The following is a 115,343-nucleotide window of genomic DNA, read 5'->3' as shown; positions in this document are numbered from 1 at the left end:
TCGACGGTTGCGGTGAGCGAGCCCAGCAGACAGGCATTGCCGCCGTGGCCAAATTCGATGCGATCACCGATCCTGATGCGTTTGCCGGGCTTCGCAAAGGCCTTCCAGACATCAGGCGCGGTGCGCATGTGGAGGGTGGCGGATACCTGCTGGCCACCTGCCCCTTCCCGATGACGGATGCCTTCGAGCTGGGCCGGAATGACCTTGGTATCGTTGAAGACCAGCGCATCGCCGGCTCTCAGAAAATTCGGCAGTTCCGAGACTCTGTGGTCGGCAAGCACAGGATCGCTCTCGGGCCGGACGACAAGCAGCCGGGCACTGTCGCGCGGGCTTGCGGGCCTCAGTGCGATGCTTTCCTCTGGCAGGTCAAAGTCGAAAAAGTCGACGCGCATAATTTTCCCGGAAAAGCGAAACCCGCCCCGGCACGAGACGGAGCGGGTCGGTCATTCAAGTCAGATCAGACATCGGCGGCGACGCGCAGCGATACGATCGAGTCGGGATCACTGACCGGCTCGCCCTTCTTGATCTGGTCGATATTGTCCATGCCCTCGATGACCTGGCCCCACACGGTGTACTGCTTGTTGAGCCATGGTGCATCGGTGAAGCAGATGAAGAACTGGGAATTCGCCGAATTCGGGTTCTGGGAACGGGCCATCGAGCAGGTGCCGCGCACATGCGGCACAGCCGAGAACTCAGCCTTCAAGTCGGGCTTTTCGGAGCCGCCCATGCCCGCGCGGGCCGGATTGAAGCTTTCGCCTCCCTGTTTGCCGAACTTCACGTCGCCGGTCTGGGCCATGAAATCGGCGATGACGCGGTGGAAAACGACGCCGTCATAGGCGTTTTCGCGCGCAAGCTCCTTGATACGGGCGACATGGCCGGGTGCCAGGTCCGGCATCAGCGAGATGACGACCTTGCCCTTGGTGGTTTCCATGATGAGGGTGTTTTCCGGATCCTTGATCTCGGCCATTTTCTTCTCCTTTTTTTAGCGCCCGATATGTCGTCTGCGACGAGGCGCCCTCGGTTACTTCTTGCCGACGGTGACCTTGATCATCTTGTCGGGATTGGTGACTTCTCCGTTGCGGCCCTCACCGCGCTTGATCTTGTCGACAAACTCCATGCCCGAGACGACCTTGCCGATGACCGTATATTGGCCGTTCAGGAAAGAGCCCTGATCAAACATGATGAAGAATTGCGAATTGGCGGAATTCGGGCTTTGTGCGCGCGCCATTCCAACTGTGCCGCGCTCGAACGGGACCTTGGAGAATTCGGCTGGAAGATCCGGCAGGTCTGAGCCGCCGGTGCCGGCGCGGGCGGGGTTGTAACCTGAGCCGCCTTCCTTACCGAACTGGACGTCGCCGGTCTGGGCCATGAAGCCATCGATGACGCGGTGGAAGACGACATTGTCATAAGCGCCCTTGGCGGCAAGCGCCTCGACCTGCGCCACATGCTTCGGAGCGACCTCCGGCATGAGCTGGATCACAACCGGACCATCCTTGAGCTGGATCGTCAGGACATCGTCCGGCGCGGCAAAAGCCGGCATGACCATGGAAGCGAGGGCGAAAGCGCCGGCAATGGTGAAACCAAGCAATTTCATACGGAACTCCGGGTTCGGAAACGATCAGCGTTTCAGCTTGTTATTCAGGGCTTTGAGGACTGCAGCAGGCACAAAGGCGCTGACATCGCCGCCCATGGAGGCGATCTGCCGGACCAATGTGGCCGTAATGGGCCGCGAGGCAGTGCCCGCTGGCAGGAAGACAGTCTGGATATCCGGCGCCATCTGCCTGTTCATGCCGGCCATCTGCATTTCGTAATCGAGATCGGTTCCATCCCTCAGCCCGCGGATCAGAAGTGCCGCACCATTGGCGCGGGCCGCATCGACCACAAGATTATCGAAAGAAACCACGGAAACATTGGTTGCCTTGCCGGGCAGGACTTCAAAAAGCGATGCGCGGATGAGCTCTGCTCGCTCCTCGAAGGTGAACATCGGAACCTTGCCCGGATGAATGCCGATCGCGACGATCACCGTCTCGGCAACATTGAGTGCCTGGACGAGCACATCCAGATGACCATGGGTCATCGGATCAAAAGAACCGGGATAAAAAGCAGTCGTCATGCCGAGTGGCCTGTTCCAACGAATTCTCCGGCCTTTTGTCACGGAAGGCTGCTCGCCGCAAGACTCTCCCAATTCTGAACGGAAGATGAATGCCCCGTTCAAGGGCGTTTCAGTGGCATTGTGATCTTATGCGCATCGTGGCGGGCATTAAGCCCCGTCCGTATCGAGGGAGAAAAGAAGGAAAATGCTGGCGGTGATAGTGATGGGAGCCGTGATGATTGCTTTCCTGGCGGAAGCCATGGTCGTCGCTTTCGGACCAGACGAAGCGTGAAATGGGCGTTTCTGAACGCCAGATGAACAGGCCATTCAAGGACGCTTCAGAGCAATCCGGCTAAGTTTCTCTCAAAATGCGGTGGAACCTGTTTGCGCGACGCGCGTTCAGGCAAACAAGAAGGACAGACGGAGATGATCGCGAAAAGGAAAACGGTCATGCCTGACAAGATCACCATGATCAACTTGGTGTGGACGGCAATGATCGCTGTAATGCTGACGGCAACAGTAACCCTTTATCAAGATAAATCCGAATTGACCGATCTCAATTACCCGCAGGTAACGGGTCGCTATAGCGATCTCTCATATTACTGACGCGGGTGCACGAACCAGAAGGGATGACCATGTTCGTGACGTTGACTGTACTTGCAGGCTTGATCAGCATCATGTTCGTGGCATCCGTGGCATCGACGATTTCCGAACTTCGCCGTGAGCGCGAGGACATGAAGGATTTTCGTGATTTCGCGCGTCGCCACAGCGCGTTCTAAGCAATTTCACAGTAGTACGGACCGGATCACGCAGAATCCCGTCGCGACCGGTTCAAACAAAAGCCGGAGGATCAGATCCTCCGGCTTTTAACTTTTGTTCGGCTCGTCCAGTTCTGGAGAGGCACGGCCTATTCGGCCGAACCTTCATCCGTCCGCCCCTCTTCCGGAGCCGTACTGATATCACCATTCTCGGCCGTGATCTCTTCAGGCAGACCATTGCCGTTTTCCTCGTCGCCTTCCGGCTCGCTGATACGCTCGACCGATACGACTTTCTCATCCTTGGCAGTGGAGAAGATCGTCACACCCTTGGTCGCACGGCTGGCGATGCGGATGCCGCTGACGGGCACACGGATCAGCACGCCGCCATCCGAAACAAGCATGATCTGGTCGTTTTCCTCAACCGGGAAGGCGGCGACCAGTTCGCCGATCTCGGCGGTCTTGGACGTATCTGTGGCGCGGATACCCTTGCCCCCGCGGCCGGATGTGCGGAAATCATAGGAGGACGAACGCTTGCCGAAGCCTTTTTCCGAAACCGTCAGCACGAATTCTTCACGTGCCTTCAGCTCTTCATAACGTTCGTCGGAAAGCTGTCCCCCTTCGGTGACTTCCTCGCCAACGAGAGCAATATCCTCCTCGTCGACGCCCGCCGCGCGGCGTTCGGCCGCCGAGCGCTTGAGATAGGCTGCACGCTCCCAGGGTTCCGCATCGACATGGCCGACAATGGTCATCGAGATTATGCGGTCGCCATCGCCGAGCGAGATGCCGCGCACGCCGATTGAATTGCGGCCGGCGAAAACGCGCACATCGTCGACGGGGAAGCGGATGCACTGACCGAGCGCGGTCGTCAGCAGCACATCGTCCCCTGGCTCGCCGAGGTCGAGGTTCGGACCCTTGCAGGTCTCGACGGAGAGGATCTCGTCGCCCTCCTCCTCGAGCTTCATCGCGATCTTGCCGTTGCGGTTCACCTGGACGAAATCCGACAGCTTGTTGCGGCGAACGGTGCCCCGCGTTGTCGAGAACATGACGTCCAGGTTATCCCAGGTCGCTTCATCCTCAGGCAGCGGCATGATCGTCGTGATGCGCTCGCCGGATTCCAGCGGCAGCATGTTGATCAGCGCCTTGCCGCGTGACTGAGGCGTGCCGATCGGCAGGCGCCAGACCTTCTCCTTGTAGACGATACCGCGCGAAGAGAAGAACAGCACTGGCGTGTGCGTGTTCGCCACGAACAGCCGCGTGACGAAATCTTCATCACGCGTCGCCATGCCGGAACGCCCCTTGCCGCCGCGGCGCTGGGCGCGATAGGTGCCGAGCGGCACGCGCTTGATGTAACCGAGATGCGAAACGGTGACGACCATGTCTTCACGGGCGATGAGATCCTCATCGTCCATATCCGGACCGCCTTCGAGAATTTCGGTGCGCCGTGGCGTCCCAAATTCGTCACGGACCGCGGCGAGTTCGTCCTTGACGATCTGCTGAATGCGAAGACGTGACGACAGAATTTCGAGATAGTCGCTGATCTCGACACCGATCTTGTTCAACTCGTCGCCGATTTCATCGCGGCCAAGAGCCGTCAAACGCGCAAGACGCAGTTCGAGAATTGCGCGAGCCTGCTCTTCCGACAGGTTATAGGTGCCGTCATCATTGATCTTATGGCGCGGGTCATCGATCAGGCGGATCAGCGCCTCGACATCGTGAGCCGGCCAGCGGCGGGTCATCAACTGTTCGCGCGCCGTCTGCGGATCGGGCGCACGGCGGATCAGCAAAATGATCTCGTCGATATTGGCAACCGCAATTGCGAGCCCCACCAAGACGTGCGCACGCTCGCGCGCCTTACGCAGCAGGTATTTCGTGCGCCGGCTCACCACCTCCTCGCGGAAGGACACGAAGGCCTTCAGCATGTCGATGAGCGCGAGTTGTTCAGGCTTGCCACCGTTCAGCGCCACCATGTTGCAGCCGAAAGAGGTCTGCAGCGGCGTATAGCGATAAAGCTGATTGAGGATCACATCCGCATTGGCGTCACGCTTCAACTCGACGACCACCCGGTAACCCTGGCGGTCTGATTCATCGCGCAGGTCGGAAATGCCTTCTATGCGCTTTTCACGCACGAGCTCGCCGATCTTCTCGACCATCGATGCCTTGTTCACCTGATAGGGAACCTCGGTGATGATGATCTGCTCGCGGTCGCCCCGCATCGGTTCGATCGTGGCGCGCCCGCGCATGATGACCGAGCCGCGGCCCGTCTCATAGGCCGACCTGATGCCGGAACGGCCGAGGATAAGGGCGCCGGTCGGGAAGTCCGGACCGGGAATAATCTCCATCAGCTCCGGCAGCTCGATCGCCGGATTGTCGATCATGGCAATGCAGCCACTGATGACTTCGGAGAGGTTGTGCGGCGGTATGTTGGTCGCCATGCCGACTGCGATGCCGCCGGCACCATTGACCAGAAGATTCGGAAACTTCGCCGGCAGCACGACGGGTTCGGAGAGCGTGCCGTCGTAGTTGTCGCGGAAATCGACCGTCTCCTTGTCGAGGTCGTCAAGGAGGGAATGGGCAGCCTTTTCAAGGCGACATTCGGTATAGCGTTCGGCCGCCGGCGGGTCGCCGTCGATCGAACCGAAATTACCCTGGCCGTCGATCAGCGGCAGGCGGAGCGACCAGTCCTGTGCCATACGGGCGAGCGCATCATAGATCGCCAGGTTGCCGTGCGGATGGTATTTACCCATCACGTCCCCGGTGACACGGGCGCATTTGACGTATTTCTTGTTCCAGTCGATCCCCAGTTCCGACATGCCATAGAGGATGCGCCGGTGAACCGGCTTCAGTCCGTCTCGAACGTCCGGGAGAGCGCGGCTGACGATCACACTCATGGCGTAATCGAGATAGGACCGCTGCATCTCCTCCATGATGGAAATGGGTTCGATGCCTGGAGGCAGCTTTCCGCCGCCGGGTGTGCTTTGCTCAGTCAAATCGGATCACGATCTCTGTTCGGAATCAGTTGGTTGTTTATAGCGGAAAGCGGTTCCGAGCGCCAATTTCCGCCGTGGTTTTGAACAGCTTTTGCGGTGTTTTCCGGGCATTGTACACGACATAGCACCTCATTTTCGAAAACCCGTTGCAGGCTTCCCTAAACCGCGCGCCTGTCCTAACAATCTTCGCATGCGACTGCAAGGATGCAGCCTGACAGGAGAGGATATGGCCACCCCGGATATGCTGGTCAATGCACTGACCACGATGCTTGTGACACTCGATCCACCGGGGCTTGCGCCGGTCTTCCTGGGACTGACCGTCGGCATGACTGCGCTCCAGCGGCGGCATGTGGCGCTTCGGGGATCGCTGATTGCGTTCGGCATCCTGGCCGTCTTCGCTCTCTTCGGCTCGGGCGTGCTCGGCATCCTGGGGATTTCGATCGGCGCCTTTCGTATTGCCGGGGGCCTGCTTCTCTTCTGGATATCCTTTGAGATGGTCTTCGAAAGACGCCAGGAGCGGAAGGAAAAGACCTCTCAGGCGGCAATCACCATCGACCATATCCACAATATCGCGGTCTTTCCGCTCGCCCTGCCTCTGATCGCCGGGCCAGGCGCCATTTCCGCGACCGTGCTGCTTGCCGGAACATTCCCCGGTCCATTTGACCGCGCCCTGCTGATCGGTGTCATCGGCTTGATCATGCTGCTGGTCTACGCCACCCTGCTGATCGCAGAACGTCTCGACCGTTTTCTTGGCGTCACCGGCCGGGCGATCCTCACCCGCCTGCTGGGCGTCATCCTCGCCGCCCTGTCCGTCCAGTTCATCGTGGACGGCGTGCGTTCGGCTTTTAATCTATAGAGCGCGACAAAGCCCCGTTTTCTGCTAAAAGCGCTTGCCAACCGGAATGCCATCAATCGGAATCGAAAGTCCATCATGCAACGCACTTTACGCCGGCTTCTGCCCGAAGCCAGCCCCATCAGTACGAGGGAAAGACTGCGCGCCGCTCTCGGTGCTCTGATGGGAATTCTGGTCACGGGGATGATCGGAGGCCTCGCCTTGCGGGCCGACGCATCGCTTCCGGCCCTGATTGCGCCGATGGGAGCCTCGGCCGTCCTGCTCTTTGCCGTACCATCCAGCCCGCTCGCCCAGCCCTGGTCGATCCTCTGCGGCAATACTGTTGCAGCACTGGTCGGCGTGACCGCCGCCTTGCTCATCGATGATCTGTTCGTAGCATCGGCGGCTGCGATCGGTATCGCGATCGCTCTCATGATGACCTTCCGCTGCCTGCATCCGCCGAGCGGTGCGATCGCACTTACCGCCGTACTCGGCGGGCCGGCCATCCATGAACTTGGATACGGTTTTGTCCTCTGGCCGGTCGCAGGCAATTCGCTGGCCCTGCTCGTGCTTGCCCTGATCTTCAACAACCTGACGGGACGCCCCTACCCTCACGCGATCAAGCCGCCCACGACTGATCACGGCACCGCCGATCCCGCTCCCGTTCAGCGCATCGGCTTCACGTCAGAGGACCTCGACGAGGTTCTGAAGGAATATGACGAATTTCTCGATATCGACCGAGACGATCTCGAAACCATCCTGCGGCGAACGGAATTGCGCTCCTATCGCCGCCGCGCCGTCCATCTCGATTGTGCCAGCATCATGTCCCGCGACGTTGTCGCAGTGGCGCCCGACAACTCGCTGAAGGAAGCGCATGACCTGATGCGCGCCCATCATTTCAAGGCCCTGCCCGTTACCAATGACAAAGCCGAGGTCGTCGGCATCGTTACGCAGACCGATTTCCTCGACAAGGCGAACTGGACCAAAGGACGGCCCAGGATCGGCTTCGGCCAACGCCTGCGCCTGGTGCTCTCCGGCAAAAGCGCGCCCAGCGACACGATCAAGGACATCATGACTGCACCCGTCAGAACCGTCAGTCCCGACACGCCCGTTGCCGATGCCATCGTCATCTTTGCCGAGGAAGGACTGCACTACCTGCCGGTCACCCGGAGCAACAATAAACTCGTGGGGATATTGTCACAGTCGGATGTCCTGGTGGCGATGCTCGCCGACGTCGCAACCCAGGACGCCGACATACGTCTAAGCGCCTGAAATGAAACCGGGCGTTCAGGCATCAACCCCGGCAGACGTTGATGAAAGTCGAGGAAATCCTCGATTCTAGAACGGGATATCGTCGTCGAGATCGCGCGAGAAATTCCCGCCTGCCGGCTGCTGGCTGCCACCGCGGCTCGAGCCGCCCGAAGGCCGGCCATAATCATCGCCGCCACCGAAGTCACCGCCGCCGTAGTCGTTCCCGACACGATTGTTACCGCCGCCACCGTAGCCAGCTCGATCGCCACCGCCCTCACCCCGACCATCGAGCATGGTCAGCGTCGAATTGAACCCCTGCAGCACCACTTCCGTCGAATAACGGTCGTTGCCGCTCTGGTCCTGCCATTTGCGGGTCTGCAACTGGCCTTCGATATAGAGCTTGGCGCCCTTCTTCACATATTGCTCGACAACCTTGCAGAGGCCTTCGTTGAAGACGACGACAGTGTGCCACTCGGTCTTCTCGCGGCGTTCGCCGGAATTACGATCGCGCCAGGTCTCGGAGGTCGCAATGCGCAGGTTGGCGATCGGCCGGCCGTCCTGCGTGCGGCGGATTTCCGGATCGGCTCCGACATTCCCCACCAGAATAACCTTGTTCACGCTACCAGCCATAACTCTCACCTCGTCCGCCGCATCCCACGGCCTTAAAATCAATCATGAACACTTTAGCCCATCGGCCCCGTCCATTGGGCGCCTGCGAATTTTAATCCACAGGCAAATTTGTTCTTTATTTGTTCTATTTTATTCCTATAGTGCTGTCAACCGACTCGGAACGGCGGGACATCGCAGCAGTTTTCGTCTCGACAGCCGCGGATCAATCACTACATAAGGACTTCGATCCTCCCCAAAAAGAGCATGTCGATGAGCGAACTGAAGACCATCTCCATACGTGGTGCGCGCGAGCACAATTTGAAGGGCGTCGATCTCGATCTGCCCCGCAATTCGCTTATCGTCATGACGGGGCTTTCCGGCTCGGGCAAGTCTTCGCTTGCCTTCGACACGATCTATGCCGAGGGTCAGCGGCGCTATGTCGAGAGCCTTTCGGCCTATGCACGCCAGTTCCTGGAAATGATGCAGAAGCCGGATGTCGACCAGATCGACGGGCTTTCGCCGGCAATCTCGATCGAACAGAAAACGACCTCGCGCAATCCCCGTTCGACGGTCGGCACGGTCACCGAGATCTACGACTATATGCGCCTGCTCTTCGCACGCGTCGGCGTGCCCTATTCGCCGGCGACGGGATTGCCGATCGAGAGCCAGACCGTCAGCCAGATGGTCGACCGCATCCTCTCCTTTGAGGAAGGAACGCGTCTTTATATTCTGGCGCCGATGATCCGCGGCCGAAAGGGCGAGTACAAGAAAGAACTCGCCGATCTGATGAAGAAGGGCTTTCAGCGCGTCAAGGTCGACGGCCAGTTCTACGAGATTGCCGATGTTCCGGCACTCGACAAGAAATACAAGCACGATATCGATGTGGTGGTGGACCGGCTTGTCGTGCGTTCCGATATCGGTGCGCGCCTCGCCGACAGCCTCGAAACCTCGCTGAAGCTTGCCGACGGCCTTGCGGTTGCCGAGTTCGCCGACAAGCCGCTGCCCCCGGAGGAAACTGCGGCTGGCGGTTCGGCCAACAAATCGCTCAACGAGACACATGAGCGCGTGTTGTTTTCGGAAAAATTCGCCTGCCCCGTTTCCGGCTTCACCATTCCGGAAATCGAGCCACGCCTATTCTCGTTCAACAATCCGTTCGGCGCCTGCCCAACCTGCGACGGGCTCGGCTCGCAGCAGAAGGTGGACGAGGCGCTGATCGTGCCGGAACCGGCGCGCACGTTGCGCGACGGCGCGATCTCGCCCTGGGCGAAATCCACCTCGCCCTATTACAACCAGACACTCGAAGCTTTGGGCAAGGCGTTCGGGTTCAAGCTTTCGAGCCGCTGGAACGAGCTTTCGGAAGAGGCGCAAAGGGCGATCCTGCACGGGACCGAGGAGAAGATCGAATTCCATTATGTCGACGGCGCCCGCTCCTACAAGACTGTGAAGACTTTCGAAGGCATCGTGCCGAATCTCGAGCGCCGCTGGAAGGAAACCGATTCCGCATGGGCGCGTGAGGATATCGAGCGCTACATGTCCGCCGCTCCCTGCCCCGCCTGCAACGGCTATCGCCTGAAGCCGGAAGCACTCGCCGTCAAGATCCATAAGCTGCATATCGGCGAAGTCACCGAGATGTCGATCAGGGTGGCGCGCGACTGGTTCGAAGCGCTGCCGGAACACCTGAACGCCAAGCAGAATGAGATCGCGGTGAGAATTCTCAAGGAAATTCGCGAGCGCCTGCGCTTCCTGAACGATGTCGGCCTCGACTACCTGAGCTTATCTCGCAATTCCGGCACGCTGTCAGGCGGCGAAAGCCAGCGCATCCGGCTTGCCTCGCAGATCGGTTCGGGCCTGACCGGCGTGCTTTATGTGCTCGACGAACCTTCGATCGGGCTCCACCAACGCGACAATGCCCGCCTGCTCGACACGCTGAAGCATCTGCGTGACATCGGCAATACGGTGATCGTCGTCGAGCATGACGAGGATGCTATCCTGACGGCGGACTATGTGGTCGACATCGGCCCGGCTGCCGGCATCCACGGCGGTACGGTGGTGGCTCAAGGGGCGCCGGCCGAGATCATGGCCAATCCAAAATCGCTGACCGGCAAATATCTTTCCGGCGAGCTCGGCGTGCCGGTGCCCCCCGAGCGCAGAAAGCCAAAAAAGGGCAAGGAAATCAGGGTTTTTGGCGCACGCGGCAACAATCTCAGGAATGTTACAGCGGCCATTCCGCTTGGTGTCTTTACGGCGGTGACCGGCGTTTCGGGCGGCGGCAAGTCCACGTTTCTGATCGAGACGCTTTACAAGGCCGCCGCACGCCGCATCATGGGCGCCCGCGAGATTCCCGCCGAGCACGACCGGATCGACGGTTTCGAATTCATCGACAAGGTGATCGATATCGACCAGTCGCCGATCGGACGGACGCCGCGCTCCAACCCGGCGACCTATACCGGCGCCTTCACGCCGATCCGCGACTGGTTCGCGGGCCTGCCGGAAGCAAAAGCGCGGGGCTATCAACCGGGCCGTTTCTCGTTCAACGTCAAGGGTGGGCGGTGCGAGGCTTGTCAGGGCGACGGCGTCATCAAGATCGAGATGCACTTCCTGCCGGACGTCTATGTCACCTGCGACGTCTGCCATGGCAAGCGCTACAATCGCGAGACGCTGGACGTCACCTTCAAGGGCAAGTCGATCGCCGACGTGCTCGATATGACGGTCGAAGAAGGCGTCGAGTTCTTCTCCGCGGTGCCGGCGGTGCGCGACAAGCTGCAGTCGCTCTTCGATGTGGGCCTCGGCTATATCAAGGTTGGTCAGCAGGCCAATACGCTTTCGGGTGGCGAGGCGCAGCGCGTCAAGCTAGCCAAGGAACTGTCGAAGCGCTCGACCGGCCGCACACTCTATATCCTTGACGAGCCGACGACCGGCCTGCATTTCCACGACGTCGCCAAGCTCCTGGAGATGCTGCACGAACTGGTGAACCAGGGCAATTCCGTGGTGGTGATCGAGCACAATCTCGAAGTCATCAAGACGGCGGACTGGATTATCGATATCGGTCCGGAAGGCGGCACGGGCGGCGGCGAGATCGTCGCGGCAGGCACGCCGGAACAGATCGTCAGGGAAAAGCGGTCCTATACGGGCCAATTCCTGAAGGAACTGCTGGATCGGCGACCGGCAAAAAAGGTGGAAGCGGCGGAGTAAACATCCGCATTGGGAGGATGTGAATGACTAAAGCCGGCATTATCCGCACGGGCATTGGTGGATGGACCTTCGAGCCTTGGGAGGGCACGTTTTATCCCGATAAGCTGCCGAAGAAGAAGCAGCTCGAATATGCCGCGAGCAAGCTCGCGGTCATCGAGGTCAACGGCACCTATTACGGTTCCCAGAAGCCCGAGACCTTTGCGAAATGGGCGGCCGACGTGCCAGACGGTTTTATCTTTTCGCTGAAGGCAAGCCGGTTCACCACCAACCGCAAGGTTCTCGCGGAGGCCGGGGAATCGATCGAGAAGTTCCTGGGTCAGGGGCTGACGGAACTCGGCGATCATCTCGGGCCGCTGCTGTGGCAGTTCGCGCCGACGAAGAAATTCGAGCCGGATGATTTCGAGGCCTTCCTGAAACTCCTGCCGAACAAGCTCGACGGCCTGAAGCTGACGCATGTGGTCGAGGTTCGCCACGACACATTCAAGGTACCTGAATTCGTGGCGCTGCTTGCGAAATACAACATCGCTCCCGTCTGCGCCGACCATTTCGACTATCCGATGATCGCCGATGTCACGGCGGACTTCGTCTATGCGCGCCTGCAAAAAGGGTCGGACGAGATCAAGACCTGCTATGCGGAAGAGGATATGAAGGCCTGGGCGAAAAGGTTGGAAACCTGGGCCGAGGGTGACGTGCCGGACGACCTGCCGCTGGTCGACGACAAGCACAGGCCGAAGAAGGAGCCACGCGACGTTTTCGCCTTCTTCATCCATGAAGGCAAGGTGAATGCGCCTTATGGTGCGATGGCGATGCGCGAACTCCTGGAAAGTCGCAGCTAGGGATCTAGCCAGACGCCGGCATGGGCGGCGAGATCCTCGGCCGTCATGCCCCGGCCTACCCGCTTTGCAGCTTCGCCATGAAAATAGACGGCGGCGGCCGCCGCCTCGAAGGCCGGCATGCCTTGGGCGAAGAGTGCGCCGATCATGCCGGCGAGAACGTCGCCGGAGCCGGCGGTGGCGAGCGACGGCGGTCCGTTCGTGTCGATGTAGGCGCGGCCGTCCGGCGCGGCGATCACCGTGTCGGCGCCTTTGTAGACGATTGCCGCATGAGCACGTTCGGCGGCTTTCACCGCCTTTTCCACCTTGCTCAGGTTTTCGTCCGAGGCCAAATCCGGGAAGAGGCGCGGGAACTCGCCCTCATGCGGCGTCAGCGCAAGATGGGTATCGCCGTCGGCAAAGGCGTCGAACAGTTCCGATGGATCGTCCCTGAATGACGTTATGCCGTCCGCATCGAGCACCAGCGGATGATCCCGCAGAGCCAGCACGAATTGCCTTGCCCTCCCGCCGACGCCGAAGCCGGGTCCGAGCACGAAGGCGGCAAGCTTTGCGGTACGAAGCCACGTTTCCAGATCTTCCGCGGTATCGATCTGATGCAGCATGACAGCGGTAAGCGAAGCCGCGTTGACCTCCATGGCATCGCTTGGCGAAGCCACTGTCACAAGCCCTGCCCCCGTCTTCAGCCCCGACGCTGCCGAAAGTCTGGCGGCACCCGTCCTGCTCGCCGGGCCGGAAAACACCGCTAGATGTCCGCGCCGGTATTTATGCGTATCGGGACCGGATGCCGGCAGAAGATTGCGCCACAACACGGGCGAGTTCTCCCTTGTCTTCCCGGCGGCGATTTCGATGATCCGCGCCGGAATGCCGATGTCGAAAACCTCCACTTCACCGCAAAGCAACCGTCCCGGCAGCAGAAGATGCCCCGGCTTGCGCGTCATGAAGGAGACCGTGCAGTTCGCCTCGAAAGCGGCACCGAGGGGGATGCCGCGTCGTCCGCAGAGACCGGAAGGCAGATCGACAGCAAGCACCGGGATCTTCGCCTCACGGACCTTATGGATCACATCCACGACGGGTTCGGCGACGGCGCGTGCGAGACCCGCCCCGAACAGCGCATCGATCACGACGTCGCCGTTTGCCGGATGATAGTCCTGCAATGGCTGTGACGGCAAACCGGAGAGTTCGCGCGCCAGCTTCGCATCGCCCTTCAGCTTTTGCGGATCACCCAGATGATAGGTGGCAACAGATGCGCCCGCTTCCGCGAGAGCCCGGGCCGCGACATATCCATCACCGCCATTGTTGCCAGGACCGCACAGCACGACAAAGCGCCGGGCACCTGGAAAATGCCGCAGCGCCGAAGCCGCCACCGCCTGCCCCGCCCGTTCCATCAGGCCGAAAGACGGAATGCCGGATTCAGCCGAGGCAGCATCGGCCGCTCCCATCTCGTCAGGCGTCAAAAGAATATGGTTCAGCGATTGGCGCATGCTGCTATTGAACGGAAAGATGATCGGAAAACAAGCGTTGTTTCACCTGCCAATTAGCACTAAAAATAGGCAAATGATTAAATCATCGCCACATCCACATACACATTTACGCGTGCTCCACTTTCGAAAAATCGTCATGAAAGCGCACTTTTTGTGCTGTGATGCACAATATCCGGGAAAAACGGAGGCATTTTTGCCACGAAACCCTCGCCTGCGTCGGGATTTGGTGCAAAACAGCATTATTTTTTTGAAAGTACCATCGGAGTTTGGCACGATAACTGCATTGGCATGGCCCAAGTGGGTAGAGGCCTGCTTCAAGGGAGAAGCGGAGAGATAGTTTCTCATGAAAAAGATCGAAGCGATCATCAAGCCTTTCAAGCTCGACGAAGTGAAGGAAGCCCTTCAGGAGGTCGGCTTGCAAGGGATCACCGTGACCGAGGCAAAAGGTTTTGGCCGCCAGAAAGGTCATACCGAGCTCTATCGTGGCGCGGAATATGTCGTCGACTTTCTGCCGAAGGTAAAAGTCGAGGTCGTCCTGGCGGACGAGAATGCGGATGCGGTCATCGAAGCCATTCGGAATGCCGCGCAGACTGGACGGATCGGGGACGGCAAGATATTCGTCTCCAACGTGGAGGAGGTCATCCGCATCCGTACCGGTGAAACAGGCCTAGACGCCATCTAATCCGCCTCGCGGCCGCCGGCCGGGGCTTCACATCGTCATCTTACACATTGAGGAACGTCATATGACGAGCGCAAGCGAAATCATGAAACAAATCAAGGAAAACGACGTCAAGTTCGTGGACCTACGCTTCACCGACCCACGCGGCAAGCTGCAGCATGTCACTATGGACATTTCGGCCGTCGACGAGGACATGTTCGCCGACGGCGTGATGTTCGACGGTTCCTCGATTGCCGGATGGAAGGCCATCAACGAGTCTGACATGGTATTGATGCCTGATCCGGCGACTGTCCATATGGACCCCTTCTTCGCCCAGTCGACGATGGTTATCGTTTGCGACATCCTCGATCCGATCTCCGGCGAGGCCTATAACCGCGATCCGCGCGGCACCGCCAAGAAGGCGGAAGCTTATCTGAAGGCCTCCGGTATCGGCGATACCGTCTATGTAGGTCCCGAGCCGGAGTTCTTCGTCTTCGACGACGTGAAATACAAGGCAGACCCGTACAACACGGGCTTCAAGCTTGATGCGTCCGAACTGCCGTCCAATGATGACACCGACTACGAGACCGGTAACCTCGGCCACCGTCCGCGCGTCAAGGGCGGCTATTTCCCGGTCCCGCCGGTCGACAGCCTGCAGGACATGCGCTCCGAAATGCTGACCGTGCTTGCCGAAATGGGTGTGGTCGTCGAAAAGCACCACCACGAAGTGGCCGCCGCCCAGCACGAGCTTGGCGTCAAATTTGACACGCTGGTGCGCAACGCCGACAAGATCCAGATCTACAAGTATGTCGTGCACCAGGTCGCCAATGCCTATGGCAAGACCGCAACCTTCATGCCGAAACCGGTTTTCGGCGACAACGGTTCAGGCATGCACGTTCATCAGTCGATCTGGAAGGATGGCAAGCCGACCTTTGCCGGGGACGAGTATGCAGGCCTTTCCGAGACCTGCCTCTATTATATCGGCGGCATCATCAAGCATGCCAAGGCGATCAACGCCTTCACCAATCCGTCGACGAACTCCTACAAGCGTCTCGTACCAGGCTATGAAGCGCCGGTTCTGCTCGCCTATTCGGCTCGCAACCGTTCGGCATCCTGCCGTATCCCCTTCGGCTCCGGCCCGAAGTCGAAGCGCGTCGAAGTTCGCTTCCCGGATCCGCTGGCAAATCCCTATCTCGGCTTCGCCGCCATGCTGATGGCCGGCCTCGACGGCATCAAGAACAAGATCCATCCCGGCAAAGCCATGGACAAGGACCTTTACGACCTGCCGCCGAAGGAACTGAAGAAGATCCCAACCGTCTGCGGTTCACTGCGCGAAGCGCTTGAAAACCTCGACAAGGACCGCAAGTTCCTGACGGCAGGCGGCGTCTTCGACGACGATCAGATCGACGCCTATATCGAACTGAAGATGACCGAAGTGATGCGCTTTGAAATGACGCCGCATCCGGTCGAATTCGACATGTATTATTCATCCTGATCAGGGCGGCGGGGGTCTCTCCCGCGCCTTTCCTCGAACGGCGGGCTTCAGGCCCGCCGTTTTCAGTTGGTGAGGCTGTTGCTTTGCCGAAATTTCTCCGGTGTTCCGATGTCCTCCGCGAATACGCCGCAACCGCGTGCTCTCGACTGGCTGATCTTCGTTTTCGTGCCCGTCTTCTTTTCCAGCAACCTGATCTTCGGGCGCGGGGTGATCGGGGAGGTCGGTCCCTTCATCACGGCGTTCATCCGCTGGGCCGGATCGACGCTGGCCATGGTGCCGCTGCTCTATCTCGACTGGCCGGCCGCCCGGACCTTCGTCCGCGAGCACACCTGGCTCTGGCTGTGGCTCGGCTTCCTGAGTATCGGCATCTGCGGCGGCTTCGTTTATTGGGCGCTGACGCTGACCACGGCCTCGAATGCAACCCTGATCTACACGACTTCATCGCTCTTCATCATCCTGTTCGAATGGCAGTTTTCCGGCCGCAAGATCAGCGGCCGCGAACTGTTGGGCATGGGTGTCGCATTTGCAGGGGTCGCCGCGATCGTACTGCGTGGTGATTTCGGCGCCCTCACGCACATGGACTTCAACTTCGGCGACCTCGGCATGCTTGTGGCGGCGATTGCCTTCGCGGTCTATTCGGTGCTCCTGCGCCGGCCCGCCGCACAGGCCATCCGGCCGCTCTCGCTATTCGGCTTGATCGCCTTTTCCGGATCCTTGCTTTTGCTGCCTCCGGCTGTCTGGGAATTCCTTCACGACGGGCTCTTGCCTAGGACAGCGTCGGCCTGGTCGAAGATCGCCGGCATCATCCTTTTCGCTTCGCTTGCCGCTTTCTTCTGTTTCCAGCATACGGTGCGCATCTTCGGGCCGGCGACAGCCGGCATCACGCTCTACATGATGCCACCCGTCTCGATCGTCATGGCGGTTGTATTCCTGGATGAAACTTTCGAGCAGTATCATGCGTTCGGAATCGTTCTGGTGCTTGGCGGTGTCATTCTGGCCACCTCAAAACCATGGAAACTTGCGAATACTTAAGTCTATCCCGTGGAACGATGGGGACTGGCCTGCATTAATCCCTTGATGTCGGGAGGTTTTATTCCCACATTGGATGCGAAAGGACATCGCACCATGAAACAACGCAACGCTAAATTTACCATCGGAGAAGTGGTCCGCCACAAAGTCTTTCCGTTTCGGGGCGTCGTGTTCGATGTTGATCCGGAATATGCCAATACGGAGGAGTGGTGGAACTCCATTCCCGCAGAAATCCGGCCGAGCAAAGACCAGCCCTTCTATCATCTCCTGGCGGAGAATGACGAGACGGAATATGTCGCCTATGTTTCGGAACAGAACCTGGAACATGACGAAAGCGACGCGCCACTGCGCAATCCGCAGGTCTATCAGATCTTCGATCGCGCTCCATCCGGCCAGTTGAAGCCCAAGATCATCCTGGCCCATTGATCCGGCCCAGCCGGAGCGTTTTGAAACTGAAGAGTGCCGGCGTTCCTGCCGGCGCTTTTTTTATCAGAATCAAAAAACCCGGCGCAAGGCCGGGCTTTCGATGGGGTTCTGACCGGAATTACTGGCCCTGCTTGGCAGCGTTCTGGGCGTCTTCCAGCTTCTTGCGCGTTTCTTCAGCCTTGCGCTGCATGCCCTCTTCCAAGCTCCGCTGGCTCTGGGCGATCTGCTCCTGCGGCATCGCAGGGCCATCGAAGGCGCCTGTGAAGCCCTGGAGGGAGACCTTGATCGGGTTCGGAGCCCGACGGAAGTTGATCGAGGTGAAGACCACATCATTGCCCTTCTTGAGGCTTGCGATCATCGCGTCTGTCAGCGGAACTTCGGCGGTGCACTTGTCGGGAAGGCAGACAACGTAATCGAGCTTCTGGCCCTTGCCGCCGTCGATCTGCATGACGATGCCCGGCGGCACCAGGCGTGCAGTCGGCACGGAAACCTGCAGGATCTTACGGTTGACCTTGCCTTCGACCGTGATCAGGCCGACGGCGGTAATCAACTGGCCGTTCTGAGCTGCGATGATATTCTGGACGACACAGAGATCATTATCGTCCTGCTTGGTGCAGGTCTTGAACCAGCCGAGCGGCGGGGCACCCGGAGCACCGGCTGCCGGAGCCGCCGCGTCCTGTGCAAGCGATGCAACCGGCAGCGCGCTCGCGCCGATCGAAAGTGCGAGAGCGGACATCGCCGTCCGCAGAACTTGGGTTGCCTTGAGCATCATAACGAAATCCGTCTCCTGAAATCCGTTGGGCGCGGCCGAAGCCGTTCTCATCCCTCGGGGCGTCTTACTGCCCGTCACCTGTCGGTCAAATGAGGCAATTGAATGACCCGCCCGTCTGGCCAACCTGTTACATCGGGCCGCCGCCGATATCCAGCCCTCCTTTCGCTTTTTTTGACAAGACGTTAATGTCGCCGATCAATCTTTTGCGTGTTCCGGCGGTTGGTGCCCCTCTTTGCTTGCGCTATCTTGCGGGCGAATCAGCGAGGATTTCACCGCCATGAGTCCCATGCGACATTTCATTCCGTTTATGGCCGCACTTCTGATCGGCACGCCCGCACTGGCAGAACCCCTTCATGGAATCGCCATGCACGGCAGTCCGGCGCTACCGCCGGATTACAAGCATTTTTCCTATGTCAACCCGGACGTGAAGAAGGGCGGCAAGGTAGCCTACGGCGTCGTCGGCACATTCGACAGCCTCAATCCCTTCGTCCTGAAAAGCATGCGCACCACCGCGCGTGGGCTCTGGGATCCGATTTTCGGCCATCTCGTCTATGAACCGCTGATGACGCGATCAAGCGACGAACCTTTCACCCTATACGGTCTGCTCGCCGAGAGCGTCGAATGGGACGAGGGCCGCAGCTTCATCCAGTTCAACCTTAATCCGAATGCGAAATGGTCGGACGGCGAGCCAGTCACGGCGGATGACGTGATCTTCACCTTCGAACTCCTGCGCGACAAGGGCCGCATCCCCTTTTCAAACCGGCTAACGCCCGTAGAGAAAATGGAAAAGATTGGCGAGCACAGCGTCCGCTTCACCTTCAATGACAAGGCGGACCGGGAATTCCCGCTGATTCTCGCAACTGCCACGCCGATCCTGCCGAAGCATGCCATCGACCCGACCACATTCGACCAGTCAACGTTGAAACCGCCGGTCGGCTCCGGCCCCTATCGGGTGAAATCCGTCTCTCCCGGCGAGCGCATCGTCTACGAGCGCAATCCGGACTACTGGGGAAAGGACATTCCTTCCAAAATCGGTTTCGACAACTACGACGAAGTTACGGTCGAATATTTCCTGCAGGAAAATACGCTGTTCGAGGCGTTCAAGAAGGGTGAGGTCGATATCTATCTGGAAGGCAGCCCTACCCACTGGGCACGCGCCTACGATTTCCCGGCCGTGCAGAACGGCGATGTCGTGAAAGACGCATTCAAGCCACAGCTGCCGACCGGGATGCTCGGTTTCGTCTTCAACACCCGCCGCCCTATCTTTGCCGATGTCAACGTCCGTGCCGGCCTATCGCTTGCCTTCGATTTCGAATGGGCCAACAGGAACCTCTTCGAAGACGCCTATACTCGCACGGAAAGCTTCTGGCAGAACTCTCCCCTTTCCTCTCTCGGCAAACCAGCCGACGAGCGGGAGATCAAGATCCTCGGAACCACCAAGGACAGGATCGAACCGGCCGTGCTCGACGGCACATATCGCCTGCCGAGGACCGATGGCTCCGGCGCCGATCGCAAAGTGCTGCGCGAGTCGGTCGAACTTTTGAAGAAGGGCGGCTATACGATCAAGAACGGCAGGATGTCGGATGCGTCCGGCAGACCGCTCACCTTCGAAGTGATGACCCAGACCCAGGACCAGGAGAAACTGGCGATCACCTATCAGCGGACGCTGAAGATGATCGGGATCGATATGTCGATCCGCACCGTAGACGACGCGCAATACCAGGCGCGTTCCGGCAATTTCGACTACGACGTGATCGTCAAATCCTACCCCTCATCGCTATCGCCGGGCATTGAGCAGATGGGCCGCTGGGGCTCGTCTTCACGCGACAAGGACGGCAGCTTCAATTTTGCGGGCACTGCCGACCCCGATCTCGACAGGCTCATCGAGGCCATGCTGACGGCACGCAGCAAGGAGGATTTCGAGGCGACGGTTCGGGCTTACGACCGCATGCTGATTTCCGGCCATTATCTTGTGCCACTCTACCACATCGCGGAACAATGGGTGGCGCGGCGCAAGCATATCGGTTATCCGGAAGCGCTGCCGCTTTACGGCTACCAGCTCAACACCTGGTGGGATAAACGCGCGCAATAACCGGAAACATCCAGCCCTGCCAATGAAAGGACACCCGCCGTGGAGCGCGTAACCGTCGACATCGTATCGGATGTGGTCTGCCCCTGGTGCTATCTCGGCAAGGCGCGGCTGGAACTTGCAATCGCCGAGGTCCAGGACGAGGTGAGCGTCGACGTCAACTGGCGGCCCTACCGGCTCAATCCGGACCATCCGCAGGAAGGCGTCGATCACCAGGCCGAACTGGCGCGTAAGCTCGGCGGCAAAGATGCCGTGGACCGCGCGCATGAAATGCTGAAGAAGCTCGGCGAAGAGGTCGGCATCCGCTATAATTTCGAAGCGATCAAGATTGGCCCCAATACGCTCGATGCGCATCGCCTGCTGCACTGGGCGATGATGGAAGGCCGAGAGATTCAGGACAGGGTCGCGACCGCGCTCTTCAGGGCGAATTTCGAAGAAGGCCGCAATGTCGGGGATCACGCTGTTCTAGCCGATATCGCCGCGCAAAGCGGCCTCAACCGCAAGGTCATTGAAAACCTTCTGAAAACCGAAGCGGACAAGGATACGGTGCTGTCCGAGATCGACGCGGCGCAGAAGATGGGCGTCACTGGCGTGCCCTTCTTCATTCTCGACGGGCAATATGCGGTCAGCGGCGCCCAGACGCCGGATGTGTTTGCCAATGCGTTGCGCGAAATCGCCAAATTGAAGACGGAAGCCCGCAAGGGCATGATCTGAACCGCCCAGGAGCCATTGTCTTGCGTAGCGACCAGAGCATGAAGGGCGTTCTCCTCGCCTTCGCTTCCTTTGCGGCCTATTCCTGGAGCGATGCTAGCGTCAAGATGATCGAAGGCGCATTGACGGCCTATGAGATGGGGTTTTTCGGGGCCGTCTTTATGCTTGCCGGCTTTCCATTTCTGCTGAAACCCGACGACCGATGGACGGATGCCTTCAGAAGCAGCAACCGGCCGCTGTGGATCCTGCGTTTCTTCTCGTCTGCCATCGGCACGATCGGCAGTGTCGCCGCCTTCACCTATCTCTCGATGGCGGAAGCCTTCGCGCTGATCTTCCTGTTGCCTTCGTTCGTAACGATCATGTCCGTGCTCTTCCTCAAGGAAGCGGTCGGCATCAAGCGCTGGAGCGCCGTCATCATCGGTTTCATCGGTGTGCTCGTCGTGCTCCGCCCCGGCTTCCGCGAACTTTCCATCGGCCATGTCGGCGCTGTCTTCGCGGGACTTTCCGGCGCGATCTCCATCATTGTTTATCGCGCCATGGGACCGTCGGAGAAAAACATCTCACTCTATGGCGCCGGCATCATCGGCGTACTCGTCGTGCTGGGCATCCTCATGATCCCCGACTTCCGCTGGCCGACCCTGCCCGAATGGGCCATGCTTGCCGGATACGGTCTTCTCGCGGCGCTCGCCACCATCCTGCTGATGTATGCGGCCTATTACGCGCCGGCCGCCCTTGTCGGTCCGACGCAATACAGCCAGATGCTCTGGGCGATCCTGTTCGGCTATCTGATCTTCGGCGACACAGTCGACCTGCCGATGCTCGTTGGCATCGTCCTGATCATCGGCTCCGGCCTGCTCACGCTAGCGCGCGAGCGGGCTCGCGATGTGCCGCTACCGAGATCCGTCGCGACCGACCCACAAGCCGCGGTCGTCACCAAACCCGACGCTCAATCCGACAACTAATCAGCTTTTGCCAACTCGGCAAATTGCGTCATCACCTGGGCGGCAGCCGTGAGCCGTTTCTCCGGCGATGGCAGGTCGCGCGTGAGGAACACGCTCTGATCCGGCCGGATTTTTGCCAGCGTTCCCTGCTTGGCGATGTAGCCGACCAGCGCCGCCGGATTGGGGAACTGCTTGTCACGGAAGCTGACAACCAGACCCTTCGGGCCGGCGTCCAGCTTTTCGACATTGGCCTTGCGGCAAAGCGACTTGATATAGACGACCTTCAGGAGGTTCTGCACTTCGGGCGGCATGGGACCGAAACGGTCCACCATTTCCGCGCCGAAACCATCGATCTCTGAAAGTTCGGTCAGCTCGCCAAGCCGGCGATAAAGACCCATGCGCAGATGCAGATCGGGCACATAGCTTTCCGGGATCATCACTGTGATGCCGACGGAAATCTGCGGCGACCAGCCGGTGTCGATGATTTCGTCGTCCCCCTTCACTTCAGCGACAGCTTCCTCCAGCATCTGCTGATAGAGTTCGAAGCCGACTTCCTTAATATGGCCCGACTGCTCCTCCCCGAGCAGATTGCCCGCACCGCGAATGTCGAGGTCGTGGCTGGCGAGCTGGAAGCCTGCGCCCAGCGTATCAAGCGACTGCAGCACTTTCAGTCGACGATCGGCGGTCGTCGTCAGCGGTTTGTTGACCGGCAGGGTAAAGAGCGCGAAGGCGCGCACCTTGGAGCGTCCCACCCGACCGCGCAGCTGGTAAAGCTGCGCCAGCCCGAACATATCGGCCCGGTGGACGATCAGCGTATTGGCGGTCGGCACGTCGAGGCCGGACTCGACGATGGTGGTCGATAGAAGTACGTCGTATTTGCCGTCGTAGAAGGCATTCATGATGTCTTCGAGTTCGCCGGCCGGCATCTGCCCGTGGGCAACCGCAACCTTCAATTCCGGCACGTCCGACTGCAGGAAGTCCTGGATCTCCGGCAGATCGGCAATTCGCGGGCAGACATAAAAACTCTGGCCGCCGCGATAATGCTCTCGCATCAGCGTCTCGCGGATGACGAGCGGGTCGAAGGGCGAGATGAAGGTGCGCACCGCCATGCGGTCGACCGGCGGCGTCGTGATGAGCGAGAGTTCACGCACGCCCGTCATGGCAAGCTGCAGCGTGCGCGGGATCGGCGTCGCAGACAGCGTCAGCACATGCACATCGCTCTTGAGCTCCTTCAGCCGCTCCTTGTGCTTGACGCCGAAATGCTGCTCCTCGTCGATGATGAGCAGACTGAGGTTGGCGAACTTGATACCGGCACCGAGCAGCGCATGGGTGCCGACAACGATATCGACCTTGCCCTCGGCCAAGCCCTTCTTGGTATCTGCCAGTTCCTTGGCGGAGACGAGCCGCGATGCCTGGGCGATCGTGATCGGCAGGCCACGGAAGCGTTCCTTGAAGGTCCTGTAGTGCTGGCGGGCGAGCAAAGTGGTCGGCACCACGACCGCCACCTGTGCGCCATTCATCGCGGCAAAGAAGGCGGCGCGCAGCGCTACTTCCGTCTTGCCGAAACCGACGTCGCCGCAGACGAGGCGATCCATCGGTCGGCCGGCGCCGAGATCGTCGCGCACGGCGTCAATCGCATTCGCCTGATCCTCGGTCTCGTCATACGGGAAGCGGGCGGCGAATTCATCATAAAGCCCTTCCGGCGTCGTGAGCACCGGCGCGCGGCGGGTCATGCGCGCGGCGGCGATGCGGATCAGATCGTCCGCCATGTCAAGCAGCCGCTTCTTGAGCTTCGCCTTGCGTGCTTGCCATGCACCACCGCCAAGCCTGTCGAGCTGGGCTTCGGCCGCATCGGAACCGTAGCGCGACAGAAGATCGATGTTTTCGACAGGCAGGAAGAGTTTTGCCTGATCGGCATAATGCAATTCCAGGCAAGCGCGCGGCGCGCCGGCCGCCTCGATCGTGACGAGACCTACGAAACGGCCGATACCGTGTTCCGCATGGACGACGAGCGAGCCTTCATCGAGACCGGTAACTTCGGTCAGGAAATCCGCCCCGCGCTTGCGACGCTTGCCGCGGCGAACCATGCGATCGCCCAGGATGTCCTGCTCGCCGATGACCGCGATGCTATCCGTCTCAAAACCCGCTTCGAGGCTGAGGACGGCGGAAGCTGCCTCCCCCTTTTCGAGCAGATCCAGGTCGGAGAGCTTTTCAACGGGCCTGATGCGCTTCAGGCCACGCTCGTCCAGAACCTGCAGCAGGCGGTCGAGCGAGCCGACAGACCAGCCGGTGACGAGAACCTTGATGCCTTCGGCGCGCTTGTCGGCGATGTGCTTGACCACGAGGTCGAAGACGTTGACGCGTTCGTCGCGCGCTTTGTCTTCGGCCTGGTTTTTTGCCCAGCGCGGGCCGGCATGGGCGCCTACTGTCACCACGCGGCGACCTTCCGCATCCACCTCGTTGAAGGGTGTCACCCGGAGTGCGCCGACGGCGTCGAGCGCCGATGCAAACGCCTTGCCATCGAGATAAAGCTGACCTGGCGAAATGGGTTTGTAAGGGGCGGCCTGTGCTGCGGCGCCCTTTCCTTCTCTGCCGCTATCGCGCCGCGCCTCGTAATAGTCGAGAACGAGTTTCGAACGCTCGGTCGCCGCTTCACGCGCCGTATGGTCGGTGACGATACGGAAGCCCCGGAGGTAGTCGAAGGCGGTTTCAAGCCCTTCGTAAAACAGCGGCAGCCAGTGCTCGATGCCGGCATAGCGTCGGCCTTCGGATACCGCCTGATAGAGTGCGTCATCGCGCGTCGCGGCACCGAAAAGTGAAAGGTAGTTCTTTCGGAAACGGCTGATGGTATCGGGCGTCAGCGTCACCTCGCTCATCGGGTTCAGGTCGAGCGACCTCGCCTGGCCTGTCGTGCGCTGGCTGGCCGGATCGAAGGACCGGATCGACTCCAGCGTATCGCCGAAGAAATCAAGCCGCACCGGCTCTTCCGTACCCGGCACGAAAACGTCCAGAATGCCGCCGCGCACCGCAAACTCACCGACCTCGCGCACGGTCGCCACGCGCTCGAAGCCATTGCGCTCCAGTCGAGCGGCGATGTCGTCCATGCGCACCTGATTACCGGGTTTGGCCGAGAAGGCGAGGCTTTCGATGATGTCGGCGGGAGCGATCTTCTGCAGCATGGCGTTGACCGTGACGAGCACGATCGCCGCATGTGGCTTCTTCCTATGCGCAATCAGGCCGGAGAGTGCGGCCAGCCTCCGGGCGGAGACATCGGCGCTCGGCGAGACCCGGTCATAGGGAAGGCAGTCCCAGGCGGGCAGCGTGAGGACCGGAATTTCCGGCGCGACGAAGGACAGCATCTGTTCCAGATCGGGCATGCTCTGCCCGTCGGACATGACATAGGCGACCGGCTGGCCGGCGCGCGCGAGCTCTGCCAGGACGAGCGGCTCCATGCCGGGCGGCACGTTGCCGATGGTAAGCGAACTTTCTGCCGCCGTTATTCTTTTTGCGTCGAATCCGGGAATCATCGAGCCAGAAGTCATCGGATGAGGCCGAGCCTCGCTTCCAGAGAAGCCTTGGTGACCGGGTCGAAATCCGGCGTGTAGGCAGCTATGCGCGCAAAAAGCGGCGTCCGCAGATGTTCCGGGAGCGGCTTTGCGCCCGTAATCCAGGCATGCAGATCATGATCGTCCTCCCCCATGACCGCCTCGAACTGATCGAGTTCGGCATCGGACAGACGAGCAATCTCCGTTTCCGCAAACTGCCCGAATACGAGATCCATCTCGCGTATGCCGCGATGCCAGCAACGATAGAGAATGCGACGGCGGCGCGGATCGAGATCCGCGCTGGTGCGTGATAGTCCTGTCATGTCGGTGTCCCTGTTTGCGGTTCATATAGGACGCTTTTCTGCCGTCGTCACCTTGCCAAATAGGCAAAATCCATCGCATTTTGCGCTTTATGCGTCCCGCCATTCTCGATCCACTGTTCTCGCCCGTCGCTTCGCTTGCCGGCGTCGGGCCGAAGCTCGCCGACCTGATCGCGCGTGTTACCGGCCGCGAAGATGCGGACGATTGCCGTGTCATCGACCTCCTCTTCCACGCTCCCTATTCGCTGATCGATAGGCGCAACCGGCCGGGCATCGCCCTCGCGCCACAAGGGGCGATCGTCACCATCGAAGGACGCGTCGATCGGCATCAGCCCCCGCCGCGCGGCAAGTCGAACCTGCCCTATCGTGTTTTTCTCCATGACGATACGGGCGAACTGGCGCTGACCTTCTTCCATGCCAAAGGCAACTGGCTGGAGAAATCGCTGCCGATCGACGAGTTGGTGATGGTGAGCGGCAAGGTAGACTGGTTCAACGGCCGCCCTTCCATGGTGCATCCGGATTTCATCGTGAAATCCTCGGAGGCCGAAAACCTGCCGCTGATCGAGCCTGTTTATCCTCTAACGGCAGGCCTGTCGCCCAAAGTGCTGCGCAGGACGATCGAGGGCGCCGTCGCACGTCTATCAACCCTGCCGGAATGGGCGGATGCAGCACTCACGCAGCGTCAAGGGTTTCCTTCCGTTACGGAAGCCTTCAGGCGTCTGCACGATCCGCGCGACGAGATGGATATCGATCCGCAGTCGCCCGCCCGCCGCCGGCTTGCCTATGACGAGTTCCTGGCCGGTCAGGTGTCGCTCTCGCTGGTGCGCCAACGCCTTCGCAAGGTGCCGGGCCAGCCGATCCGGGTAAAGGGCGATCTATCCGCCAGGATCATAGCCTCCCTACCCTTCTCGCTGACACCAAGCCAGAAGCTGGCTGTCGATGATATTCTGAAGGATATGGCGTCTGATGAGCGCATGCTGCGGCTTCTACAGGGTGATGTCGGCGCCGGAAAGACGCTGGTTGCGCTGCTCGCCATGGCGGCGGCTGTCGAAGCCGGTGGTCAGGCAGTGCTCATGGCACCAACGGAAATCCTTGCCCGCCAGCATTTCGCAACAATCTCCAAACTGGCCGGAGCGGCAGGCGTGACGGTCGAGGTCCTGACCGGGCGCACGAAGGGTCGGGAACGCGAGCAGATCGCCGAAAGAATCGCCTCCGGCGAAGCCCGGATCGTTATCGGCACCCATGCGCTCTTCCAAGATGCGATCAACTATCACAATTTGATGCTTGCCGTCGTGGACGAGCAGCACCGGTTTGGCGTGCATCAGCGTCTCCGGCTGACCGCCAAGGGTATCTCGCCGCACATGCTGGTGATGACCGCGACGCCGATCCCGCGCACTTTGGTGCTTGCCGCCTTCGGCGACATGGACGTTTCCAAGCTCACCGAGAAACCTGCCGGCCGCAAACCAATCCAGACCGTCACCATCCCGACCGAACGGCTCAGCGAGATCGTCGCACGGCTGAGAAGCGCGATCGATGAAGGAAAGAAGGCTTATTGGATATGTCCACTGGTCGAGGAGTCGGATGTCTCCGACCTCATGTCGGCGGAGGAGCGGTATGCGGTGCTGGCGAAAGAGCTGAGCCGCGATAATGTCGGGCTCATCCACGGCCGCATGAGCGGTCCGGAAAAGGATGCGGTCATGTCCGCATTCAAGAATGGCGAGTTGCGTTTGCTGGTCGCGACCACCGTCGTGGAGGTGGGCGTCGACGTGCCGGATGCAACGATCATGGTGATCGAGCATGCGGAACGCTTCGGGCTTGCCCAGCTTCACCAGCTTCGCGGCCGGGTCGGACGCGGCGACGAAGCTTCCACCTGCATCCTGCTCTATAAAGGGCCACTTAGTGAGACAGGCCGGGCGCGGCTTTCGATCCTGCGCGACAGCGAGGACGGTTTCCTGATCGCCGAGGAGGATTTGCGCCTGCGTGGCGAAGGTGAGCTGCTCGGCACCCGCCAGTCCGGCACGCCGGGTTTCAGGATCGCAAGCCTTGAGGCGCATGCCGACCTCTTGGAGATCGCCCGCAAGGATGCAGCCTATCTGTTGGAACGTGACCCGGAATTGACGAGCGAACGCGGCCAGAACGTGCGCGTGCTGCTCTATCTGCACCGTCGCGACGAAGCGATTCGTTTCCTGAGAGCCGGATAGATCAGCCTTGCGTTACCGGCGGCGGCAGAACTGCCGTCGGTGCGCCTCTGGCAGGCTTATAGTCCGGCGCGATCAGCCCCCCGGAAATCAGCAGTTTCGCCCCCTCCTCCGGCGTCATGTCCAGCATGATGATCTTGCTCTTCGGCACGAACATCAAGAAGCCGGCTGTCGGCACCGGCGTCGGAGGCAGGAAGACGGCAACCATCTCCTCGCCATCCGCATTGAGCTTTGCCGCGATCTCTCCCTGTGCGTCACCGGAAATGAAGACCAGCGCCCACATGCCGGGGCTCGGGAATTCGATCAGCCCGCATTTCTTGAAGGAGGTCGACTGCTCCTTCAGCACCGTCTCCAGGATCTGCTTGACGCTTCTGTAGATCGTCCGGACGAGCGGCATGCGGTGCAGGATCGACTCGCCGAAATTGACGATCGACCGCCCAATCAAGTTCTTGCCGAGGAAGCCGATGATGGTGATCAAGACGACCGCAATCACCAGACCCGTGCCGGGAATGGTGATATTGAAATAATATTGCGGGTCGTAGCGCTTCGGAATGTAGGGGGTGACCCAGCTATCCGCCCAGTCGATGAAGGTGAAGGTCAGCCATATGGTGATCGCGAGCGGCGCGCAGATGACGAGCCCGGTAAGGAAGTTATTCCTGAGCCGGCCCGCCAGCGATATACGCTCTGGACTGTCGCTCATCCGGCTTCCCTGACCCATCTAAACACTGCAGCATTCATCGAGGCGACAATGCCGGATGCGATGCTGCGTTGCAAGGAAAAGCCGCAGAGATCACTCGACAGTGACGGATTTCGCCAGGTTGCGCGGCTGATCGACATCCGTGCCCATGAAGACTGCCGTGTGATAGGCAAGCAACTGGATCGGCAGCGAGAAGATCATTGGTGCGATGATCTCGTCCACGTTCGGCAGCGCAATGGTCGCCATGGTCGGCAGTTTCGAGGCAGCCGCTCCTTTCTCGTCGGTGATGAAGATGATCCTGCCGCCCCGCGCCGCTACTTCCTGCATGTTGGAGACCGTCTTCTCGAAGAAACGGTCATGCGGTGCGATCACGATCACCGGCATGTTCTCGTCGATCAGCGCGATTGGCCCGTGCTTCAGCTCGCCAGCGGCATAACCTTCCGCATGGATATAGGAGATTTCCTTGAGCTTCAGCGCACCTTCCATGGCGAGCGGAAAACTTGTGCCGCGGCCAAGATAAAGAACATCCTTGAAACGGGAGAGCTCACGAGACAGGCCCTCGATCTCGGGCTGGATGTCGTTCAACACCCGGCTCATGATGCGCGGCATCTCGGCAAGATGCTTGACCATCGCCTTTTCGTCGCCTGCAGTCACGGTGCCACGGGCGCGACCGGCTCCGATCGCAAGTGCAGCCAGGACGGCCAACTGGCAGGTGAAGGCCTTGGTAGACGCGACACCGATCTCCGGTCCGGCGAGGATCGGGAAAATCGCGTCCGCTTCGCGAGCAATGGTGGATTCCCTGACGTTCACCACCGCACCGATCTTCAGGCCCAGATCCTTACAGTAGCGCAGCGAGGCCAGCGTATCCGCCGTCTCCCCCGACTGCGAGATGAACAATGCCGCCTGCGAGGGCGACAGCGGCAATTCGCGGTACCGGAATTCGGAGGCGACATCGATCTCGACGGGCAGGCGTGCATAACGCTCGAACCAGTATTTGCCGACCAGGCCGGAGAGATAGGCTGTACCGCAAGCGGCGATTGCCAGCCCGGAGACCTTGCCGAAATCGATCGCCGTATCGTTCTTCTTCACCGTGTGAGCGGCAAAATCGATATAGTTGCTGAGCGCGTGAGAAATGATCTCGGGCTGCTCGTAGATCTCCTTCTCCATGAAATGGCGGTGGTTGCCCTTGTCCACCATGAAGGCGGCGGCTTGAGAAATCTGGCTCTGCCGCTTGAGCGGCTTGCCTTCGTAATCGATAATCTCGACACCTTTGTGGGTCATGATGGCGCAATCGCCATCCACCAGATAGGTGATCTCATTGGTGAAAGGCGACAACGCGATCGCGTCAGAGCCCAAAAACATCTCGCCCCGGCCATGGCCGATCGCCAACGGCGGCCCGAAACGCGCAGCCATGATCGTGTCGGGATCGTCTTCGAACATCACGACCAGCGCATAGGCCCCGGAGACGCGGTTGAGCATGGCAAGCATGGCCTCGCGGTGATCCATGCCCTGGCGGGTGTATTTGGCGAGCAGATGCGCCACGACTTCCGTATCGGTCTGGCTCTCGAAGACGGCGCCTTCGGCAAGCAGTTCGTCCTTCAGTTCGGAAAAGTTCTCGATGATGCCGTTGTGGACGACGGCGACACCCGCGACGAAATGCGGATGCGCGTTGGTTTCATTCGGCACGCCGTGGGTCGCCCAACGTGTGTGGGCGATACCGATCATGCCGGGCAGCGGTTCCGCATCGAGCTTCTTTTCAAGATTGAACAGCTTGCCCTCGGCACGGCGGCGATCCATCCTGCCCTCGCAGATCGTCGCGATTCCGGCGGAATCATAACCGCGATATTCGAGCCGCCGAAGCGCATCAACCAAGCGTGATGCTACCGGCCCTCTTCCGACGATCCCGACAATCCCGCACATGGATGCTTATCTCCGCTTGGTTGAACCGCCAGAATTCCTATCCGATTGCGCGTTTTGCGCAATCGGTTCACCAGTCACTTTCGATGTCGGAAAGTAATGGTCAGCGGTTAAGGTGCTGTTGTTTATTTCGTTGCTTTTTTAGCAGCCTTGAAGGCAAGCGCGCGCTCCCGGATCACTTTGGCACGCTCAGGCTTTATTTCCTGGCGTGCGCGGCCAAGGGCCAGCGCATCGGCGGGCACGTCTTCGGTAATCACGCTGCCGGAGGCTACATAGGCGCCGTCGCCGATAGAAACCGGCGCCACCAGCGAGGAATTGGAGCCGATGAAGGCATTCGCGCCGATGCGGGTCACGTGCTTGTTCACGCCGTCATAGTTGCAGGTGATGGCACCCGCGCCGATGTTCGAATGGGCCCCGACGAACGCATCGCCGACATAGGTCAGGTGATTGACCTTGGCTCCCTCACCAATTTCGGCATTCTTGACCTCGCAGAAATTGCCGACCTTGGACCTGGAAAGCAACGTGGCGCCTGGCCGGAGACGCGCAAACGGGCCTATTTCCGCACCCGCCCCGATGTGGGCACGCTCCATATGCGAAAAGGCATGAATGAGTGCCCCGGCCTCGACCTTCACGCCAGGTCCGAAAAAGACATTCGGCTCGATAAACGCGTCCTGGCCAATTTCGGTATCGTAGGAAAGGAAGACAGTCTCCGGCGCGACCATGGTGACGCCCGAGAGCATCAGTTCGTTGCGGCGACGCTCCTGCCACAGCCTTTCAAGGGCGGCAAGCTCGGCGCGGTTGTTGCAGCCGGCGACCTCCGTTTCGGGTGCATCGACGGCCACCACCCTGCCGCCCTCAGCGCGCGCGATCTCGATCAGATCGGTAAGATAATATTCACCCTTGGCATTGTTGTTGCTGATTTTTTCGAGAAGCGACAGCGCCTTGCGGCCATCGATCGCCATCAAGCCGCTGTTGCACCAAGTGACCTTGCGTTCTTCCTCGCTTGCATCTTTCTCCTCGCGAATAGCGATGAGCTCGCCGTTTTCGACAAGGAGTCGACCGTAACCAGTCGGCTTGTCGGTATGAAAGCCGATCACCACGACAGCCGCCCCGTCAGCAAGTCCTTCACGTGCCAGGGTAAAGGTCGCGGATGTCACCAGCGGCACGTCACCGTAGGCAATCAACACATCGTCGTAACCGTGAGCGATGGCATCTTTTGCTGTGAGGACCGCATGGCCCGTTCCGCGTCGTTCGGCCTGGAGAAAGGCCTCGACCGTAACGCCCTCGACAGCGCCCGCTTTGACAACCGCATCCGCATCCCGGCCGACCACGAGGGCCGCAGCGGAAACGCCCGTCGATGCTACCGCGGCCATCACATGCGCGATCATAGGCCGGCCGGCCACCGGATGCAGCACCTTTGACATCGACGACCTCATGCGTGTGCTATCGCCAGCGGCGAGGATGACGGCAAGGCAGGAACGGCTCATCGGGAATCTCCTTCATGCAATTGCCCGGCTTTTAGCAGCAAGACAGTTGAAGCGCGATAGACGGCTTGTGTGCGGCAGAAACAAAAAGGGCGCCCGTGGACGCCCTCCATGCTTCCCAAAAGGAAAGTGGATCAGACACTATTGAGGCAGCTTGTCGTCGACGCCTTCAACGTAGAAATTCATGCCGAGTAAAACGCCATCCTGAGCCTTTTCGCCCGCGGCAAGCCAGGCGGTGCCGTCCTGCTTGTTGATCGGGCCGGTGAAGGGATGGAGTTCACCCGACTTGATCTTGGCTTCGGTCTCCTCGGCCATCGCCTTCACGTCGTCCGGCATGTTGGTATAGGGCGCCATGGTCAGGATGCCGTCCTTCAAGCCGTCCCAGATCTGTTCGGATTTCCAGGTGCCGTCGAGGAGTGCCTTGGTGCGCTTGATGTAATAGGCACCCCAGGTGTCTACGATCGCGGTGAGCTGGGTCTTCGGGCCGGCGGCGATCATGTCGGATGCCTGTCCGAACGCCAGGATGCCTCGCTCGGCCGCGACCTGCATCGGAGCAGTCGTGTCGGTGTGCTGGGTCAGAATATCAACGCCCTGATCGATGAGAGCCTTCGCAGCGTCGGCTTCCTTGCCGGGATCGAACCAGGTATTGGCCCAGACCACCTTCAGCTTGAAGTTCGGGTTGATCGACTTGGCACCGAGTTCGAAGGCGTTGATGCCCATCACTACTTCCGGGATCGGGAAGGAGGCGATGTAGCCTGCCAGCCCCTTCTTCGACATCTTCGCAGCGATCTGCCCCTGGATATAGCGACCTTCATAGAAGCGTGAGTTGTAGGTTGCGAGATTCGGAGCAGACTTGAAGCCAGTCGCATGTTCGAACTTCACGTCCGGAAACTTTTGAGCCACCTTGACGGTGGCGTCCATGAAGCCGAAAGACGTGGTAAAGACCATGGCGCAGCCGGACCGGGCCATACGCTCGATGGCGCGCTCGGCATCCGGGCCCTCCGGAACGTTTTCCAGGAAGGGCGTCTCGATCTTGTCATCGAGAGCCTTCTGGAGCTCCTGGCGGCCGAGGTCATGCGCCTGTGTCCACCCGCCGTCCGTCTTCGACCCGACGTAGATGAAACAGACCTTCTTCTTTTCCTGGGCCTGGGCGCCGGTCGAAAACCCGCCAAGCAAGGCGGCCGATGCGGCAAGGGCAATAATCAGTTTCTTCATTTCCGAACCTCTATTGGCTTGAAGACGTTTGTTTTTGCACCGCGGTCACCGGTCGGGGACAAAGGGTTTCCCGAGCGATGCCGGCGTATTGATGAGCGTCGTGCGGCGATTATGCGAGATGATGATCAGCACGACAATAGTGGCCGCATATGGAAGGGCGGACAGGAGTTGCGAAGGCAGGCCGACACCGAAGGCCTGCGCGTGCAATTGGCCAACCCCGACTGCACCGAAAAGATAACCGCCGGCAAGCACTCGCCAGGGCCTCCATGAGGCGAAGACGACGAGGGCCAATGCGATCCAGCCCCGGCCGGCCGACATGTTCTCCACCCATTGCGGCGTATAGACGAGCGAGAGCTGCGCTCCGGCAAGCCCGGCGCAGGCACCGCCGAACATGACCGCCAGATAGCGTGTGCGGATGACATTGATGCCCAGCGCATGAGCGGAGGCATGGCTGTCGCCGATTGCCCGGATCTTCAAGCCCGTGCGGCTCCTGAACAGGAACCAGTTGATGCCGATCACCAGCGCGATGGACAGATAGAAGGTCAGGTCCTGGCTGAAGAGAACCCGGCCGACGAACGGAATATCCGAGAGCAGCGGGATGACGATCGGCGGCAGCTTGACGCCCGGCTGGCCGACGAACGCCTCGCCGATCTGGCCGGAAAGACCAAGCCCCAGAATGGTGAGTGCAAGGCCGGTCGCCACCTGGTTGGCAACGAGCGTCAGCGTCAGAAAACCGAAGAGCAGCGAGAAAATCGCCCCGCCCAGAATGCCGGCGAGAATGCCGAGATGAGGCGAGCCGGTCAGTTGCGCGGCGGCGAAGGCGCAGACTGCGCCCATGATCATCATGCCTTCGACACCGAGGTTCAGCACGCCGGCGCGTTCCGTCACAAGTTCACCAAGCGACGCAATGACGAGCGGTGTCGAAGCGGTGATGACGGTGAGAAGGATAGCCTCGAACATCAGGCCTTCACCTCCACCGGTTTGGTGCCCGCAACGATCAGTCGAATTCTGTAGTGAATGAGCGTGTCACAGGAGAGCACGAAAAACAGAAGCAAGCCCTGGAAGACGCGGCTGACCTTGTCCGAAATGCCGATCGAAAGCTGCGCCGCCTCGCCGCCGAGATAAGTCAGCGCCAGCACAAGGCCCGAGGCGATAATGCCGAGCGGATTGAGGCGTCCGAGGAAGGCGACGATGATGGCGGTGAAGCCATAGCCAGGCGAGATGGTCGGCTGCACATGGCCGATCGAGCCTGACACTTCCGATATACCGGCGAGCCCCGCCAGAGCGCCGGAGAGCAGCATCGAAAACCAGACCATGCGGCGAGCAGAAAAGCCGGCAAAGCGCCCTGCCCTTTCTGATTGACCGAGCACGGAAACTTCGAACCCTTTCAGCATGAAGCGCATCATGAACCAAAGCGCTACGGCTGCGATAATCGCGAAGACAAAGGCCCAATGGGCGCGGCCGGAGGAGAGTATTTCCGGCAGGACCGCCTCGACCTGAAAACTCTTGGTCTGCGGGAAGTTGTATCCCTGCGGGTCTCGCCACAGACCGCGCACCAACCAGTCGAGATAGAGCTGGGCGATATAGACCAGCATGAGGCTCGTCAGGATCTCGTTGGTGTTGAAGCGGGTTTTCAGAAGGGCCGGAATCCCGGCATACAGCGCGCCGCCCACCATTCCCATGATCAGCATGAGCGGCAGGATCATCGGTGAATGCCAGTCGGGATACAGGACCGGCAGGATCGAACCGGTAATCGCGCCGATGGTAAACTGGCCTTCTGCGCCAATGTTCCAATTGTTGGACCGGTAGCAGACCGCAAGCCCGACACCGATGAGGATGAGCGGCGCGGCCTTGATCGCCAGTTCGTGCAGCGACCAGACTTCCAGCAGCGGCTCGACGAAATAAACATAGAGCGCGTTAAGCGGGTTTTTTCCGAGCAGCCAGAACATGATCGCGCCGAAGACCAGTGTGAGCGCCAGCGCAAGCAGCGGCGACAGGATCGAGAACAGCGTCGAGACGCGGGCGCGCTTTTCAAGCTCGATACGCATGCGCCGCCTCCGGAATCGAATGGCTCTCGTGGACGCCACCCATCATGAGGCCGATGCGCTCGAGGCTGAGCGTTCCGGCCGGATAGGCCTTGGACAACTTGCCTTCCGAGATTACGGCGATATTGGTCGCGATTTCGAAAATCTCGTCCAGATCCTGGCTGATAACAACAACGGCCGAGCCTGCCTTGGCGAGATCGATCAGCGCCTGGCGAATGCGGCTTGCTGCACCCGCATCGACACCCCAGGTCGGCTGATTGACGACCAGGACAGCCGGCTGACGGTCGAGCTCGCGCCCGACGATGAATTTCTGCAGATTGCCGCCGGAAAGCGAACCCGCGAGCGGATCCTCACCGCTTTTTCTCACATCCATCGCCTCGCAGATGCGCCGCGTCGCCGAACGGATCGCATCGTGGCGGACGATTGCGGCGAAGCCGGCAGATAAAAAGGCCTTCCTATCCGACTGACTGCGGGCGAGCAAAAGATTGTCGGAAAGCGGCATAGCCGGGACAGCCGCATGGCCATGGCGCTCCTCCGGCACGAAGCCGGCGCCGAGCAGTCGGCGTCCGTTGATGCCGGTATGGCCGACCGCCTTGCCGCGGATACGGATCGCCTCGTCTTCGGCGACGGGATATTCGCCCGACAGAGCATCGAAGAGTTCACCCTGACCGTTGCCGGCGACGCCTGCGATCGCCAGCACCTCTCCGGCCCGCACCTTCATCGAGATATTCTTCAGCGAGACGGCAAAGGGCGTGCGCGCCGGCACCGAAAGATCGCTGACCTCGATGCAGGTATCCCCAAGCGGCGTTTCGCCATCCCGATGCACCTCGGCCACGTCGGAGCCAACCATCATGCGGGCGAGCGAGGCCGGCGTCTCCAGTTTCGGGTCGCAGGCGCCGGTAACCTTGCCGTGACGGAGCACGGTCGCACGGTCGCAGATGCGCCGCACCTCCTCCAGCCGATGGCTGATGTAGAGAACCGATCGACCTTCGGCCTTCAGCTTGAAAAGCGTTTCGAACAGACGATCGGCCTCCTGCGGCGTCAGTACCGAGGTCGGCTCGTCTAGGATGATCAGCTTGGGATTTTGCAGCAGGGCGCGAACGATCTCGATGCGCTGGCGCTCACCGACGGAAAGGTCCGCCACATGCGCCTTGGGATCGAGCGGCAGACCATAGGCTTTTGAAAGCGACGCCGCTTCGTCGGAAATCCTCGACAGCGAAATTCTCGGGTCGAGCGACAGCGCGATGTTCTCCGCCACCGTCAACGCCTCGAAGAGCGAGAAATGCTGGAAGACCATGCCTATGCCGAGGCGGCGGGCTTCGCCGGGCGAGGCGATTGTCACTGGTGAGCCGTCCCAAAGAATCTGACCCGCGCTCGGTTGCAGCACGCCGAAAAGCATCTTGACCAGCGTGGATTTGCCGGCGCCGTTCTCGCCGAGAAGTGCATGAATCTCGCCCGGCGCGATATCCAGATCGATCGCGCTGCAGGCGGCGAAGCTGCCGAAAAGTTTGGTCAAACCTCGAACCGACAAGAGCGGAACGGTCGCCGGACCTTCGGATAACGTCACTGAACCCCCTGTTTCGCCTGTGTCCAGCCTTCCTGCGAGGCTCGGCCGGCACGGCGGCGCATTGTTCTTTGAACGCTTCTCAAGCCTGAGGCCCCAGCGTTCTTTTATCATATTGATACCGTTTTTGTTGCTTCGCACAACATCAAAGAAAAAGCACCAGAAGCAACGTCCAACTATTTCCCCAGATTGGGGAAAAGCTGCAGCACGGCACCAATGCAATAAAGGTAGACGCCACTCACGACGACACCCCAGGCCACCCAGTCCGGCGTGGCGAAATGCAGGAGGAGCGCGTAGCCACCCAATGCGCACCAGACAAGGCAGACGGCGAGGTTGAATGGTCTCAAGCGCTTCACCCGCACCGGATGCAGGAAATTGATCGGAAGGAACGTGAGGATCACAGAGATTGAGACGACAATCAGCGCCGTCAACGCACTGGCATCGATAGCAAAAAGCGTGAAGATCACCATGTTCCAGACGACCGGGAAACCGGAGAAGAAATATTCCTCCGTCTTCATGCCCGTGTCGGCGTAATAGACGGCGCTCGACACGACGATCGCGCCGGCAGCGAAGAAGGACCAGGGCTCGCCGATCATGCCGCTCTGGTAGAGTGCGAAAGCCGGCAGCAGGACATACGTCACGTAGTCGATGATATTGTCGAGCGTGTCGCCCGACCAGTTGGGCAAGACTTCCTTGACCCGCACCTTGCGGGCGATCGGTCCGTCGATACCGTCGACAAGCAGCGCAAGGCCGAGCCACCAGAACATGTCCACAAAGCGGTGTTCGGCTGCCGCGACAACTCCCAGGAAGGCCAGGAACGAACCTGAAGCAGTTAGAAGATGAACCGAAAAGGCGCGCATTTCCGCATAAGGAACTTTCCGGTAGTTGAAGATTCGTCTGATCACGCCGCCAGTCCACCTCTCTCTCGTTGGGCTGGTATGCGGCCAATCAGCACGCTTTGCAACCTGCCAGACCCACGCTGTGCGGATAAACCCTTGCTTTTTCTATGCTGCGCCGCGATGCCCCATGGATATGCACGCTTTGAAGTTCTAGATAAGTTCATCACGGATATTCGCAGATCAGGACAACGGAAATGCAGCATTTCGAGATCGCCGTGGTGGGCGGGGGGCTTGCCGGATCGCTTGCGGCCCTGGCTCTCGCGCGTGCCGGGCGCAAGGTGGCCCTCATTGCTCCCGTATCCGAAAAAGCCGACGAGCGCACGACGGCGTTGATGGACCAGTCGATCCGCTTCCTGGAACGGCTCGGCGTCTGGGATGATATTGCCCCCTCGGCGGCCGCCCTTTCCATCATGCAGATCATCGATGGCACGAAGCGGCTGCTGCGGGCGCCGACGACACAGTTCCGGGCACAGGATGTCGGCCTTTATGCCTTCGGCTACAATATCCCGAACAAGGCGCTGTCCGGGACGCTGGATGCAGCCGTCACTGCGGAACCGAACATCACCAAGATTACGCAGAGCGTTCAAACCGTGGATTATTCCGCCGAACGGGCAGCGATTACGCTTTCGGATGCCTCCACCATCACGGTCGATTTTATTGTGGGGGCCGATGGACGGAAGTCAAAGACCCGCGACGCGGCCGGAATCGGCGTGCGCCGTTGGTCCTACAGCCAATCGGCACTGGTGCTGAATTTCGCCCATACGCTGCCGCACGGCAATGTCTCGACCGAATTCCACACGGAGACTGGACCTTTTACCCAGGTTCCGCTTCCGGGCCTTCGCTCCAGCCTTGTCTGGGTCGTGACGCCGAAGGAAGCTCAGCGCCTCGTCGCTCTGCCTGTCAAAGACCTGTCGCAGGCTATCGAAGATCGCATGCAGTCCATGCTCGGCAAGGTGACGGTGGAAGACACGCCGCAGATCTGGCCGCTTTCAAGCCTGATGGCGGACCGTTTCGGCAAGGGGCGCCTAGCCCTGATCGGCGAAGCCGCGCATGCCTTCCCGCCGATCGGCGCGCAGGGCCTCAACCTGTCGCTGCGCGACGTTATCACCCTTTCCGAGCTTCTGGCCCCCATCGGCGGCCGGCCGATTCCGGCGGATGCCGGCGATCGTTTCAACCGGCGCCGGCGACCGGACGTCATGAGCCGGACCTTCGGAGTCGACGTTCTCAACCGTTCTCTGCTGTCGGATTTCCTGCCCGTCCAGATGCTTCGTGCAGCCGGCCTGCACCTCCTCGGCAGCGCCCCGCCGCTCCGCAACCTCTTGATGCGCGAGGGAATCGAGCCTGGCCGCGGGTTCCGTGCCGTCCTTGACACCTTAAGGAACGAGGTCCGGCGGTAGAATTCCAGCGTTGATGAGGTATAGAAATACCGGCAAGGTCAGCACCGAGAGTACGGTGATGATCAGGATGCTCGCCGACGCCCTCTCCTGCCAGACGTGATATTGCTGGCTGATGACGAAAACGTTCGTCGCCGTCGGCAGCGCCGAAAGCAGGGTTGCCGAATAGATCCAGACAGGATCGAAATTGCCGATCAGCGACAGCACCACATAGGTCGTCATCGGCAGCATGATCAGCTTGAAAACGGCGATATAGCCGATCTCCACGGGCACGCGGCGGATGGGCCTCAGCGCCAGCGTCACCCCCATGGCGAAGAGAGCGCAAGGGGCTGCCGCCTGCGCCAGATAATCGACCAGGCGCTGGAATGCCTCCGGTGGCCTGATCGCCAGGGCGGCAAAACAAAAGCCCAGCACGGTCGAGATGATGAACGGGTGCAATGCCACCCTTCGGGCAATGTCGGCCGCAACCCGGATCGCCGGTCGCCTATCGTCCCCGGCCACCGCCATCATGGCAGGCGCAACGATGAAATGCGCGGCATTCTCGAAGCAGACGATCAGCGCCACCGGCACGGCGGCCGCTTCACCGAAGGCCAGCAGCGCCAGCCCCGGCCCCATGTAGCCGATATTGCCATAGGCGCCCGCAAACGACTGGATTGTGCAATCGGCGAAGGAATTGCGGCGGATGAAGAAGCCGATGAGAAAAAGAAGGAAGAAGATCAGATAGGTCGCGCCGATCTCGCCAAGAATGAAGTCGACCCGGGTCAACTGTTCGACCGGCGTGCGCGAGACGAGTTTGAAGAACAGTGCCGGAAGTGCTGCGTAGATGATGAAAGTGTTCATCCAGCCAAGCGCTTCGGCGGGCTGTTTGGTAACCTTGGCAGCGAGGTAACCGATGAAGATCAGCCCGAAAAAGGGCAACAGCATTGCAATAATGTCGGCCATCTTTGCTAGCCCAAGGTCCCGGGTCGCGTTGGAAGGAGATTCCCGTTAGCCGATTTGCATGAGGATTGGAAAGGTCTGCTGGAACCAGATCGCGGCAGAACTGACGAAGCCGAAGATGAAGGCGAGACCGGTCAGGATCAGGAATACGCCCATGACTTTCTCGACCGTGCCGAGATGGCGGCGGAAGCGCGTCAGGAACCGCATGAAGGCTCCCGAAAAGCCGGCGGCGATCCAGAAGGGCACGGCAAGGCCGAGCGAATAGATTGCAAGCAGCACGGCCCCATCGCCCACCGTGTCGCGCGAGGCGGCAACACCGAGAATGGCGCCGAGCACCGGACCTATACACGGCGTCCATCCGAAGGCAAAGGCAAGCCCCATGATATAGGCTCCTGAGAGAGTTGCCGGCTGCCCGCCGCCCTGGAAGCGCGCCTCGCGGGCCAGGAAACCGATTCGGAAGACGCCGAGGAAGTTGAGACCCATGGCAATGATGATCAGGCCGCCAATCTTGGAAAGAAGATCCAGATGCTGACGCAGCAGTACGCCGATCGTCGAGGCCCCTGCCCCAAGCGCCACGAAAACGGTTGCGAATCCCAGGGTGAAGAACAGCGCAGACATCAGCACCGCCCTGCGCGTTCCGCTCCTGAAATCGGCAACCGCGGCACCGCCGCCCCGGAACTGTTCAACGGAAATGCCCGCCATATAACAAAGATAGGGCGGCACGAGCGGCAGCACGCAGGGAGAAAGGAACGACAACGCGCCGGCAAGAAGCGCACTCAGCAATGATATTTCGGCAATCGACACGTGTGGCTCCGGATGGCAGGCTTTTCAGACCCCGCATTGCGCCTGACGTAGCGATTCAAGGCGACGAATACCAATCACCTTTTCGCATCATCATGGAAAAGCGGCAAGAAGCCGCATTTTTGCTGTTTTTGCGGGTTGACCGAAACGGGTCACCTGCATATGTTCCGCGCACTTTCAGAGGCGGCGCCACAGCCGGCCACGGGAGAGCGTAGCTCAGCCGGTAGAGCAACTGACTTTTAATCAGTAGGTCCAGGGTTCGAATCCCTGCGTTCTCACCACCTTAAAAATTCTTCATCTTTTCAGCAGAAACATCATTCTTACGAAGAATTCAGGTTCTATCGAACGCGCGCCGGCGAACAAGATTCTCATAAGAAATTGATAAACATAAATTATTCTCATTTTTCCGCATTCCTGAAAGTCAGGTTTCGGCCGGAAATCCGGCAGATCGCCCGTCTGGAACCTTATCAATTGTTAAGCTGACTATCGCGGCTTCGGGGCGTAGGTTTCGATGCAAGACTGAATACCGCCGGCGGCTGCATGCCGCGACGCGACGGTATGAGACAGCCGATTGAACTTCTTTGATCAAGAACGGAGGCGCCATGCGCTCGTTCACGTCGATAGATCGTCGCCCACCCACCCGGTTACGCTATCCACCTAACTGAACATCTGAAGAGCACGACCATTCCGTGGTCTACCTGGCTCTCCTTCTCTTCTGACCTCACCGAAAGCCGATCGGCCGCGGACTTGGTCCGTGGCTCCGATCCCACTCGCCCCGGAACTCGTCATCAATGCGAGGCTGGAGCCATCAATCAGAAAGGAAAACCAGCATGTCCGATATCCTTCGCAAACACCGTCTTGCCGCACTTCTTGGTGCGGCCATCGTCGCAGCGCCGCTTGCCCTGCCTGTCATCTTCGACTTCAACACGGCCGAGGCCGCGACCGACACTGCGCCGATTACCGGCACGGTCGCCCCGGGTGGTTCCTTCGCACCGATCGTCGCAGCCGACAAACCGGCCGTCGTTACCATTACCACCGTGATGAAAGCCCAGAACGCTAGTGCCGGCGACAGCTCGCCGTTCAACGACGATTCACCCTTCGACGAGCAATTCCGGCAGTTCTTCGGCCAGCAGGGCATTCCGATCCCGCGCCAGATGCCGCAGCGACCGACCCCGCATGCAGAGGCCCTCGGTTCCGGTTTTATCATCACCGCCGACGGTTATATCGTCACCAACAATCACGTGATCGACAACGCGACGAGCATCAAGGTGACCTTGGACGACGGCACGGAACTACCCGCCAAGCTTGTCGGCGCCGACCCGAAATCCGATCTCGCCGTCATTAAGATCAATGCGGCGAAGCCGCTTGCCACAGTCGCTTGGGGTGATTCCGACAGGCTCAATGCCGGCGACCAGATCCTTGCGATCGGCAATCCCTTCGGCATCGGCACGACGGTCACCGCCGGCATCGTCTCAGCCCGCGGCCGTGACCTGCACAGCGGTCCCTATGATGACTTCATCCAGATCGACGCACCGATCAATCACGGCAATTCCGGTGGCCCGCTTGTCGACCTCCAGGGCAAGGTAATCGGCATCAACACCGCTATCTACTCGCCGAATGGCGGTAGCGTCGGCGTCGGCTTCGCGATCCCCTCCGATCAGGCGCAAAAGGTTGTCGCCAAGCTTATGAAGGACGGCTCGATCGAGCATGGTTTCATCGGCGTGCAGATCCAGCCGGTAACGACGGACGTTGCAAGCGCCATCGGCCTTGGCAAACCTGAAGGTGCGCTCGTCGCCAATGTGAGCGATGACACGCCGGCGTCCCGGGCCGGCATCGAGACCGGCGACGTCATTACGGCCCTCGGCGGGCAGGAGATCAAATCACCCCGTGACCTATCGCGCATGGTCGCCGATCTTGCGCCAGGAGCCAAGGAAAGCCTCACCGTGTGGCGCGAAGGTGAAAGCAGGGACCTGCACATCACGATCGGCGGCAATCAGGACGACCAGCAGCAGGCCTCCGCCGATAATGGCGACAAGTCGAGCCCGGCCGCGCAACGCGTTCCGACGATCGGCGTCGGCCTTGGCGACATTACCCCGGATGTTCGCCAGGCGCTCAACCTGCCGCGCCGGGAAAGCGGAGCAGTGATCGAAAGCGTCGCCCCCGACAAGCCGGCAACCGATGCCGGCCTGCAGCCCGGGGACATCATCGTCTCGGTGAACCAGCGGCCAGTGAAATCAGCCAAGGAAGCCAAGGCAGCAGTTGCTGATGCGGGCAAGGCCGGTCGCAAATCGGTCCTGCTTCTCATCCAGCGCGGCGACAGCCAGACCTTCGTAGCCGTCCCCTTCTCGGTCAGCTAAACCGTCGGCTCCGCATCATCATATGGCACAGCCTGGCCTTCGGGATCGGGCTGTGTCCACCCCGACGATGAATGGTCATCACGTTCTATTGAAACCCAACCAGGAACCTCTACATGTCCGGCACCGTTTATGCGGGCGAAGGAGTTCCTGATGCGGATCATTTTCGTCGTTCTCATCGCCTCGGTGCTCAGCATCCTGGCATTCAAATATGCAGACCAATCCCTCGGCAACGCCAATATCCTGGCGCCCTCCACAGAACTATCGTCCACGAACTGAGCCGTTTTGGCGAGCACGATCGTGTGAACCCCGCAGCCGCCCCGTCGAAGCCCTCCGGCCGGCTTGACCATTTTCTTCTTGCGACCATATTGCTTCGGTCCCATCCAAATCCCTTTCCCGAAAGCGAGAGAATTTTATGGCCAAGCCGAAGATTGCCATCATCATCACGAGCACGCGCGACGTCCGTTTTGGAGAAAAGCCAGCCAAGTGGATTTACGAAACTGCGTCGCAGCGCGAGGACATGGAATTCGAACTCGTCGACTTGCGCGATTTCCCGCTGCCGTTCTTCAATGAAAAGGCATCCAATGCCTGGGTTCCAACCGAAAACGAAGTCGGTCAGCGGTGGCAGAAAAAGGTCGCCGAATTCGATGGCTACATCTTTATCGTGGCGGAATACAACCGTTCGATCACGGCCGTACTCAAGAATGCCCTCGACTACTCCTACAAGGAATGGAACCGCAAGCCGGCGGCGGCTGTGGGCTACGGCAGCGTCGGAGGCGCCCGTGCGGTCGAGCATTTGCGCAACATAGCCGTCGAACTACAGATGGTTCCGACTCGTCCGGGCGTGCACATCCAGGGTGCCGATTTCTTCGCAGCCTGGCAGCAAGGCAAGGATCTCAAGGAACTCACCCATCTGGAGCCGGGCGTGAAGACCATGCTGGACGATCTCTCCTGGTGGGCGACAGCACTGAAAACAGCCCGCGAAAAGGCCTGACCGCGCTTCACGAGAGGTTGATCCAAAGGTTCCGACCATGGCCGGAACTTTGTGATTTTCGGGAGGTTCTATGGCAATAAAGGAGTGATTGCCATGAACGCCCGAAACGCCATGATCGCCCTGGGATCAGCCATCATGGGCGGCGTCATAGCCGCCATTCTCCTACACGCCGGCGCACCGATCGTGGCCGTAAAGACAGACCGCCTCGGCGGCCCTCCATCGGAAACGGCCTTTCTGCCGGAACGTTTCGGCGTCCCGGGCTCGGTGCAATAAATTACAGATCTGAAAACGACAAAAGCCGGCGTCTGGTGCGAGATGCCGGCTTTTCCACTAACGAACTGATTTGTACGGCAGCGTCGCCGTCGCGGAAGCCGCATTGGTGCCCGCTTCGACGTTCCCAAAAAAGAGCCGCCGTCTGATGCGGATCAAGGCAGAACTACCTTACCGATATTTAAGTTCCTCCTACATGCGTTTCATGTCATTGGAAGCATAGAGAAATCTGCGATGACCACGCTTCCGGCGGATTCGCGCCGTGTGGCGGCGGGACGGACACGTACGGCTGTCCCATATATCATCCAAAGAGGGACTTGACCTTGAACGTACAGAAGACACCCGACCCAGCGGTAAAGACGAGCGATGCGCCCGATCTCGCCGCGATCCTTGCAGCGTCGGGCAGCGGCAAGAAGCGCCGCTGGCTCTTATGGCCAATCGTTTTCGTCGTCCTTCTGATCGCTGCTGCCGGCGCCTATACCTATTTCGGCAGCAACGGGACGCGATACGACTATACGACACAACCCGTGAAGCGCGGCGACCTTTCGGTCATCGTCACCGCGACCGGTTCCGTCCAACCGACAGATCAGGTGGATATATCGAGCGAGCTCTCCGGCACCGTGCGCAAGGTCAGTGTCAGCTATAACAGCCCGGTGAAGACAGGCGATGTGCTCGCCGAACTCGACACCAACAAGCAGGAGGCCGATGTCCAGAGCGCCCGCGCCCAGCTTGCCTCCGCAAAGGCGAGCGTGCTCAAGGCAGAAGCGGAAGCCGCATCGGCCAAGAATACGCTTGACCGGCTGACCGGCCTTGTCAGCAACCGCATTTCCAGCCAGCAGGAACTGGATGCGGCGAAATATACCTATGACGCTGCCGTTGCGACCAAAGCGGTCAACGAAGCCGCGGTCCTGTCTGCCGAAGCCAGCCTGCAGCTTGCAGAGGTCAATCTCTCGAAACTCCAGATTATCTCGCCAATCGACGGCGTAGTGCTCACCCGGGACGTGGATCCCGGCCAGACGGTCGCCTCCTCGCTCAATGCGCCGGTGCTCTTCACCATCGCCGGAGACCTCAGGCATATGGAACTTCAAGTCGCCGTGGACGAGGCGGATGTCGGCCAGGTGAAGGAAGGTCAGCTCGCGAAATTCTCCGTCGACGCCTATCCGGACCGCAGCTTTCCCGCCACTATCGAGACCGTCCGCTTCGCCTCCGAGACCGTCTCCAATGTCGTCACCTACAAGGCGATCCTGACAGTAGACAATGCCGATCTCCTGTTGCGCCCCGGCATGACCGCAACCGCAGACATTACGGTCGAATCCGTCTCCGATTCGCTCCTCGTGCCGAATGCAGCCTTGCGCTATTCTCCTCCCGCGACGGCTGGCGGCAACCGCGGCAGTTTCCTGACCCGGCTCTTTTCACCGCCTCGCCTGCGCACCAACCGCAGCAGCGAAGAGGCTTCCGCTGCCAACCGCGCCGTTTGGGTCCTGCGTGCCGGCGTCCCCACCCGTGTCCAGCTGGAAACCGGCCCGACGGACGGGCAGTTCACGGTGCTGAAATCCGGCGACATCAAAGAAGGCGACCTGCTGATCACGGATGCCGTCGCCCGCACCAGTTGAGGGGCAACGCCATGACGCTCCCCCCACTCATCACGTTCAAGCAGGTCTCCAAATTCTACGGCCGCGGCGAAGCGATGATCCGCGCGCTGGACCATATCGATCTCTCGATTTCGCAGGGCGAATTCGTGGCCATCATGGGGCCATCGGGCTCGGGCAAATCCACGGCCATGAACATCATCGGCGGGCTCGACGTGCCCTCCTCCGGCGAATACTTCTTCCAAGGCATCCCGACGAGCAGCTTCGACCGTTCGCAGCTCACGCTGCTTCGACGGCATATGCTGGGCTTCGTCTTCCAGGGCTTCAACCTGCTTGCCCGCACGTCCGCCGTCGAGAATGTCGAACTGCCCCTCGTCTACCGTGGCATGGACCACCGTGAACGCCGCCGGCTTGCGCTCGCCGCCCTCGAACAGGTCGGTCTCAAGGGCCGCGAAAGCCATACGACACAAGAGCTCTCAGGCGGTCAACAGCAGCGTGTTGCGATCGCCCGCGCCATCGTCACCAATCCGGCCGTTCTGCTTGCCGACGAGCCGACCGGCAATCTGGACACCAGGACGAGCTTCGAGATCATGGAACTGATCGCCCGGCTCAATCGCGAGAACGGCATCACCGTCATCATGGTCACGCATGAGGAAGATATTGCTGCCTATGGCAAACGCCTCCTGCGTTTCGTCGACGGCCGGCTTGCCTCGGATCAAGTGCGGGTGAAGGAGCCGGATCATGTTCTTTGAAACCGCAAAACTTGCCTGGCGCGCGATCAGCCGCAACATGCTGCGCTCCTTCCTTACCGTGCTCGGCGTCGTTATCGGCGTCGCTGCCGTGATCGCGATGGTGACGGTCGGCAACGGCACGACGGCGCGGGTGAAGGACGAACTTTCGCGGCTCGGTACCAACACGCTCTTCGTGCGACCCGGCCAATGGGGGCCGGGGCGTGTCAGCACCGAGGCCAAGCGTTTTACCGACAAGGATGTGCAGGCGATCCGGGAACAGGTGACCGGTCTGAGGGCCGTTGCCCCGGTAAACCGTGGCACAGCAACCGTGATTGCCGGCGGAGCCAACCATTCGACCAGTGCCATCGGCACCACCAATGACTACTTGATCGCTCAGGACTGGGACCTCGCGTTCGGTCGCAACTTCCTGCCAAACGAAGACCGTGGCAGCCATGCCGCCTGCATTATCGGCGAAACAGTGCGCAAGGAGCTTTTTGGCGCCGCCAACCCGGTCGGCCAGAACATTCGCGTCAGCAACATCGCCTGCCCGGTCATCGGGATACTCGCCGTCAAGGGCCAGTCGGGCATGGGTGACGATCAGGACGACACGGTGATCATGCCGCTGAAGCTGCACCAGCGGCGGATCGGCGGGACGACGACGATCAGCAGCATTATTCTCTCCGCTCAGGACGGCGTCGCCACGTCGAAGGTGCAGTCTGACGTGGAGAGCCTGCTGCGCGAGCGGCGGCGCATCGCGATCGGACGCGAGGACGATTTCTCGGTCAACGACATGTCGCAGATCGCTGCGGCGATGACCGGCACCACGGTGCTGCTGACGGGCCTCCTAGGGGCAGTGGCGGCTGTCAGCCTGCTCGTCGGCGGCATCGGCATCATGAACATCATGCTCGTTTCGGTGACGGAGCGCACGCGCGAAATCGGCATCCGACTGGCGATCGGCGCGCTGGAAGGGCAGGTGCTCACCCAATTCCTCGTCGAGGCTGTCATGCTGTCGATTTTCGGGGGCGTCACGGGCATTATGACAGGATTGGCTCTCGCCTTCGGCGTCGTCAGCTATCTCCAGGTGCCCTTCGTAACGAGCCCGACGATCATTGCGCTTGCATTTGTCTTCTCGGCCGCAATCGGCATGATTTTCGGTTACTTCCCTGCCCGCCGTGCGGCTCAGCTTAACCCGATCGAAGCTCTCCGACATGAATAGCGGTTCCGACCGAGCTTCGTCACGGTGCCGGTCTACCGCGATTGCCCGGGGAGAAACCAACAAGATGTCATCCGAGGCAGAATCCCTCAGCCGGCAAGCCTATCGGCGGCTGGAGAACCTGATCGTGACGCTGAAACTGAAGCCGGGAGTTCCCGTGACGGAGAGGCAATTGATCGCGCTTGCCGGCCCGGGGCGCACCCCGGTTCGCGAAGCGATTCAGAAGCTCGAATGGCAGGGGCTGATCCGGGTGCGGCCGCGCGTCGGACTGCAAATCGCCGAGATCGTCCCCGGCGATCATCAAGGCATCATGCAGGTGCGCCGGCAGCTCGAACCTCTTGCCGCTGCCCTCGTAGCGGAACATGCGAATGAGGAGCAGCGCTCCGCCTTGGTGGATTGCGCCAAGGCGATGAGTGCGGCTTCCGACACAGGCGACATTTTGCGTTTTCTGGAGGCCGACAGGCGTTTCGATGAGATCTTCGAGGAGGCCTGCCCCAATCGCTTCCTGGTTTCGGCCCTGGCACCGCTTCAGACGCATTCGCGACGGTTATGGTTCTCAAAGGCCTCTGCCGATCGCATGGATCAATCGGCAGCACGACATATCGCCGTCATTTGCGCCATACAGGCGCGTGACATCGACGGCGCGCGACAGGCAATGGAAACTCTCCTCGCCTATCTCGATGATTCATGAGTGGATCAGACGTGGGCCTCGGCCTCGCGCTGCTTTGCGAGTGCGGCCAGATCCGCTGGCTTCAGCTCGACGGACTCGCCGCAGCCGCAGGCGGATGTCTGGTTGGGATTGACGAAGGTGAAGCCGGACCGCATCTTCGTGACTTCGAAATCCATTTCGGTGCCCAGGAGATAGAGGACCGCAGACGGTTCGATCCAGACCTTGGCGCCATCCCGCTCGATCAGATCGTCCTTGGCATTGGGTTCGGTGACGAGATCGATCGTATATTCCATGCCGGCGCAGCCGCCCTTCTTGATCCCGACGCGAACACCTTTCGCATCCGCCCCGGAATTGGCCACGATCTGCTTGACGCGCGCCGCTGCGGCATCGGTCATTGTCATCACTGCAAAGCCCATGGGCCTTTTTCTCCTTCCACAACCGGATTCAAGGTCCGGCGCTTCACGATTCAAATGTAATGTCCTGCCGTAAACGGATCAATACCAACCCACGGCAACCTGAGCTTCTTCGGACATTCGTTCCGGCGTCCACGGGGGATCAAAGGTCATCTCGACCTCGACGCCCGAGACGCCCTCCACGGCACCGACTGCGTTCTCCACCCAACCGGGCATCTCGCCAGCCACCGGGCAACCGGGGGCGGTCAGCGTCATGACGATCTTCACCATGCGATCGTCTTCGATATCGATCTTGTAGATCAGGCCGAGCTCGAAGATGTCAGCCGGGATTTCAGGGTCATAGACCGTTTTCAGCGCGGCAATGATGTCGTCGCTGAGACGGGCGAGCTCGTCGGCAGGAATGGCGGACTGGATAATCCCCTCGCGGGCATCCCATTTCAGTTCCGTTTCATCGACAGCCATGGCGAAATCCTCAGGCAAAGAAATTACGCGCGTATTCCAGCGCATCCGCAAGCGCGTCCACTTCGGCACGCGTGTTGTACATGCCGAACGATGCCCGGCATGTGGAGGTCACGCCGAAGCGTTTCAAGAGCGGCATGGCGCAATGGGTGCCGGCACGCACCGCGATACCTCTGCGGTCGATCACCATCGACACGTCATGGGCATGGATGCCGGCAAGCTCAAAGGAGAAGATGCTGCCCTTACCCGGCGCATCGCCGATGATCCTGAGCGAGTTGATCGCCCGAAGCCGCTCAGCCGCATAGGCTGCAAGATCCGCCTCGTGGCGGGCAATTGCCGCACGGCCGATCTTTTCCATGTAATCGAGAGCATAACCGAGCCCGATCGCCTGAACGATCGGCGGCGTGCCGGCCTCGAAACGGTGCGGCGGATCATTGTAGGTGACGTTCTCCTCCGTCACCTCGAAGATCATCTCGCCGCCGCCCTGGAAGGGTCGCATCTCCTTGAGGCGATCCATCTTGCCATAGAGCACGCCGATGCCTGACGGGCCGTAAAGCTTGTGTCCGGTCATCACATACCAGTCGCAATCGATATCGCGGACATCGACCGGCATATGCACGGCCCCTTGGCTGCCGTCGATCAGCACCGGAATGCCCCGCTCGTGCGCGATGCGGCACACCTCCTTGACCGGGACGACCGTTCCGAGCGCATTCGACATATGGGTGATCGCGACGAGCTTGGTCTTCTCGGTCAGCGACTTCTTGAAGTCCTCGATGTGGAAAGCGCCTTCGTCATCGACCGGCACCCAGACGAGCTTCGCGCCCTGCCGTTCACGGATGAAATGCCAGGGCACGATATTGGAATGGTGCTCCATGATGGTGACGACGATCTCGTCGCCCTCGCCGATCCTCGGCATGCCCCAGCCATAAGCGACCGTGTTGATCGCCTCCGTCGAGTTCTTAGTGAAGACGATCTCGTCGACCGACCCGGCATTCAGGAAACGGCGCACCTTTTCACGCGCCGCCTCATAGGCCTCCGTCGCAGCATTCGAAAGGAAATGCAGGCCACGATGGACATTGGCATATTCGTGCGAATAGGCATGGCTGATCGCATCAATCACCGCCTGCGGCTTCTGCGCCGACGCGCCGTTGTCCAGGTACACCAGAGGCTTGCCATGCACCATGGTCGACAGGATCGGGAAATCCCGGCGGATCGCTTCGACGTCGTAAGCGGTAACCGGTGTTGTCTGGTCCATTTTCAGACCCTTTCATGTCGCTCCCTAAGGAGCTACCGCAGAATGTTTTGGTTTCGCAGCAGTTGCCGCTTGCTCTACGTCATCCTCGGGCTTGTCCCGAGGATCTATCCACGTCTACGTTCTTGAACTGGCTTAGATCCTCGGGACAAGCCCGAGGATGACGGAGGAGAGATTGCCCCTCCGTCAGCACGCTCAGGCATGCCTTTCAAGCCAGGCCGAAATGACGCCTTCCAGTGCCTCGACCAGCTTCTCGTCCTCGAGTTCCTCGACGATCTCCGCCACGAAGGCGTGGACCAGCATGGCCCGCGCCTTGTTCTCCGGAACGCCCCGCGCCATCATGTAAAACAGATGGTTCCTGTCGATGTCCGCAACTGTCGCACCATGGCCGCAAACCACGTCGTCGGCGAAGATTTCGAGCTCCGGCTTGGCCGAGAACTCGCCATTGTCCGAGAGCAGCAGCGTGTTGCAGGCCATCTTGGCGTCGGTCTTCTGGGCATCCGGAGCAACCCGGATCATGCCCTGGAAGGCGCCGCTGGCCCGATCGAAGACGACGCTGCGGATGATTTCCGTGGAATTGGTGTGCGGCACGTTATGGCCGAGAACCAGCGTCACGTCCGTATGGCCTTCTCCGCCGAGAAGATTGACGCCGCGCAGCGTCAGATCGGCGCCCTCGCCTTCGACGTCGATGCGCAGTTCCTGGCGCACCAGCTTGCCGCCGGCATTAACGACGAAGAGTTTCAGCTTCGCGTTCGTCCCGAGCTTGACGCGAATCTGGCCGAGATGGGTATCGGCAGCGCCCTGGCTCTGCAGGATGATCCAGGTGATCTCCGCACCATCCTCCAGCACGATGTCACTGATCGATGACACGAGCGCTGCATCATCCGTCACCGACCGGTGACGCTCTATGATCGTCGCCTTGGAGGCCGCACCGAAGGAGACCGGGAAACGCGTATGGATCTGCCCCCCTGCATGGAGGACCTGCAGTTCGATCGGCTCTTCCAACTCCGCATTGGCAGGAACCGAGATCGCAAAGCCGTCGCGTACGAAGCTGCCGTTGATGCGACCGATCGCATCGTCCCTGTCGAGCGCCGTCAGGCCGGCGACGGCCGAACCATCGGCGAGCTTGTCCTTGAAGTGGGCAATCTCAATTCCGTCGGCCGAAGCGCCGTCATCGGCATCCCCCTGCAGCACCGAAAGGACAACCGAACCCTCGACCAGCGGCGCTAAGGGATCGATCGCACTGACCGGCGCCGCCTCGGGGACCGTCCGCAACAGGGTTTTCAGGTCCGTATAATGCCAGGCCTCGATCCGACGGGTCGGAAGACCGGCCTTCTTCAAATCGTCCAGAAGCCGGTCGCGCGTGCCAGCGACCGCGCCATTGCCCGGCAATTCGCCGAACTGGGCGCCGAAGGCTTCAACCAGAGCGGTTTCCGCGACCGTCATCCGACCAATAGGCTGGTTTGTCGTCTGCATGTTCATGACACCATCCTTCCCGCGCGCTTAAGCCGCTTCTTCAATGATGTCGGCATAGCCATTCTCTTCCAGTTCGAGCGCGAGCGCCTTGTCGCCGGAGCGGATGATCTGCCCCTTGTAAAGCACATGCACGCTGTCGGGCACGATATAATCGAGCAGGCGTTGGTAATGGGTGATGACGATCACCGCACGGTCCGGCGACTTCAGCGCGTTGACCCCGTCGGCGACGATCTTCAGCGCATCGATGTCCAGACCGGAATCAGTCTCATCCAGGACGCAAAGCTTCGGCTCAAGCAGCGCCATCTGCAGGATTTCCGCGCGCTTCTTTTCGCCGCCGGAGAAACCGACGTTCAGCGGACGACGCAGCATGGCCTGGTCGATCTTCAGCTTCTCGGCAGCGTCCTTGACGCGACGTATGAAGTCCGGCGTCGTCAGCTCGGCTTCGCCGCGCGCCTTGCGCTGTTCGTTCATCGCCACTTTGAGGAACTGCATGGTGGCGACGCCCGGGATTTCGACCGGGTACTGAAACGCGAGGAAGATGCCCTTGGCGGCACGTTCGGCGGGATCGAGTTCGAGGATGCTCTCGCCGTTATAGAGGATGTCGCCCTCGGTGACCTCGTAGTCCTCGCGACCCGACAGGATGTAGGAGAGCGTCGACTTGCCGGAGCCGTTCGGCCCCATGATGGCGGCGATCTCGCCGGGCTTCACGGTGAGGTTCAGGCCGCGGATGATCTCGGTGCCGTCTTCGGCGATGCGTGCGTGCAGGTTCTTGATCTCAAGCATAATTCTTATCCTTCCGGATTTATTCGGTGACGCGTCAATGCGCGATATTCAGACAGCGGGCCATCAGCCCACGGAGCCTTCCAGCGAGATGCCGATCAGCTTCTGGGCCTCGACGGCAAACTCCATCGGCAGTTCCTGGATGACGTCCTTGACGAAGCCGTTGACGATCAGCGCGATCGCTTCCTCTTCCGGAATGCCGCGCTGCATCACGTAGAACTTCTGGTCGTCGGAAATCTTCGACGTCGTCGCCTCGTGCTCGACTTGCGCGGAGGCGTTCTTCACGTCGATATAGGGCACGGTATGCGCACCGCACTTGTCGCCGATCAGCAGCGAGTCGCAGTTCGTGAAGTTGCGGGCATTCTCGGCGCGGCGATGGATCGACACCTGGCCGCGATAGGTGTTGTTCGACTTGCCGGCGGAGATGCCCTTGGAGATGATGCGGCTCGACGTGTTCTTGCCGAGATGGATCATCTTGGTGCCGCTATCGATCTGCTGATGGCCGTTGGATACGGCGATCGAATAGAACTCCCCACGGCTGTCGTCGCCACGCAGGATACAGCTCGGATATTTCCAGGTGATCGCCGAGCCGGTTTCCACCTGGGTCCAGGAAATCTTAGAGCGCGCACCGCGGCAATCGCCGCGCTTGGTGACGAAGTTGTAGATGCCGCCTTTGCCTTCGGCATCGCCCGGGAACCAGTTCTGGACGGTCGAATACTTGATCTCGGCATCATCGAGCGCCACGAGCTCGACAACAGCGGCATGAAGCTGGTTCTCATCGCGCTGCGGTGCCGTGCAGCCTTCGAGGTAGGAAACGTAGGCGCCTTCCTCGGCAATGATCAGCGTGCGCTCGAACTGCCCGGTGTTTTTCTCGTTGATGCGGAAATAGGTAGAGAGCTCCATCGGGCATCTTACGCCCTTCGGCACGAAGACGAATGACCCGTCGGTGAAGACCGCCGAGTTCAGCGTCGCATAGAAATTGTCGGAGGCAGGAACGACGGAACCGAGATACTTGCGGACCAGATCGGGATGTTCGCGAATGGCTTCGGAAATCGACATGAAGATCACGCCAGCCTTCTTCAGCTCTTCCTTGAACGTGGTCACGACCGAGACCGAATCGAAGACCGCGTCCACGGCCACTCTCGGCTTCTCGACGCCGGCGAGTATCTCCTGCTCCTTGAGCGGAATGCCGAGCTTCTCGTAGGTCTTCAGAAGCTCCGGATCGACCTCGTCGAGCGACTTCGGACCACCAAACTTCTTCGGTGCCGCGTAATAGTAGAGGTCATTGAAATCGATCTTCGGATAGTCGACGCGCGCCCAGGTCGGTTCTTCCATCGTAAGCCAGCGGCGATAGGCGTCGAGACGCCATTCCAGCATCCAATCCGGCTCCTGTTTTTTGGCCGAAATGAAGCGAATGATCTCTTCCGAAAGACCTTTTGGAGCCTTGTCCACTTCGATGACGGTCTCGAAACCGTATTTATACTGGTCGATATCAATCCGGCGGACCTGATCGACTGTTTCCTGGACGGCAGGCATATCATTCTCCAATTCTTGCCGGTTCAAATTCCGGCAATTCTTGTCAGCATTCCGGGGGGACAAACGCCTCCCTTATGTAGTGGCCAAAAGGCTGTTTTCACACCTTTTGGCAAGCGGAAATTTGCGTTTCCGCAAATTCGACAAAATCAGGCCGCTTCGCCCGTCGACCTCCGGCGGCTGGCAATCTTGGTGAAAGCCGCAAGCGCCCGCGAGATGTCTTCGTCGGTCGTATCAGGCCCGAGCGAAATCCTGAGCGCGCCGAGCTTGGGATCGCACCCCATCGCGCTCAGCACATGGCTTTCGCCCACTTTTCCCGAAGAGCATGCAGAGCCGGCCGACAGCGCGATGCCTTCGAGATCGAAGGCGATCTGTCCGGTTTCGGACTTCAGACCCGGCAAAGTGAAGAAGCAGGTATTCGCCACACGCGGGACTGTTTCGCCATGGATGATAGCATCCGGCGCCGCCTGACGCATGCCCGCCTCCAGCCGGTCACGCAGACGAGCGATTGTGGCGCTGCGCTCTTCGAGATTTTCAAGCGCCGCGGCTGCTGCCGCACCAAAGCCGACGATGGCATGAAAATTCTCGGTGCCGGAACGATGGCCCTTCTCCTGTCCGCCACCGCGGATCAGCGGCTTCGGCATCAGCACCTCGCCGCGCGAGACCAATGCACCGACGCCCTTCGGGCCGCCAATCTTGTGGGACGAGAGGATCAGGAAATCCGCGTCCAGGATATTGATATCAACCGGCACGCGGCCGACCGCCTGCACGGCGTCCACCACCATCAGCCCGCCATGCGCATGAGCAATCGCGGCGGCTTCCGCCACCGGCTGGATGATGCCCGTCTCGTTGTTGGCCAGCATCACAGCCACCATCGGCAGACCAGAACTGCGATCATGGCCGGCGAGCAGGTTTTCGAGCGCCGCCAGATCGACGATCCCATCGCGATTGACGGGCACCTTCGTGACCCGCTCCGGGTCGAGACGCCCGCCTTCACGGATCGCCGGATGTTCGATCGCCGAAACATAGAGCCGGCTGACCGTCAACGGGGCGCGACCCATCCGGAATTCGGGCGTCAGCACATGATTGGCCGCTTCCGTCGCTCCGCTCACGAAGGTCACATGCGGCGCCTCGGCACCCACGAGAGCCGCCACCTGCCGCCGTGCCGTTTCCAGCAGGCCGCGGGCCGCCCTGCCCTCGCCATGCACCGACGAAGCATTGCCGGGCAGCCGCAACGCATCCAACATGGCAGCGCGAGCCGGCGCACTCAAAGGTGCGGTCGCGTTCCAGTCCAGATATGTGCGGTTTGGCGCCATTGCCTGATCGATTTCCGTTCCTAGATAGCAGTCAAATCTCACGAATGCGGAGAATTCCGCATTTTTGTTGAAATTTCCGCCAGCCTTGCCTTATGAGACATCGCATCGGGCTCCATTTCGAATGGCGCCCAAAGTTTCGAATGGTTCTAAACTGAGTTGTAGAAAAGCTGAGCGACTTCGTCAAGTCAAACTCGACGTGATGACGACCTGTTCGGAACCAGAGCACGTTGACCGGAGTACCAATGCCCGAAGTCATTTTCAACGGCCCTGCCGGCCGCCTGGAAGGTCGCTATCAGCCGTCCAAGGAAAAGAGCGCCCCGATCGCCATCATCCTTCATCCGCATCCGCAGTTCGGCGGTACGATGAACAATCAGATTGTCTACCAACTCTTCTATATGTTCCAGAAGCGCGGCTTCACGACGCTTCGGTTCAATTTCCGTGGCATCGGGCGCAGCCAGGGCGAGTTTGACCATGGCGCCGGCGAGCTTTCCGACGCGGCTTCCGCGCTCGACTGGGTGCAGAGCCTGCATCCCGATTCCAAGAGCTGTTGGGTTGCAGGTTATTCCTTCGGGGCCTGGATCGGCATGCAACTTCTGATGCGCCGCCCGGAGATCGAAGGCTTCATGTCGATCGCGCCGCAGCCGAACATCTACGATTTCGCCTTTCTTGCGCCTTGCCCCTCGTCGGGCCTCATCATCAATGGGGATGCCGATAAGGTCGCACCGGAAAAGGATGTCAACGGCCTTGTCGAAAAGCTGAAGACCCAGAAGGGAATCCTGATCACCCACCGTACCGTCGAAGGCGCCAACCACTTCTTCAACGGCCAGGTGGAAGCCCTTATGGCGGAGTGCGAAGACTATCTCGATCGTCGTCTCAATGGGGAGCTGGTGCCGGAACCGGCCGCCAAACGCATCCGCTGAGTCGCTCCGATACTCTTGTCAAACGGCCGCCCCGGCGGCCGTTTTCATTTCACGACCCTGATCGGTCCAGAAGGCGGAAACCCCGGATGCGCTTGCTTGACGCAATTGCGGCCGGTGCGTTTCGCTTCGTAGAGAGCGGCATCAGCTTTGCGCATCGCGTCGGCGAGTTCGCCTCCCGGAGCAAGCTCCGCGACGCCGAAGCTGGCGGTGACGGTAAAGGACGATGGCAGCGCGCTGATGCGGATCCCCATCGTCCCGGCCCGAAGCGACTGCGCAAAAATCAGTGCCATCTCTATCGTCGTATTCGGCATGAAGACACCGAACTCCTCACCGCCGATGCGGCCGACGACGATCGAATTGGCTGCGTTCGTCTTTAAGAGCTCGCCGAAAGCACGGATCACCAGATCACCGCCATGGTGGCCATAGGTGTCGTTGATGCTCTTGAAGTGGTCCAGGTCGCAGATAATCACCGCGTGCAGAACATTCGGCTCCCTCACTATCGCCGCCTTCACGCCGTTCTCGAAGCCTCGGCGATTGGCGAGACCGGACAATGCATCCTTTTCAGAATTGCTGCGCTCGTCGGCCATGATTTCCAGCACCAGAACCGAAAGCAGGGTCAGCCCGACTGCGACCATCAGCACGGCTGTCGAGCTTTGCGAAATCAGCGCATAATTCGTGTGGATGTAATCCTTGGCGGTCGTCCCCGCTCCCGCCAGCACAGCCATGCCCGCCTTGCCGAAAAAATGCAGGCCGGTGACCAGGAGCAGGCCGCCGAGCGCCCGATCAATCGCGAGCCGGCGCGCGGAGGACAGAACCGCAAACGCGCTGGCCAGGACCACCAAAGCGAAAGGTGTCTGATACGAGAAAGCATGCAGGACAGTCCCGCGCGGCAGGTTGTATATCAGGACATCTAGAATCGTACAGGCAACCAGGAAGCAGATTGCGAAAAGCAGATTGCTCTTCCGGCCATACAGGTCCCCGATGCCGATCCTCAGCAGGATCATGCCGCCGAGCACGGTCGCGAAGGCGCCGATCGCCCAAAATCGGGTCAGGGCGGTGTAGGCGACCAGCAGCTCGCAGATCGCCGAGAGCGAAGCGACTGCAAAGCCGGCCGCGAACCAGAGCGCAGCACTTCGCGAGCGGCTGCGAGTCGATACAACCGCGAAGACCAGCGAGAAGGAAATGGCGATGATAAAATTCACCGCCAGGAAGAAGGTCGCCCCGTTCATCAACCCTCAGTGCATACCGCTGCACGCCACCCGTTTACCGTGTTCCATGAAAGATGTTAAATGCGCATGAACAAGAAACGGTTAATACCTGAAATATTGGCGACAATCAGCGTGTCCTGCGTGCCTCCGTATGGTTGCGACTCTTCCATTCCTCGCATTGATCGTTCCACGCATCACTTTTGAAGTGATTGCGGGCAAAAACAGTGCTAGACGCGCCCCACACAGCGAAAACACATCCCTGCCAGAGATTGATCATGTCCAGGTTCAAGTCCGATTTCCTCCGCACGCTCGACGAGCGTGGTTTCATCCACCAGATTTCCGATCCAGAAGGCCTGGACAAGCTTGCTGCAACCAGCCGCATCAGCGGTTATGTCGGGTATGATGCGACCGCGACATCGATCCATATCGGCAACCTCATAACCGTGACGATGCTGTACTGGCTGCAGGAGACGGGCCATCAGGCGATCAGCCTCATGGGCGGCGGCACGTCCATGGTCGGCGATCCGTCCTTCCGCGATGAACAGCGCCAGCTTCTGACGCCCGAGAAGATCAACTCGAATATCGAGAGCATCAAGAAGGTCTACTCCAACATTCTCCGTTACGACGGGGCCAATCCAGCCATCATGGTCAACAATGCCGACTGGCTGATGGAGCTGAAGTATGTCGATTTCTTGCGTGACGTGGGCCGCCATTTCTCGGTCAACCGCATGCTCTCCTTCGACAGCGTCAAGCTGAGGCTCGACCGCGAACAGTCACTATCCTTCCTTGAATTCAACTACATGATCATGCAGGGTTACGATTTCACCGAGCTCAACCGTCGCTATGGCACGGTGTTGCAGATGGGTGGATCGGACCAGTGGGGCAACATCATTAACGGCGTCGATCTTTCCCATCGCATGGGCGGACCGCAGCTCTATGCTGTCACGACACCACTGCTCACGAAGTCTTCCGGCGAGAAGATGGGAAAGTCGGCGTCGGGCGCAGTCTGGCTGAACGGCGACCTCTTCAGCCCCTATGATTTCTGGCAATACTGGCGCAACACCGAGGATGCGGACGTTACACGCTTCCTGAAGATTTTCACGCGCCTGTCGCTTGACGAGATCGCGCGGCTGGGTGCGCTCGGCGGTTCGGAAATCAACGAAGCGAAGAAGATCCTGGCAACCGAGGCGACCGCCATCGTGCATGGCCGCGAAGCGGCGGAAGCTGCCGCGGAAACCGCGCGAACCACGTTCGAGGAAGGCGGACTTTCCGAAAACCTGCCGTCCGTCGAAGTTCCAGCCGCCGAACTCGATGCCGGCGTCGGCCTTCTGTCGCTGATGGTGCGTGCGGGCCTCGCAGGCTCGAACGGCGAAGCCCGCCGACATGTCCAGGGTGGCGCGGTGCGCCTCAACGATCAGTCCGTTACCGACGAACGCAAGACGGTGGGTGCGGGCGAGATCACCGGCGACGGCGTCATCAAGCTTTCGCTCGGCAAGAAGAAGCACATCCTGGTGCGCCCGGTCTGATCCAGTCCCGCAATTTGCAAACAAAGTTGGGCCGCGTCTGCGGCCCTTTTTTATTGAAACTCGAATATCTGCCGGAAAATGCCCGGAGCGATCAGCGACAGCGGATTGACGGTGAGCTTTGGCTTGTCAAACGGGCCTTCCAGCTTGAAGGTAATACCGAGCAGGCCGCGATCACGTCCGTTGCCGAGGATGGCACCGATCAGGGGCAGTTCGCCGAAGAGACGGTTCAATCCATAAGCGGGCATGAATGTTCCGGTCATGTTCATATTGCCTTTGGAATCGCGCACCAGGCCCTGGAAGGTCGCGCCGATCTGTTCGCCGCGCACCACGCCGTTTTCAACCGCGAAAGCCCCGTCGCGGTAAAGAAGGCTCGCAAAACCACGCTGGAATTTGGCCGAGGTGACGTCGATATTGCGCTTCGTCGCGGTGCTCAGGCTCCGCCCTTCCCGATCCGGTGTCGAAACCAGCGACTGGAGCTTCTGTTCGTTGACGAGCGAAAAGTTGCGCAGATCGATGGATCCCGTCCAGGCGTTGCCATTCGCCTTCAGCCGCAGGTTCAGGAGCCCGCCACGCATGTTGTCGTAAAGATCCGTGAAGCGGATCACCGCGCCTGCATCTCCGCTGGTGATGGAGACCGTATTGCCGCCATTCATCTCGCTGATCACCGCCTGGCCGCTGCCGGTCGCGGCGGAGAAATCCGCAGTCGTGACATCTCCATCGCGCCTGGAAACCAACAGCGACACGTTGGTCAAGGTCTGGTCGTTGAAGCCGATCATGCGGTCAAGTTTGGCTCGCACCGTTACGTCATCGTCGTCGCTGCCACCACCTTTCCCCTTTTCCTCTGCCCTCAGCTTGGTGATGACCGGCCGCATATCCATTACGGAACCGGTGATCGATATGTCGAAATTGCTCTTCGCTCTCTTTACAGCGACCGCATAATTGTCGGCAGGCGAAAGCTGGACACGCGAGAACTCGGCCGAGGTCAGTTCGCCACTATTGAGCACCAGGCCTCCCCGCGCGCCAAAACCATCGCCGGATAGCTCGAAATTGCGGATGGTGGCGTGATCTCCTTCCTCGGAAAGCTCGAACTGGGCCTTGGCTGGGATACCGCTCCCCTTGGTCCAGCCGAGCCATGGCACGGAGAGCGCCGCCCGGCTCAAATCCAGCGCAACGGCTTGCCGGCTTTCATCGAGCCGCGTCAATTGCGCCGTGACCGTCCCGTCGATTATCTCGGAAAGTCCGGGAACCAGCTTCTCGCGCTGGTCGTTGTTGAGCACCGTCTTGATAATCCGCTCGCGTTTGACAAGTGATGCGCCATCAACCGGTTCAACGACCATGATATCCGCCGGCACCTCGTCGATCTCGCCCTTGGCGGCGAGCCGAGCGGCTTGCGTGTCGATATCCAGCGTTCCGTTCAGCGCACCGATCCTGCGACCGGAAAACTCGGTGCCGAGATCGACGTCATCGAGTTCGACATGGACGTTCCAGGTGGGTTTGGGTGGATTCTGGTCGTTAATCAGGCCCATGCGCGCCTTGAGATCGACCCGAGCATTGCCGGAGAAATCTTCCGGCTTGAACTCCGTTCCCTTGAGAGCATTGATCGGTCGGAAATTCGCAAGTTCCGTCACTGCGTCCGCAGGTCCTGCAAGTCTCAGCGAAAGATCAGCCATCAAGGGCCTGTCATAGGTGGCGGGAATGGAGAACCGGCCATTCTTCACAGAGACGGACCGTCCCGACGGAAAGAATGAGGCCGCATGGGCGATATCGAACTGGAGCACCTGTCCTTTTAGATCGAAACGGCCCTCGATGTCACGGAGCGGTGGGATGTCGCCAGGCAGGTTGATCCGGGCATTGGCAAGATCGAAACTGATCTGCAGCTCGTTCCCGTCGAGTTCCATCGGAATGCCAGGGCCTTTCATACGGCCTGCCGGAATGAAGACGGCAATCGAGCCATTGGTCACGGTCCCGCCGAACATATTGCCCATGACCCAATCGCGCGGCTTGCGCGCCATCCAGAAGGGCCAGAGTTGCTTGACGCCGGTCACTTCCATGTTCGGCAACTGTGCACCGAAGCTGATTTCCGGCGATTGATCGCCGAACCGGATTTTCAAAGCTCCGGCCATCCGTCCAAGAGGGCTGGAAACACCCATTTCATCGAACTGAAGCTCGCGATCAGCCGAAAGGTATCGACCTGTCGCCTTGAGATCGAACCGTGCAGGCTGTTCGCTTTCGGTCGCTCCCACAGCCGTGCCGCTGCGGATCAGAAGGTCCAGGCCGAAGCCAAGGCGCCGATCGTCCGGATTCAGTCGGTTGAGATCGATGACCGCTCCCGTGAACGGCAGGACGGTCGGACCGAAACGGGCTTCCGACTGCAGGAGTTCGATCGAGTCCTTGGCAAAATCGTAGGCGATATTGATGATGGCGCCAGTAAAGGTCTGCTGGATGCCGTCGAAATAGAAATAGCCCGGAGACTGGCGAAGCGTTGCGGTGATGGCAGGCTTCGTTGTCTCGCGCGCGCGGACGGCGGCAAGGTCGAGATCCAGCGAACCTTCGATCCCCTCGCGCGGCGCTCCCTCCTCGGTTCGCTGCAGCAGGAAGGACGTGACCTCGAGACCCGTCAACCTCGCCGATAAGGATGTGGTGACGCCCTCCACGGTCCTGGACGCGGCCGTCAGCACGGCCTTGCGGCCATTGAGGCTGATCGCACCATTGATCTCCACCTCGCCCTCGATGCTGCGGGTCAGCTCGAGACTATCGACGACCAGCATGATTGGTCTCCGCCCAGGGGCAGCAGGCAGCAGGATTTCGATGCCGGAGATACGAACAGAACCCGTGCCTGTGCGTTCAATGAGGCCACGCGCCTCATCGAGACGTTGAAAAGCCTGTTCCAGCAGAGCGGGCATGGCGTCGATCCGCACCTCGGACAGCGGCAGCGGATCGCCGGACGGCAGTTGTGCCGTGTTGAGGTGGATGTTTTCCGCCTCCATCTGCTTGATGGATATCCGGCCACCGAGAAGCGCCAGGGGATCGATCGCCATGCGCATGGCGCCCGTCTGGCTCAAATGTTTCCCCGTTGCCTGTTCAACGATATCGACGTCGCGCGCCTCCAGGGCCAGACGAAAACCCGAATCGAAGCGGATGACAGTCGAACCGACCGATGCAGCATAACGCGGGCCGATCGCGTCGTTGAGCGCGCTTTGGGCGCGCGTCGAAAGCGCTCCGTCGACCGCTCCGCCTTCGATCGCGAAGACGGCGCTGCCGAGTGCGAGAAGCACCAGCATCAGGAGCAGCACGACCGTCCTGCCGAATCGCTTCACGCGTTTTGGCGGCGGCGGGCAATGGACGATGATCGGATCTTCCGCCTGTGCAGAGGGAAGTTCGTGCAGCGGAATGATGTCCTTCCGGCTGAAACTGACCCTTTCTCCGCGAATTTCCGCCATCAGGTTGAAACTATCTTTCCATACTCGCAAGTGATCTGGACGCCGCGGAGGCCAGTATATACCGATTGCGGCGACAATCACTCAAGATACCGGCAAAAGAAAGGAAATCCATGTCCCATTTGATGATCGGCGACATTGCACCGGACTTCGAGCTTCCACGCGACGGAGGCGGCACCGTTTCCTTGCAGGCTTATTCGGGTAAACCGATCGTGCTCTACTTCTATCCCAAGGACGACACGGACGCCTGCACCAGGGAGGCGATCTCGTTCTCCGGGCTTTTGCTGGAATTCGAAAAGGCAGGGGCAAGCGTGATCGGGGTGTCTCCCGATAGCGTCAGGAAACATGACAAGTTCGCCAAGAAGCATGAGCTTTCGGTCATCCTCGCCTCCGACGAAGACGCAGCCCTTGCCAATCTCTACGGCGTCTGGAAAGAAAAGAAAATGTATGGCCGCACCTATATGGGTGTGGAACGGACGACCTTCCTGATCGGCGTGGACCGGCGAATCGCAAAGATCTGGCCGAAAGTGAAGGTCACGGGCCATGCCGAGGAGGTGCTGGAAAGCCTGAAGGCACTGTAAGCAGAGGAATCCGATGACGGACACGTTTTCGATCACGTCGCTGAGAGGCGGCGCAACGACTGCGATCCTTTCGGCCGATCTAGACATCAAGACGCGGCTCGCGCAGGAGACCGCCACCCGTTGGTTCGAACGTCGGCTGTCGCTGCGCTCGCCGCTCGACCCGTCGCTGCCCGAGCGGCCGGGACGGCCTGAAAAGCCTGAACTCGTGCCGCCGAAAGCCGTCGAAAAACGCTCGCTGCATACGCTGAACGGCCGGATCGCGACGCTGCATGCGATTGCCCATATCGAGCTTAACGCCGTCGACCTGGCACTCGATATCGTCGCCCGCTTTGCGACCGAAGCGGTGCCGAACTCCTTCTTTGACGGCTGGATGCAGGTCGCGTTCGAAGAGGCCAAGCATTTCCGCATGATCCGCGCACGATTGAACGACCTGGGAGCCGATTACGGCGATATGCCGGCTCATGACGGGCTCTGGCAGGCAGCCCACTCGACCCGCAACGATCTGACTGCGCGGCTCGCCGTCGTACCGCTCATCCTGGAAGCGCGGGGGCTCGACGTGACGCCGTCGCTGCAGACCAAGATGCGCGAGACGGGCGATCTGGAAAGCGCGGCGATTCTCGATGTCATCTACAATGACGAAAAGGGTCACGTAGCGATCGGCGCGAAATGGTTCCGCTTCCTCTGCGCCCGAGAGCGAAAAGATCCGGCAGCGACATTCCAGCAACTGGTGCGCGCCAATTTCCGAGGCTCCCTCAAAGCGCCGTTCAACGACATCGCCCGCGCCGAAGCTGGTCTCACGCCCTCGTTCTACCGCTCCCTGACGTCCACCAGCAGCGCCTGAAATAAGCATTCATTAACCTTAACCATGTGTAATCCATCCAACGGAACGGATGGCATCTCCGGGAGATTCACGTGGCGAAGGGAAGCGAAAAACGGGCGTTTGGGAAGCGTGCGCCTCAGCACGTCCTCATTCTCGCCAGCGGCGAAAAAATCCGCCACATGACCATTCGCCCCTGGATGGCGGCTCTGACCTTCTGCTTCTTCGGTGTGTTTACGATCGGCTACCTTGCGGCGACCTCCTATCTCGTCATCCGTGACGACCTGGTCGGCGCGACCATGGCGCGCCAGGCCCGCATGCAGCACGATTACGAAGACCGCATCGCGGCGCTGCGCGCTCAACTCGACCGCATTACTTCGCGCCAGCTTCTCGACCAGCAAGTCGTCGAACAAAAGGTGGAAAAGCTGCTTGAGCAGCAGAACGCTCTCTTCGATCGGCATGGCAAGCTCGGATCGCTGCTGAACCGTGCTGAAGAATCCGGATTGACTGCGCCAGAGACGCCTGCCCCGGCCTTCCAACCGATCAAGAAGGAGCGGCAGGCCTCGCTTTCCGGAGGAAGCGGCTTCCAGGCCATCGACAAGCTGCTCTCCGGCAAGACTTCCGCCACTCCGCTCGATACGACGAGTGCGCTTGGGTTTGTGCCGCTGCGCGACAACATTGCCGATCGGGCTGATCGCGTTTTTTCCAATGTGACGCTATCGTTGAAAAACATAGAGAAGGAACAACTCGCCAAGATTGCCAATCTGACAACCGACGCTTCCGCTACGGCGGATGCGATTACCGCGATCCTCAAGCGCACCGGCGTTCAGGTAGACCCTGCACGAAAGGCTTCAGGAAACACAAGCGAAGGCGTGGGCGGCCCCTATGTAGAGCCGCAAATCGAATTCAGCGGTTTCGATGTTTCGCTCGATGAGCTCGACGCTGCACTCAGCCGGCTGGAAAGCGTGCGAGAAACGGCTCGCGACCTGCCCTTCGGCAATCCAGCACCCGGCCATGAGATAACCAGTCGCTACGGCAACCGCATCGACCCCTTTCTCGGCCGGCTGGCCCTGCATGCGGGCATCGATTTCCAGGCGGATACCGGCCAGGCGATTGTGGCAACTGGCGCCGGCAAGATCGTAACCGCCGGGCCTTCCGGCGGTTACGGCAACATGGTCGAAATCGATCACGGCCAGGGCATCACCACCCGTTATGGACATATGTCGAAGATCCTGGTCAAGGAAGGTGATATGATTTCCGTCGGCGATGTCATCGGGCGGGCAGGCTCGACCGGTCGTTCCACCGGTCCACATGTGCATTACGAAGTCCGCCGCGACGGCAATCCGGTCGATCCTATCCATTTCCTCAACGCCGGCATGAAGCTCACGACCTATCTCAATTGAGCCTTTTGTTTTGACGAAAGACAATATCCCTGCCGCGCAAACGATAGCCGGCTTGACTATTTAGTATCTTCATTCACCAATCGGGCAGCCGAATTGCCTGCTTTCCTTGACTTTCGGGCATTTTGGTCCTATGTCGCGGCCAGTCGCCAGACATTTGCGCGTCGACCTGCACAGTGTTCGCTTAAGAACCGGAACGGAAACAGAACTCCCTTTGACCACATTCGCTGATCTTGGCCTGAGCCAGAAAGTCCTCTCCGCGGTCGCCGACGCGGGTTACACAATCCCCACACCGATCCAGGAAGGGGCAATTCCCCACGCGCTGCAGCGGCGCGATATCTGCGGTATCGCCCAGACTGGAACCGGCAAGACGGCTTCCTTCGTTCTGCCCATGCTGACGCTTCTGGAAAAGGGACGAGCCCGCGCCCGCATGCCGCGCACGCTCATCCTGGAGCCTACCCGCGAGCTCGCGGCCCAGGTCGCCGAAAATTTCGACAAATACGGCAAGAACCATAAGTTGAACGTCGCGCTGCTGATCGGCGGCGTCTCCTTCGAAGACCAGGATCGCAAGCTCGAACGCGGTGCTGACGTGCTGATCGCGACACCGGGCCGCCTGCTCGATCACTGCGAGCGCGGCAAGCTTCTCATGACCGGGGTTGAGATCCTCGTTATCGATGAAGCCGATCGCATGCTCGACATGGGTTTCATCCCGGATATCGAGCGGATCGCCAAGATGATCCCCTTCACCCGGCAAACCCTGTTCTTCTCGGCCACGATGCCGCCGGAAATCCAGAAGCTGGCCGACCGCTTCCTGCAAAATCCGGAGCGGATCGAGGTGGCTAAACCCTCGACAACCGCCAAGACCGTGACGCAGCGCCTCGTCGCCTCGCACAACAAGGATTACGAGAAGCGCGCGGTGCTACGGGATCTGATCAAGGCGCAGGACGACCTCAAGAACGCAATCATCTTCTGCAATCGCAAGAAAGATGTCGCAGACCTGTTCCGCTCGCTGGAACGACATGGTTTCTCGGTCGGCGCCCTGCATGGCGACATGGATCAGCGTTCGCGCACCACCATGCTGGCGAATTTCAAGGAGGGCGGCATTCAGCTCCTCGTGGCCTCCGACGTCGCTGCCCGAGGCCTCGATATTCCGGACGTCGGCCACGTCTTCAATTTCGACGTGCCGATCCATGCCGAAGATTATGTCCACCGCATTGGCCGCACCGGCCGTGCCGGGCGTTCGGGCCGTGCCTTCACCATCGTCACCCGCTCCGACACCAAATATCTCGATGCCATCGAAAAGCTTATCAACGAGAAGATCGAATGGCAGGACGGTGACATTTCCGCGCTCCCCGCTCCCATGGAGAGCCACGACGATCAGCGTGGCCGCAAGGGTCGCGATCGTGATAAGGAGCGCGGCCGAGGCAGGCGAAGCGATTCGGGCCGCGGCAGCTCTGTTCATAGGGCTGACACGAAGAACCAGGATAATCAGGGCGAGGCCGAAGAGGCATTCGACAAGTCGGGGGCGGAAAACGTGAAACCGGAACGCAAGACGGACAGGAAGCCGCAGAACGCGAGCGGCAACCGCAACACGCGGCCGAACCCCGCCAACGACGACAACCGCGAACGTCGTGCCCGTTATCATCGCGATCATGATGATGGCCCGACACCAGTCGGCTTCGGTGACGATATCCCCGCCTTCATGCTGATCGTTGCCAACGCCAAGGCTTAATTCAACGTGACAAGACCGGGCATCGATTTTCCGGGCGTAGGCGCCGGGCTCGTAATCCTGCGCGACGACGGCAAGGTTCTGCTGTGCCGCCGCATGAAGGCACCGGAAGCCGGTTTCTGGAGCATCGTCGGCGGCAAGGTCGATCTTATGGAGCTGTCCGCAGACGCTGCCCGCCGCGAGGCGGAAGAGGAAACGGGCCTCAGAATCGGCAAAGTCGAATTTCTCTGCGCTGCCGAGGAGATAACCGAAGCCGACCGGCAGCACTGGATTTCGATGATTTATGTCACGCGCGACTTCATCGGCGAACCGACGCTCATGGAACCGGATAAGCTATCGGAGATCGGCTGGTTCGATCCGCAGAACCCGCCGCAGCCGCTTTCGGTCTTCTGCGTCAAAGCACTGGCCCAGCTCGCAAATCAGCGATGAGAACAACGCCGCTCCGGCGAACCAGAGCGGCTATCTTGATAAAATCATTTTGTTTCTATTCTCGGACGTGATCCTGGTCGATAGTCTCGGCAGCCCGCGTCCCCATTACGAAGCAGATGATAAGCTTCCCTTAGTTTCCCGATCAACCTGCGAAATCTTGCACTGTCGGCGGCGACGCTTCGCATTCAGGCTTTCGCGTTTGCCCGCACGGCCGCCTCAAAGGCGAGCCTGACCCATTTCCGCATCTCGTCAGGATCATCATAGGCCGCGTCCGGAACAGACCAGTAGGGCATGGGCACAGGCGTGCCCTTCTTGTTCTGATAGACCCATTGGCGCGCGCCGGCCGCCTCGAATTCCGGACCGCTCAGGTCATCCGCCTTCAAAAGGACCTCGTCGCGCAGATCGATCGCGACGATCAGGCCCTGGTGATAGACACCCTTGCCGCCGAACATGCGACGGATCGAGACCGGACCCAAGCCTTCGAACATTTCCTCGATGCCGGCATTATCCATCGCCTATCCCCTCAATATGCCGCCTGCAGCCGTCACCGCTTCGGGCGTATCGACGTCTAGATGCGCGGCCGGCCCGATATCGACATCGATCACCGACAGGCCGGAGTTCTCGATGATGGCGCGGGCGCCGACGTCGCCTTCAAGCCTCAGGACCGCGTCATAGGCAATGCGCGGCAGGATGATCGGATTGCCGCGCTTTCCCTCCGAGACGGAACGCACCACCACACCGCCGCCCGCCTCGCGGAAAGCGGAAACAAGCATGTTCACATGCTCCGCCGTCACACCCGGCATGTCTCCCAGCATGACGAGGACACCATCTCCCGACGCCAGTTCCGGCGCGGAAAAACCCGCGACCAACGAACTTGCCATGCCGGAGGGATAGTCCGGATTGAATTGGCTGCGAATATCAAGACCGGAAAGCGCCGCCTCGACCTCCTCCCGCCGATGCCCCGTGACGGCAACGACCGGCGCGGCCTGCGAGGCCAACAGCATTTCGGCCACGCGGCGGACGAGTGGCACACTATCGAATTCCGCCAGCAGCTTGTGCGGGCCATCCTTGCCCATGCGCCGTGCCTGCCCCGCAGCAAGCAGCAAGGCCCCCACCGAGAGAAGTTTCGCTTTCTCCGTCGTGGCGTCGCGCGGACGCGGCCGGGTCGGAATTTCCATCAGAAGCCCGCCGACCCCCATGCCCGTGATATCGAACGACGTGGGCGTCTCGCCGGCCATCAACCGGTTCAGCACCCAATCGAAACCATTCTCCTTGGGTGAGCGGGCGCAGCCCGGCGCACCGAGCACCGGCACATCACCGATTCGCCCGAGTACCAGCAGATTACCGGGATCGACCGGCATGCCCACCTGTTCCACATCGCCGCCCGCAGCTCGGATAGCCGCCGGAATTACATCATCCTTATCGGCTACCGCGGAAGCGCCGAAGACAATAACCATAGCCGGCTCATTAATTTCCTGCAGCATAAGCTGTTGAAAAACCTCGGTCAGTCGTTCGGCAGAATGCGGAATCCGGATTTCCTTTATTAGCCGGCTACCGGATAATGCAAGTCGATGTTCGAGAAGCCTTGCGGTCCGATCCATAACCGAAGCTTTCAGCGATGGAAGTTCGGTCGCCACCAGAGTCACCGCTCGGGGACGGAAGGTTTTTACTTCGAAAGCCACCGATTCTGCGAGAAGAGAAACGGCCTGGGCGATCTTCTTGCCGCCAACCGCCAGAGGAATGATCTTGACGGTGGCCACCATGTCGCCAGCGCGCACCACGACGTGGTCGGCTAGACAGGCGAGCGTGATTGCCGGATCGATGCGGTTCAGTGCATCCACCACCGTCTTGTCGGCGACGAAGAGGCCGTCGACCTTGGCGTAGACGTTGACCCGTCCCGTCGTCGCTTCCGAAAACCGCAGGTTGTCGGGCGGGATTGCACCGGCGATCGTCGCGGCCGCCTCGTCCTCCAGCAGATCGCCGGAGTCAAGCCGGACGGCGACGACCGATGCGATTCCTTCTTCGGAAAGCCGGACAATGTCCTCTCGCGAAAGCACCTGCCCTTTCGATATCCGTCCGGAGGACAAGCGGATGCTGTGCGCCAGCACCGTGCCCCCCGCTTCCTCAAGCTGAAAGGTTCCGTATTTCATCGCGTCACTCCGCAGCGACAAGCTCGCGGCGACGGAAGGCCTGGACGATCTGGGCAAGCGTCGCAAGCGCAATTTCCGCCGGGCTTGCGGCGCCGATGTCGAGACCGATGGGTGCAGCAATCCGGCCGATCTCGTTATCGGTGCGGCCCATTTCCTTCAGTCGCTCGACACGCTTCGCATGGGTCTTGCGGCTGCCGAGCGCGCCGACATAGAAACAGCCGGCCCTGAGTGCCTCCGACAGCGGGAAATCATCGATTTTCGGATCGTGGGTCAATGCAGCCAGTGCCGTATAGGCGTCCAGCGGCCGGTCTTTCAGCACATCCTCCGGCCACTCGGCGATAAGCTCGACGCCCTCGAAACGTTCCTCCGTCGCGAAGGCGGTGCGCGGATCGATGATCGTCAAATCATAACCGGCAACCGGCGCCAGCCGCGCCAGCGCCTGGCTGATATGCACGGCGCCGATCACCACGATGCGCGGCGGCGGCAGATGCACATTCAAAAAGAGAGAGCGCCCTTCGACGTCCACTGTGCCCGCCTTGCCGCTGCGGAAAGCCTTGGCGACTTCCTCGCCGAGCGGGCCGGACACGTCCTCGCCTTCAAGGATCACCTGGACCTTGCCATCGGAAATGTCGGTGACCGAAATCGCGGCCTGGCGGGCACGCCGGGCCGCATTCAGTTTCCTCAGTGCTTCGAACTGCATCAGCCGAGCCTTTCCACATAGACCCGGATCTTGCCGCCGCAGGACAAGCCGACGCGCCAGGCGGTTTCGTCCGCCACGCCGAATTCCAGCATCTTCGGCGTGCCGGTCGAAATCACGTCGAGCGCCTCGGTGATGACCGCGCCTTCGACGCAACCTCCGGAGACGGAGCCTTCGAAATTGCCCTCGCCGTCGATGACGAGGTGGCTGCCGGCAGGGCGTGGCGCCGAGCCCCAGGTGTCGATTACCGTGGCGATTGCAACATCGCGGCCAGCCTCCTTCCAGCTCTCGGCCGTGGCCAGCGGGTCCAATATTTCGGAAACAGTCATGCGACCCTCCTCATATCCAGATAGCGCCGCGGGTCCGCGGCCTTTGTATGATCATCCGACAACACAATGGCAAGATCGGCAAGCGACTGCAGATTGTGGACGGCGCGAAATTCGTCCACATGCGGCAGCATGGCGCGCACACCGCGCGCCCTCGCCTCGAAGCCGTCGAATCTGAGCAGCGGATTCAGCCAGATCAGCCGCCGGCAGGAACGGTGCAGCCGATCCATTTCCTTTTCGAGTTCCTCGACACCGTCGCGTTCCAGCCCGTCGGTGATGAGAAGCACCACGGCGCCTTGCCCCAGCACGCGCCGCGACCAGAGGCGGTTGAACTCGGCGAGCGTCGCGCCGATCCGCGTGCCGCTCGACCAGTCGCGCACGGCCTCCGTACAGCCCGACAGCGCCTCATCCGGATCGCGACGACGCATCTGGCGCGTCACGTTGGTCAGCCGCGTGCCGAACAGAAAGGTGTGCACCCGCGTTCGCTTCTCCGTCAGCGCATGCAAGAAATGGAGAAAAATGCGCGTGTACTGGCTCATCGAGCCGGAAATATCGGCGAGCACGACGAGCGGCGGCGGCGCCCTGCGGCGTTGCCGGAAGCGCGGAAGAATGAGATCGCCGCCGCTCCGCATCGCCTGGCGCATGGTGGCGCGCGGATCGATCCGCTGAGGACGATTCGAGGGCCGGAAACGGCGCGTCATCACCTGGTCGAGCGGCAAAGCGAGCTTTTGGAGCTCACGCCTTGCCTGCGCCAATTCGGCGGGGGTCATCTGGGCGAAATCCATCCGCTTCAGCACTTCGCTGGCAGACGTTGTGAAGCGGGAATCCACCTCGACTTCCGGCGGTTTTCTGCTCGGGTTTTCCGGCTGGTCGGCGGTCAACGCGTCGCTGACGCGGGCAGCACCGGCTTTCTGCTTTTCCGGCTCGCGGTTATCGGCGGCCTTCGGCGACATCATCGCGATCATCTTGCCGACGAGATCGCGCGAACGCCAGAAGAGTCGGAATGCCTCATCGAAGACCGGCTGGTCCTCGTGGCGCTTGACGAAAACGGCCGAAAGCGCCGCATGAAATTCCTCGCGCGAACCGATGCCGATCGCATCGATGGCAGCGATCGCGTCGACGGCAGCGGCCGGGCCGGTCTTCAATCCGGCACGACGAAGCACGCGGGAAAAATAGACGAGATTGTCCGCAAGCCGCCCGTCACCAGCCGCAACCGGCGGAACGATCGCTCCTTCTTGGCCAAGTTCCACTGCCATCGTCCTATCCCGCCAAAAGTTCCGCCTTGACCTCGTTGAGCACCCGCTCACCCTCGCCGCCCCTGATGCGGGCGATGTCATCCTGGTATTTCAGGAGCGTACCGAGCGTGTCGGCAATCGTTTCCGGATCGAGCGCGATGCGGTCGAGTTCGGTCAGCGCCGTCGCCCAGTCGATAGTCTCCGCTACGCCCGGATTCTTGAAGAGATCGAGCGTCCTTAGCTTCTGCACATACGCGACGACCTGTCGCGACAGCGTCTCGGCGCATTGCGGCACCTTGCGGCGGATGATTTCCAACTCCTGCGCCGCATCGGGATAATCGACCCAGTGGTACAGGCAGCGGCGCTTCAACGCATCGTGGATTTCGCGGGTGCGGTTGGTGGTGATGATGACGATCGGCGGCTCCGCGGCCTTGATCGTACCGAGTTCCGGGATCGTCACCTGGAAGTCCGAGAGCACTTCCAACAGGAAAGCTTCGAAAGCCTCGTCGGTGCGGTCGAGTTCGTCGATCAGGAAGACCGGCGCCGGGCCGCCCGCCTGCCCCAGCGCCTGCAGCACCGGACGGCGAATCAGGTGGCGTTCGGAGAACAGGTCGGCCTCCAGCCGCTCGCGATCCTCGATACCCGTCGCTTCCGCAAGCCGGATGTCCAGCATCTGTGCCGGATAATTCCATTCGTAAACGGCAGACGAAATGTCGAGGCCCTCGTAACACTGGAGGCGGATCAGCGGGCGCCCCAGCGCCTTGGCGAGCGTCTTGGCGATCTCCGTCTTGCCGACGCCTGCCTCGCCTTCGAGAAAAAGCGGCCGTTTCATCTTCAGCGCCAGGAAGATCACCGTCGCGAGCGACCGGCCTGCAAGATAATCCTCCTTGCTCAACAGCGAGATCGTCTCGTCGATCGATCGAGGGAGCGATTGGGGAATAGAGGTGGGCAAAGTGCCCGTTTTCCCATCCGGCATATTCATACCCTTTCAAACGACGTTCTAGAGCGTGCGAAAACCCCGGTCCAGATAGATGAGCGACGGCGCCTCCGGGCCGAAATGGATGGCTTTCACCTCACCGAACATAACAAAATGCGTCGAGACATGCTTGATGTCGGTCAGCCGGCAATCGAAGCTCACCACGGCGTCGGCCAGTACCGGCGCACCCGTCGCAAGCGTCGTCCAGGTTCCCAGTGCGAAACGTTCTCCCGCCGGCACGCCGCTCAAGCCAGCAAAGGCTGTCGCAAGTGTTTGATGACTGGCGGCCAACGAATTCAATGCGAATATGCCGCTCCTTTCGAAGATCGCGTTATTGGCATTGCTGTGATTGAGGCATACCAGCACGGTCGGCGGATTATCCGAGGCGGAGCAGGCCGCGGTCACCGTCACGCCGCGCCTAACCCCTTCGAATTCCGTCGTCACCACCTGAACATGGCCGGCATAACGCGCCATACCGTTGCGATAGATAGCGGGATCGGGAAAAGTCTGGTCCGACAAAGGCATCTCATAAAAGCATCGAGGACAATCGCAGCCCTTCTTCTTTCGAGATATGGTGGCAAAGATGCTTGATGTCCACGTCCATTGCGGCTTTTTACCATCGCCGGCCGATTCTCTTTGACGGCGGCGACGAGAAGGCTAAATGTGGCCTGAGGTTGAATGCCAGAGCAAAGCATGACAGCAAGACGTTTCATCATCGCCGGCCTGCTGGCTTCGCTTGTCGGATGCGGATCTGCATCCGCTGCAGTGATCGGCGTCGTGGCGCCGCGCTCCGGCCCGTATGCCTCCCTCGGCACCCAGATCGTTCAGGGCGCACGCGCAGCAGCCGAGGCGGCAGGCGATACGGTTGTCGAGGTGGATGAAAGCTGCGAGGAAAGCAGTGGCGGTGCCATCGCCAGGAGCCTTGTGGACGCCAGGGCCGCTGCGGCGATCGGTTTCCTCTGTGTCGAAACCCTTACCACCGCGCTGCCACAATTGAAGGCGGCACAGATCCCGGCCGTCAGCATTTCCGTCCGCTCAACGATCCTGATGGAGGATGCGCTGCGCAACGGCTGGCTTTTCTTCCGCATGGCACCGGTCGAAGGCGACGAAGCAGAAAAGCTTGCCGAAATCATTCTCGAACTCTGGAAGGCCGAGCCGATCGCGCTCGTCGAGGACGGCACGATCTACGGCCGCGAGTTGGCCAGCGCCATTCGCCAGCGTCTGGAGCCGATGGGGATCACGCCGGTCTTTACCGACACCTTCCGCCCCGGCCAGGAACAACAGGTGGCACTGGCACGCCGCCTCGCCAAGGCGGGCGCCACACATGTCTTCGTCGGCGGCGACCGCAACGACATGGCGATCATCGCCCGCGATGCGGCATCGGAGGGCATCCCGTTGACATTGATCGGCGGCGACACGCTTCGTGCCGCCAACCGGCCTGTGCCGTTGCGTGACGGTGTGCTCGCGGTAGCGCTTCCCGATTATGCGACCCTGCCCTCGGCTGCTACTGCGATCACGGCGCTGCAGGCAAGGAATATCGATCCCGATGGCTATGTCCTGCCGGCCTATGCCGCGGTAGAAGTCGTGCATCAGGCAATATCGAGGGCTGGCAACAGGCCAGCGACCGCAGCAATCGCCAGCGGCTCCTTCAATACGGCCATAGGCCCGATCGCCTTCGGTGCCGACCAGGAACTGAAGGAGAATCCATTCCGCCTGCTCGAATGGCGCGGATCGGCCTTCGCCCTCTCGCATCCGGCAACCGAGTGACGATTGTTCATGAAGCCTGCCGGTGCTAAGTGGCGGAGAAAACCGGAGCTCTTTCGACCATGACCCCAGCCACGCCCTTGGCGATCCGAATCGCACCTTCCATCCTCGCCGCCGATTTTTCCAAACTCGGACAGGAGGTGCGCGACGTCATCGAAGCCGGCGCCGACTGGGTGCATCTCGACGTGATGGACGGTCATTTCGTGCCGAACATCTCCTTTGGTCCCGATGTCATCAAGTCTCTCCGGTCCCACACCAACGCCTTCTTCGACTGCCACCTGATGATTTCGCCGGCCGATCCCTATCTCGAAGCCTTCGCGAAGGCAGGTTGCGACGGGATTACGGTGCATGCGGAAGCAGGCCCGCACCTGCATCGGTCGCTGCAGACGATCCGCGCGCTCGGCAAGAAGGTGGGCGTCACGCTCAACCCGGCAACGCCGCTTTCCGTTCTCGAAAACGTGTTGGACGATGTCGACCTGATCCTGATCATGAGCGTCAATCCGGGCTTCGGCGGCCAGAAGTTCATTCCCGCGATGGTGGAGAAGATCCGCACTGCGAAGGCAATGATCGGCAGCCGGCCGATCGAGCTCGAAGTCGACGGCGGCATCACCGCAGAAACGATCGGCGCTGCGACCACCGCCGGCGCGAATGTCTTCGTTGCGGGTTCTGCGGTTTACAAAGGCGAGGGAATCGCGGCCTATCGGGAAAATATCGCGCGGCTGAAAGCTGCGGCGGAGGATGGACGCAGATGACATTGCGCTTGCGATCTTCGGTTCCTGCCTGTGCGGCGATGTTCTTCGCCGGCTCCACATCCGCAGCCGATATCGCCAGCATCCACCCCATCGGCTTTTCCACCGACGGCCAGATCTTCGCCTATGAGGAATACGGCGTCCAGGATGGCTCGGGTTTTCCCTATGCCAATATCTATGTGCTCGATCTTGCCAAGGACACCTATCTGCCGGGAACGCCCTTCCGGGTGCGCCTTGAAGAGGACGACGCGACGATAGCCAAAGCTCGCTGGAAGGTTCAAAACGATGCGGAAGTGGTGATTGAGGCTCATGAACTCGCCAATCATCCAGGCGAACTCGTCGCGTTCAATCCGATCACCGAAGTCGACAACGATCCTCACCGGCTGCGCTACCGCAGCGTGGCCGTCGTGCCTTCCGTCGGTGAACCCAACACGCTCGTGCTTGAGGAAATTCCGCAACCGCATGATCCGCGCTGCGAAGGCTTGATCGAAAGAACCGTCTCCCTCCGCCTGCACTTTAGCGAACGGGATGGGAGGCCGGTGGATGACGTGGTTCACGAGGACCAACGCATCCCCTCCTCGCGTGGCTGCGTTACCGGCTATCGCTTGGGCGGTGTCGTCACCGGCGTCGTTCCCGGTAGAGCCCGGATCGAGGTCGCCCTCGTCATGGTTTTCAGTGCCGGTTTCGAGGGACTCGACGGACGCTGGATCGCCATTCCGATCAAAACCGCAAATCCTGACCTGCGTTGAGACGCCTGCAAACTTGAGCTTGCTCGCACTTCTTGCTACAGCGGCGCCGAAAACCATTGAGAAAGCCGAAAGCCCATGATCCCCCGCTATTCGCGGCCCGAAATGGTCGCCATCTGGTCGCCCGAAACGAAGTTCCGCATCTGGTTCGAGATCGAAGCGCATGCCTGCGATGCCCTGGCTGCGATTGGCGTGATCCCGAAATCCGCCGCCGAGACCATCTGGGAAAAAGGCGGCAAGGCTCAGTTCGACGTTGCCCGCATCGATGAGATCGAGGCCGTCACCAAGCATGACGTCATCGCCTTCCTGACCCATCTTGCCGAATTTGTCGGGCCCGACAGCCGTTTCATCCACCAGGGCATGACTTCGTCCGACGTGCTCGATACCTGTTTCAACGTGCAGCTCGTGCGAGCGACGGACATTCTGCTTGCCGATATCGACAGGCTTCTCGAAGCGCTGAAGCGTCGCGCCTTCGAGCACAAGGACACGGTCACGATCGGCCGCAGCCACGGTATCCATGCGGAGCCGACGACATTCGGCGTGAAGCTCGCTCAGGCCTATGCGGAGTTCGATCGCAACAAGACCCGCCTCCTGGAGGCACGCGAGGAGATCGCCACCTGCGCGATTTCCGGCGCCGTCGGCACCTTCGCCAATATCGATCCGCGCGTCGAGGAACATGTCGCTGCCGCCATGGGTCTGAAACCGGAGCCGGTCTCGACGCAGGTCATCCCGCGCGACCGGCACGCCATGTTCTTCGCCACCCTTGGTGTCATCGCCTCGTCGATCGAGCGACTGGCGGTCGAAATCCGTCACCTGCAGCGCACCGAGGTGCTGGAGGCCGAGGAATATTTCTCACCGGGCCAGAAGGGTTCTTCGGCCATGCCGCACAAGCGCAATCCGGTGCTCTCCGAAAACCTGACGGGTCTTGCCCGCATGGTCCGCTCCTATGCCATGCCGGCCATGGAGAATGTTGCGCTGTGGCACGAGCGGGATATTTCCCATTCCTCCGTCGAACGCATGATCGGCCCGGACGCCACGATCACGCTCGATTTCGCGCTCGCGAGATTGACCGGCCTGATCGACAAGCTGCTCGTCTATCCGGAAAACATGATAAAGAATATGAACAAGTTCCGCGGGCTTGTTCATTCGCAGCGTGTGCTGCTTGCCCTCACGCAAGCAGGCGTGTCCCGCGAAGACGCCTACCGGCTCGTGCAACGCAACGCCATGAAGGTCTGGGAAGAGGGCAAGGATTTCCTGGAGGAACTTCTCGCCGATCCGGAAGTCCGTGCGGCACTCTCAGAAGAGGATATCCGCGAAAAGTTCGACCTCGGCTATCATACCAAGCATGTCGACACGATCTTCAAGCGTGTCTTCGGGGAATGACGGAAGCTGTTTGACGATGGACGCCGCCGGCTGCCCCGGCGGCGTTTTCATATGGCTTGCCTGAGAGCATCGGATCAGGCTTAACCGTTGGTGAGATCACCAGTCCTGCTTGGTGACCGGGCGGAGACATCAGGAGCCACGAGCTTGCGATAGAGGTGCCAGGTCGCATGGCCGAGGATCGGCATGATGACAGCGAGGCCGGCGAAGACCGGTATGGTTCCGATGACCAGCAGAGCCGCGACGATCAGCCCCCAGAGCGCCACGGGCACCGGATTGGCCAGCGTGGCCCGGACACTTGTGTCGATGGCTGCTGCCGCCCCGACGTCCCGGTCCAGCAGTAGCGGAAATGCCACCACCGTCGTCGCCAGCACGACCACCGCAAAGAGGAAGCCGGCGAGATTGCCCCACAGGATCAGCGCCATGCCCTGCGGCGTCGTCAGGACCTCGTTGAGGAAGGACGAAATGGAGGTTGGAGCCACGTCGCCGAAATAGGCGGTGTAGATCGCCTGCGCCACCAGCAACCAGGATATGAACAGCACGAATAGCAGGAAGCCGACAGCAATGATCGACGGCAACGCCGGCGATTTGAGCACGCTGAAGGCATGTCGCCATGAGCTGTCCTCGCCGCGCTCGCGGCGGCGACTGATTTCATAAAGCCCGATTGCCGCAAGAGGCCCCAACAGGGCGAACCCGGACATCAGCGGAAAGAGCAGCGGCAGCAGGTTGGCTCCAGAGCTCCAGACCATCAGGAACACACCCGCGAGCGGATAGATCAGACACAGGAACACGTAATGTGAAGGCTTCTCACGGAAGTCGTTCCAGCCCAGGCTCAGGGCGTCCATAATGTCGGCTACACCGATCTTGCGAACGACCGGACGCACAAAACTGCTGTCTGCACCGGCCATGACATGAAATGTCGTCATAGGGATTCTCCTCCTAGACCGTCACGGTTCCTCGTTCCCCCTTACGCAAAGAACAACGTGGTGGCAGTTCCGATATGGATTCCGCCAACTGAGCGGAATCGACGACGCATCGATCCACCCGACCACCGTAAGACGTTCGACAAAGAAGAGGCCGACACGCTTTCTCGGTAACCGGCAAAGGAAGTCTAGCAAATTTTGCGGCTTCTGTCGCCTCTTGCCTTGACTTCGAACGCGTTGCTCCTCAAATCGCGCCATCATGAAAGCATCCGAAGCCGATATCCTGATCATTCCCGGCTATACCAATTCCGGACCCAACCACTGGCAGACGCGCTGGCAATCAAAGCTCTCCACCGCCCGCCGTGTGGAGCAGGCGGAATGGTCGAAGCCCGTCCGGGACGATTGGGTCGTGCGCGTCGCCGAAGAGGTCAATGCCTCCATTCGTCCGGTCGTGCTGGTCGCCCATTCCCTCGGCATCCCGTCCGCGATCCATGCTATTCCGCTGTTCAATAAGCGTGTCGCCGGCGCCTTCTTTGTGGCGCCGCCGGAGGTGGACAACCCGGAGATCCGGCCCAGGCACCTGATGACCTTCGGCCCCTATCCGCGCGATCCTCTGCCCTTCCCGTCGCTGACAATCGCCAGCCGCAACGACCCGTTCGGCTCGTTCGAACATGCCGACGACATCGCCTCGGCCTGGGGTTCATTCTTCATCGATGCTGGAGAAGCGGGCCATATCAATGCTGAATCCGGCCATGGGCCCTGGCCGGAGGGCACTATGGTTTTTGCGCAGTTCCTCAGCCGTCTGAAACCATGACGAGACGATATCTCGTCATGGTCTTGTTCAGAGGTGGCAATTCGAACGACAATCTTAAGCTGAACTTAATCGGCATTTGCTAAAGTTTTCGCTCATCCGCAGTGAGCCAGGCCCGCCGATGCCGTCAAACGTTCTCTCACGCCGTTTAAACTCCAGTTCAGGAGACGACATCGGCGTTGTAGCGTTGGCCTTGGAAGCTCTTCCTTTCTCGATGGCAGTCATCGATCATGCCGGCGCGCTTCTGGTGGCAAACGCACCATTTCGACGCGATTGGATCGGAAGCGCGGCCGCAATGGCCAGCTTTTCAAACCTGTTTGATCCTGAAGGACGCGCGGAGATCGACAAAAAGCTCCTGCAATTGCGCAACGGCTCCTCCTCCGAACTTCTGGAATTGCGGGCCACCCGGGCGAAGGGGTCTGCGCGATGGGCGCTGGTCCATTTGGCTCCGCTCGCACGAAATCCGAAAAGCCAGCCACTGCTCTTCGTGCATATTACCGACATCACCGAGCGAAGACAGCATGTGGAAGAGCTTGCCGAGCGCGAAACCCGCTGGAACAACGCCCTTGTCAGTTCCGTCTCGGGGGTATGGGACCATAACTATGCAACCGGCCAGAAATACTATTCCCCGGTGTGGCGTCAGATTCGCGGAATGTCACCTGAGGATCCGCTTGCCGCCTCCACGCAGGCATGGCTGGAACTCGTGCATCCCGAGGACCGCGAGCGGGTCGCTCATGCAATAGAGCGGCAGAACGCGGGCGACCCGGCTTATGCGGTGTTCGAATATCGCGAGCGCCACAAGCAAGGCCACTGGATCTGGATCGAATGTCGCGGCGCTTGCGTCGAATGGGATTCGAACGGCAAGGCCACGCGTGTGGTGGGCACGGATACGGATATCACTGCGCGCAAGGCGGCCGAAGAGGCGATGGCAAAGATGTCCCGCCGACTCGACATGGCCCTCGAAATTTCCGGCATCGGCGTCTACGAATGCGACTTCGATACCGGCGAGGTGGACTGGGACGAGCAGATGTTCCGAATTTATGGCCTGGAGAAAAGCGAGGAGGTCGTCATCGGTGGCCTATGGGAAAGCTTTCTGCATCCGGAGGACGCGGAGCGCGTGCAAGCGAATGTCGAGAAGCATATCCGGGATCAGAAGCGTTTCTCCGATGAATACCGGATCATCCTGCGCGACGGTTCTGAGCGCATCATCCGCACCCAGACCATGTCCTTTACCGACAGCACCGGCCATCAGAAGATGGTCGGCGCCAATTGGGACGTTACCGCTGACGTAATACTCCGTCGCGAGCTCGAACGGGCCAAGACCCTTGCCGAGGCACGCAACCGGGAGCTTGAAGCCGCACGCATCCGCATTGAGCACAACGCGATGCACGACTACCTGACCGACCTACCGAACAGGCGTTACCTGGACGAAATGCTGGAGCGTGTGGCAGCGGAATGCACCCGCCATGGACAGGGCATTGCCATCCTTCATATCGACCTCGATCGTTTCAAGCAGATCAACGACACACTCGGCCACAGCGCCGGCGACATGATGCTGAAGCATGCGGCGAAAGTCTTGAAAGAGACAATCCGGAAAGGCGATTTCGTGGCCCGCATCGGCGGCGACGAATTCGTCATCCTTTCGAAATTCCGGGGATCGCCGCGAAAGCTCTCAAACCTTGCCGAACGGATCATCAAGGAATTGCGCAAGCCGGTTTCGTACGAGGGTCATGATTGCCGTTTCGGCGCCAGCATCGGCATTGCTTGTGAGATTGGGGCAAATGTCGATGCCCGCCAGCTCCTGTTGAATGCCGATATTGCGCTCTACCGAGCCAAGAAGGGCGGCCGTAACCGGCACGAATTCTTTTCGGCGGATACGCAGAACGAGATCATCAGCACCAAGCGGATGTCGGACGAGATCCTGCTCGGTCTCGAACGCGATGAATTCGTCCCTTTCTACCAGCTCCAGTTCGACGCCACGACGCTGGACATTGCCGGGGTCGAGACGCTTGCCCGCTGGATGCATCCGGAGCACGGTATGCTGCCGCCGGACCAATTCCTGGAGACGGCCGAAGAACTGGATGCGGTCTCGTTGATCGACGGAATGATCCTTCAAAAAGCACTTGCGGATTTCCGCGAGTGGAGACGGCAGGGCCTCGAGATCCCGAAGCTCTCGGTCAATGTCTCCTATCGCCGCCTTCACGATGCAGCACTGTCGCGCAAGCTCGAGGCACTGAAGATCGAACCGGGTATGGTATCGTTCGAGCTCCTGGAATCGATCTTCCTCGATGATTGTGACGACGGCGTGCTGAAGAACCTGGCGCGGCTTAGAAAGCTCGGCATCGATATCGAGATTGACGATTTCGGCACCGGTCACGCCTCCATCATAAGCCTGCTCAGGCTGAACCCACGAGCCCTCAAGATAGACCGGGAACTGGTGCGGCTCGTTTCGCAATCCCAGGAACAGCGAAAGCTGATCGGTTCGATCGTCGAGATCGGCAAGTCCTTGAATATCCGGGTCATCGCCGAAGGCGTCGAAACCTTTGAACAGATCCGCATCCTGCGCGATCTCGGCTGCGACGTGCTGCAGGGTTATGCGCTTGCAAGGCCGATGTCCCGCTCCGGAATTCCCGGCTTCATCCGTTCGGGTCTCGGACGTCTCGGCAAGATCTCCGCTTAACGAGACCGCCTTAAAGCCCCGCCCGCCTGCTGCTTCCTCGATCTTTCCCGCATAAGGAAAGCCGAGCCCGGCCGGGCTCGGCTTTCTTTCATCTCAAAGACACGGAACAGTTACTGGTTTTCGATCTGATTGACCGCCTCGGCGAGCAACTCGATCATTTTGGTACGAATGTCCTGATCGGAGATGGCAACGCCGGCCGCATCAAGATCGCCGCGCAGCTTGCGGAAGACATCCTCATCGCCGGCTTCTTCGAAATCGGCGATAACGACCTCTTTCGCATAGGTTTCCGGATCCGTCTTGCCGAGCAGGCCGGCAGCCCAAAGGCCAACGAGCTTGTTGCGGCGGGCAAGCGCCTTGAACTTCAATTCTTGGTCCAGGGCGAACTTGTTTTCGAAAGCTCTTTCGCGATCGCTGATGCCGCTCATCTCGGGTCTCCCAAAAGTGGACTTTGTGACTGGACCCCTTAATCAAAAGACGCGCGAAGTGCAATCGGCGGCGTTTCGATTCCAGCACAAACGAATTGACATACGCAAACTATTCAAGGAATGGCGCCAATGTTCCTCCAGCCTTGCTGGCGTCAGCCTTAAGCGGCCTGCATCTCCTTGACGACTTCAACGAGAAGATCGTGCATCTTCGCCTGCAACTGCCCGTCGGTTACAGCGATGCCGGCTGCGTCGAAATCATGACGCAATTTGGTGGCTATGTCGTGCGAAGTCTTGTCGTCGAGGGTGAAGGATACTAAATCCTGAGCATAACCGCCGGCATCGGCCACGCCGAGCAGTGATGCGGCCCAAAGGCCCATCAGCTTGTTACGACGGGCTTCCGCACGAAACTGGAAGGACTGATCGTAGGCGAATTTATCTTCAAGGGCTCTGCCCCGTTCGCGAAGAGCATACATTATGAAATCCCTGCTTTTTACTGGTTATGACTGTCCTTTTCTTGAGGACGCGGTCATTGCTACAGAAAAAGCTTCAAAAATCCGTGTAAGCTGACGATGAATGATTCTTCATTGCTTTTCGTCAAGTCCCCCTCTGCCCACAAGCTTTTGGAGGCCTGCATTGTGAAACCCGTTCTTTTCCGATAAGGGACCGCTCAAACATCATCCATTGCGCCCGCGAGGGGCGCCAACAACGAGACAAGAAACCATGAACCGTCGCCGCCGTATTTACGAAGGCAAGGCCAAGATCCTGTATGAAGGCCCCGAACCCGGCACGCTAATTCAGTTCTTCAAGGACGACGCCACTGCCTTCAACAAGAAGAAACATGACGTCATCGACGGCAAGGGCGTTCTCAACAACCGTATCTCTGAATACATCTTCACCCATCTCAACAAGATCGGCATCCCGACGCATTTCATCCGCCGGCTGAACATGCGCGAGCAGCTCATCAAGGAAGTTGAGATGATCCCGCTCGAGATCGTCGTGCGCAATGTCGCCGCCGGCTCGCTCTCGACCCGTCTCGGCATCGAGGAAGGCACGGTTCTGCCGCGCTCGATCATCGAATTCTATTACAAGTCCGATGTGCTTGCCGATCCGATGGTCTCCGAAGAGCACATCACCGCTTTCGGTTGGGCCAATCCGGCCGAGCTTGACGACATCATGGCGCTTGCCATCCGGGTCAACGACTTCCTGTCCGGCCTCTTCCTCGGCGTCGGCATCCAGCTCGTCGATTTCAAGATCGAATGCGGTCGCCTGTTCGAAGGCGACATGATGCGCATCATCCTCGCCGACGAGATCTCGCCGGACAGCTGCCGTCTATGGGATATCGAGACCAAGGAAAAGATGGACAAGGATCGTTTCAGGCGCGACCTGGGAGGGCTTCTGGAGGCCTATTCGGAAGTCGCTCGCCGTCTTGGCATCATCAACGAAAACGAGCCGATCCGCGGGATGGGGCCGGTTCTCGTCAAGTAATTCAGGGGGTAGATCAGTGATTAAGGCACGCGTGACAGTCACGCTCAAGAACGGCGTCCTCGACCCGCAGGGCAAGGCGATCGAAGGCGCGCTTGGCAGCCTCGGCTTTTCCGGCGTCGGTCATGTGAGACAGGGCAAGGTCTTCGATATCGAGCTCGACAGCGCCGACAAGGCCAAGGCGGAAGCCGATCTGAAGGCCATGTGCGAGAAGCTTCTGGCAAACACGGTGATCGAGAACTATACTATCGCCCTCGACTGACGGTTGCGGAGCGCGTGATGGCTGAAATCACGAATGAACTGATGTATGAACTCACGAAGCGAATGCATGCGGACATTGCGGACTTGAAGCTTGGTCAACGCGAACTGAAAGCCGAAATGAATGCAATGCGCGGCACAATGATTTCGATGCAGCAAGACACTCATAATATCTATACGACCCTGGCAAGGCATGAGACGTGCCTTGATCGGATAGAAAACCGCCTCGAATTGCGCGAGCTTGCCGAGGCTCAGGCAAGGTTTGAACAGCACCCATGAAATCCGCCGTCGTCCAGCTTCCCGGCCTCAATCGCGATCGCGACATGATCGCCGCGCTCACCAAGATTTCCGGCAAAGCGCCGGTCACCGTCTGGCAGACGGAAACCGAATTCCCGGATGATATCGATCTCATCGTCATTCCGGGCGGCTTTTCCTACGGCGATTATCTGCGCTGCGGTGCAATTGCGGCGCGCATGCCGATCATGCAGGCGATCAAGGAGAAGGCGGACAAGGGGGTGAAGGTTCTCGGCGTCTGCAACGGCTTCCAGATCCTCGTCGAGGCTGGCATGCTACCCGGCGCCCTGATGCGCAACGCTTCGCTGAAATTCGTCTGCAAGGAAGTGAAGCTCGAAGTGGTCAATGCCGAGACGGATTTCACGCGCGCTTATGAAAAGGGGCAGATCATCCGCTGCCCGGTCGCCCATCATGACGGCAACTATTTTGCCGATGCCGAAACGCTGGCTTCGATGGAAGGCAATGGCCAGATTGTCTTCCGCTACGCCGAGGGCACCAACCCCAACGGTTCCTTGAACGACATTGCGGGCGTCATGAACAGCCGCGGCAACGTTCTCGGCATGATGCCGCATCCGGAAAACCTCATCGAGGCGGCTCATGGAGGCAGCGACGGACGTGGCCTGTTCGCCTCCGCGCTCGATGTGGTGGCCGCCGCCGCTTAACCTTCCGGTTACCTGTCTCGATCCCAGAGCGCCCCGAAACCACGTCAGGACGTTTCGATGCCGTTTTCCATACGCCTGCCTGCCCTTTTTTCTCTCGCTCTCGCGGGCCTGGCCCTTTCGGCCTGCCAATCGGGACGCGAAGCCTCGGCACCCAATCGCGCTGCACTGCCGACCATGGAACGAGTGGCGCTCGCCGCCAATACCTGCTGGTTCAAGTCGGGCGATGCAGCATTCAAACCTTACCGGCTGGCGCCGGAACTCAACTCCTTCTCCGGGCGGCCGCGCATCCTCGCAGTTCCGCGCAACAGCCCTGAGTCCCGCCCCGTACTGGTCGTACAGGCGGAAGGAAGCCCCGCGCGCCTTGATGCGTTCGGTCCGTTAATGAACGGGGCGGAAGGAGAGCGAATCAAACGGGACGTCCTGCGCTGGGCGAACGGCGCGAACGGTTGCTGATATTCGCCATCAACGTTCACGCCTTTCGGTACAGCCTGTTGCAGGTCTGCACCGCCTTTCCGAATTTTCACATCTTTTTGCCATAAGTCATAACGCCGCCTAAACACTTGCTGGACGCCCCCCAAGCCCCATTGTACCAATTCTTCCTTGGAGACGGACGGTCGCATAACGTGGATCGTCCCGGCCGCGAGCAGCGGCAACTGTGAGGACGATGTTAATGAAGAAGGCATTTTTCGGCTCTGTCATCGGGACAATCATCGCCACTTCGGCGATGTCTTCCTCGGCATTCGCCCAGGAGCACCTGCTCGATGAAGTCCGTATCGGCGTTTCCGGCTCGATTCAGGCGAAAAGCACCTTCGAGCCCGGCGCATTCCCGTCAGCCACGGTCTTCTTCGACCCCTTCGACCAGCGCCATGCCCAAAGCTTCCTCGACCATATGCTGCGTCCGAGGGTGCATCTCGGTGCGATTGTCTCGACAGCTGGGGAAGCCAGCCAGGTCTATGCCGGCTTCACGTGGACGGCTCCCCTGACCGACAAGTTCTTCATCGATCTCGGCTTCGGCGGCGCGATCAACAATGTCGACGACGACAACGACGGGCCGCAGGTCGGCTGCAGCGTCCTTTTCCACGAGTCGGCTGCCCTCGGTTACAACATCACCGAAAACTGGCGCGTTCTGGCGACCATTGAGCACTCTTCCAATGCCGATCTTTGCGACGACAACGATGGACTGTCCTACGCAGGCATCTCGGTCGGTTATAAATTCTGATCGGATCAGATACCATTTATTGAAAGCGCCGGTTTTTTCCGGCGCTTTTTGTTTTCGCCGCCAGGATGTCGTAACATTGGCCAGCTGCATTTTCCTGTCGCGCCCCTGCGCCACTTAGGTTAAAGAGCGCCAAAGCTTGGCCCTTCAATCCAGAGAAGAACATGACCATTCCGAACAGCATCGCGATCACTCCCGAACTCGTCGCTTCGCATGGCCTGAAGCCGGACGAGTATCAGCGGATCCTCGATCTGATCGGCCGCGAGCCGACCTTTACGGAACTCGGCATCTTCTCGGCCATGTGGAACGAGCACTGCTCCTACAAGTCATCGAAGAAATGGCTGCGCACCCTGCCGACCAAGGGACCGCGTGTCATCCAGGGACCGGGCGAGAATGCCGGCGTCGTCGATATCGATGACGGCGATTGCGTTGTCTTCAAGATGGAGAGCCACAACCACCCCTCCTATATCGAACCTTATCAGGGTGCGGCAACGGGAGTGGGCGGTATCCTGCGCGACGTCTTCACCATGGGCGCACGTCCGATCGCGGCGATGAACGCCCTGCGCTTCGGCGCTCCCGATCATCCGAAGACCAAGCACCTGGTCTCCGGTGTCGTCGCCGGCGTCGGCGGCTACGGCAACTCGTTCGGCGTACCGACCGTCGGCGGCGAAGTGGAATTCGACCCGCGTTATAACGGCAACATCCTCGTCAATGCCTTTGCAGCCGGCCTCGCCCGTACCGATGCGATCTTCTACTCCAAGGCGGAAGGCGTTGGCCTGCCGGTCGTCTATCTCGGCGCCAAGACGGGCCGCGACGGCGTCGGTGGTGCCACGATGGCGTCTGCCGAATTCGATGAATCGATCGAAGAGAAGCGCCCCACCGTGCAGGTCGGCGATCCTTTCACCGAAAAATGCCTGCTCGAAGCCTGCCTCGAACTGATGGCGACCGGAGCGGTGATCGCGATCCAGGATATGGGTGCTGCCGGCCTCACCTGCTCGGCTGTCGAAATGGGCGCCAAGGGCGACCTCGGCATCGAACTCGACCTCAACAAGGTGCCGGTGCGCGAAGACCGCATGAGCGCCTACGAGATGATGCTTTCGGAAAGCCAGGAGCGCATGCTCATGGTGCTAAAACCGGAGAAGGAAGAGGAAGCAGAGGCGATCTTCGTCAAATGGGGCCTTGATTTCGCGATCGTCGGCAAGACGACCGACGACCTGCGTTTCCGCATCCTGCACGAGGGCGAAGAAGTAGCAAACCTGCCGATCAAGGAGCTTGGGGATCAGGCGCCCGAATATGACCGGCCATGGATCCAGTCGAACGGTCGCGCTCCCCTGCCCGCATCCCAGGTTCCGGCGCCGGCCGATTACAACGCGGCACTGCTGAAGCTGGTCGGTTCGCCCAACCAGTCCAGCCGACGCTGGGTCTGGGAACAGTATGACACGCTGATCCAGGGCAATTCTCTGCAGCGCCCGGGCGGTGATGCCGGCGTCGTGCGCATCGACACCCATCCCAGCAAGGCGCTCGCTTTCTCCTCCGACGTGACGCCGCGCTATGTCGAGGCCGATCCGTATGAAGGCGGCAAACAGGCGGTCGCCGAATGCTGGCGCAATCTCGTCGCGACCGGCGCCGAGCCGCTCGCTGCGACCGACAACCTCAATTTCGGCAATCCGGAAAAACCGGAGATCATGGGCCAGCTTGTCGGCGCCATCAAAGGCATAGGCGAAGCCTGTACCGCGCTCGATTTCCCGATCGTATCCGGTAACGTCTCCCTTTACAACGAAACGAACGGTGTCGCGATCCTCCCGACACCTACAATTGCCGGCGTCGGTCTCCTGCCCGATTGGCAGAAGATGGCGAGGATAGGCTCGGCGCGAGAAGGCGACAAGCTGATCATGATCGGCGCGGACGGCAGCCATCTCGGCTCTTCCGTCTACCTGCGCGACATCCTCGACACGATCGATGGTCCGCCTCCAGCCGTCGATCTCGCGGCCGAGCGTCGCCACGGCGATTTCGTCCGGTCCATCATCCGCAATGGTCAGGTGACCGCGTGCCACGATATCTCCTCCGGTGGCCTTGTGCTCGCGCTCGCGGAAATGGCCATGGCTTCCGGCAAGGGCTCGAAGGTGAGCTTGTCGGAGCAGCGCGGCCCTGCGCATGCCCTTCTTTTCGGTGAGGACCAGGCCCGTTACGTGATCGCCGTTCCGGCTGACCTAGCCAATTTCGTGCAGGCGAATGCGGAAAGCGCCGGCGTGCCCTTCCGCCCGCTCGGAACCGTTTCGGGCGACAGGCTGGCGATCGACGGTCTTATCGATGTACCGGTGGCTGAACTCGTCAAAGCCCATGAAGGCTGGTTCCCGACCTACATGGATTGATCCCGTGTTTTGCGGATGAGAAGCGTCGATCGCGGCTCGATCCCTCTTTGACCCGGGAGCGGCTTTGAGGCACTCTGTCCTCACAAAAGCTCGCGGTGAGTCCGTGAAAAGAAAAAGGGAAAAACATCATGCCTATGAGACCGGGTGAAATCGAGGATCTGATCAAGGCCGGCATTCCGGGAGCCAAGGTCACTATCCGGGATCTTGCCGGAGATGGCGATCATTACGCGGCCGAAGTGGTGGCCGAGCAGTTCCGCGGCAAGAGCCGTGTGCAGCAGCATCAGATGGTCTACGAGGCGCTGAAAGGCAATATGGGCGGTGTTCTGCATGCGTTGGCCTTGCAGACTTCGGCCCCGACGGACTGAGGCGATCCATGCCGAACCTGATCAACGAGATCGTCACAGGTATCGTCGAGAGCGCCATGAAGGAGCTTCTGGGGAAGTCGCATGGTCGCACGAGCACCAAGCGCAAGAAACGGCAGACCCGCTCCACCACGTCGGGCCGCTCCGTCAGGAAGACCACTGCGCGGATCGCAAAACCCGCGAAGAAGCAGGTGAGCCGCCGGCGTACGGCGGCAAGCCGCAGCAGCCAACGGAGCCGCTGAGCACAGGTGTGCCGCTCAGATAGCGTCAAAACCCGATGCCGATTGGCGTCTGGCCGACTATTCCGCTGGAATTCCCGGGGCTGCGTTGCTATTTAGGAGAAATGACGCAGCGCAGCGGCCCTTGAAACCGCGTGTGAAAGGATATGACATGAGCGGAGTTCACGAATTCATCGACAACGAAGTGAAGGCGAACGACGTAGTTCTCTTCATGAAGGGCACGCCCCAGTTCCCGCAGTGTGGTTTCTCTGGCCAGGTGGTGCAAATTCTCGATTACCTTGGCATCGACTACAAGGGCGTGAACGTGCTTGCCGACGCCGAAATCCGCCAGGGTATCAAGGACTATTCCAACTGGCCGACCATTCCGCAGCTCTATGTCAAGGGCGAGTTTGTTGGCGGTTGCGATATCATCCGCGAGATGTTCCAATCGGGTGAACTACAGAATCATCTGCAGGAACAGGGCATCGCCGTCCGCGGCGCCGCCTGAATTCTTCCGGACCGCCCGGTCCGGGTTTTATCGAAGACATTTTCAAGGCGCCGCTCCCAACGGCGCCTTTCACATTGTTTAGGAAACCACTGTGACAAATTCTTCACAAACGGCCCCGGATCGCCTGCGCGCCATGGGTCGAGCCGAATTCATTGCTATGATGGCCATGCTGATGGCGCTCAACGCCCTGGCGATCGATATCATGCTTCCCGGCCTGGGCGAGATTGGCGCCTCGCTGGGCGTGGTGAACGAAAACCACCGCCAATATGTCGTTTCTTCCTATGTATTCGGACTGGGCGCTGCGCAGATCCTGTATGGCCCGCTTTCGGACCGCTTCGGCCGCCGAAAGCCCATGCTCTTCGGCATTGCGGTCTATATTCTGTGTGCGATCGGCATCGTGGTCGTCCCTTCCTTCGGCGCAATGCTCGTGCTGCGATTCATCCAGGGTGCCGGCGCCGCAGCAACCCGGGTCATCACCATCTCGATCGTCCGTGATGTCTATGGCGGCCGCGCCATGGCGGAGGTCATGTCACTGATCATGATGGTCTTCATGATCGTGCCGATCATCGCGCCAGGCACCGGCCAGCTCATCATGTTCCTCGGCAACTGGCACCTGATCTTCGTGTTCATCGCGATCGTTTCGCTCTGTATCGGCTTCTGGATGTATAGCCGTCTACCCGAGACGCTGGACGCTGCCGACGTTCGCCCCTTCACCGTCTCCTCGATCCTTGACGGCTTCCGGATCGTGCTGACCAATCGCATCGCCCTCTGCTACACGATCGCCAGCACATTCATCTTCGGCGCCCTGTTCGGCTTCATCAATTCGGCCCAGCAGATTTACGGGGGAATCTATCAGCTCGGCGTCTTGTTTCCCGTCGCATTCGCAGCCGTGGCCGTTTTCATGTCGACCGCTTCCTTCCTGAATGCCCGTTTCGTTGGCCGGTTCGGCATGCGCCGCCTGTCGCACGGCTCGCTCATCGGCTTCATAACCATCACCTTCCTGTGGATGCTGGTGCAGGTATTCGGGCCGCAGCCGATGCCGATCCTTCTGTTCCTGGTGTTCTTCTCGCTCGCCATGTTCCAGTTCGGCTGGATCGGCTCGAACTTCAACTCGCTGGCCATGGAGCCGCTCGGCCATGTGGCCGGCACCGCCTCTTCGGTGCTCGGCTTCATGAGCACGGTCGGCGGATCGGTGATCGGATTGGTGATCGGCCAGGCCTTCGACGGCACGGCCCTGCCGCTCGTCGCCGGCTTCTTCACCGTGTCCATTATCGGCCTGATTTTCGTTTTGATCGGCGAGAAGGGAAAACTCTTCCAGCCGCACAATCCGCGGATCTGAGCAGCAAAAAAGGCCGGAATAAATCCGGCCTTTTCCAATCAGCGTCCGATGATCTCGTTCCGCAGCATCTGCCAGCTTTCCTTGTCGGTCGCGAGCAGCAAACCGCCATCGACATGATGCGGCAGATAGGCTGAACCGTCGAAGCGCGCCGCATAACCGCCGGCCTCGGTCGCGATCAGCGTGCCGGCCAGATGATCCCAAGGCATCAGCTTGTTGTAGAGCACGAATTGCACATGGCCACCAGCGAAGGTGCGATATTCATGCGCCGAGCAGCGATAGCTCGAAAAGAAGCGTACCTTGGCAAGATTCCCCAGGATACGGTGGCGCATGTCACCGAAGAAATAGCCGGCTGAAGCCATGCCCACCATCGCATCCAGCGGCCGGGGTTGAGCCACGGAAAGACGGATCGCCTCCCCCTCAGGCCTTATCAGGAAAGCGCCGCCCCCCTTCTCCGCCATCACCCAGTCATCGCCCATGGGATCATAGATGATGCCAGCGACCGTCTCGCCCTTCCAGACGACGGATGCCATGACGCCGAAGGCCGGGATGCCGGAAGCGAAGTTGAACGTACCATCCACGGGATCGACGACGATCGCGAACTCCGCGTCGGCGAGCTTACCGAGCAAGGCAGGGTCAGCGGCAACTGATTCCTCTCCGACGAACAATGCGTCCGGAGCGATCGTTTCGAGCTCGCGCCGGATCAACCGCTCTGCCGCTTCGTCCGCTTCCGTCACAAGATCGGACGGTTCGCTTTTCGAGCGAACGTCGCCGTTTCCGAGCCGACGAAAGCGCGGCAGGATTTCGGATCTGGCAGCAAGGCGCAGGAGATCGGCAAGCTTCGTGACGTCGAGCGGAAGGGTCATCGTTATATCTCAAGGTTCTGAAAGAGGAATTCAGGGTGTGGGGTTGGCCTGAAGGCCGGCAAAATCGAAGAGCTTCGGATCAAGGAGATGGGACGGATTCACATGGGCGAGAGCGCGCAGCATCGCATCCTTGCGGCCGGGCATGCGTGCCTCGATCTCGCCAAGCATCTGCTTCATCGCGTTGCGCTGCAAGCCGTCCTGCGAGCCGCAGAGATCGCAGGGGATGATCGGGAACTGCATGGCGGCGGCGAATTTCGCGAGGTCGTCCTCGGCGCAATAGGCGAGCGGACGCAGCACCATCAGGTCGCCTTCGTCGTTCAGGAGCTTGGCCGGCATGCCTGCAAGACGGCCGCCGTGGAAGAAGTTCATGAAAAAGGTTTCAAGGATGTCTTCGCGGTGATGGCCGAGCACCAGCGCGTCGCACCCCTCCTCCCGCGCGATCCGGTAAAGATTGCCGCGACGGAGCCTGGAACAGAGCGAGCAATAGGTGGCGCCTTCCGGCACCTTCTCCTTCACGATCGAATAGGTGTCGCGGTATTCGATCCGGTGCGTCACCCCGATCGAGGTCAGATAGTCCGGCAGGATGTGTTTCGGAAAATTCGGCTGGCCCTGATCGAGGTTGCAGGCGATCAGTTCGACCGGCAGAAGCCCACGCCATTGAAGATCGAGCAATACGGCGAGCAGCGAATAGGAATCCTTACCGCCGGAGAGGCCAACCAGCCAGCGCTTCTGCCCTTTCAGCATCCGAAAATCATCGAAAGCCTGACGTACCTGTCGAAGCAGGCGCTTGCGCAGCTTGTTGAATGAGACCGAACCCGGCGCATCGCGGAACAATGCCGGCACCAGGCCATCGACGGCCTCATCCAGCTCATCCTCGATTCTGGCGTTCACACCCATTCGCCTTCCCTCAAAACGGAGAAGCGGGCCTCGCCCGCTTCCTATATATCGTCAGGCACCGAGCGCCGCTGCCACCGCCTCCAGCGCTTCGTCGGCCCTGGCGCCATCCGGACCACCAGCCTGGGCCATGTCCGGCCGTCCGCCACCGCCTTTGCCGCCGAGGGCCGCGGAGGCGAGCCGCACCAGGTCCACTGCGCTGAACCGGCCGGTCAGGTCCGGCGTCACCGCAACGACAGCACTTGCCTTGCCATCTTCCGACACACCGATCAGCGTTACGACGCCGGAGCCGAGGCTCACCTTGCCTTCATCGGCCAAACCCTTCAGATCCTTGGCATCGATGCCGGTGAGCGCCTTGCCCATGAATTTGACGCCACCGATTTCTCGGACATCGCCGGCCGGGCCGCCCTGCCCGCCGCCCATGGCAAGCCGGCGCTTGGCATCCGCCAGCTCTCTCTCAAGCTTACGCCGTTCGTCGATCAGCGCCTCGACGCGCGAAACCACCTCCGTCGGCTGTACCTTCAGCGCGCCAGCCAGTGTCTTCACCCGCTCGTCCTGCTCGGCGAGATAGGCGCGTGCCGCCTCGCCCGTCACCGCCTCGACACGGCGGACACCGGCGCCGACCGCGCTTTCGGAAAGGATGCGGACCAAGCCGATATCGCCGGTCGCATTCACATGCGTGCCGCCACAAAGCTCGACCGAATAGGGCTTGCCGGACTTCGGTCCCTCAATGGCCCTGCCCATGGAAACGACGCGCACTTCGTCGCCGTATTTCTCTCCGAACAATGCCATCGCGCCTTCCGCGATTGCATCGTCGACACTCATCAGGCGCGTGGTGACCGGCGCATTCTGAAGGACGATGGCATTTGCCATTTCTTCGACCTTCTGCAGTTCCTCGCTGGTCATCGGCTTCGGATGCGAAACGTCGAAACGCAGGCGTTCCGGCGCGACCAGAGAGCCCTTCTGCGCCACGTGCGTGCCGAGAACTTCGCGCAGCGCCTCATGCAACAGATGGGTCGCCGAATGGTTGGACCGTAGGCGTGAGCGGCGACCGTGATCGACCGCCAGCGCCACGGCATCTCCGACCTTCAAGGTGCCATCCGCGACGATTGCACTATGAACAAAAAGGCCCTCGCCCTTCTTCTGCGTGTCAGAGACTTCCAGCCGGGCACTGTCCGTAGAGATCACACCGGTATCGCCCATCTGGCCACCGGATTCCCCATAGAACGGTGTCTGATTGACGATCACCTGCACCTGGTCACCAGCCGATGCGCTATCGACCGCCTTGCCGTCGCGGACGATCGCCTGGACGACGCCCTCCGCCGTCTCCGTGTCGTAACCCAGGAATTCGGTCGCACCGAACTTTTCCTTGAGCTCGAACCAGATCGTCTCGGTTGCCTTGTCGCCGGAGCCTGCCCAATGCGAGCGGGCTTCGGCCTTCTGGCGCTCCATTGCGTCGGTAAATCCTGAAATGTCGACACCGATTTCACGGGCGCGCAGCGCATCCTGGGTCAAGTCGAGCGGAAAGCCATAGGTGTCATAGAGCTTAAAGGCTGTCTCGCCGTCGAGCATATCACCCTTGTGAAGCGTGCTTGTTGCGTCGGACAGCAGCGAGAGGCCGCGTTCCAGCGTCTTGCGGAAGCGGGTCTCCTCGAGTTTCAGCGTTTCGGAAATCAGGCCCTCGGCGCGCACCAGCTCCGGATAGGCACGGCCCATCTGCTGGACGAGCGCCGGCAACAGCTTCCAGAGCAGCGGCTCCTTGGCGCCAAGCAGCTCGGCGTGACGCATGGCGCGGCGCATGATGCGGCGAAGCACATAGCCGCGTCCTTCGTTGGACGGAAGCACGCCATCGGCGATCAGGAAAGCGGTGGCCCGCAAGTGGTCGGCAATCACGCGATGGCTCGCGCGACGCTCGCCTTCCGCCTTGACGCCGGTTGCCTCCTCGGAGGCCGAAATCAGTGCGCGGAACAGGTCGATATCATAGTTGTCATGCTGCCCCTGCAAAACGGCCGCAACGCGCTCCAGACCCATGCCGGTGTCGATCGAAGGACGCGGCAGGTCGATGCGCTCCTCCTTCGTAACCTGCTCATACTGCATGAAGACGAGGTTCCAGATCTCGATGAAACGGTCGCCATCCTCCTCCGGCGAACCGGGAGGGCCGCCCCAGATATGCTCGCCGTGGTCGTAGAAGATTTCCGAGCAGGGGCCGCAGGGGCCGGTATCGCCCATCGCCCAGAAATTGTCGCTGGTCGGGATGCGGATGATCTTCTCGTCGGCCAAGCCGGCGATCTTCTTCCACAGGCTGAAAGCATCGTCGTCCGTGTGGTAGACGGTCACCAGAAGGCGGTTGCGGTTAAGGCCAAATTCCTTGGTGATCAGGTTCCAGGCAAGCTCGATCGCGCGCTCCTTGAAATAGTCGCCGAAGGAGAAATTGCCGAGCATTTCGAAGAAGGTATGGTGGCGTGCGGTATAGCCGACATTGTCGAGGTCGTTATGCTTGCCGCCGGCGCGCACGCATTTCTGTGCGGTCGCGGCCGTCGAATAAGGACGGGTCTCCAGACCGGTGAAGACGTTCTTGAACTGCACCATTCCGGCATTGGTGAACATCAGCGTCGGATCGTTGCGCGGCACCAGCGGACTGGAAGCCACGACTTCGTGTCCGTTCTTTCGGAAATAGTCGAGAAAGGTCGACCGAATTTCATTCACGCCGCTCATGCTACGCCCTTCTTCACCGCCGGGATGCGGTCCGTTATTTGAAAACCAGAGGCTTGTATCGTCCGCACCCCAAACTGTCCAGCCGCACACCGCTCAACCAAACGAGAAACCGGCCGCGCATCTTTCGATCGCGGCCGGCTACAAAGTAACCGAAGAGAAGCTTCAAACGCGACGGAACCGCCTACATTTCGGCGGCTTCGCCGCCGTCGTCCGCGTCGGGACCACCATTCTGCAGGAAACGGTCGGCGATGAGGCCGGCATTCTGGCGAAGCGACATTTCGATCTCGCGGGCAAGTTCGGGATTGTCGCGCAGAAACGTCTTGGCGTTCTCACGGCCCTGGCCGAGACGCTGGCTGTTATAGGAAAACCACGCACCCGATTTTTCGACGATGCCGGCCTTCACACCGAGATCGACGAGTTCGCCGGTCTTGGAAACGCCCTCACCATACATGATGTCGAATTCCACCTGCTTGAAGGGAGGCGCCATCTTGTTCTTTACGACCTTGACGCGGGTCTGGTTGCCGACCACTTCCTCGCGCTCCTTGACCTGTCCGATGCGGCGGATGTCGAGGCGAACCGAGGCATAGAATTTCAGTGCATTGCCGCCGGTCGTGGTTTCCGGCGAACCGAACATGACACCGATCTTCATGCGGATCTGGTTGATGAAGATGACCATGCAGTTGGAGCGCGAGATCGAGGCCGTCAGCTTGCGCAGCGCCTGACTCATCAGTCGCGCCTGCAGGCCCGGAAGGCTGTCGCCCATCTCGCCCTCGATTTCGGCACGCGGCGTCAGTGCCGCAACCGAATCGACGACGAGAACATCGACGGCACCGGAGCGCACCAGCGTATCGGTGATCTCGAGCGCCTGCTCGCCGGTATCGGGCTGGGAGATCAGGAGATTCTGGAGATCGACTCCGAGCTTGCGGGCATAGACCGGATCGAGTGCATGTTCGGCGTCGACGAAGGCGCAGATGCCGCCCTTCTTCTGGGATTCGGCGATCGTCTGCAGCGCAAGCGTCGTCTTGCCCGAGCTTTCCGGACCGTAGATTTCAATGATACGGCCCTTCGGCAGGCCGCCGATACCGAGCGCGATGTCGAGGCTCAGAGAGCCGGTCGAAACCGTCTCGATCTCGACGATGTTCTCGTTCGAGCCGAGCTTCATGATCGATCCCTTACCGAAGGATCGTTCGATCTGCGACAGTGCCGCTTCCAGCGCCTTGCTCTTGTCCACGCCTTTATCCTCTACGAGCCGCAAACTATTCTGTGCCATATGATCCCACCTTTAGGTTATTGCCACCGCGCAAGCAATGAAGCAGCCGATAAAGATGATGTACATGTTTTGTTCTAATTTGACAAGCGCCAATCAACCGCTTGACTGCAAATCGTTATTTCCATTCCGTTCTCAATATGTTCATGCATTCTGACATGTGGAAAATTCATCAAGGAAAACAAGACATCGCCACATCCAGCGGACGAATCGCAGCGTTTCGAAATTTTTAGAAAACGGCCCGCGTCTCAATTAGAATCAAGCATCTCCCGGACCGCGACAGCGAGCTGCTTCAGCGAGAACGGCTTTGGCAGGAAACCGAACTTGGCGTCAGCCGGCAGGTTACGGGCAAAGGCATCTTCCGCATAGCCGGAAACGAAGATGAACTTCAGGTCCGGATAGGATTTGCGCAGCTCGGTAAGCAGCGTCGGCCCGTCCATTTCCGGCATGACGACATCGGAAACGACGATATCGACCTTGCCCTGAAGCTCCTCCATGATCTCCAGCGCCTCGGTGCCGGAACCCGCCTCGTGCACGGTATAACCGCGCGTCTCCAGCATGCGCTTGCCGCCGCGACGGACGGCTTCCTCGTCCTCGACCAGCAGCACGACTGCGGACTTGCCTGTCAGATCGAGGTCTTCCGAGGGCGTCACCGAAACGACCGGTGGCGGGGCGGACTGATCGGCCGGAGCATTGGTGGCAGCCGCCGGAGCGGCCTCCTGGGCCGTCGCTTCGGGCACGTGGCGGGGCAGGAAGATGCGGAAACTCGTGCCGCGGCCGACTTCCGACTCCGGATAGATATAGCCGCCGGATTGCTTGACGATCCCATAAACCATGGAGAGACCAAGGCCGGTTCCCTTGCCCACTTCCTTGGTGGTGAAGAAAGGTTCGAAAATCTTGTCTATGATTTCGGAAGGAATACCCGTGCCAGTATCGGAGACTTCCACCATCACGAAATCTTCCGAAGGCAGATCCGCCTGATGAAAACCCGCCGCCTCCTCCGCGGGGACGTTGCGGGTCTTGATCAGGATCGTGCCGCCCTGAGGCATGGCATCGCGGGCATTGACGCAGAGATTGATCAACACCTGTTCGAACTGCGAGAGATCGGTGCGTACCGGCCAGAGATCGCGGCCGTAATCCACTTCGAGCTTCACATTCGTCCCGGAGATCAATCGATCCACCAGCATGCGCAGATCGCCGACGACATCGGTGAGGTTCAGCACGACAGGCCGCATGGTCTGCTTGCGCGAGAAGGCAAGCAATTGGCGCACCAGCACAGCCGCGCGGTTGGCGTTCCTCTTGATCTCCATGAGGTCCGCGAAACTCGCGTCGGAAGGACGCGCCTGCAAAAGCAGGTGATCGGATGAAAGCAGGATTGCGGTAAGCACATTGTTGAAGTCGTGCGCGATGCCGCCCGCAAGCGTACCGACCGCATTGAGCTTCTGTGTCTGCGCCATCTGGGTCTCGAGCGCCTTCTGCTCGGTCGTTTCGACCGCATAGACTATCGCCGCCTCTTCAGGCGCCTCGTCGCTCTCGTCGATCACGGCATTCACGTAGAAACGCATATAACGGTTTTCGTCGGCAGGATGGCGCGAATCAATGGGTGCAATGTCACCCTGCCGGTCCTTGGCGGCGGCAAGCGCCTGCATGAGCTGCTGGCGGGAATTTTCATGCACGATGCGGTCGAGATCCGCGCCGGCCTCGACGTCGTCGCGCGATACCACGCCGGCAAACAGTTTCAGGAACGGTGCGTTGATGCGCAGGATCCTGCCTTCGCCGTCGACGGAAGCGATCGCCATCGGCGTGTTGTTGAAGAAGCGCGTGAAGCGCATCGCCGAGGCCGACTGATCTCCCTCGCCGCCCTTCGGCCGCGTCAATACGATCGTGCGGCTTTCACCCGGCGCACCGTCGCGGGTGGCGCTGACGCTGTGCACCAGGCGCACGGGCAGGCTTTGGCCGTTGGTACGGCGCAGGTCGAGATCGAGCGTTTCGGTCCGCTGCAGCCCAGGGGCCGCCTGCACCGACTGAATGAGCGCCATGCCCTCGCCCGCCACGAGGTCCGAAATCGTCATCGAACGCGGCATGAATTTAGTCAGATCAATGCCGAGCCATTCGGCGAGCGTGGCATTGAGATAAAAGATCTCGCCCTTCTTTCCGGCGGAAAAGAAGCCCGCCGGAGCATGGTCGAGATAATCGATCGCATTCTGCAGTTCCCGGAAGAAGCGCTCCTGGTCCTCGCGTTCGGAGGTGATGTCGGTAATCTGCCAGATATCGAGCTGGCCCTTGCCGGCCGGTCCGAGCAGCCGCGCCTTCAGACGATACCAATGGGCACCCGAGCCGTTGCCGGTGACGCGGCCAAGAGGCTGCAGAAGCCGGAACTCCTCGTGACCCTCACGGCCCTCACGGAGCGCCGTGGTCAGCCGATAGAGCGCCTCGGTCGATTCACGGGTCTTGGAAAGCAGTGCTTCCAGGGATTGCACATTGCTTGCCTTGGTCGCGCCGGTCATCCGGCCATAGGCGGCGTTGGCATAAAGAATGCGACCCTTCGGATCGGTGATCAGAATTCCGTCGGGATGGCTGGCGAGGAACCCGCGCGCCAGTTCGTCGGATCGCGATTGCGGCATGACTTCGACAAGGCCGATAAGCGAGGAAACCAGGAAAAAAATGCCGACCATGGCGAGGATGCCGAGCAGCCCGAGCACCACCTCGTTGGCGAGCGCATGCTGGAACAGCACGAAGCCGGCGGCCACCCCGCAAAGCACGAGAGCCAGAAGAACGATCCGGATGATGGTGCCGCCGCGTGCCCCGCGCTCCACCAGAGGCGCCTCGTAGTTGCCGCCTTGCTGCAACTTCGTCATCAATTCCTCGCATTTCGGCCGGCGCCGCGGCCATGGACATCCGCGGGAAGAAATCCCCGCGATTCCTTCTTAGCAAGTTGCAGGTGAAGCAAAAAGCTCCGCAAGGCCACAAAACCCGGGACAGTTCGCAGGTGCGACCTATCTTTACCATTTCATCCCGCTTTTCCGGGATGGGACAATGACAGCGGACGGCTTGCCTCGGCATAAAAAAAGTCGTCTTTTACGGCAGCGTTCATATGAGGAGTGGCAAAAAATGTTGGAAGATCTGTTGAGCGCCTACGGTAGCCGCCTCGTGATCGCAGTCCTCGGTGTGGGCATTGCGCTTCTTCTGCTCGTTGTCGCACTGTGGATGATCCGCGGCCGCAATGGCCCCTCGCCCTTCGTGCGCGGCGGGAAGAACCGCCAGCCGCGGCTGCAGGTACTGGATGCCGCCGCCGTTGACGCACGCAGGCGCCTCGTCCTCGTCCGCCGAGACAATGTCGAACACCTGGTGATGATCGGTGGGCCGACGGATATTGTCATCGAGAGCGGGATTTCGACAGGGGCCGCCGGCATGAATGCGGCATCGGCGTCCGCAGCAAGCCGTCCCACGCCTTTAGATCCTTCGGATATGACAGTTCCCTTCTCCGCTTTGCCGGCTGCCGAGCCGCGAACTGCTCCCGCCCAGCGTCCGGTGCCTCCGGAATCTCGCGCGGAGCCGGCAAGGGAACGCTCCGTTTCCCGCGACACGACGCGTCCGGCACCAGCCGTCATGCCGCTCGCCACCGGATCGGGGCAGATGAATACAACGCCCCAGCGGCCCGCACCGCCCCTCCCTGCCACGCCTCCCGAACATGGGGTCGCACCGAAGGTCGAACTGCCTGTCCGGCAGGCAGTTGACGTGAAACCCGAGCCCTTGCGGCCGATCGGAGCAGTGGCGACCGCCACCACGTCCGCTCATTCGCTCGACATTGCCGCCAATGTGCTTGATGCCGCCAGAGAACGGGTCCTGCAGGACGTCCCCGAGCCGCGCGTCGTGCCCGCCAATCCTGCGGCGGTTCCCTCCGTGCTCCAGCCAGCAGCCGAGAAACCGAAACAGCTCGGCAGCGATTTCGAACGCATCCTCGAACAGGAGATGGCCAACAATCTGGCCGCCCGCGAGGCTGCGGCGCTGGGGCAGCCACCCGTTCCGGCGCTGCCGCGCAATCCATCAGCACCACGGGTCACCGGCGCCACGCCCGAGCCGTCCCTGCAGACGGAGGTCGCCCGCATCTTCGGCGAGATGTCCGTCAACCGCGACAAATGAGCGACGGTCTCCTATGATTTCTCGCCAATAAAAAAGGCACGGAGAACCGTGCCCTCAAATTGCGTTTCGGCGAAATCGTGAAACTATTCGTCCCGGTAGACCTTCTCGCGGCGTTCGTGCCGTTCCTGCGCTTCAATCGACAGCGTCGCAATCGGTCGGGCGTCAAGACGCTTGAGCCCGATCGGCTCACCGGTCTCTTCGCAATAGCCGTAGGTGCCGTCTTCGATACGCTGGAGGGCGGCGTCAATCTTGGCAATCAGCTTGCGCTGGCGGTCGCGGGCGCGGAGTTCGATGGCTCTGTCGGTTTCGGAGGAGGCCCGATCGGCGAGATCGGGATGATTTGCGCTTTCTTCTGCCAGATGATCCAGCGTTTCGCGCGCTTCTCTCAGGATGTCATTTTTCCAAGCAATCAACTTTGCCCGGAAATACGCTTTTTGATTTGCATTCATGAACTCGTCGTCTTCCGAGAGCACATAATTGCTAAGATCGATCTTCTCACTCAACGCGATTCTCCTGAAGAACATCTCATGCGGCGCCTCTATATCCTATTCGCCTATGCCGGTTCAAGCCTTCCGCCAAGCATTAAGATATTTTTAAAACCGTCATAAAATTCAGCTAAATGGCTATTTTTTAAGCTTTATTGACTGCAGCCAGTATTCTTATGCTTGACCTTGCCGGCTCGTGTCGGTTCCAGCGAAACATTTCGGGCAGTTGACGAGTATCCCGTCGAAAGGCTACCCATCCAGTGAATTTCTTTGGTTTCGGCGCCGGGCATGACGACGATCACTCCTCCTCCTTCCCGCATCTATCTCCTGCGCCACGCCAAGTCCGGCTGGGCGGAGCCGGGACAGCATGATTTCGACCGGGCGCTCGACAATCAGGGCTTTGCCGAGGCCGAGGTCGTCGCCGACAAAGCGGCCGACAGGAACTACAGGCCCGATATCGTGATCAGCTCGACCGCCGTCCGCTGCCGTCAAACGGCGGAAGCCGTGCGACGCGCGACCGACGAGGAGATCGAACCGATCTATATCGACGAGCTCTACAACGGCTCGCTCGGCACCTATATGGCCGTTATCGAGGGCCAGAAGGAAAGCGCCTCGGTGATGCTGATCGGCCATAACCCGACCATGGAAGAGGTGCTGGAAGCGTTGATTGGTGCCGACCAGATGGTCGCCGCCATTCCGGGCGGCTATCCGCCTGCCGGTCTGGCCGTGCTCGATTATCGAGGGATTGTTGCGGGTTCCGGCGCGGCCTGGGTGCTGATCGACTTCCTGACGGCCTGAGACGTGCTGCCGCCTTTGCGGCATCGTCTCCGCTTCCTATATAGCTGGAACCTTGAACCCGGAACGACGCCTTGCCGCCTTCGCTTACCAGCTTCACCGACGATGCGCGCATCGCGCTCGACAATATCACCGATCGGGCCTCTGGCCTCATGCATCCCGCCATCCGGCTTGGCGTCACCGGCCTGTCGCGAGCCGGCAAAACGGTGTTCATCTCATCGCTCGTCCACAATCTTCTGAACGGCGGCCGTCTGCCGCTTTTCGAAGCCGTGCGCTCCGGGCGCGTGTCTGACGTGCGGCTAGAACCGCAACCCGACGACGCCATCCCGCGCTTTCAGTATGAGGACCATATCCAGGCGCTGGTGCGCGACCGCATCTGGCCGGATTCGACCCGCGCCATTTCAGAACTGCGCATCACGCTCGACTATCAGAGCGCCAGCAGCTGGAGCCGGATGTTCTCGCGCGGCCGGCTTTCGATCGACATCGTCGATTATCCCGGAGAATGGCTGCTCGACCTTCCGCTTCTCACCCAGGATTTTCGTGCGTTCAGCGAGAACACCGTAACGCTCGCCGAAACCGGAATCCGCAAGGAATTGTCGCGCGAGTGGCTGGCGCTGGCGTCGAGCATCGACATGGATGCGCCGGCGGACGAGATGACGGCGCGGCGCCTTTCGGAGGCTTTTGCAGCTTATCTGAGAGCATGCAAGGCGGATGAGCGCTCGCTGTCGACCTTGCCGCCCGGACGCTTTCTGATGCCCGGCGATCTGGAAGGTTCGCCCGCGCTCACCTTCGCGCCGCTGCCGAACGTTTCGGAGACAAAAGCCTCCAAGGGTTCGCTGCGGGCCATGATGGAGCGCCGCTACGACGCATATAAAAACGTGGTCGTCAAACCCTTTTTCCGCGAGCATTTCGCTCGGCTCGACCGGCAGATCGTGCTGATCGACGCTCTTCAGGCGATCAACCGCGGCCCGGAAGCCGTGCAGGATCTGGAGCGCGCGCTGACCGACGTGCTCGCCTGTTTCCGCCCCGGCAGCAACAGCTTCTTCTCGTCGCTCATCGGCCGGAGGATCGACAAGGTTCTGGTCGCCGCCACCAAGGCGGACCACCTGCATCACGAAAGCCATGACCGGCTGGAAAGGCTCACCGGCCGTCTGGTCGATCGCGCGATCCAGCGAATCGGCATGGCAGGCGCGGGCATCGAGGTGATGGCGATCGCTTCCGTCCGCGCTACCCGCGAGGCGACTGTCAAGGAGGACAATCACATCCTGCCAGTCATCGTCGGTACGCCGATGGCGGGTGAGACAATCAATGGTGAACGTTTCGACGGAAATAAGAAAACTGCGATATTTCCCGGTGACTTACCTGATAATCCTGAAGCATTATTTCAAAATCTCGATACACCGACCGCGGAACTTCCGGAAATCAACGTCGTTCGCTTCCGCCCGCCGGCGCTGGAAGAGTCGAACGGCGGCCTGAAACTTTCGGTGCCGCATATCCGGCTCGACCGCGCCATGCAGTTCCTGTTCGGAGACCGCCTCGCATGAAACCGCCCGAGACACCTCAGAACGGCAAGCGCCGACCCGCCTCCTTCGCGGTGGAAGAAGAAGCGATGTCTCGCGGCGAGGCAGCCCCCCCGGTCCGTCGCAGCCCGCGCAGTTTTGAGGGCGAGGTCGTCGTCACCCCTGATGAGCAGGACCCTTTCGTGACACCGGCCGAGCTCGCCCCGGAAGCGATCCCTGTTGCCGAGCCGCGGGCGCGCAAGAAATTCTCCTTCGTCAATCTGGCGCTCGCCGCCTTCGGCACCTTCCTGTCGCTTGCCTTCGGACTGTGGGCCGACCGGGTGATCCGCGACCTCTTCTCGCGCGCCGACTGGCTCGGCTATGCGGCACTGATCGCGCTCGGGGTCGGGCTTCTCGCCGTGGCGGTGATCATCGGTCGTGAAATCTTCGGCATGATGCGGCTTTCCGCCGTCCAGACGTTGAAGACGGAAGCCGAGGAAGCGATCCTTTCCCCTCGTCCGGCAGCGGCACGCTCCGTTGTCTCGAGGCTTGCGAAAATCCTCAGCCATCGCGCCGAGACCGCCAGGGGCCGGGCCACGCTCGATGCCACGAAAGACGATATTATTGACGGCCCGCAGCTTCTGGAACTGGCCGAACGGGAACTCCTGGCTCCTCTCGACCGCAAGGCCCGCGCATTGATCCTCGGCTCATCCAAACGCGTTTCGATCGTCACCGCCGTCAGCCCCCGCGCGATCGTCGACCTTGCCTATGTGCTATTCGAAGTCACAAGGCTTATCCGCGCCATGGCGGAACTTTATGGCGGCCGGCCGGGTACTCTCGGCCTCATGAGGCTGATGCGGGACGTGATCGCGCATCTCGCCGTCACGGGCTCCATCGCCGTCGGCGACGGCCTCGCCCAGCAGGTGCTCGGCCATGGGCTTGCTTCGAAACTGTCGAAGAGGCTCGGTGAAGGGGTCATCAACGGGCTGCTCACCGCTCGAATCGGTATCGCCGCCATGGACCTCTGCCGGCCACTTCCTTTCAAGGCAGTAAAGCGCCCGGGGATCGGCGATTTCATCTCGGATATTGCAGCGGTCGGCAGCCGGAAAGACTGAGAATAGGCCGATCGAGGGTCGCTGCAATCCGGCTACGGATACCACTCATTAACCATTCCCGCCTAAATTACGAAGCACTTAACGTCGCTGCTTGTCGGGGAAAGTATCATGTATCCGCGCCTCCTTTCGCTTATCGGCGGGCTTGCCGTTCTGACTGTTGCGGCCACGTCGGCCATGGCTCCGCAAGCGGAAGCCGCTCCTCGCGACAAGGTTTTCTTCCAGTCGGTCGCCGGTGCCTGGAAAGGCCCGGGCGAAATCGTTGCCGGCAAATACAAGGGCACCAAATTCAGTTGCAGCCTGACCGGTGCGCCGACTCCGGACGGCGATGTCGGCATCAAACTCGATGGCACCTGCCGGGTCGGCGTCTTCCAGCAACCTATGTCGGCGGTTATCACCCAGAGCGGTCGCGGTTATACCGGCAAGTTCCTGGACGGTGCGGAAGGCAAGGGTCTCGACATCATCTCCGGGTCGGTCAATGGCGACAAGGTCGTGATGGGCATCAACCGCGCCAAGCTCAACGGCGCCATGGTGGCCAGTCTGCGTGGCGAGAACAAGATGAACATCACGATTTCGGTCAAGGTCGAAGACCAGATGATCCCGGTCATCGGGCTCAGCCTCGACCGAGACCTCGATTCGATCGCCGTCGGTTCGATCAACCAGTAAAGACCGGGTCCGCGGCGATTACGCGCCCAGCCACCAATCCTGGCCGGCATCAACGATCTTGATGCCGGCGGTATCCGTTTCCCGGAGCCACTCGCCCACTTTCCGTCCCTTCACCAGAAGGTCCGGTGCGATATCTGCAAGCGGCATCATCACAAAGCCCCGCTCGGTCATGCGTGGGTGCGGCAATTCCAGTTTCTCGGTCTTCTGCTTACGCGTCCCGTAGGTGAGGATGTCCATGTCGATGGTACGCGGCCCCCAGCGCTCCAGTCGCACTCTCTTCATGCCCCGTTCGATCGACAGGCAGACATCGAGAAGCTCCTCGGGATCCAGCGACGTTTCCACCAGCGCACAGCAGTTGAAGAAATCCGCCTGATCCGTCTTTCCCCAGGGCGGAGTCGAATAAAGTTTCGAAACGGCGAGGACGCGGCAATCGTCGCGCCGATCGAGTTGCCGCAGGGCTTCGGCCATGGCGGCCGGGGGATCGCCGATATTGCCGCCGATACCCAATGCGGCGATCTCGAAGGACTTTTCAGGCGACGTGCTCAACTCGCACCTCCGCATAATCCAGGATACCCGGGATCGGCACGCTCGGCTTGCGAACGGTGATATCGGCACGCTTGATCTGCGGAGACCAGGCGCAGAGCGCCACGGCGATATCTCTGGCGAGCGCCTCGATCAGGTTGCGGCGGTTCTGCGTTACGACTTTTTCGACAATCTCATAGGCGATGCCGTAGTGGACCGTACTCTCGACATCATCGTTTTCGAGCGCCTCGTCCGCTGCCACATGCATGACGACGTCGACGAAGAAGCGCTGGCCGAGCGTGGCTTCCTGCTCAAATGCGCCATGCCGGGCATAAAAGCCGCAGTTTTTCAGCGTGATCGTATAGGTGCCCATCAGGTATTTCCTTTTTCCTCATGGGCCCAGGCGGCAGCCAGCACGGCGTCGGCCATCGCCAGCGCATCGCGGTTGGCGGCGACATTGTGGACGCGGAAGATCGCCGCTCCCGCAAGCCGCAGGATGGCAGTGGTCGCTGCGGTCGCGACATCGCGTTCCTCCGGCTTGTCGCGGCCTGTCCCCGCACCGATGAAACGCTTTCGCGATGTACCGACAAGCAGTGGAAAGCCAAGCCGGTGCAGCTCGGCGAAGCGCGCCATCAGCTCCATGTCGTCGTCGCGGTTCTTGGCGAAACCGAAGCCCGGATCGAGTACGATCGCCTCTTCGGGAATGCCGGCGGCACGGGCGATCTCAAGCGATTTTGTGAGAAAGAATTCCTGGTCCGCGATGCGGTCTGCCCGCTTTTCCTGTTCGCGGCCCCGGCCGGTATGCATGATGCAGATGCCGGCTCCCGTCGCCGCGGCGACCGTTGCGATCTCCGGCTCGCGCTGCAGGCCGTGCACGTCGTTGATGATGTGGGCGCCTGCCGCCATGGCGAGCCTCGCCGTCTCGGTACGATAGGTGTCAATCGAGATCAGCGCGTCGGTCTCTGCCGCAAGCCTCTCGATGACCGGCAGGATACGGCCCTGCTCTTCTGCGGCCATTACTTCCGCCGCGCCGGGCCGCGTCGATTCGCCGCCGATGTCGAGAATTGCGGCGCCGTCGCGGACACAGGCGAGTGCGTGAGCCACCGCAGCATCGACGGTTCCGTAGCGTCCGCCATCGGAAAAGGAATCCGGCGTGACGTTGATGATCGCCATGATATGGCCCGTCGGGCCAAGCTCGAGGGTCCGGCCCCGCCCAACGTGCCATGACCTGTTGCGCCGCGATGTCACCGGCTGTCCATCTGTCGAGAGGTAACGCAAAATTTCATGCCTTTGTGTTGCGCTCCCATTGGCTATGCCCCAAGCTTGGTTGAAGTTCAACTTCGCAGGCCAGAGAATGTTTTTAATGCGCAGGGTCCGCCGGCTTTCCGGTGCAATTCTTTTCCTCTGCGTGATCCCGGCGGTGGCTTCGGCCCAGCCAGCCATCACCAAGACCTATTCCTATTTCCGGATCGGCGGACGCACGGCGGAAGATCTCGACAAGGAACTCGAGAAGCGAGGCCCCGTCACGCGCACGACCGGACACCGCCACCCGGGGGCGACGGAGATCAAATTCGGCGGCGACGTCACCTATATGGAAAAGGGCGGCCGCTGCGAGATCAGCGGCGCGCGAGTGACGTTGCGCACCCGCATCGTCCTGCCACGCTGGAGCAATCGCAGACACGCCACAGCGGACCTTGGTTTCATCTGGGACACGCTCTCGACGGATATCAAGCGGCACGAGGAGCGCCATGCGGAGATCGCCCGCAACCATGCCTACCAGTTGGAACGGGAGCTGCTCGCCCTTCGTCCGAATCGGAGTTGTGACGTGCTGGAGAAACAGGTGGCGGAGATCACGAGCCGGCTTCTCGAATCCCATGACCGGGAACAGTTGCGCTTCGATCGGGTCGAGGCGGCGAATTTCGATGCGCGCCTGATGCGGCTTCTGCAGTACAACCTGAAACGCAGAGGCAAGTAAGCCGTGTTCCTTGAAATCGCCAACTCAAGCGCTGCGAAGCTTTCGTGAAGCTTGCGCCTCATCCGGCCAATGACGGATGATTTATCGCGATAGCCTAAAATACGAATCTCATATATAGACAAGACATGAGCTGATCTGCCGGCGATTCGTCAAAAGGCGAAGCAAACGAGGTAGATAGCAACGAGATCAGTGTGCGTTCCGATCGGGCGGCGATACGTTGCACAGCCCCCTCGGCATCCGTGAGTATCGTTTTCCGCGCTTTTTAGGTTCTCCTGGCGCGTCTTCAGCCACAGGTGTCTCCTCCCTCGCCTGTTGGTGATGCGCCCGCCTCGCCTCGCTTGCAGTTTTGCGCAGCGAGGCTTCTTTTTGCGCTTCTTTCGTGAAAACGAGAAAGTCAGGCCTGCCGCTCAGGCACGTTGACGACCAGCCCGTCGAGCTCGGGCTTCACCTTGATCTGACAGGAAAGCCGGGAATTCGGCCTCACCTCGAAGGCAAAGTCGAGCATGTCTTCCTCCATCGGTGCAGGCGGTCCCACCTTTTCGGTCCAGGCCTCGTCCACATAGACATGACAGGTAGCACAGGCGCAGGCGCCGCCGCATTCCGCCTCGATGCCGGGAACGGAATTGCGAACCGCATTCTCCATGACTGTGGAGCCGGGTTCGGCGTCGATATCGAAGCGCGTTCCGTCGAAGGCAACGATGGTCAGTTTCGTCATGATGTTGGAAATCCGGGATGTTGAAGGGTTACGGCTTATTTAAGCGCGCTGTCTTCCAATAAAACCCCGGCTCAGTCAACATTTTCGGGCGCCGCAGGCTGTCCCATGGGCGCCCTGAGCCAAAAATTAATGCCTCTAGCGGCAGAGCTTATTGATGAAGTTTTCCACTTCAATGACGGCTGCGTCGACAGCAGCCTTCAAAGCGGCGTCCGCGCTCTTGTTTTCGAGTTTCTCGGCTGCTGCTGAAACCTGGAAAGCACCGACCGCGCTGGCGGCCCCCTTCAGGCGATGGGCGACAGCCGCGGTCGTCGCAGCATCGGCGCCAGTCATATCCTGCAGCGCACGCCGCGCCTGACGCGCGAACATCTGCAGCACTTCGATTTCGAGCGCCTTGTCGCCCATGGTCTGGTGCGCGAGATGAACGAGATCAATCGGACGGGAGTGCGAGGGGCACGCGCCCCTATGATTTTCCGGCGCTTCGAACGCGATACTGACGGCTGCCATTGCCATGGACCTGTTTTCCCTATTGTTATTCTAAAAGTGTCCCGAATTGTGCGGGTCACATGCCGCTATCCCGTTAAATTCCGGCACAATCGGGGCTGAAATCTTCCCATATGGTTAATTTCTGCTAAGCTCCCGGGATTTTAGGACTTTTGCATCTTTCCATGGTTTAAATTCTGTTAACAACAATTCGAGCCACCGGCCTCAGGCAGGCGTTTTAATTGTGCCAGATGGCCGGATGTGCCACTACAGTACGACTAAGGTGGCGAGGAATATTCTCCTTTTGCCGCAGATGTCAGGTTGGTAAGCTTTCGTTATCATCCGTTTGAAAGAACGGCCGTCCGACCTGAAAGTGAATAGGAAGCAGGCTCCATGAAGGAGTTGGGTTTCCGGCAGGCAGTGTTCCGTCTTTCGGTCTGCGGGCGGCAGAGCGTCGGATGGGATGGCCGGGCGAGTATGTAACGAGGCGTAACCGCATGGCGAAGAAAACCAGCAGCGAATCGATCGACGAGACGGCGTTCCAGGCGTTGGAAGATGCTCTGAAGATCAATTTCGACGATGAGCCGCCGCGCCCCAAACCAGCGCTCCATGCCTCGGAGGCCCGCGTGTCAGATACATCCAAGCAGCGTCCGGCTCCCTCGCAAAACCAGGAGGACGCCGCCGAATCCTACAGATCGCCGGCTTCCGAGACTGTTGCCAAGTCTCCGGCCCTCCAGCCTGCCAATGACGCCGGCAGGCGCAGCACGACGGCCCTTCTCAGGACCCTGGAAGGCGGCGCCATGCGTTCGGCCATCCGCAATGCAGTGATCATCTCGATTCTCTGGGCGATCGCCGGAATCGGGCTTGGCCAGCTCATTTATGGCAGCCAACTGTGGGAAATCACTTCCGTCGCCGGCGTGCTTGCTGCGCCGGGCCTCGTCGCGCTCGTGGTCGGCATCCTTGTGCCGATCATGCTGTTCTTCGCCTTCGCCATCATGATGGCGCGCGCGCAAGACCTCAGGAACGCTGCCCGCTCCATGGCCGAAGTGGCGCTTCGCTTGTCGGAGCCGGAGACGATCGCCTCCGAGCGGATCATGAGCGTCGGACAGGCCGTGCGCCGCGAAGTCTCGGCGATGAATGAAGGCATCGAGCGCACCATCGCACGCGCCACCGAGCTCGAAACCCTCGTGCATTCGGAAGTCAATGCGCTGGAGCGCAGCTTCACCGACAATGAGTTGCGCGTCAGAGGGCTCGTGCACGAACTCGGCGCCGAGCGCGACGCAATCGTCAATCACGCGGAACGCATCCGCTCCTCGATCGTCGGCGCCCATGACCAGCTCAAGGAAGAGCTGTCGCTGGCGACCGAAGAGATTTCGGTCCGCCTGGCAACATCCGGCGAAGCATTCGCTTCGATGATCGATACCCGTGCCGCCGCACTGATGGAGAAATCCGACGCAGCCGGCGAGGCGCTGGGCACGTTGCTCACCAACAAGGCGGAAAGCCTGCTTCAGACCCTGAACTCCTCCGGCTTCGCGCTCGCCCACGAATTCGACGAGCGGATGGAAGAGATCACCTCGGTGCTTTCGCAACGCGGCCAGGCGCTGCTGAACGAATTCGAAACCCGCGCCTCGACGCTCGACGCCAATACTGAAAAGCTGAACGCGGCGCTTGCCGACCGCACCCGACAGCTCAACGAAACCCTGCTCGCCCGCACACGCGAAATCACGGAAGGCCTCACAGACAGCGAAAGGACGCTCACCGGCTCCCTCGACGGCATCCTCGCCACCCTCAACAGCTCGCTCGATGAAAGAGGCTCCTTCTTCCGCCAGAGCTTGCAGAGCACGGTTGACGACGTCGTCATGGACCTCGACATGCGTTCCGGCTTCTTCGAGGAACGCCTGCAGGCAACCGTCGGCCAGCTCAGCACGACGTTCGACGAGAGCATCTCGCAGTTCACGTCGGCATTCGATCAGCGTGCCGGCACGCTCGACAGCAAGCTGATGGACAGCCTTGCCCGCATAAACGAGACCGTTGCAAGCGGCTCGGAGTCGATCGAGAACATCTTAAGCTCCAGCATCGAGCGCATCAGCTCCTCGCTGACCGACCAGTCGCTCGCGCTTGCGACCACACTCGACACCGGCCAGGAAGTGCTCGATTCCGTGCTTGAAAGCCGCGCGCGCGAGCTCTCCGGTGCACTGACGGCCCGCAGCAGCGAAATCCAGGATACGCTCGCCTCCCGCACGGCCGAAATCCACACGGTGCTTGCGTCGCGGACGGGCGAGATCCAGGACGCGTTTTCGAATGTCCACGAGACGATCGACGGCACACTGACCTCCCACGTCGCCGGCATCCAGGATGCGCTTGGATTACGTATCGGCGAGCTTCAGCAAGGGCTTGCGAGTGTTCAGCAGACGATCGACGGTACGTTTGCCGAGCGCAGCAACTACCTTCTCGATGCGCTCTCGGAAAACCAGGCGAGGTTCGAGCAGGGGCTGGCAGTCCGCTCCGGCGCGATCATCACCGCCCTTTCCAGCAGCCACGATCATCTGACCGAGGTTCTCAGCCAGAAGACCACCGCGCTCGACACGCTGATCTCCAATGCGCCGGAGCGTCTGGCAGGCATGTTCGACGAGAAGTCGGCACATATCGCCCGGACACTCTCGGAAAGCGAAGAGCGCATCAGCGGCGATCTCGGCCGCCATGCCGCTGCCATGCAGGCATCGCTTGATACCAATCGGGAACGCATTTCCGAGATCCTCGAAGACAAATCGATGGAAATCGCAACGTCCTTCGCGCTCGGCGAGGATCGCCTCACCGGCATGCTGGATGAAAAATCGGAATCCATTGTCCACGCGCTTTCCGAGACCGAACAGAGGATCGGCGACAATCTCGGCCGTCGTACGTCGGAAATCCATGAGACCTTGAATAGCAACCGCGAAAAGCTCGCGGAGATCCTCGAAGACAAGTCGATGGAAATCGCAACGTCCTTCGCGCTCGGCGAGGATCGCCTCACCGGCATGTTGAATGAAAAGTCGGAATCCATTGCCCGCGCGCTTTCCGAAACCGAGCAGCGGATCGGCGACAATCTCGGCCGGCGGACGTCGGAAATCCACGAAACGCTGAATACAAACCGCGAAAAGCTCGCGGAAATCCTTGATGACAAGTCGATGGAAATCGCAACGTCCTTCGCGCTCGGCGAGGATCGCCTCACCGGCGCGTTGAATGAAAAATCGGAATCCATCCTCCGCGCGCTTTCCGAGACCGAACAGCAGATCGGCGACAATCTCAGCCGACGTACGTCCGAAATCCACGAAACGCTGAACACAAACCGCGAAAAGCTCGCCGAGATTCTCGACGACAAGTCGATGGAAATCGCCACTTCCTTTGCACTCAGCGAAGATCGTCTCTCGGGCATGCTGGACGAAAAGGCCACCGCGCTTGCGAGCACGCTCACCGATGCGGACAGCCGCATCGAGCAGTCCTTCGCTGCCCGGGTGGATGCCATTCGCAACGCCTATGCCGATAACCAGCTCAATCTCGACCTTTCTCTGGAGAACCGGACTGCCGAGCTCTCGCGTATTCTCGAAAGCGGCGGGGCTCGCCTGGAACAGACCGTCGGCGGGGCCGCCGGCCGCATCGAGAGCACGCTCGCAGACGGCACGCAGCGGTTCGAGGCGGGCATGGCCGACGGCCTGGAACGCATGGAGACGGCCCTCGGCTCGACACAGGACCGCATTGCAGCGACGATCGGTCTCGGCCACCAGCAGATGGAGGCGACCCTCGGCTCCGGCTACGAGCAGTTGCGTGAAACGCTCGAAGAGCGCACCGCCATGATCGCCGGCGCGCTCGGCGAGGCACATGAGCAGATCGGCAGCCTGATGAACGATCAGGCGACGTCCATCAGCACATCCATTGCGGCAAGTGCCGGCATGCTGGAAATGTCGCTCGAGAACCAGCAGAGCACGCTCAAGGACGCCATCGATGCGGCTGGCCAGTCGCTCGAAGAACGGCTGCGCAACAATGTCGGCGCGCTCACCACCCAGCTCTCCGACGCGGCCAGCGGCATCGGACAGTCGGCGGATGCCTTTTCCAACCGTGTCCGCGAGACCGTCGGCGATGTTCAGCAGGCGCTCGAGGAAACCGGAAGCCGGATCGAGTCCACGTTCGGTGGTCTCGAAGGCCGTATCCGCGGTGAGATCCTCAACGCGACCCAGCTCGTCGAAGACGCGGGCACCAAGCTTTCCACCACGCTTGGCAGCCGCACAGCCGAGCTGGAGCGTGCAGCGGGCGAAGCAACGGACCGGATCACCGAGACCATGGACAACCGTACGGCCCGTATCGAGGAACGGCTTGGAACGGTCGACCGGGCGCTGACGATCGGACTCGACAACGTCACGAAAACCATCGAAAGCAAGGCCGTCGGCCTCGCCTCGACCCTGCGCGAAGCAGTCAGCGCAGCGGCCCAGAGCATGGACGGCGAGGCCACCCGCTCGGCGGAAGCGCTCGCCCGCGCCGGCTCCGAATTCACGCAAGAACTTGCCAACCGAAATGACGAATTCACCAAGGCGATCGAAGAGCGTTCCACAGAGATCGTCGGTCGGATTTCGGAAACGCAGAACCGGCTTGCCGGCCAGGCGGCGACCGTAGCGCATGCCTTCTCCGAGGCTGGCAGCGTGATCGTCAGCAAGGTGGCGGAGGCCGACAATCTTGTGAAACGCCAGGTGGCAGCGATTTCGGAAGCGCTCGACGATGCACAGAAGGTGCTCGGCACCCGGGGCGACGATATCCGCGGCGCGCTCGCCGAAACCGCGAGCCAGCTCGATACTGCCATGGACGCCGTCGACCGCGCCCTTGCCGCGCGCGGCGAAGCGATCCGTTCGGCCCTCGATACCCGCGCCCGCGACCTCAATTCCATGCTCGCAAGCCGTTCGGCCGAACTGTCTCGCATTCTCGACGAGAAGGCAAAGCCGATGGTCGAGGAATATGCCGAGACCGGCCGAGCCGCCGTCACGCAGATTACCGCAGCGGCGCAGCAGGGTGCAGAACGTCTCTCGTCCACGGCCGAGGAGACGAGTGCGCGCATCCGCAACGAAAATTCGGCGCTCATCGATGCCATCGCCGCCCGGACGAACGAGACGCTTGCGGCAATCAGCCAGCGGACCGAGGATGCCGCCGGCACCATGCGCCGTGTCGAACAGGGCCTGTCGGTCGCGGTAAACGGCCTCATCGACAAGCTTGCAGAAAGCAATTCCAGCATCAGCGCACTGGTTCAACAGGCGACGCAGGAACTCGGCAGCACCACGGAACTGGTTGTGGAGCATCTGGCAGAGGCCGACCGTAAATTTGGCGTGACGGCCAATCGTTTCAC

At 60.4% G+C, this 115,343-nt stretch carries 104 protein-coding genes and 1 tRNA gene (2 of these 105 only partly in view); 55 read left to right on the top strand and 50 right to left on the bottom strand.

From position 1 onward, the window contains the following. From queA to coaD, 4 genes are all read right to left on the bottom strand, one after another. Positions 1 to 392: the 5' end (the start) of a tRNA preQ1(34) S-adenosylmethionine ribosyltransferase-isomerase QueA gene (queA, locus tag J2046_RS21830; RefSeq protein WP_210055514.1), read on the bottom strand. Its footprint begins 694 nt before the window's first position; the window shows 392 of its 1,086 coding nt (coding positions 1–392); the start codon lies at positions 390 to 392; its stop codon lies beyond the left edge, outside the window. A gap of 65 nt (positions 393 to 457) precedes the next feature. Next, entirely contained in the window at positions 458 to 967 is a 510-nt protein-coding gene (locus tag J2046_RS21825) for a peptidylprolyl isomerase (protein ID WP_210055512.1), read from the bottom strand. A 54-nt stretch (positions 968 to 1,021) separates the two neighbouring features. Continuing rightward, a complete protein-coding gene (locus J2046_RS21820) occupies positions 1,022 to 1,594 on the bottom strand; it encodes a peptidylprolyl isomerase (RefSeq protein WP_210055510.1) in 573 nt (190 codons plus the stop codon). A 24-nt stretch (positions 1,595 to 1,618) separates the two neighbouring features. Further along, positions 1,619 to 2,113, bottom strand: a complete 495-nt coding sequence (gene coaD, locus J2046_RS21815) for a pantetheine-phosphate adenylyltransferase (RefSeq protein ID WP_037146892.1) — start codon at positions 2,111 to 2,113, stop codon at positions 1,619 to 1,621. 429 nt (positions 2,114 to 2,542) lie between these two features. On the opposite strand from coaD, the gene J2046_RS21810 reads away from it, so the two are divergent. Continuing rightward, on the top strand, positions 2,543 to 2,698 hold the full coding sequence (locus J2046_RS21810; RefSeq protein WP_200883929.1) for a hypothetical protein: 156 nt from the start codon (positions 2,543 to 2,545) through the stop codon (positions 2,696 to 2,698). Between the two features lie 29 nt (positions 2,699 to 2,727). After that, positions 2,728 to 2,871 (top strand): hypothetical protein, encoded by a 144-nt coding sequence (locus J2046_RS21805; protein WP_200883928.1) that lies wholly within the window; start codon positions 2,728 to 2,730, stop codon positions 2,869 to 2,871. A gap of 128 nt (positions 2,872 to 2,999) precedes the next feature. Here the strand turns inward: J2046_RS21805 and gyrA are convergent, their stop codons facing one another. Further along, the gene (gyrA, locus tag J2046_RS21800) at positions 3,000 to 5,837 is read right to left on the bottom strand and encodes a DNA gyrase subunit A (RefSeq protein WP_411828537.1); all 2,838 of its coding nucleotides are present in this window, start codon (positions 5,835 to 5,837) and stop codon (positions 3,000 to 3,002) included. Between the two features lie 226 nt (positions 5,838 to 6,063). Between gyrA and J2046_RS21795 the strand changes: the two genes are divergently transcribed. Then, entirely contained in the window at positions 6,064 to 6,693 is a 630-nt protein-coding gene (locus J2046_RS21795; RefSeq protein WP_210055508.1) for a MarC family protein, read from the top strand. Positions 6,694 to 6,768: 75 nt separating this feature from the next. Beyond that, on the top strand, positions 6,769 to 7,941 hold the full coding sequence (locus tag J2046_RS21790; RefSeq protein WP_210055506.1) for an HPP family protein: 1,173 nt from the start codon (positions 6,769 to 6,771) through the stop codon (positions 7,939 to 7,941). 66 nt (positions 7,942 to 8,007) lie between these two features. On the opposite strand, the gene J2046_RS21785 is transcribed toward J2046_RS21790, so the two are convergent. Beyond that, a complete protein-coding gene (locus J2046_RS21785) occupies positions 8,008 to 8,550 on the bottom strand; it encodes a single-stranded DNA-binding protein (protein WP_210055505.1) in 543 nt (180 codons plus the stop codon). Between the two features lie 249 nt (positions 8,551 to 8,799). Between J2046_RS21785 and uvrA the strand changes: the two genes are divergently transcribed. Further along, positions 8,800 to 11,721, top strand: a complete 2,922-nt coding sequence (uvrA, locus tag J2046_RS21780; RefSeq protein ID WP_210055503.1) for an excinuclease ABC subunit UvrA — start codon at positions 8,800 to 8,802, stop codon at positions 11,719 to 11,721. A 23-nt stretch (positions 11,722 to 11,744) separates the two neighbouring features. Further along, positions 11,745 to 12,557: a DUF72 domain-containing protein gene (locus J2046_RS21775; RefSeq protein ID WP_210055501.1), complete on the top strand. Its 813-nt coding sequence runs from the start codon at positions 11,745 to 11,747 to the stop codon at positions 12,555 to 12,557. Here the strand turns inward: J2046_RS21775 and J2046_RS21770 are convergent. Beyond that, positions 12,554 to 14,035, bottom strand: a complete 1,482-nt coding sequence (locus J2046_RS21770) for an NAD(P)H-hydrate dehydratase (protein ID WP_210055499.1) — start codon at positions 14,033 to 14,035, stop codon at positions 12,554 to 12,556. The two genes, J2046_RS21775 and J2046_RS21770, sit on opposite strands and share 4 nt — an antisense overlap. Positions 14,036 to 14,378: 343 nt before the next feature. Here J2046_RS21770 and J2046_RS21765 point away from each other — a divergent pair, with 343 nt between their 5' ends. The 4 genes from J2046_RS21765 (at position 14,379) to hspQ (ending at position 17,643) form a co-directional block, all read left to right on the top strand. Further along, complete coding sequence (locus tag J2046_RS21765) at positions 14,379 to 14,717, top strand: P-II family nitrogen regulator (RefSeq protein WP_037146875.1); 339 nt, start codon at positions 14,379 to 14,381, stop codon at positions 14,715 to 14,717. A 61-nt stretch (positions 14,718 to 14,778) separates the two neighbouring features. Further along, a complete protein-coding gene (glnA, locus tag J2046_RS21760) occupies positions 14,779 to 16,188 on the top strand; it encodes a type I glutamate--ammonia ligase (protein WP_037146872.1) in 1,410 nt (469 codons plus the stop codon). Positions 16,189 to 16,296: 108 nt separating this feature from the next. Further along, complete coding sequence (locus J2046_RS21755) at positions 16,297 to 17,220, top strand: DMT family transporter (protein WP_210055497.1); 924 nt, start codon at positions 16,297 to 16,299, stop codon at positions 17,218 to 17,220. Positions 17,221 to 17,313: 93 nt separating this feature from the next. After that, complete coding sequence (hspQ, locus tag J2046_RS21750; protein ID WP_037148432.1) at positions 17,314 to 17,643, top strand: heat shock protein HspQ; 330 nt, start codon at positions 17,314 to 17,316, stop codon at positions 17,641 to 17,643. A 118-nt stretch (positions 17,644 to 17,761) separates the two neighbouring features. Here hspQ and J2046_RS21745 read toward each other — a convergent pair whose 3' ends face one another. Further along, positions 17,762 to 18,415: an invasion associated locus B family protein gene (locus J2046_RS21745; protein ID WP_210055495.1), complete on the bottom strand. Its 654-nt coding sequence runs from the start codon at positions 18,413 to 18,415 to the stop codon at positions 17,762 to 17,764. Between the two features lie 286 nt (positions 18,416 to 18,701). On the opposite strand from J2046_RS21745, the gene J2046_RS21740 reads away from it, so the two are divergent. Genes J2046_RS21740 through J2046_RS21730 form a run of 3 tightly spaced genes read left to right on the top strand, consistent with a single transcriptional unit; the run spans position 18,702 to position 22,177 of the window. After that, the gene (locus J2046_RS21740; protein WP_411828538.1) at positions 18,702 to 20,507 is read left to right on the top strand and encodes an extracellular solute-binding protein; all 1,806 of its coding nucleotides are present in this window, start codon (positions 18,702 to 18,704) and stop codon (positions 20,505 to 20,507) included. 39 nt (positions 20,508 to 20,546) lie between these two features. Then, complete coding sequence (locus J2046_RS21735; protein WP_210055491.1) at positions 20,547 to 21,218, top strand: DsbA family oxidoreductase; 672 nt, start codon at positions 20,547 to 20,549, stop codon at positions 21,216 to 21,218. Positions 21,219 to 21,256: 38 nt separating this feature from the next. Beyond that, a complete protein-coding gene (locus J2046_RS21730) occupies positions 21,257 to 22,177 on the top strand; it encodes a DMT family transporter (RefSeq protein ID WP_210055552.1) in 921 nt (306 codons plus the stop codon). On the opposite strand, the gene mfd is transcribed toward J2046_RS21730, so the two are convergent. Both mfd and J2046_RS21720 read right to left on the bottom strand, forming a co-directional pair. Next, a complete protein-coding gene (gene mfd / locus J2046_RS21725) occupies positions 22,174 to 25,683 on the bottom strand; it encodes a transcription-repair coupling factor (protein ID WP_210055489.1) in 3,510 nt (1,169 codons plus the stop codon). The genes J2046_RS21730 and mfd overlap by 4 nt on opposite strands. Positions 25,684 to 25,694: 11 nt before the next feature. Then, on the bottom strand, positions 25,695 to 26,024 hold the full coding sequence (locus tag J2046_RS21720) for a succinate dehydrogenase assembly factor 2 (protein WP_037146857.1): 330 nt from the start codon (positions 26,022 to 26,024) through the stop codon (positions 25,695 to 25,697). Between the two features lie 89 nt (positions 26,025 to 26,113). Here J2046_RS21720 and recG point away from each other — a divergent pair, with 89 nt between their 5' ends. After that, positions 26,114 to 28,222: an ATP-dependent DNA helicase RecG gene (gene recG / locus J2046_RS21715; protein WP_210055487.1), complete on the top strand. Its 2,109-nt coding sequence runs from the start codon at positions 26,114 to 26,116 to the stop codon at positions 28,220 to 28,222. A 1-nt stretch (position 28,223) separates the two neighbouring features. Here recG and J2046_RS21710 read toward each other — a convergent pair whose 3' ends face one another. The 8 genes from J2046_RS21710 to pcsA form a co-directional block, all read right to left on the bottom strand. After that, complete coding sequence (locus J2046_RS21710) at positions 28,224 to 28,919, bottom strand: DUF502 domain-containing protein (protein ID WP_210055485.1); 696 nt, start codon at positions 28,917 to 28,919, stop codon at positions 28,224 to 28,226. A 90-nt stretch (positions 28,920 to 29,009) separates the two neighbouring features. Next, a complete protein-coding gene (glmS, locus tag J2046_RS21705; protein ID WP_210055483.1) occupies positions 29,010 to 30,836 on the bottom strand; it encodes a glutamine--fructose-6-phosphate transaminase (isomerizing) in 1,827 nt (608 codons plus the stop codon). Between the two features lie 122 nt (positions 30,837 to 30,958). Beyond that, the gene (glmU, locus tag J2046_RS21700; protein ID WP_210055481.1) at positions 30,959 to 32,320 is read right to left on the bottom strand and encodes a bifunctional UDP-N-acetylglucosamine diphosphorylase/glucosamine-1-phosphate N-acetyltransferase GlmU; all 1,362 of its coding nucleotides are present in this window, start codon (positions 32,318 to 32,320) and stop codon (positions 30,959 to 30,961) included. A 138-nt stretch (positions 32,321 to 32,458) separates the two neighbouring features. Further along, positions 32,459 to 33,532, bottom strand: coding sequence for a BMP family ABC transporter substrate-binding protein (locus J2046_RS21695; RefSeq protein WP_037146844.1), 1,074 nt, complete (start codon positions 33,530 to 33,532; stop codon positions 32,459 to 32,461). A gap of 45 nt (positions 33,533 to 33,577) precedes the next feature. Further along, entirely contained in the window at positions 33,578 to 34,492 is a 915-nt protein-coding gene (locus J2046_RS21690) for an ABC transporter permease (RefSeq protein WP_210055479.1), read from the bottom strand. Next, a complete protein-coding gene (locus J2046_RS21685) occupies positions 34,492 to 35,580 on the bottom strand; it encodes an ABC transporter permease (protein ID WP_210055478.1) in 1,089 nt (362 codons plus the stop codon). Before J2046_RS21685 ends, J2046_RS21690 begins: the two co-directional genes overlap by 1 nt. Next, the gene (locus J2046_RS21680; RefSeq protein WP_210055476.1) at positions 35,564 to 37,144 is read right to left on the bottom strand and encodes an ABC transporter ATP-binding protein; all 1,581 of its coding nucleotides are present in this window, start codon (positions 37,142 to 37,144) and stop codon (positions 35,564 to 35,566) included. The genes J2046_RS21685 and J2046_RS21680 overlap by 17 nt, the downstream gene beginning before the upstream one ends. 173 nt (positions 37,145 to 37,317) lie before the next feature. Beyond that, positions 37,318 to 38,046, bottom strand: coding sequence for a phosphatidylcholine synthase (pcsA, locus tag J2046_RS21675; protein ID WP_411828536.1), 729 nt, complete (start codon positions 38,044 to 38,046; stop codon positions 37,318 to 37,320). Between the two features lie 188 nt (positions 38,047 to 38,234). On the opposite strand from pcsA, the gene J2046_RS21670 reads away from it, so the two are divergent. Further along, the gene (locus tag J2046_RS21670; RefSeq protein WP_210055474.1) at positions 38,235 to 39,437 is read left to right on the top strand and encodes a UbiH/UbiF family hydroxylase; all 1,203 of its coding nucleotides are present in this window, start codon (positions 38,235 to 38,237) and stop codon (positions 39,435 to 39,437) included. Here J2046_RS21670 and J2046_RS21665 read toward each other — a convergent pair. Next, the gene (locus J2046_RS21665) at positions 39,414 to 40,376 is read right to left on the bottom strand and encodes an AEC family transporter (protein WP_210055472.1); all 963 of its coding nucleotides are present in this window, start codon (positions 40,374 to 40,376) and stop codon (positions 39,414 to 39,416) included. The genes J2046_RS21670 and J2046_RS21665 overlap by 24 nt on opposite strands. Before the next feature lie 45 nt (positions 40,377 to 40,421). Continuing rightward, positions 40,422 to 41,177 (bottom strand): cytochrome c biogenesis CcdA family protein, encoded by a 756-nt coding sequence (locus J2046_RS21660; RefSeq protein WP_210055470.1) that lies wholly within the window; start codon positions 41,175 to 41,177, stop codon positions 40,422 to 40,424. Between the two features lie 202 nt (positions 41,178 to 41,379). Here J2046_RS21660 and J2046_RS21655 point away from each other — a divergent pair. From J2046_RS21655 to J2046_RS21620, 9 genes are all read left to right on the top strand, one after another. After that, positions 41,380 to 41,455 (top strand) — tRNA-Lys (locus J2046_RS21655). A 549-nt stretch (positions 41,456 to 42,004) separates the two neighbouring features. After that, entirely contained in the window at positions 42,005 to 43,531 is a 1,527-nt protein-coding gene (locus J2046_RS21650; RefSeq protein WP_210055468.1) for a DegQ family serine endoprotease, read from the top strand. A gap of 150 nt (positions 43,532 to 43,681) precedes the next feature. Then, positions 43,682 to 43,807, top strand: coding sequence for a hypothetical protein (locus J2046_RS34155; RefSeq protein ID WP_267950861.1), 126 nt, complete (start codon positions 43,682 to 43,684; stop codon positions 43,805 to 43,807). A gap of 136 nt (positions 43,808 to 43,943) precedes the next feature. Next, positions 43,944 to 44,522, top strand: coding sequence for an NADPH-dependent FMN reductase (locus tag J2046_RS21645; protein WP_210055466.1), 579 nt, complete (start codon positions 43,944 to 43,946; stop codon positions 44,520 to 44,522). A gap of 93 nt (positions 44,523 to 44,615) precedes the next feature. After that, positions 44,616 to 44,795, top strand: coding sequence for a hypothetical protein (locus J2046_RS21640; RefSeq protein ID WP_210055465.1), 180 nt, complete (start codon positions 44,616 to 44,618; stop codon positions 44,793 to 44,795). Between the two features lie 320 nt (positions 44,796 to 45,115). Continuing rightward, positions 45,116 to 46,405 carry an efflux RND transporter periplasmic adaptor subunit gene (locus tag J2046_RS21635; protein ID WP_210055463.1) on the top strand — a complete coding sequence of 430 codons (1,290 nt, stop codon included), beginning with the start codon at positions 45,116 to 45,118 and terminating at the stop codon, positions 46,403 to 46,405. Positions 46,406 to 46,416: 11 nt separating this feature from the next. After that, positions 46,417 to 47,133 (top strand): ABC transporter ATP-binding protein, encoded by a 717-nt coding sequence (locus J2046_RS21630; RefSeq protein WP_210055461.1) that lies wholly within the window; start codon positions 46,417 to 46,419, stop codon positions 47,131 to 47,133. After that, a complete protein-coding gene (locus J2046_RS21625; protein ID WP_210055460.1) occupies positions 47,123 to 48,328 on the top strand; it encodes an ABC transporter permease in 1,206 nt (401 codons plus the stop codon). Before J2046_RS21630 ends, J2046_RS21625 begins: the two co-directional genes overlap by 11 nt. Before the next feature lie 64 nt (positions 48,329 to 48,392). Then, positions 48,393 to 49,016, top strand: a complete 624-nt coding sequence (locus tag J2046_RS21620) for a GntR family transcriptional regulator (RefSeq protein WP_210055457.1) — start codon at positions 48,393 to 48,395, stop codon at positions 49,014 to 49,016. A 5-nt stretch (positions 49,017 to 49,021) separates the two neighbouring features. Here the strand turns inward: J2046_RS21620 and sufA are convergent, their stop codons facing one another. The 7 genes from sufA to J2046_RS21585 form a co-directional block, all read right to left on the bottom strand. Next, the gene (gene sufA, locus J2046_RS21615; protein ID WP_210055455.1) at positions 49,022 to 49,411 is read right to left on the bottom strand and encodes a Fe-S cluster assembly scaffold SufA; all 390 of its coding nucleotides are present in this window, start codon (positions 49,409 to 49,411) and stop codon (positions 49,022 to 49,024) included. 78 nt (positions 49,412 to 49,489) lie between these two features. Continuing rightward, entirely contained in the window at positions 49,490 to 49,870 is a 381-nt protein-coding gene (locus J2046_RS21610) for an SUF system Fe-S cluster assembly protein (RefSeq protein ID WP_210055453.1), read from the bottom strand. 10 nt (positions 49,871 to 49,880) lie between these two features. Further along, the gene (locus J2046_RS21605) at positions 49,881 to 51,122 is read right to left on the bottom strand and encodes a cysteine desulfurase (RefSeq protein ID WP_210055451.1); all 1,242 of its coding nucleotides are present in this window, start codon (positions 51,120 to 51,122) and stop codon (positions 49,881 to 49,883) included. A gap of 192 nt (positions 51,123 to 51,314) precedes the next feature. Then, on the bottom strand, positions 51,315 to 52,601 hold the full coding sequence (sufD, locus tag J2046_RS21600) for a Fe-S cluster assembly protein SufD (RefSeq protein WP_210055449.1): 1,287 nt from the start codon (positions 52,599 to 52,601) through the stop codon (positions 51,315 to 51,317). Between the two features lie 21 nt (positions 52,602 to 52,622). Beyond that, positions 52,623 to 53,378, bottom strand: coding sequence for a Fe-S cluster assembly ATPase SufC (sufC, locus tag J2046_RS21595; RefSeq protein WP_210055448.1), 756 nt, complete (start codon positions 53,376 to 53,378; stop codon positions 52,623 to 52,625). 63 nt (positions 53,379 to 53,441) lie between these two features. After that, positions 53,442 to 54,911, bottom strand: coding sequence for a Fe-S cluster assembly protein SufB (gene sufB / locus J2046_RS21590; RefSeq protein WP_210055446.1), 1,470 nt, complete (start codon positions 54,909 to 54,911; stop codon positions 53,442 to 53,444). Positions 54,912 to 55,057: 146 nt separating this feature from the next. Continuing rightward, positions 55,058 to 56,224 carry a cysteine desulfurase family protein gene (locus tag J2046_RS21585; protein ID WP_210055444.1) on the bottom strand — a complete coding sequence of 389 codons (1,167 nt, stop codon included), beginning with the start codon at positions 56,222 to 56,224 and terminating at the stop codon, positions 55,058 to 55,060. A gap of 242 nt (positions 56,225 to 56,466) precedes the next feature. On the opposite strand from J2046_RS21585, the gene J2046_RS21580 reads away from it, so the two are divergent. Further along, positions 56,467 to 57,144: an alpha/beta hydrolase gene (locus tag J2046_RS21580; protein ID WP_037146789.1), complete on the top strand. Its 678-nt coding sequence runs from the start codon at positions 56,467 to 56,469 to the stop codon at positions 57,142 to 57,144. A 44-nt stretch (positions 57,145 to 57,188) separates the two neighbouring features. Here the strand turns inward: J2046_RS21580 and J2046_RS21575 are convergent, their stop codons facing one another. Beyond that, positions 57,189 to 58,373 (bottom strand): GGDEF domain-containing protein, encoded by a 1,185-nt coding sequence (locus J2046_RS21575; protein WP_210055442.1) that lies wholly within the window; start codon positions 58,371 to 58,373, stop codon positions 57,189 to 57,191. A 254-nt stretch (positions 58,374 to 58,627) separates the two neighbouring features. Here J2046_RS21575 and tyrS point away from each other — a divergent pair, with 254 nt between their 5' ends. Further along, the gene (tyrS, locus tag J2046_RS21570; RefSeq protein WP_210055440.1) at positions 58,628 to 59,878 is read left to right on the top strand and encodes a tyrosine--tRNA ligase; all 1,251 of its coding nucleotides are present in this window, start codon (positions 58,628 to 58,630) and stop codon (positions 59,876 to 59,878) included. 50 nt (positions 59,879 to 59,928) lie between these two features. Here tyrS and J2046_RS21565 read toward each other — a convergent pair whose 3' ends face one another. Further along, entirely contained in the window at positions 59,929 to 63,318 is a 3,390-nt protein-coding gene (locus J2046_RS21565) for a YhdP family protein (protein ID WP_210055438.1), read from the bottom strand. Positions 63,319 to 63,428: 110 nt separating this feature from the next. On the opposite strand from J2046_RS21565, the gene J2046_RS21560 reads away from it, so the two are divergent. From J2046_RS21560 to J2046_RS21540, 5 genes are all read left to right on the top strand, one after another. Then, positions 63,429 to 63,896 carry a peroxiredoxin gene (locus J2046_RS21560; RefSeq protein WP_210055436.1) on the top strand — a complete coding sequence of 156 codons (468 nt, stop codon included), beginning with the start codon at positions 63,429 to 63,431 and terminating at the stop codon, positions 63,894 to 63,896. Between the two features lie 13 nt (positions 63,897 to 63,909). Beyond that, positions 63,910 to 64,737 (top strand): ferritin-like domain-containing protein, encoded by an 828-nt coding sequence (locus J2046_RS21555; protein WP_210055434.1) that lies wholly within the window; start codon positions 63,910 to 63,912, stop codon positions 64,735 to 64,737. Positions 64,738 to 64,808: 71 nt separating this feature from the next. After that, complete coding sequence (locus J2046_RS21550; RefSeq protein ID WP_325169775.1) at positions 64,809 to 66,116, top strand: M23 family metallopeptidase; 1,308 nt, start codon at positions 64,809 to 64,811, stop codon at positions 66,114 to 66,116. A 211-nt stretch (positions 66,117 to 66,327) separates the two neighbouring features. Further along, entirely contained in the window at positions 66,328 to 67,845 is a 1,518-nt protein-coding gene (locus J2046_RS21545; protein ID WP_210055433.1) for a DEAD/DEAH box helicase, read from the top strand. Positions 67,846 to 67,851: 6 nt separating this feature from the next. Continuing rightward, a complete protein-coding gene (locus tag J2046_RS21540; RefSeq protein WP_210055431.1) occupies positions 67,852 to 68,271 on the top strand; it encodes an NUDIX domain-containing protein in 420 nt (139 codons plus the stop codon). A 185-nt stretch (positions 68,272 to 68,456) separates the two neighbouring features. Here the strand turns inward: J2046_RS21540 and J2046_RS21535 are convergent, their stop codons facing one another. Genes J2046_RS21535 through J2046_RS21505 form a run of 7 tightly spaced genes read right to left on the bottom strand, consistent with a single transcriptional unit; the run spans position 68,457 to position 74,180 of the window. Beyond that, complete coding sequence (locus J2046_RS21535; RefSeq protein WP_210055429.1) at positions 68,457 to 68,783, bottom strand: TfoX/Sxy family protein; 327 nt, start codon at positions 68,781 to 68,783, stop codon at positions 68,457 to 68,459. A gap of 3 nt (positions 68,784 to 68,786) precedes the next feature. Beyond that, positions 68,787 to 70,421, bottom strand: coding sequence for an NTP transferase domain-containing protein (locus J2046_RS21530; protein ID WP_210055427.1), 1,635 nt, complete (start codon positions 70,419 to 70,421; stop codon positions 68,787 to 68,789). Positions 70,422 to 70,425: 4 nt separating this feature from the next. Beyond that, positions 70,426 to 71,121, bottom strand: a complete 696-nt coding sequence (locus J2046_RS21525) for an XdhC family protein (RefSeq protein WP_210055425.1) — start codon at positions 71,119 to 71,121, stop codon at positions 70,426 to 70,428. Beyond that, positions 71,121 to 71,447: an XdhC family protein gene (locus J2046_RS21520; protein ID WP_210055423.1), complete on the bottom strand. Its 327-nt coding sequence runs from the start codon at positions 71,445 to 71,447 to the stop codon at positions 71,121 to 71,123. The genes J2046_RS21525 and J2046_RS21520 overlap by 1 nt, the downstream gene beginning before the upstream one ends. Then, on the bottom strand, positions 71,444 to 72,700 hold the full coding sequence (locus tag J2046_RS21515; protein ID WP_210055421.1) for a vWA domain-containing protein: 1,257 nt from the start codon (positions 72,698 to 72,700) through the stop codon (positions 71,444 to 71,446). The genes J2046_RS21520 and J2046_RS21515 overlap by 4 nt, the downstream gene beginning before the upstream one ends. A 4-nt stretch (positions 72,701 to 72,704) precedes the next feature. Next, entirely contained in the window at positions 72,705 to 73,655 is a 951-nt protein-coding gene (locus tag J2046_RS21510; RefSeq protein WP_210055419.1) for an AAA family ATPase, read from the bottom strand. A 24-nt stretch (positions 73,656 to 73,679) separates the two neighbouring features. After that, positions 73,680 to 74,180 (bottom strand): flavin reductase, encoded by a 501-nt coding sequence (locus tag J2046_RS21505; RefSeq protein ID WP_210055416.1) that lies wholly within the window; start codon positions 74,178 to 74,180, stop codon positions 73,680 to 73,682. 168 nt (positions 74,181 to 74,348) lie between these two features. On the opposite strand from J2046_RS21505, the gene J2046_RS21500 reads away from it, so the two are divergent. The 4 genes from J2046_RS21500 (at position 74,349) to purB (ending at position 78,297) form a co-directional block, all read left to right on the top strand. After that, positions 74,349 to 75,422: a branched-chain amino acid ABC transporter substrate-binding protein gene (locus tag J2046_RS21500; RefSeq protein ID WP_210055414.1), complete on the top strand. Its 1,074-nt coding sequence runs from the start codon at positions 74,349 to 74,351 to the stop codon at positions 75,420 to 75,422. A 59-nt stretch (positions 75,423 to 75,481) separates the two neighbouring features. Continuing rightward, on the top strand, positions 75,482 to 76,171 hold the full coding sequence (gene rpe, locus J2046_RS21495) for a ribulose-phosphate 3-epimerase (protein WP_210055412.1): 690 nt from the start codon (positions 75,482 to 75,484) through the stop codon (positions 76,169 to 76,171). Beyond that, entirely contained in the window at positions 76,168 to 76,917 is a 750-nt protein-coding gene (locus J2046_RS21490) for a DUF2259 domain-containing protein (protein ID WP_210055410.1), read from the top strand. The genes rpe and J2046_RS21490 overlap by 4 nt, the downstream gene beginning before the upstream one ends. A gap of 75 nt (positions 76,918 to 76,992) precedes the next feature. Further along, on the top strand, positions 76,993 to 78,297 hold the full coding sequence (gene purB, locus J2046_RS21485; protein ID WP_210055408.1) for an adenylosuccinate lyase: 1,305 nt from the start codon (positions 76,993 to 76,995) through the stop codon (positions 78,295 to 78,297). A gap of 80 nt (positions 78,298 to 78,377) precedes the next feature. On the opposite strand, the gene J2046_RS21480 is transcribed toward purB, so the two are convergent. Continuing rightward, positions 78,378 to 79,220 carry a DUF2189 domain-containing protein gene (locus tag J2046_RS21480; RefSeq protein ID WP_210055405.1) on the bottom strand — a complete coding sequence of 281 codons (843 nt, stop codon included), beginning with the start codon at positions 79,218 to 79,220 and terminating at the stop codon, positions 78,378 to 78,380. A 256-nt stretch (positions 79,221 to 79,476) separates the two neighbouring features. On the opposite strand from J2046_RS21480, the gene J2046_RS21475 reads away from it, so the two are divergent. Then, positions 79,477 to 80,031, top strand: a complete 555-nt coding sequence (locus J2046_RS21475) for an RBBP9/YdeN family alpha/beta hydrolase (RefSeq protein ID WP_210055403.1) — start codon at positions 79,477 to 79,479, stop codon at positions 80,029 to 80,031. Between the two features lie 118 nt (positions 80,032 to 80,149). After that, entirely contained in the window at positions 80,150 to 82,708 is a 2,559-nt protein-coding gene (locus J2046_RS21470; RefSeq protein WP_210055401.1) for a sensor domain-containing protein, read from the top strand. A gap of 110 nt (positions 82,709 to 82,818) precedes the next feature. On the opposite strand, the gene J2046_RS21465 is transcribed toward J2046_RS21470, so the two are convergent. Then, on the bottom strand, positions 82,819 to 83,133 hold the full coding sequence (locus J2046_RS21465; protein ID WP_037146750.1) for a DUF1476 domain-containing protein: 315 nt from the start codon (positions 83,131 to 83,133) through the stop codon (positions 82,819 to 82,821). 158 nt (positions 83,134 to 83,291) lie between these two features. Continuing rightward, complete coding sequence (locus J2046_RS21460) at positions 83,292 to 83,606, bottom strand: DUF1476 domain-containing protein (protein ID WP_210055399.1); 315 nt, start codon at positions 83,604 to 83,606, stop codon at positions 83,292 to 83,294. Between the two features lie 247 nt (positions 83,607 to 83,853). Here J2046_RS21460 and purC point away from each other — a divergent pair, with 247 nt between their 5' ends. The 11 genes from purC (at position 83,854) to J2046_RS21405 (ending at position 91,844) form a co-directional block, all read left to right on the top strand. Next, positions 83,854 to 84,618 (top strand): phosphoribosylaminoimidazolesuccinocarboxamide synthase, encoded by a 765-nt coding sequence (gene purC, locus J2046_RS21455; RefSeq protein ID WP_037146748.1) that lies wholly within the window; start codon positions 83,854 to 83,856, stop codon positions 84,616 to 84,618. Positions 84,619 to 84,634: 16 nt separating this feature from the next. Further along, positions 84,635 to 84,877: a phosphoribosylformylglycinamidine synthase subunit PurS gene (purS, locus tag J2046_RS21450; RefSeq protein WP_037146747.1), complete on the top strand. Its 243-nt coding sequence runs from the start codon at positions 84,635 to 84,637 to the stop codon at positions 84,875 to 84,877. 17 nt (positions 84,878 to 84,894) lie between these two features. Beyond that, the gene (locus tag J2046_RS21445) at positions 84,895 to 85,152 is read left to right on the top strand and encodes a hypothetical protein (RefSeq protein WP_210055397.1); all 258 of its coding nucleotides are present in this window, start codon (positions 84,895 to 84,897) and stop codon (positions 85,150 to 85,152) included. After that, on the top strand, positions 85,149 to 85,829 hold the full coding sequence (purQ, locus tag J2046_RS21440; RefSeq protein ID WP_210055395.1) for a phosphoribosylformylglycinamidine synthase subunit PurQ: 681 nt from the start codon (positions 85,149 to 85,151) through the stop codon (positions 85,827 to 85,829). The genes J2046_RS21445 and purQ overlap by 4 nt, the downstream gene beginning before the upstream one ends. A gap of 57 nt (positions 85,830 to 85,886) precedes the next feature. Beyond that, entirely contained in the window at positions 85,887 to 86,282 is a 396-nt protein-coding gene (locus J2046_RS21435; RefSeq protein ID WP_210055393.1) for a hypothetical protein, read from the top strand. 217 nt (positions 86,283 to 86,499) lie between these two features. Beyond that, positions 86,500 to 87,048 (top strand): acyloxyacyl hydrolase, encoded by a 549-nt coding sequence (locus J2046_RS21430; RefSeq protein ID WP_210055391.1) that lies wholly within the window; start codon positions 86,500 to 86,502, stop codon positions 87,046 to 87,048. Positions 87,049 to 87,209: 161 nt separating this feature from the next. Then, on the top strand, positions 87,210 to 89,417 hold the full coding sequence (gene purL, locus J2046_RS21425) for a phosphoribosylformylglycinamidine synthase subunit PurL (RefSeq protein ID WP_210055389.1): 2,208 nt from the start codon (positions 87,210 to 87,212) through the stop codon (positions 89,415 to 89,417). Between the two features lie 128 nt (positions 89,418 to 89,545). Next, complete coding sequence (locus tag J2046_RS21420) at positions 89,546 to 89,782, top strand: BolA/IbaG family iron-sulfur metabolism protein (RefSeq protein WP_037146739.1); 237 nt, start codon at positions 89,546 to 89,548, stop codon at positions 89,780 to 89,782. A gap of 8 nt (positions 89,783 to 89,790) precedes the next feature. After that, a complete protein-coding gene (locus J2046_RS21415) occupies positions 89,791 to 90,021 on the top strand; it encodes a hypothetical protein (protein ID WP_210055387.1) in 231 nt (76 codons plus the stop codon). Positions 90,022 to 90,169: 148 nt separating this feature from the next. After that, the gene (grxD, locus tag J2046_RS21410) at positions 90,170 to 90,505 is read left to right on the top strand and encodes a Grx4 family monothiol glutaredoxin (RefSeq protein ID WP_037146737.1); all 336 of its coding nucleotides are present in this window, start codon (positions 90,170 to 90,172) and stop codon (positions 90,503 to 90,505) included. A 91-nt stretch (positions 90,506 to 90,596) separates the two neighbouring features. After that, positions 90,597 to 91,844 carry a multidrug effflux MFS transporter gene (locus J2046_RS21405; protein ID WP_411828535.1) on the top strand — a complete coding sequence of 416 codons (1,248 nt, stop codon included), beginning with the start codon at positions 90,597 to 90,599 and terminating at the stop codon, positions 91,842 to 91,844. A 38-nt stretch (positions 91,845 to 91,882) separates the two neighbouring features. On the opposite strand, the gene J2046_RS21400 is transcribed toward J2046_RS21405, so the two are convergent. The 5 genes from J2046_RS21400 to cckA all read right to left on the bottom strand — a co-directional run bounded on the left by J2046_RS21400 (position 91,883) and on the right by cckA (position 100,441). Continuing rightward, on the bottom strand, positions 91,883 to 92,707 hold the full coding sequence (locus J2046_RS21400) for an inositol monophosphatase family protein (protein ID WP_210055385.1): 825 nt from the start codon (positions 92,705 to 92,707) through the stop codon (positions 91,883 to 91,885). A 30-nt stretch (positions 92,708 to 92,737) separates the two neighbouring features. Further along, entirely contained in the window at positions 92,738 to 93,604 is an 867-nt protein-coding gene (gene ttcA, locus J2046_RS21395; RefSeq protein ID WP_210055383.1) for a tRNA 2-thiocytidine(32) synthetase TtcA, read from the bottom strand. 51 nt (positions 93,605 to 93,655) lie between these two features. Further along, positions 93,656 to 96,316: an alanine--tRNA ligase gene (gene alaS, locus J2046_RS21390; protein WP_210055381.1), complete on the bottom strand. Its 2,661-nt coding sequence runs from the start codon at positions 96,314 to 96,316 to the stop codon at positions 93,656 to 93,658. 181 nt (positions 96,317 to 96,497) lie between these two features. Continuing rightward, the gene (gene recA, locus J2046_RS21385; protein WP_210055379.1) at positions 96,498 to 97,586 is read right to left on the bottom strand and encodes a recombinase RecA; all 1,089 of its coding nucleotides are present in this window, start codon (positions 97,584 to 97,586) and stop codon (positions 96,498 to 96,500) included. Positions 97,587 to 97,831: 245 nt separating this feature from the next. Continuing rightward, on the bottom strand, positions 97,832 to 100,441 hold the full coding sequence (gene cckA, locus J2046_RS21380) for a cell cycle histidine kinase CckA (protein ID WP_210055377.1): 2,610 nt from the start codon (positions 100,439 to 100,441) through the stop codon (positions 97,832 to 97,834). Positions 100,442 to 100,694: 253 nt separating this feature from the next. On the opposite strand from cckA, the gene J2046_RS21375 reads away from it, so the two are divergent. Continuing rightward, complete coding sequence (locus J2046_RS21375; RefSeq protein ID WP_210055375.1) at positions 100,695 to 101,726, top strand: flagellar biosynthetic protein FliO; 1,032 nt, start codon at positions 100,695 to 100,697, stop codon at positions 101,724 to 101,726. Between the two features lie 83 nt (positions 101,727 to 101,809). On the opposite strand, the gene dksA is transcribed toward J2046_RS21375, so the two are convergent. Further along, positions 101,810 to 102,229: an RNA polymerase-binding protein DksA gene (gene dksA / locus J2046_RS21370; RefSeq protein ID WP_085424344.1), complete on the bottom strand. Its 420-nt coding sequence runs from the start codon at positions 102,227 to 102,229 to the stop codon at positions 101,810 to 101,812. Between the two features lie 270 nt (positions 102,230 to 102,499). Between dksA and J2046_RS21365 the strand changes: the two genes are divergently transcribed. The 4 genes from J2046_RS21365 (at position 102,500) to J2046_RS21350 (ending at position 106,283) form a co-directional block, all read left to right on the top strand. Further along, positions 102,500 to 103,009 (top strand): SixA phosphatase family protein, encoded by a 510-nt coding sequence (locus tag J2046_RS21365; protein WP_210055373.1) that lies wholly within the window; start codon positions 102,500 to 102,502, stop codon positions 103,007 to 103,009. 71 nt (positions 103,010 to 103,080) lie between these two features. Continuing rightward, a complete protein-coding gene (locus J2046_RS21360) occupies positions 103,081 to 104,550 on the top strand; it encodes a YcjX family GTP-binding protein (RefSeq protein WP_210055371.1) in 1,470 nt (489 codons plus the stop codon). Then, positions 104,547 to 105,620 (top strand): YcjF family protein, encoded by a 1,074-nt coding sequence (locus J2046_RS21355; protein ID WP_210055369.1) that lies wholly within the window; start codon positions 104,547 to 104,549, stop codon positions 105,618 to 105,620. The genes J2046_RS21360 and J2046_RS21355 overlap by 4 nt, the downstream gene beginning before the upstream one ends. A gap of 108 nt (positions 105,621 to 105,728) precedes the next feature. Beyond that, the gene (locus tag J2046_RS21350) at positions 105,729 to 106,283 is read left to right on the top strand and encodes a hypothetical protein (protein WP_210055368.1); all 555 of its coding nucleotides are present in this window, start codon (positions 105,729 to 105,731) and stop codon (positions 106,281 to 106,283) included. An 18-nt stretch (positions 106,284 to 106,301) separates the two neighbouring features. Here the strand turns inward: J2046_RS21350 and folK are convergent, their stop codons facing one another. From folK to folP, 3 genes are read right to left on the bottom strand one after another with little or no spacing between them, the layout of a single operon-like run. Next, positions 106,302 to 106,844, bottom strand: coding sequence for a 2-amino-4-hydroxy-6-hydroxymethyldihydropteridine diphosphokinase (folK, locus tag J2046_RS21345; RefSeq protein WP_210055365.1), 543 nt, complete (start codon positions 106,842 to 106,844; stop codon positions 106,302 to 106,304). Next, on the bottom strand, positions 106,813 to 107,178 hold the full coding sequence (gene folB, locus J2046_RS21340) for a dihydroneopterin aldolase (protein ID WP_037146714.1): 366 nt from the start codon (positions 107,176 to 107,178) through the stop codon (positions 106,813 to 106,815). Before folB ends, folK begins: the two co-directional genes overlap by 32 nt. Continuing rightward, positions 107,178 to 107,978, bottom strand: a complete 801-nt coding sequence (folP, locus tag J2046_RS21335; protein ID WP_233470187.1) for a dihydropteroate synthase — start codon at positions 107,976 to 107,978, stop codon at positions 107,178 to 107,180. The genes folB and folP overlap by 1 nt, the downstream gene beginning before the upstream one ends. 181 nt (positions 107,979 to 108,159) lie before the next feature. Between folP and J2046_RS21330 the strand changes: the two genes are divergently transcribed. Beyond that, a complete protein-coding gene (locus J2046_RS21330) occupies positions 108,160 to 108,780 on the top strand; it encodes a DUF922 domain-containing Zn-dependent protease (RefSeq protein WP_210055362.1) in 621 nt (206 codons plus the stop codon). A 394-nt stretch (positions 108,781 to 109,174) separates the two neighbouring features. Here J2046_RS21330 and J2046_RS21325 read toward each other — a convergent pair whose 3' ends face one another. Together J2046_RS21325 and J2046_RS21320 are read right to left on the bottom strand one after the other, a co-directional pair. Beyond that, the gene (locus J2046_RS21325; protein ID WP_210055360.1) at positions 109,175 to 109,495 is read right to left on the bottom strand and encodes a 2Fe-2S iron-sulfur cluster-binding protein; all 321 of its coding nucleotides are present in this window, start codon (positions 109,493 to 109,495) and stop codon (positions 109,175 to 109,177) included. Between the two features lie 135 nt (positions 109,496 to 109,630). Continuing rightward, on the bottom strand, positions 109,631 to 109,999 hold the full coding sequence (locus J2046_RS21320; RefSeq protein ID WP_037148405.1) for an Hpt domain-containing protein: 369 nt from the start codon (positions 109,997 to 109,999) through the stop codon (positions 109,631 to 109,633). Between the two features lie 473 nt (positions 110,000 to 110,472). Between J2046_RS21320 and J2046_RS21315 the strand changes: the two genes are divergently transcribed. Next, positions 110,473 to 115,343, top strand: the 5' portion of a protein-coding gene (locus tag J2046_RS21315; protein WP_210055358.1) for an apolipoprotein A-IV repeat region-like domain-containing protein. The gene runs 1,558 nt beyond the window's last position; 4,871 of the gene's 6,429 nt are visible here — the first part of the coding sequence; it begins with the start codon at positions 110,473 to 110,475; its stop codon lies off the right edge, out of view.

Source organism: Neorhizobium petrolearium, assembly GCF_017873175.1.
Taxonomy (GTDB): domain Bacteria; phylum Pseudomonadota; class Alphaproteobacteria; order Rhizobiales; family Rhizobiaceae; genus Neorhizobium; species Neorhizobium petrolearium.
This window is presented reverse-complemented; position numbering and strand designations above follow the sequence as displayed.

Coding starts and splice junctions, on each gene's coding strand:
- J2046_RS21415 (WP_210055387.1), top strand. CDS start 89,791: ATGCCGAACCTGATCAACGAGATCGTCACAGGTATCGTCGAGAGCGCC.
- J2046_RS21710 (WP_210055485.1), bottom strand. CDS start 28,919: ATGAGCGACAGTCCAGAGCGTATATCGCTGGCGGGCCGGCTCAGGAAT.
- recG (WP_210055487.1), top strand. CDS start 26,114: ATGCGTCCCGCCATTCTCGATCCACTGTTCTCGCCCGTCGCTTCGCTT.
- ttcA (WP_210055383.1), bottom strand. CDS start 93,604: ATGGGTGTGAACGCCAGAATCGAGGATGAGCTGGATGAGGCCGTCGAT.
- folK (WP_210055365.1), bottom strand. CDS start 106,844: ATGCGGAGGTGCGAGTTGAGCACGTCGCCTGAAAAGTCCTTCGAGATC.
- J2046_RS21505 (WP_210055416.1), bottom strand. CDS start 74,180: ATGCCTTTGTCGGACCAGACTTTTCCCGATCCCGCTATCTATCGCAAC.
- J2046_RS21530 (WP_210055427.1), bottom strand. CDS start 70,421: ATGAAATACGGAACCTTTCAGCTTGAGGAAGCGGGGGGCACGGTGCTG.
- J2046_RS21770 (WP_210055499.1), bottom strand. CDS start 14,035: ATGCGCCAATCGCTGAACCATATTCTTTTGACGCCTGACGAGATGGGA.
- folB (WP_037146714.1), bottom strand. CDS start 107,178: ATGGGCACCTATACGATCACGCTGAAAAACTGCGGCTTTTATGCCCGG.
- J2046_RS21650 (WP_210055468.1), top strand. CDS start 42,005: ATGTCCGATATCCTTCGCAAACACCGTCTTGCCGCACTTCTTGGTGCG.
- J2046_RS21745 (WP_210055495.1), bottom strand. CDS start 18,415: ATGATGCTCAAGGCAACCCAAGTTCTGCGGACGGCGATGTCCGCTCTC.
- J2046_RS21475 (WP_210055403.1), top strand. CDS start 79,477: ATGAAAGCATCCGAAGCCGATATCCTGATCATTCCCGGCTATACCAAT.
- sufB (WP_210055446.1), bottom strand. CDS start 54,911: ATGCCTGCCGTCCAGGAAACAGTCGATCAGGTCCGCCGGATTGATATC.
- J2046_RS21400 (WP_210055385.1), bottom strand. CDS start 92,707: ATGACCCTTCCGCTCGACGTCACGAAGCTTGCCGATCTCCTGCGCCTT.
- J2046_RS21605 (WP_210055451.1), bottom strand. CDS start 51,122: ATGGACCAGACAACACCGGTTACCGCTTACGACGTCGAAGCGATCCGC.
- hspQ (WP_037148432.1), top strand. CDS start 17,314: ATGAAACAACGCAACGCTAAATTTACCATCGGAGAAGTGGTCCGCCAC.
- J2046_RS21720 (WP_037146857.1), bottom strand. CDS start 26,024: ATGACAGGACTATCACGCACCAGCGCGGATCTCGATCCGCGCCGCCGT.
- J2046_RS21535 (WP_210055429.1), bottom strand. CDS start 68,783: ATGGATAATGCCGGCATCGAGGAAATGTTCGAAGGCTTGGGTCCGGTC.
- J2046_RS21795 (WP_210055508.1), top strand. CDS start 6,064: ATGGCCACCCCGGATATGCTGGTCAATGCACTGACCACGATGCTTGTG.
- glmS (WP_210055483.1), bottom strand. CDS start 30,836: ATGTGCGGGATTGTCGGGATCGTCGGAAGAGGGCCGGTAGCATCACGC.
- J2046_RS21445 (WP_210055397.1), top strand. CDS start 84,895: ATGGCTGAAATCACGAATGAACTGATGTATGAACTCACGAAGCGAATG.
- sufC (WP_210055448.1), bottom strand. CDS start 53,378: ATGCTTGAGATCAAGAACCTGCACGCACGCATCGCCGAAGACGGCACC.
- J2046_RS21460 (WP_210055399.1), bottom strand. CDS start 83,606: ATGTATGCTCTTCGCGAACGGGGCAGAGCCCTTGAAGATAAATTCGCC.
- coaD (WP_037146892.1), bottom strand. CDS start 2,113: ATGACGACTGCTTTTTATCCCGGTTCTTTTGATCCGATGACCCATGGT.
- J2046_RS21790 (WP_210055506.1), top strand. CDS start 6,769: ATGCAACGCACTTTACGCCGGCTTCTGCCCGAAGCCAGCCCCATCAGT.
- uvrA (WP_210055503.1), top strand. CDS start 8,800: ATGAGCGAACTGAAGACCATCTCCATACGTGGTGCGCGCGAGCACAAT.
- J2046_RS21670 (WP_210055474.1), top strand. CDS start 38,235: ATGCAGCATTTCGAGATCGCCGTGGTGGGCGGGGGGCTTGCCGGATCG.
- J2046_RS34155 (WP_267950861.1), top strand. CDS start 43,682: ATGCGGATCATTTTCGTCGTTCTCATCGCCTCGGTGCTCAGCATCCTG.
- purL (WP_210055389.1), top strand. CDS start 87,210: ATGACCATTCCGAACAGCATCGCGATCACTCCCGAACTCGTCGCTTCG.
- recA (WP_210055379.1), bottom strand. CDS start 97,586: ATGGCACAGAATAGTTTGCGGCTCGTAGAGGATAAAGGCGTGGACAAG.
- J2046_RS21580 (WP_037146789.1), top strand. CDS start 56,467: ATGCCCGAAGTCATTTTCAACGGCCCTGCCGGCCGCCTGGAAGGTCGC.
- purB (WP_210055408.1), top strand. CDS start 76,993: ATGATCCCCCGCTATTCGCGGCCCGAAATGGTCGCCATCTGGTCGCCC.
- J2046_RS21685 (WP_210055478.1), bottom strand. CDS start 35,580: ATGCGTATCGAGCTTGAAAAGCGCGCCCGCGTCTCGACGCTGTTCTCG.
- J2046_RS21630 (WP_210055461.1), top strand. CDS start 46,417: ATGACGCTCCCCCCACTCATCACGTTCAAGCAGGTCTCCAAATTCTAC.
- J2046_RS21620 (WP_210055457.1), top strand. CDS start 48,393: ATGTCATCCGAGGCAGAATCCCTCAGCCGGCAAGCCTATCGGCGGCTG.
- grxD (WP_037146737.1), top strand. CDS start 90,170: ATGAGCGGAGTTCACGAATTCATCGACAACGAAGTGAAGGCGAACGAC.
- J2046_RS21765 (WP_037146875.1), top strand. CDS start 14,379: ATGAAAAAGATCGAAGCGATCATCAAGCCTTTCAAGCTCGACGAAGTG.
- J2046_RS21350 (WP_210055368.1), top strand. CDS start 105,729: ATGTATCCGCGCCTCCTTTCGCTTATCGGCGGGCTTGCCGTTCTGACT.
- J2046_RS21480 (WP_210055405.1), bottom strand. CDS start 79,220: ATGACGACATTTCATGTCATGGCCGGTGCAGACAGCAGTTTTGTGCGT.
- glmU (WP_210055481.1), bottom strand. CDS start 32,320: ATGAGCCGTTCCTGCCTTGCCGTCATCCTCGCCGCTGGCGATAGCACA.
- J2046_RS21470 (WP_210055401.1), top strand. CDS start 80,150: ATGCCGTCAAACGTTCTCTCACGCCGTTTAAACTCCAGTTCAGGAGAC.
- J2046_RS21740 (WP_411828538.1), top strand. CDS start 18,702: ATGCGACATTTCATTCCGTTTATGGCCGCACTTCTGATCGGCACGCCC.
- mfd (WP_210055489.1), bottom strand. CDS start 25,683: ATGATTCCCGGATTCGACGCAAAAAGAATAACGGCGGCAGAAAGTTCG.
- J2046_RS21640 (WP_210055465.1), top strand. CDS start 44,616: ATGAACGCCCGAAACGCCATGATCGCCCTGGGATCAGCCATCATGGGC.
- J2046_RS21355 (WP_210055369.1), top strand. CDS start 104,547: ATGAAACCGCCCGAGACACCTCAGAACGGCAAGCGCCGACCCGCCTCC.
- rpe (WP_210055412.1), top strand. CDS start 75,482: ATGACCCCAGCCACGCCCTTGGCGATCCGAATCGCACCTTCCATCCTC.
- J2046_RS21690 (WP_210055479.1), bottom strand. CDS start 34,492: ATGTTCGAGGCTATCCTTCTCACCGTCATCACCGCTTCGACACCGCTC.
- J2046_RS21645 (WP_210055466.1), top strand. CDS start 43,944: ATGGCCAAGCCGAAGATTGCCATCATCATCACGAGCACGCGCGACGTC.
- J2046_RS21810 (WP_200883929.1), top strand. CDS start 2,543: ATGCCTGACAAGATCACCATGATCAACTTGGTGTGGACGGCAATGATC.
- cckA (WP_210055377.1), bottom strand. CDS start 100,441: ATGACGAAGTTGCAGCAAGGCGGCAACTACGAGGCGCCTCTGGTGGAG.
- J2046_RS21575 (WP_210055442.1), bottom strand. CDS start 58,373: ATGAACGGGGCGACCTTCTTCCTGGCGGTGAATTTTATCATCGCCATT.
- J2046_RS21730 (WP_210055552.1), top strand. CDS start 21,257: ATGAAGGGCGTTCTCCTCGCCTTCGCTTCCTTTGCGGCCTATTCCTGG.
- J2046_RS21525 (WP_210055425.1), bottom strand. CDS start 71,121: ATGCAGTTCGAAGCACTGAGGAAACTGAATGCGGCCCGGCGTGCCCGC.
- J2046_RS21785 (WP_210055505.1), bottom strand. CDS start 8,550: ATGGCTGGTAGCGTGAACAAGGTTATTCTGGTGGGGAATGTCGGAGCC.
- J2046_RS21565 (WP_210055438.1), bottom strand. CDS start 63,318: ATGGCGGAAATTCGCGGAGAAAGGGTCAGTTTCAGCCGGAAGGACATC.
- J2046_RS21755 (WP_210055497.1), top strand. CDS start 16,297: ATGTCCTCCGCGAATACGCCGCAACCGCGTGCTCTCGACTGGCTGATC.
- alaS (WP_210055381.1), bottom strand. CDS start 96,316: ATGAGCGGCGTGAATGAAATTCGGTCGACCTTTCTCGACTATTTCCGA.
- J2046_RS21625 (WP_210055460.1), top strand. CDS start 47,123: ATGTTCTTTGAAACCGCAAAACTTGCCTGGCGCGCGATCAGCCGCAAC.
- J2046_RS21560 (WP_210055436.1), top strand. CDS start 63,429: ATGTCCCATTTGATGATCGGCGACATTGCACCGGACTTCGAGCTTCCA.
- sufD (WP_210055449.1), bottom strand. CDS start 52,601: ATGAACATGCAGACGACAAACCAGCCTATTGGTCGGATGACGGTCGCG.
- J2046_RS21585 (WP_210055444.1), bottom strand. CDS start 56,224: ATGGCGCCAAACCGCACATATCTGGACTGGAACGCGACCGCACCTTTG.
- J2046_RS21325 (WP_210055360.1), bottom strand. CDS start 109,495: ATGACGAAACTGACCATCGTTGCCTTCGACGGAACGCGCTTCGATATC.
- J2046_RS21465 (WP_037146750.1), bottom strand. CDS start 83,133: ATGAGCGGCATCAGCGATCGCGAAAGAGCTTTCGAAAACAAGTTCGCC.
- J2046_RS21490 (WP_210055410.1), top strand. CDS start 76,168: ATGACATTGCGCTTGCGATCTTCGGTTCCTGCCTGTGCGGCGATGTTC.
- purC (WP_037146748.1), top strand. CDS start 83,854: ATGAACCGTCGCCGCCGTATTTACGAAGGCAAGGCCAAGATCCTGTAT.
- purQ (WP_210055395.1), top strand. CDS start 85,149: ATGAAATCCGCCGTCGTCCAGCTTCCCGGCCTCAATCGCGATCGCGAC.
- J2046_RS21320 (WP_037148405.1), bottom strand. CDS start 109,999: ATGGCAGCCGTCAGTATCGCGTTCGAAGCGCCGGAAAATCATAGGGGC.
- J2046_RS21610 (WP_210055453.1), bottom strand. CDS start 49,870: ATGGCTGTCGATGAAACGGAACTGAAATGGGATGCCCGCGAGGGGATT.
- tyrS (WP_210055440.1), top strand. CDS start 58,628: ATGTCCAGGTTCAAGTCCGATTTCCTCCGCACGCTCGACGAGCGTGGT.
- J2046_RS21665 (WP_210055472.1), bottom strand. CDS start 40,376: ATGGCCGACATTATTGCAATGCTGTTGCCCTTTTTCGGGCTGATCTTC.
- J2046_RS21435 (WP_210055393.1), top strand. CDS start 85,887: ATGCCGTTTTCCATACGCCTGCCTGCCCTTTTTTCTCTCGCTCTCGCG.
- J2046_RS21775 (WP_210055501.1), top strand. CDS start 11,745: ATGACTAAAGCCGGCATTATCCGCACGGGCATTGGTGGATGGACCTTC.
- J2046_RS21820 (WP_210055510.1), bottom strand. CDS start 1,594: ATGAAATTGCTTGGTTTCACCATTGCCGGCGCTTTCGCCCTCGCTTCC.
- J2046_RS21500 (WP_210055414.1), top strand. CDS start 74,349: ATGACAGCAAGACGTTTCATCATCGCCGGCCTGCTGGCTTCGCTTGTC.
- J2046_RS21805 (WP_200883928.1), top strand. CDS start 2,728: ATGTTCGTGACGTTGACTGTACTTGCAGGCTTGATCAGCATCATGTTC.
- sufA (WP_210055455.1), bottom strand. CDS start 49,411: ATGGGCTTTGCAGTGATGACAATGACCGATGCCGCAGCGGCGCGCGTC.
- folP (WP_233470187.1), bottom strand. CDS start 107,978: ATGGCGATCATCAACGTCACGCCGGATTCCTTTTCCGATGGCGGACGC.
- J2046_RS21330 (WP_210055362.1), top strand. CDS start 108,160: ATGTTTTTAATGCGCAGGGTCCGCCGGCTTTCCGGTGCAATTCTTTTC.
- J2046_RS21520 (WP_210055423.1), bottom strand. CDS start 71,447: ATGACTGTTTCCGAAATATTGGACCCGCTGGCCACGGCCGAGAGCTGG.
- J2046_RS21555 (WP_210055434.1), top strand. CDS start 63,910: ATGACGGACACGTTTTCGATCACGTCGCTGAGAGGCGGCGCAACGACT.
- J2046_RS21695 (WP_037146844.1), bottom strand. CDS start 33,532: ATGAAGAAACTGATTATTGCCCTTGCCGCATCGGCCGCCTTGCTTGGC.
- J2046_RS21365 (WP_210055373.1), top strand. CDS start 102,500: ATGACGACGATCACTCCTCCTCCTTCCCGCATCTATCTCCTGCGCCAC.
- J2046_RS21430 (WP_210055391.1), top strand. CDS start 86,500: ATGAAGAAGGCATTTTTCGGCTCTGTCATCGGGACAATCATCGCCACT.
- J2046_RS21375 (WP_210055375.1), top strand. CDS start 100,695: ATGTTGGAAGATCTGTTGAGCGCCTACGGTAGCCGCCTCGTGATCGCA.
- J2046_RS21420 (WP_037146739.1), top strand. CDS start 89,546: ATGCCTATGAGACCGGGTGAAATCGAGGATCTGATCAAGGCCGGCATT.
- J2046_RS21515 (WP_210055421.1), bottom strand. CDS start 72,700: ATGGCAGTGGAACTTGGCCAAGAAGGAGCGATCGTTCCGCCGGTTGCG.
- glnA (WP_037146872.1), top strand. CDS start 14,779: ATGACGAGCGCAAGCGAAATCATGAAACAAATCAAGGAAAACGACGTC.
- J2046_RS21510 (WP_210055419.1), bottom strand. CDS start 73,655: ATGCCGGATGGGAAAACGGGCACTTTGCCCACCTCTATTCCCCAATCG.
- J2046_RS21825 (WP_210055512.1), bottom strand. CDS start 967: ATGGCCGAGATCAAGGATCCGGAAAACACCCTCATCATGGAAACCACC.